108 protein-coding genes, 1 pseudogene and 1 riboswitch (1 of these 110 running past the window's edge) are annotated in these 112,730 nt (G+C 68.5%); of the genes and pseudogenes, 28 read left to right on the top strand and 81 right to left on the bottom strand.

Annotation, left to right across the window (positions count from 1 at the left end; translation table 11 throughout):
• A protein-coding gene (locus AB1K54_RS00545) for an ROK family protein (RefSeq protein ID WP_371200738.1) crosses the window boundary here: on the top strand, positions 1-779 show its 3' portion. 424 nt of this gene lie to the left of the window's left edge; the window shows 779 of its 1,203 coding nt (coding positions 425-1,203); its start codon lies off the left edge, out of view; its stop codon occupies positions 777-779.
• A gap of 9 nt (positions 780-788) precedes the next feature.
• Positions 789-1,136 (top strand): hypothetical protein, encoded by a 348-nt coding sequence (locus AB1K54_RS00540; RefSeq protein WP_371200737.1) that lies wholly within the window; start codon positions 789-791, stop codon positions 1,134-1,136.
• 30 nt (positions 1,137-1,166) lie between these two features.
• Here the strand turns inward: AB1K54_RS00540 and AB1K54_RS00535 are convergent, their stop codons facing one another.
• The 10 genes from AB1K54_RS00535 to AB1K54_RS00490 all read right to left on the bottom strand — a co-directional run bounded on the left by AB1K54_RS00535 (position 1,167) and on the right by AB1K54_RS00490 (position 11,588).
• Entirely contained in the window at positions 1,167-1,481 is a 315-nt protein-coding gene (locus AB1K54_RS00535) for an ATP-dependent DNA ligase (RefSeq protein ID WP_371200736.1), read from the bottom strand.
• A gap of 100 nt (positions 1,482-1,581) precedes the next feature.
• Positions 1,582-2,205, bottom strand: a complete 624-nt coding sequence (locus AB1K54_RS00530) for an alkylhydroperoxidase domain protein (RefSeq protein WP_371200735.1) — start codon at positions 2,203-2,205, stop codon at positions 1,582-1,584.
• Entirely contained in the window at positions 2,202-2,795 is a 594-nt protein-coding gene (locus AB1K54_RS00525) for a CMD domain protein (RefSeq protein ID WP_371200734.1), read from the bottom strand. The genes AB1K54_RS00530 and AB1K54_RS00525 overlap by 4 nt, the downstream gene beginning before the upstream one ends.
• Entirely contained in the window at positions 2,792-3,850 is a 1,059-nt protein-coding gene (locus AB1K54_RS00520) for a putative FMN-dependent luciferase-like monooxygenase (protein WP_371200733.1), read from the bottom strand. The genes AB1K54_RS00525 and AB1K54_RS00520 overlap by 4 nt, the downstream gene beginning before the upstream one ends.
• Positions 3,847-5,475: a dipeptide ABC transporter ATP-binding protein gene (locus AB1K54_RS00515; RefSeq protein WP_371200732.1), complete on the bottom strand. Its 1,629-nt coding sequence runs from the start codon at positions 5,473-5,475 to the stop codon at positions 3,847-3,849. Before AB1K54_RS00515 ends, AB1K54_RS00520 begins: the two co-directional genes overlap by 4 nt.
• Positions 5,472-6,458, bottom strand: coding sequence for an ABC transporter permease (locus tag AB1K54_RS00510; RefSeq protein ID WP_371200731.1), 987 nt, complete (start codon positions 6,456-6,458; stop codon positions 5,472-5,474). Before AB1K54_RS00510 ends, AB1K54_RS00515 begins: the two co-directional genes overlap by 4 nt.
• Positions 6,455-7,480, bottom strand: a complete 1,026-nt coding sequence (locus AB1K54_RS00505; RefSeq protein WP_371200730.1) for an ABC transporter permease — start codon at positions 7,478-7,480, stop codon at positions 6,455-6,457. Before AB1K54_RS00505 ends, AB1K54_RS00510 begins: the two co-directional genes overlap by 4 nt.
• Positions 7,481-7,500: 20 nt before the next feature.
• Complete coding sequence (locus AB1K54_RS00500) at positions 7,501-9,135, bottom strand: TIGR04028 family ABC transporter substrate-binding protein (RefSeq protein WP_371200729.1); 1,635 nt, start codon at positions 9,133-9,135, stop codon at positions 7,501-7,503.
• 186 nt (positions 9,136-9,321) lie between these two features.
• On the bottom strand, positions 9,322-10,734 hold the full coding sequence (locus AB1K54_RS00495; protein WP_371200728.1) for an NtaA/DmoA family FMN-dependent monooxygenase: 1,413 nt from the start codon (positions 10,732-10,734) through the stop codon (positions 9,322-9,324).
• Positions 10,731-11,588 carry a sulfurtransferase gene (locus AB1K54_RS00490; RefSeq protein WP_371200727.1) on the bottom strand — a complete coding sequence of 286 codons (858 nt, stop codon included), beginning with the start codon at positions 11,586-11,588 and terminating at the stop codon, positions 10,731-10,733. Before AB1K54_RS00490 ends, AB1K54_RS00495 begins: the two co-directional genes overlap by 4 nt.
• 123 nt (positions 11,589-11,711) lie before the next feature.
• Between AB1K54_RS00490 and AB1K54_RS00485 the strand changes: the two genes are divergently transcribed.
• Positions 11,712-12,407, top strand: coding sequence for an SDR family oxidoreductase (locus AB1K54_RS00485; RefSeq protein WP_371200726.1), 696 nt, complete (start codon positions 11,712-11,714; stop codon positions 12,405-12,407).
• A 23-nt stretch (positions 12,408-12,430) separates the two neighbouring features.
• On the opposite strand, the gene AB1K54_RS00480 is transcribed toward AB1K54_RS00485, so the two are convergent.
• From AB1K54_RS00480 to AB1K54_RS00435, 10 genes are all read right to left on the bottom strand, one after another.
• Positions 12,431-13,204, bottom strand: a complete 774-nt coding sequence (locus tag AB1K54_RS00480; RefSeq protein ID WP_371200725.1) for an IclR family transcriptional regulator — start codon at positions 13,202-13,204, stop codon at positions 12,431-12,433.
• Positions 13,201-15,171 (bottom strand): acetoacetate--CoA ligase, encoded by a 1,971-nt coding sequence (locus AB1K54_RS00475; protein WP_371200724.1) that lies wholly within the window; start codon positions 15,169-15,171, stop codon positions 13,201-13,203. Before AB1K54_RS00475 ends, AB1K54_RS00480 begins: the two co-directional genes overlap by 4 nt.
• On the bottom strand, positions 15,164-16,264 hold the full coding sequence (locus tag AB1K54_RS00470) for a PEP/pyruvate-binding domain-containing protein (protein ID WP_371200723.1): 1,101 nt from the start codon (positions 16,262-16,264) through the stop codon (positions 15,164-15,166). Before AB1K54_RS00470 ends, AB1K54_RS00475 begins: the two co-directional genes overlap by 8 nt.
• On the bottom strand, positions 16,261-18,090 hold the full coding sequence (locus tag AB1K54_RS00465; protein WP_371200721.1) for a PEP-utilizing enzyme: 1,830 nt from the start codon (positions 18,088-18,090) through the stop codon (positions 16,261-16,263). The genes AB1K54_RS00470 and AB1K54_RS00465 overlap by 4 nt, the downstream gene beginning before the upstream one ends.
• Positions 18,087-18,938, bottom strand: a complete 852-nt coding sequence (locus tag AB1K54_RS00460) for an HAD-IIA family hydrolase (RefSeq protein ID WP_371200720.1) — start codon at positions 18,936-18,938, stop codon at positions 18,087-18,089. Before AB1K54_RS00460 ends, AB1K54_RS00465 begins: the two co-directional genes overlap by 4 nt.
• A complete protein-coding gene (locus tag AB1K54_RS00455; RefSeq protein ID WP_371200719.1) occupies positions 18,935-20,401 on the bottom strand; it encodes a pyruvate/oxaloacetate carboxyltransferase in 1,467 nt (488 codons plus the stop codon). Before AB1K54_RS00455 ends, AB1K54_RS00460 begins: the two co-directional genes overlap by 4 nt.
• A complete protein-coding gene (locus tag AB1K54_RS00450; protein ID WP_371200718.1) occupies positions 20,398-21,750 on the bottom strand; it encodes an acetyl/propionyl/methylcrotonyl-CoA carboxylase subunit alpha in 1,353 nt (450 codons plus the stop codon). Before AB1K54_RS00450 ends, AB1K54_RS00455 begins: the two co-directional genes overlap by 4 nt.
• Positions 21,747-22,253: an acetyl-CoA carboxylase biotin carboxyl carrier protein gene (gene accB, locus AB1K54_RS00445; protein ID WP_371200717.1), complete on the bottom strand. Its 507-nt coding sequence runs from the start codon at positions 22,251-22,253 to the stop codon at positions 21,747-21,749. Before accB ends, AB1K54_RS00450 begins: the two co-directional genes overlap by 4 nt.
• A gap of 284 nt (positions 22,254-22,537) precedes the next feature.
• Complete coding sequence (locus AB1K54_RS00440; protein ID WP_371200716.1) at positions 22,538-22,714, bottom strand: hypothetical protein; 177 nt, start codon at positions 22,712-22,714, stop codon at positions 22,538-22,540.
• Between the two features lie 80 nt (positions 22,715-22,794).
• Positions 22,795-23,769: a LacI family DNA-binding transcriptional regulator gene (locus AB1K54_RS00435; RefSeq protein WP_371201149.1), complete on the bottom strand. Its 975-nt coding sequence runs from the start codon at positions 23,767-23,769 to the stop codon at positions 22,795-22,797.
• A 328-nt stretch (positions 23,770-24,097) separates the two neighbouring features.
• On the opposite strand from AB1K54_RS00435, the gene galT reads away from it, so the two are divergent.
• Both galT and galK read left to right on the top strand, forming a co-directional pair.
• A complete protein-coding gene (gene galT, locus AB1K54_RS00430; RefSeq protein ID WP_371201148.1) occupies positions 24,098-25,240 on the top strand; it encodes a galactose-1-phosphate uridylyltransferase in 1,143 nt (380 codons plus the stop codon).
• Positions 25,237-26,490: a galactokinase gene (gene galK / locus AB1K54_RS00425; RefSeq protein ID WP_371200715.1), complete on the top strand. Its 1,254-nt coding sequence runs from the start codon at positions 25,237-25,239 to the stop codon at positions 26,488-26,490. The genes galT and galK overlap by 4 nt, the downstream gene beginning before the upstream one ends.
• A gap of 108 nt (positions 26,491-26,598) precedes the next feature.
• Here the strand turns inward: galK and AB1K54_RS00420 are convergent, their stop codons facing one another.
• From AB1K54_RS00420 to AB1K54_RS00405, 4 genes are all read right to left on the bottom strand, one after another.
• Positions 26,599-26,889: a DUF4287 domain-containing protein gene (locus tag AB1K54_RS00420; protein ID WP_371200713.1), complete on the bottom strand. Its 291-nt coding sequence runs from the start codon at positions 26,887-26,889 to the stop codon at positions 26,599-26,601.
• A gap of 29 nt (positions 26,890-26,918) precedes the next feature.
• Complete coding sequence (locus tag AB1K54_RS00415; protein ID WP_371200712.1) at positions 26,919-29,048, bottom strand: bifunctional hydroxymethylpyrimidine kinase/phosphomethylpyrimidine kinase; 2,130 nt, start codon at positions 29,046-29,048, stop codon at positions 26,919-26,921.
• Positions 29,045-29,893, bottom strand: coding sequence for a hydroxyethylthiazole kinase (thiM, locus tag AB1K54_RS00410; protein ID WP_371200711.1), 849 nt, complete (start codon positions 29,891-29,893; stop codon positions 29,045-29,047). Before thiM ends, AB1K54_RS00415 begins: the two co-directional genes overlap by 4 nt.
• Positions 29,884-29,977, bottom strand: a riboswitch (TPP riboswitch). It overlaps the preceding gene by 10 nt.
• Before the next feature lie 18 nt (positions 29,978-29,995).
• Positions 29,996-31,162 (bottom strand): hypothetical protein, encoded by a 1,167-nt coding sequence (locus tag AB1K54_RS00405; protein WP_371200710.1) that lies wholly within the window; start codon positions 31,160-31,162, stop codon positions 29,996-29,998.
• Positions 31,163-31,242: 80 nt separating this feature from the next.
• On the opposite strand from AB1K54_RS00405, the gene AB1K54_RS00400 reads away from it, so the two are divergent.
• On the top strand, positions 31,243-31,836 hold the full coding sequence (locus AB1K54_RS00400; RefSeq protein ID WP_371200709.1) for a TetR/AcrR family transcriptional regulator: 594 nt from the start codon (positions 31,243-31,245) through the stop codon (positions 31,834-31,836).
• A gap of 24 nt (positions 31,837-31,860) precedes the next feature.
• Here AB1K54_RS00400 and ppk2 read toward each other — a convergent pair whose 3' ends face one another.
• Entirely contained in the window at positions 31,861-32,775 is a 915-nt protein-coding gene (gene ppk2, locus AB1K54_RS00395) for a polyphosphate kinase 2 (protein WP_371200708.1), read from the bottom strand.
• 107 nt (positions 32,776-32,882) lie between these two features.
• Here ppk2 and AB1K54_RS00390 point away from each other — a divergent pair, with 107 nt between their 5' ends.
• Positions 32,883-33,419, top strand: a complete 537-nt coding sequence (locus AB1K54_RS00390; RefSeq protein WP_371200707.1) for a MarR family winged helix-turn-helix transcriptional regulator — start codon at positions 32,883-32,885, stop codon at positions 33,417-33,419.
• A 13-nt stretch (positions 33,420-33,432) separates the two neighbouring features.
• Here the strand turns inward: AB1K54_RS00390 and mmsB are convergent, their stop codons facing one another.
• From mmsB to AB1K54_RS00330, 12 genes are all read right to left on the bottom strand, one after another.
• Positions 33,433-34,344 carry a 3-hydroxyisobutyrate dehydrogenase gene (gene mmsB, locus AB1K54_RS00385; protein WP_371200706.1) on the bottom strand — a complete coding sequence of 304 codons (912 nt, stop codon included), beginning with the start codon at positions 34,342-34,344 and terminating at the stop codon, positions 33,433-33,435.
• On the bottom strand, positions 34,341-35,501 hold the full coding sequence (locus AB1K54_RS00380) for an acyl-CoA dehydrogenase family protein (protein WP_371200705.1): 1,161 nt from the start codon (positions 35,499-35,501) through the stop codon (positions 34,341-34,343). Before AB1K54_RS00380 ends, mmsB begins: the two co-directional genes overlap by 4 nt.
• 108 nt (positions 35,502-35,609) lie before the next feature.
• A complete protein-coding gene (locus tag AB1K54_RS00375; RefSeq protein ID WP_371200704.1) occupies positions 35,610-36,764 on the bottom strand; it encodes a glycerate kinase in 1,155 nt (384 codons plus the stop codon).
• A gap of 40 nt (positions 36,765-36,804) precedes the next feature.
• A complete protein-coding gene (gene araA, locus AB1K54_RS00370; protein WP_371200703.1) occupies positions 36,805-38,316 on the bottom strand; it encodes an L-arabinose isomerase in 1,512 nt (503 codons plus the stop codon).
• 104 nt (positions 38,317-38,420) lie between these two features.
• A complete protein-coding gene (locus AB1K54_RS00365; protein ID WP_371200702.1) occupies positions 38,421-40,040 on the bottom strand; it encodes a xylulokinase in 1,620 nt (539 codons plus the stop codon).
• On the bottom strand, positions 40,037-40,756 hold the full coding sequence (locus AB1K54_RS00360; protein WP_371201147.1) for an L-ribulose-5-phosphate 4-epimerase: 720 nt from the start codon (positions 40,754-40,756) through the stop codon (positions 40,037-40,039). Before AB1K54_RS00360 ends, AB1K54_RS00365 begins: the two co-directional genes overlap by 4 nt.
• Positions 40,756-41,826, bottom strand: coding sequence for an ABC transporter permease (locus AB1K54_RS00355; RefSeq protein ID WP_371200701.1), 1,071 nt, complete (start codon positions 41,824-41,826; stop codon positions 40,756-40,758). Before AB1K54_RS00355 ends, AB1K54_RS00360 begins: the two co-directional genes overlap by 1 nt.
• Complete coding sequence (locus tag AB1K54_RS00350; protein ID WP_371200700.1) at positions 41,823-42,908, bottom strand: ABC transporter permease; 1,086 nt, start codon at positions 42,906-42,908, stop codon at positions 41,823-41,825. Before AB1K54_RS00350 ends, AB1K54_RS00355 begins: the two co-directional genes overlap by 4 nt.
• Positions 42,905-44,515 (bottom strand): sugar ABC transporter ATP-binding protein, encoded by a 1,611-nt coding sequence (locus tag AB1K54_RS00345; protein WP_371200699.1) that lies wholly within the window; start codon positions 44,513-44,515, stop codon positions 42,905-42,907. Before AB1K54_RS00345 ends, AB1K54_RS00350 begins: the two co-directional genes overlap by 4 nt.
• A 121-nt stretch (positions 44,516-44,636) precedes the next feature.
• Positions 44,637-45,638 (bottom strand): ABC transporter substrate-binding protein, encoded by a 1,002-nt coding sequence (locus tag AB1K54_RS00340; protein WP_371200698.1) that lies wholly within the window; start codon positions 45,636-45,638, stop codon positions 44,637-44,639.
• A 229-nt stretch (positions 45,639-45,867) separates the two neighbouring features.
• Positions 45,868-46,881 carry a LacI family DNA-binding transcriptional regulator gene (locus AB1K54_RS00335; protein ID WP_371200697.1) on the bottom strand — a complete coding sequence of 338 codons (1,014 nt, stop codon included), beginning with the start codon at positions 46,879-46,881 and terminating at the stop codon, positions 45,868-45,870.
• Between the two features lie 120 nt (positions 46,882-47,001).
• On the bottom strand, positions 47,002-47,217 hold the full coding sequence (locus tag AB1K54_RS00330; protein ID WP_371200696.1) for a hypothetical protein: 216 nt from the start codon (positions 47,215-47,217) through the stop codon (positions 47,002-47,004).
• A 131-nt stretch (positions 47,218-47,348) separates the two neighbouring features.
• On the opposite strand from AB1K54_RS00330, the gene AB1K54_RS00325 reads away from it, so the two are divergent.
• Complete coding sequence (locus AB1K54_RS00325) at positions 47,349-47,999, top strand: HAD-IA family hydrolase (protein ID WP_371200695.1); 651 nt, start codon at positions 47,349-47,351, stop codon at positions 47,997-47,999.
• Between the two features lie 21 nt (positions 48,000-48,020).
• On the opposite strand, the gene AB1K54_RS00320 is transcribed toward AB1K54_RS00325, so the two are convergent.
• Positions 48,021-48,317 (bottom strand): hypothetical protein, encoded by a 297-nt coding sequence (locus AB1K54_RS00320; protein WP_371200694.1) that lies wholly within the window; start codon positions 48,315-48,317, stop codon positions 48,021-48,023.
• Positions 48,318-48,669: 352 nt separating this feature from the next.
• Here AB1K54_RS00320 and AB1K54_RS00315 point away from each other — a divergent pair, with 352 nt between their 5' ends.
• Positions 48,670-48,852, top strand: coding sequence for a hypothetical protein (locus AB1K54_RS00315; RefSeq protein WP_371200693.1), 183 nt, complete (start codon positions 48,670-48,672; stop codon positions 48,850-48,852).
• A 59-nt stretch (positions 48,853-48,911) separates the two neighbouring features.
• Here the strand turns inward: AB1K54_RS00315 and chrA are convergent, their stop codons facing one another.
• Positions 48,912-50,135 carry a chromate efflux transporter gene (gene chrA, locus AB1K54_RS00310; RefSeq protein ID WP_371201146.1) on the bottom strand — a complete coding sequence of 408 codons (1,224 nt, stop codon included), beginning with the start codon at positions 50,133-50,135 and terminating at the stop codon, positions 48,912-48,914.
• Positions 50,136-50,508: 373 nt separating this feature from the next.
• A complete protein-coding gene (locus AB1K54_RS00305) occupies positions 50,509-51,180 on the bottom strand; it encodes a TetR/AcrR family transcriptional regulator (protein ID WP_371200692.1) in 672 nt (223 codons plus the stop codon).
• Between the two features lie 114 nt (positions 51,181-51,294).
• Between AB1K54_RS00305 and AB1K54_RS00300 the strand changes: the two genes are divergently transcribed.
• Both AB1K54_RS00300 and AB1K54_RS00295 read left to right on the top strand, forming a co-directional pair.
• Positions 51,295-52,251: an ATP-binding cassette domain-containing protein gene (locus AB1K54_RS00300; RefSeq protein ID WP_371200691.1), complete on the top strand. Its 957-nt coding sequence runs from the start codon at positions 51,295-51,297 to the stop codon at positions 52,249-52,251.
• Positions 52,248-53,051 carry an ABC transporter permease gene (locus AB1K54_RS00295; protein ID WP_371200690.1) on the top strand — a complete coding sequence of 268 codons (804 nt, stop codon included), beginning with the start codon at positions 52,248-52,250 and terminating at the stop codon, positions 53,049-53,051. The genes AB1K54_RS00300 and AB1K54_RS00295 overlap by 4 nt, the downstream gene beginning before the upstream one ends.
• Positions 53,052-53,108: 57 nt before the next feature.
• On the opposite strand, the gene AB1K54_RS00290 is transcribed toward AB1K54_RS00295, so the two are convergent.
• From AB1K54_RS00290 to AB1K54_RS00275, 4 genes are read right to left on the bottom strand one after another with little or no spacing between them, the layout of a single operon-like run.
• Positions 53,109-53,927 carry a 3-keto-5-aminohexanoate cleavage protein gene (locus AB1K54_RS00290; protein WP_371200689.1) on the bottom strand — a complete coding sequence of 273 codons (819 nt, stop codon included), beginning with the start codon at positions 53,925-53,927 and terminating at the stop codon, positions 53,109-53,111.
• Positions 53,924-54,337 (bottom strand): hotdog domain-containing protein, encoded by a 414-nt coding sequence (locus AB1K54_RS00285; RefSeq protein ID WP_371200688.1) that lies wholly within the window; start codon positions 54,335-54,337, stop codon positions 53,924-53,926. Before AB1K54_RS00285 ends, AB1K54_RS00290 begins: the two co-directional genes overlap by 4 nt.
• Positions 54,334-55,401 carry an L-erythro-3,5-diaminohexanoate dehydrogenase gene (locus AB1K54_RS00280; protein ID WP_371200687.1) on the bottom strand — a complete coding sequence of 356 codons (1,068 nt, stop codon included), beginning with the start codon at positions 55,399-55,401 and terminating at the stop codon, positions 54,334-54,336. The genes AB1K54_RS00285 and AB1K54_RS00280 overlap by 4 nt, the downstream gene beginning before the upstream one ends.
• A complete protein-coding gene (locus tag AB1K54_RS00275) occupies positions 55,398-56,006 on the bottom strand; it encodes a TetR/AcrR family transcriptional regulator (protein ID WP_371200686.1) in 609 nt (202 codons plus the stop codon). Before AB1K54_RS00275 ends, AB1K54_RS00280 begins: the two co-directional genes overlap by 4 nt.
• A gap of 258 nt (positions 56,007-56,264) precedes the next feature.
• Between AB1K54_RS00275 and AB1K54_RS00270 the strand changes: the two genes are divergently transcribed.
• Genes AB1K54_RS00270 through AB1K54_RS00255 form a run of 4 tightly spaced genes read left to right on the top strand, consistent with a single transcriptional unit; the run spans position 56,265 to position 59,709 of the window.
• Complete coding sequence (locus AB1K54_RS00270) at positions 56,265-57,146, top strand: ABC transporter substrate-binding protein (RefSeq protein ID WP_371200685.1); 882 nt, start codon at positions 56,265-56,267, stop codon at positions 57,144-57,146.
• Positions 57,147-57,206: 60 nt separating this feature from the next.
• Positions 57,207-58,019, top strand: a complete 813-nt coding sequence (locus AB1K54_RS00265) for an amino acid ABC transporter permease (RefSeq protein ID WP_371200684.1) — start codon at positions 57,207-57,209, stop codon at positions 58,017-58,019.
• 2 nt (positions 58,020-58,021) lie between these two features.
• Complete coding sequence (locus AB1K54_RS00260) at positions 58,022-58,792, top strand: amino acid ABC transporter ATP-binding protein (protein WP_371200683.1); 771 nt, start codon at positions 58,022-58,024, stop codon at positions 58,790-58,792.
• Positions 58,792-59,709, top strand: coding sequence for a phosphotriesterase (locus tag AB1K54_RS00255; protein WP_371200682.1), 918 nt, complete (start codon positions 58,792-58,794; stop codon positions 59,707-59,709). Before AB1K54_RS00260 ends, AB1K54_RS00255 begins: the two co-directional genes overlap by 1 nt.
• 410 nt (positions 59,710-60,119) lie before the next feature.
• On the opposite strand, the gene AB1K54_RS00250 is transcribed toward AB1K54_RS00255, so the two are convergent.
• The 3 genes from AB1K54_RS00250 to AB1K54_RS00240 all read right to left on the bottom strand — a co-directional run bounded on the left by AB1K54_RS00250 (position 60,120) and on the right by AB1K54_RS00240 (position 62,897).
• On the bottom strand, positions 60,120-60,695 hold the full coding sequence (locus AB1K54_RS00250) for a TetR/AcrR family transcriptional regulator (protein ID WP_371200681.1): 576 nt from the start codon (positions 60,693-60,695) through the stop codon (positions 60,120-60,122).
• A 354-nt stretch (positions 60,696-61,049) separates the two neighbouring features.
• Entirely contained in the window at positions 61,050-61,919 is an 870-nt protein-coding gene (locus tag AB1K54_RS00245) for an SDR family NAD(P)-dependent oxidoreductase (protein ID WP_371200680.1), read from the bottom strand.
• Between the two features lie 36 nt (positions 61,920-61,955).
• The gene (locus tag AB1K54_RS00240; RefSeq protein WP_371200679.1) at positions 61,956-62,897 is read right to left on the bottom strand and encodes an alpha/beta hydrolase fold domain-containing protein; all 942 of its coding nucleotides are present in this window, start codon (positions 62,895-62,897) and stop codon (positions 61,956-61,958) included.
• Between the two features lie 91 nt (positions 62,898-62,988).
• Here AB1K54_RS00240 and AB1K54_RS00235 point away from each other — a divergent pair, with 91 nt between their 5' ends.
• Entirely contained in the window at positions 62,989-64,542 is a 1,554-nt protein-coding gene (locus tag AB1K54_RS00235) for a class I adenylate-forming enzyme family protein (protein ID WP_371200678.1), read from the top strand.
• A 15-nt stretch (positions 64,543-64,557) separates the two neighbouring features.
• Entirely contained in the window at positions 64,558-65,676 is a 1,119-nt protein-coding gene (locus AB1K54_RS00230; RefSeq protein WP_371200677.1) for a zinc-binding dehydrogenase, read from the top strand.
• Between the two features lie 183 nt (positions 65,677-65,859).
• On the opposite strand, the gene AB1K54_RS00225 is transcribed toward AB1K54_RS00230, so the two are convergent.
• Genes AB1K54_RS00225 through AB1K54_RS00175 form a run of 11 tightly spaced genes read right to left on the bottom strand, consistent with a single transcriptional unit; the run spans position 65,860 to position 75,936 of the window.
• Entirely contained in the window at positions 65,860-66,690 is an 831-nt protein-coding gene (locus AB1K54_RS00225) for an SDR family NAD(P)-dependent oxidoreductase (RefSeq protein ID WP_371200676.1), read from the bottom strand.
• Positions 66,683-67,447 carry a 3-oxoacyl-ACP reductase FabG gene (fabG, locus tag AB1K54_RS00220; protein ID WP_371200675.1) on the bottom strand — a complete coding sequence of 255 codons (765 nt, stop codon included), beginning with the start codon at positions 67,445-67,447 and terminating at the stop codon, positions 66,683-66,685. The genes AB1K54_RS00225 and fabG overlap by 8 nt, the downstream gene beginning before the upstream one ends.
• 22 nt (positions 67,448-67,469) lie before the next feature.
• Entirely contained in the window at positions 67,470-68,681 is a 1,212-nt protein-coding gene (locus AB1K54_RS00215) for an acetyl-CoA C-acetyltransferase (RefSeq protein ID WP_371200674.1), read from the bottom strand.
• Positions 68,681-69,622: an SDR family NAD(P)-dependent oxidoreductase gene (locus AB1K54_RS00210; protein WP_371200673.1), complete on the bottom strand. Its 942-nt coding sequence runs from the start codon at positions 69,620-69,622 to the stop codon at positions 68,681-68,683. The genes AB1K54_RS00215 and AB1K54_RS00210 overlap by 1 nt, the downstream gene beginning before the upstream one ends.
• Positions 69,623-69,637: 15 nt before the next feature.
• The gene (locus AB1K54_RS00205; protein ID WP_371200672.1) at positions 69,638-70,417 is read right to left on the bottom strand and encodes an enoyl-CoA hydratase/isomerase family protein; all 780 of its coding nucleotides are present in this window, start codon (positions 70,415-70,417) and stop codon (positions 69,638-69,640) included.
• Positions 70,414-71,205: an enoyl-CoA hydratase/isomerase family protein gene (locus AB1K54_RS00200; RefSeq protein WP_371200671.1), complete on the bottom strand. Its 792-nt coding sequence runs from the start codon at positions 71,203-71,205 to the stop codon at positions 70,414-70,416. Before AB1K54_RS00200 ends, AB1K54_RS00205 begins: the two co-directional genes overlap by 4 nt.
• Positions 71,202-72,251 (bottom strand): branched-chain amino acid ABC transporter permease, encoded by a 1,050-nt coding sequence (locus tag AB1K54_RS00195; RefSeq protein WP_371200670.1) that lies wholly within the window; start codon positions 72,249-72,251, stop codon positions 71,202-71,204. Before AB1K54_RS00195 ends, AB1K54_RS00200 begins: the two co-directional genes overlap by 4 nt.
• Entirely contained in the window at positions 72,248-73,132 is an 885-nt protein-coding gene (locus AB1K54_RS00190; protein ID WP_371200669.1) for a branched-chain amino acid ABC transporter permease, read from the bottom strand. The genes AB1K54_RS00195 and AB1K54_RS00190 overlap by 4 nt, the downstream gene beginning before the upstream one ends.
• Before the next feature lie 5 nt (positions 73,133-73,137).
• Positions 73,138-73,794 (bottom strand): ABC transporter ATP-binding protein, encoded by a 657-nt coding sequence (locus AB1K54_RS00185; RefSeq protein WP_371200668.1) that lies wholly within the window; start codon positions 73,792-73,794, stop codon positions 73,138-73,140.
• A gap of 53 nt (positions 73,795-73,847) precedes the next feature.
• Complete coding sequence (locus tag AB1K54_RS00180; RefSeq protein WP_371200667.1) at positions 73,848-74,669, bottom strand: ABC transporter ATP-binding protein; 822 nt, start codon at positions 74,667-74,669, stop codon at positions 73,848-73,850.
• A gap of 13 nt (positions 74,670-74,682) precedes the next feature.
• A complete protein-coding gene (locus AB1K54_RS00175) occupies positions 74,683-75,936 on the bottom strand; it encodes an ABC transporter substrate-binding protein (protein WP_371200666.1) in 1,254 nt (417 codons plus the stop codon).
• A gap of 244 nt (positions 75,937-76,180) precedes the next feature.
• Here AB1K54_RS00175 and AB1K54_RS00170 point away from each other — a divergent pair, with 244 nt between their 5' ends.
• From AB1K54_RS00170 to AB1K54_RS00155, 4 genes are all read left to right on the top strand, one after another.
• Entirely contained in the window at positions 76,181-78,076 is a 1,896-nt protein-coding gene (locus AB1K54_RS00170) for a flavin-containing monooxygenase (RefSeq protein WP_371200665.1), read from the top strand.
• 31 nt (positions 78,077-78,107) lie between these two features.
• Entirely contained in the window at positions 78,108-78,587 is a 480-nt protein-coding gene (locus AB1K54_RS00165) for a VOC family protein (RefSeq protein WP_371200664.1), read from the top strand.
• A gap of 150 nt (positions 78,588-78,737) precedes the next feature.
• Complete coding sequence (locus tag AB1K54_RS00160; protein ID WP_371200663.1) at positions 78,738-79,238, top strand: MaoC family dehydratase N-terminal domain-containing protein; 501 nt, start codon at positions 78,738-78,740, stop codon at positions 79,236-79,238.
• Positions 79,239-79,250: 12 nt separating this feature from the next.
• Positions 79,251-79,718, top strand: coding sequence for a hypothetical protein (locus tag AB1K54_RS00155; protein ID WP_371200662.1), 468 nt, complete (start codon positions 79,251-79,253; stop codon positions 79,716-79,718).
• Between the two features lie 12 nt (positions 79,719-79,730).
• Here the strand turns inward: AB1K54_RS00155 and AB1K54_RS00150 are convergent, their stop codons facing one another.
• The 19 genes from AB1K54_RS00150 to AB1K54_RS00060 all read right to left on the bottom strand — a co-directional run bounded on the left by AB1K54_RS00150 (position 79,731) and on the right by AB1K54_RS00060 (position 101,127).
• Entirely contained in the window at positions 79,731-79,991 is a 261-nt protein-coding gene (locus tag AB1K54_RS00150) for a Txe/YoeB family addiction module toxin (protein WP_371200661.1), read from the bottom strand.
• Positions 79,988-80,239: a type II toxin-antitoxin system Phd/YefM family antitoxin gene (locus AB1K54_RS00145; protein ID WP_371200660.1), complete on the bottom strand. Its 252-nt coding sequence runs from the start codon at positions 80,237-80,239 to the stop codon at positions 79,988-79,990. The genes AB1K54_RS00150 and AB1K54_RS00145 overlap by 4 nt, the downstream gene beginning before the upstream one ends.
• Positions 80,240-80,323: 84 nt before the next feature.
• Positions 80,324-81,211 carry an HIRAN domain-containing protein gene (locus AB1K54_RS00140; protein ID WP_371200659.1) on the bottom strand — a complete coding sequence of 296 codons (888 nt, stop codon included), beginning with the start codon at positions 81,209-81,211 and terminating at the stop codon, positions 80,324-80,326.
• A gap of 449 nt (positions 81,212-81,660) precedes the next feature.
• Complete coding sequence (locus AB1K54_RS00135; RefSeq protein ID WP_371200658.1) at positions 81,661-82,821, bottom strand: MFS transporter; 1,161 nt, start codon at positions 82,819-82,821, stop codon at positions 81,661-81,663.
• A gap of 33 nt (positions 82,822-82,854) precedes the next feature.
• Positions 82,855-84,798 carry an ABC transporter permease gene (locus AB1K54_RS00130; protein WP_371200657.1) on the bottom strand — a complete coding sequence of 648 codons (1,944 nt, stop codon included), beginning with the start codon at positions 84,796-84,798 and terminating at the stop codon, positions 82,855-82,857.
• A 12-nt stretch (positions 84,799-84,810) separates the two neighbouring features.
• Positions 84,811-85,782 carry an ABC transporter substrate-binding protein gene (locus AB1K54_RS00125; RefSeq protein ID WP_371200656.1) on the bottom strand — a complete coding sequence of 324 codons (972 nt, stop codon included), beginning with the start codon at positions 85,780-85,782 and terminating at the stop codon, positions 84,811-84,813.
• A gap of 228 nt (positions 85,783-86,010) precedes the next feature.
• Positions 86,011-87,213: an ABC transporter ATP-binding protein gene (locus AB1K54_RS00120; RefSeq protein ID WP_371200655.1), complete on the bottom strand. Its 1,203-nt coding sequence runs from the start codon at positions 87,211-87,213 to the stop codon at positions 86,011-86,013.
• 111 nt (positions 87,214-87,324) lie between these two features.
• On the bottom strand, positions 87,325-88,317 hold the full coding sequence (locus AB1K54_RS00115; RefSeq protein WP_371201145.1) for an aldo/keto reductase: 993 nt from the start codon (positions 88,315-88,317) through the stop codon (positions 87,325-87,327).
• Positions 88,318-88,322: 5 nt separating this feature from the next.
• Positions 88,323-89,084: an alpha/beta fold hydrolase gene (locus tag AB1K54_RS00110; RefSeq protein ID WP_371200654.1), complete on the bottom strand. Its 762-nt coding sequence runs from the start codon at positions 89,082-89,084 to the stop codon at positions 88,323-88,325.
• 11 nt (positions 89,085-89,095) lie between these two features.
• On the bottom strand, positions 89,096-90,211 hold the full coding sequence (locus AB1K54_RS00105; RefSeq protein WP_371200653.1) for a zinc-binding dehydrogenase: 1,116 nt from the start codon (positions 90,209-90,211) through the stop codon (positions 89,096-89,098).
• A 25-nt stretch (positions 90,212-90,236) separates the two neighbouring features.
• Entirely contained in the window at positions 90,237-91,160 is a 924-nt protein-coding gene (locus AB1K54_RS00100) for a cyclase family protein (RefSeq protein WP_371200652.1), read from the bottom strand.
• Positions 91,160-91,942 (bottom strand): CoA-transferase subunit beta, encoded by a 783-nt coding sequence (locus tag AB1K54_RS00095; RefSeq protein WP_371200651.1) that lies wholly within the window; start codon positions 91,940-91,942, stop codon positions 91,160-91,162. Before AB1K54_RS00095 ends, AB1K54_RS00100 begins: the two co-directional genes overlap by 1 nt.
• Positions 91,930-92,835 carry a CoA transferase subunit A gene (locus AB1K54_RS00090; protein WP_371200650.1) on the bottom strand — a complete coding sequence of 302 codons (906 nt, stop codon included), beginning with the start codon at positions 92,833-92,835 and terminating at the stop codon, positions 91,930-91,932. Before AB1K54_RS00090 ends, AB1K54_RS00095 begins: the two co-directional genes overlap by 13 nt.
• Before the next feature lie 14 nt (positions 92,836-92,849).
• Entirely contained in the window at positions 92,850-93,623 is a 774-nt protein-coding gene (locus AB1K54_RS00085; protein ID WP_371200649.1) for a CoA-transferase, read from the bottom strand.
• A 23-nt stretch (positions 93,624-93,646) separates the two neighbouring features.
• Positions 93,647-94,540 (bottom strand): CoA transferase subunit A, encoded by an 894-nt coding sequence (locus AB1K54_RS00080; protein ID WP_371200648.1) that lies wholly within the window; start codon positions 94,538-94,540, stop codon positions 93,647-93,649.
• Positions 94,541-94,655: 115 nt separating this feature from the next.
• Positions 94,656-95,729, bottom strand: coding sequence for a zinc-binding dehydrogenase (locus tag AB1K54_RS00075; RefSeq protein ID WP_371200647.1), 1,074 nt, complete (start codon positions 95,727-95,729; stop codon positions 94,656-94,658).
• On the bottom strand, positions 95,726-96,727 hold the full coding sequence (locus AB1K54_RS00070) for a zinc-binding dehydrogenase (protein WP_371200646.1): 1,002 nt from the start codon (positions 96,725-96,727) through the stop codon (positions 95,726-95,728). Before AB1K54_RS00070 ends, AB1K54_RS00075 begins: the two co-directional genes overlap by 4 nt.
• 55 nt (positions 96,728-96,782) lie before the next feature.
• Positions 96,783-98,531, bottom strand: a complete 1,749-nt coding sequence (locus AB1K54_RS00065) for a thiamine pyrophosphate-binding protein (RefSeq protein WP_371200645.1) — start codon at positions 98,529-98,531, stop codon at positions 96,783-96,785.
• Positions 98,532-98,538: 7 nt separating this feature from the next.
• Positions 98,539-101,127 (bottom strand): CaiB/BaiF CoA transferase family protein, encoded by a 2,589-nt coding sequence (locus tag AB1K54_RS00060; protein ID WP_371200643.1) that lies wholly within the window; start codon positions 101,125-101,127, stop codon positions 98,539-98,541.
• Positions 101,128-101,264: 137 nt separating this feature from the next.
• Here AB1K54_RS00060 and AB1K54_RS00055 point away from each other — a divergent pair, with 137 nt between their 5' ends.
• Positions 101,265-102,461, top strand: coding sequence for a hypothetical protein (locus tag AB1K54_RS00055; RefSeq protein WP_371200642.1), 1,197 nt, complete (start codon positions 101,265-101,267; stop codon positions 102,459-102,461).
• 58 nt (positions 102,462-102,519) lie between these two features.
• Positions 102,520-102,963 carry a Zn-ribbon domain-containing OB-fold protein gene (locus AB1K54_RS00050; RefSeq protein WP_371200641.1) on the top strand — a complete coding sequence of 148 codons (444 nt, stop codon included), beginning with the start codon at positions 102,520-102,522 and terminating at the stop codon, positions 102,961-102,963.
• Here the strand turns inward: AB1K54_RS00050 and AB1K54_RS00045 are convergent.
• The 4 genes from AB1K54_RS00045 to AB1K54_RS00030 form a co-directional block, all read right to left on the bottom strand.
• Positions 102,953-103,684 (bottom strand): SDR family NAD(P)-dependent oxidoreductase, encoded by a 732-nt coding sequence (locus AB1K54_RS00045; protein ID WP_371200640.1) that lies wholly within the window; start codon positions 103,682-103,684, stop codon positions 102,953-102,955. The two genes, AB1K54_RS00050 and AB1K54_RS00045, sit on opposite strands and share 11 nt — an antisense overlap.
• A gap of 64 nt (positions 103,685-103,748) precedes the next feature.
• Complete coding sequence (locus tag AB1K54_RS00040) at positions 103,749-104,672, bottom strand: cyclase family protein (protein ID WP_371200638.1); 924 nt, start codon at positions 104,670-104,672, stop codon at positions 103,749-103,751.
• A gap of 12 nt (positions 104,673-104,684) precedes the next feature.
• Positions 104,685-106,991 carry a CaiB/BaiF CoA transferase family protein gene (locus tag AB1K54_RS00035; RefSeq protein ID WP_371200637.1) on the bottom strand — a complete coding sequence of 769 codons (2,307 nt, stop codon included), beginning with the start codon at positions 106,989-106,991 and terminating at the stop codon, positions 104,685-104,687.
• Positions 106,988-108,490 (bottom strand): FGGY-family carbohydrate kinase, encoded by a 1,503-nt coding sequence (locus AB1K54_RS00030; RefSeq protein WP_371200636.1) that lies wholly within the window; start codon positions 108,488-108,490, stop codon positions 106,988-106,990. Before AB1K54_RS00030 ends, AB1K54_RS00035 begins: the two co-directional genes overlap by 4 nt.
• A 17-nt stretch (positions 108,491-108,507) precedes the next feature.
• Between AB1K54_RS00030 and AB1K54_RS00025 the strand changes: the two genes are divergently transcribed.
• The 5 genes and pseudogenes from AB1K54_RS00025 to AB1K54_RS00005 all read left to right on the top strand — a co-directional run bounded on the left by AB1K54_RS00025 (position 108,508) and on the right by AB1K54_RS00005 (position 112,673).
• Positions 108,508-109,413 carry an enoyl-CoA hydratase/isomerase family protein gene (locus tag AB1K54_RS00025; RefSeq protein WP_371200635.1) on the top strand — a complete coding sequence of 302 codons (906 nt, stop codon included), beginning with the start codon at positions 108,508-108,510 and terminating at the stop codon, positions 109,411-109,413.
• Entirely contained in the window at positions 109,403-110,617 is a 1,215-nt protein-coding gene (locus AB1K54_RS00020; protein WP_371200634.1) for a CaiB/BaiF CoA transferase family protein, read from the top strand. The genes AB1K54_RS00025 and AB1K54_RS00020 overlap by 11 nt, the downstream gene beginning before the upstream one ends.
• A 284-nt stretch (positions 110,618-110,901) precedes the next feature.
• On the top strand, positions 110,902-111,615 hold the full coding sequence (locus AB1K54_RS00015; protein ID WP_371200633.1) for a GntR family transcriptional regulator: 714 nt from the start codon (positions 110,902-110,904) through the stop codon (positions 111,613-111,615).
• A gap of 167 nt (positions 111,616-111,782) precedes the next feature.
• A pseudogene (locus AB1K54_RS00010) lies at positions 111,783-112,136 on the top strand (YbhB/YbcL family Raf kinase inhibitor-like protein); the annotation flags it as partial.
• Between the two features lie 24 nt (positions 112,137-112,160).
• Positions 112,161-112,673: an MBL fold metallo-hydrolase gene (locus AB1K54_RS00005; RefSeq protein ID WP_371200632.1), complete on the top strand. Its 513-nt coding sequence runs from the start codon at positions 112,161-112,163 to the stop codon at positions 112,671-112,673.
• The last annotated feature ends 57 nt before the right edge of the window (positions 112,674-112,730 follow it).

Below are 112,730 nucleotides of genomic sequence, written 5' to 3'. Positions count from 1 at the left end.
GCATCGTCGCGGCCGGCGTCGCGGTGCCCGGGCTCGTGCGCGCACTGGACGGCCTGGTGCGGGTCGCGCCGCACCTCGAGTGGACGGATGCCCCGATCCGCACGCTCGTCGAGAGCGCGACGGGCCTTCCGACCGCTGTCGGCAACGACGCATCCCTCGGCGCGCTCGCCGAGCATCTGTTCGGGGCGGGCCAAGGGATCGACGACCTCGTCTACCTCAACGGCGGAGCCAGCGGCATCGGCGGCGGGCTCATCGTGCACGGCATACCCGTCGGCGGCATGTCGGGCTACGCGGGCGAGTTCGGTCAGAACCGCCCCGGCATCCTGTCCCCCGACGACCGCCGCGCGGCGGCGGGGGTGCTCGAGGACGAGGTGAGCCGCGCGCGCCTGCTGAGCGCGGTGGGCCTCGGCGCGGCTGACGAGCCCACACTCGCCGCGGCGATCGCCATGTCGGACTCGCCTACGGTCGCGCTCGAACTCGCGCGGCAGCGGCGCATCCTGTCCACGGCCCTCGCGAACGTCGTCAACGTGCTCAATCCCGCCGTGGTGGTGCTGGGCGGATTCCTCGCCACGATCGCCGACAGCGACCCGGACGCCTTGGACGCGTCAGTGCGCGTGCAGTGCATGCCCGCGGCCGCTGAGGACCTCGAGATCCGCACCGCGGTCCTCGCCGAGGACCGCCTGCTGGTGGGCGCGGCAGAGGCCGCGTTCGCGGGTCTGCTGCGCGACCCGCTCGGCAGCCTCGGAACGGATGCGACCACCGAGGCGACCACGGCTTAGTGTTGCCGCATGGGCACGATCTACTACGGAGGCGGCGCCACCGCGATCCACGTCGAAGACCGTGCCCTGGCGCACTTGAAGGTCGTCATCGCCACCAAGCTGCGCCGCAACGAGAGCTTCACCGTCTCGTGGCGCCACCCCGACGATCAGCCCCGTGGGCGCAGCACGATCTGGCTGCATCCGTCGATTCCGCTGCGGTTCGTCTTCGACGACCCCGAGCCCGCCGAACTCAGCCGCGAATGGATCGAGGAACTGGCCAACTCGGCCAACTCGTCCGGCGGCATCACGCTCATCGCGGAGCATTTCGACACGGCGCCCACACCCGTCATCCAGCCCGGCACGACGCCGGAGCCCTGACGCTGCGGGCGCCACGCCCCCGCGCGGGGATCACCCCTCTTCGACCGCCTCTTCGGGGGGCTCCGCAACGATGGTCAGCCCCGCGGGACCGCTCGCGGCCTGCATGAGCTCTTCGACCCACGCCCGGTTGATGCGCGGCTGCCGGCTGCCGAAGAAATGGAACTGCATCGGCACCGACGGATGCATCCAGAAGCTGCGGCGCCCGCTGCCGTCGCCCATGTCGACGTCGAACATGAACGCCTCGGACCGGCGCAGCTTGTTCATCACCACGATGCGCAGGTGCGCCAGCGTGCGGTCGTCGATCTCGACCGAATTGCCCGACGCGTCGTAGATGAACCTGCCCATGTGGGGGAGCCTAGTGCGCACTCAGCCGGCGCACGGACCCGTCCCGCCGCACAGGACTCGAGGCGGCGTGCGGCGGGACGGGTCGGCGGGCTCGGGCGGTTCAGGCCTGGTCGGGCGGGGCGACGGGGCGTCCGAGCGAGAGCATCAGTCGGTTCGCCCAGTTGAAGAACGCCGCGCCGTGGATGACGTCGGCGACCTCGAGGTCGTCGAGACCGGCGGCGCGCAGCCGCTCGACGTGCGCCGGGCCGAAGGCGAGGGGTGTCGCGGTGAGGGCGGCGGCGGCATCCGTGATCGCGTTCCAGCGCTCGCCGAGATCGGCAGCCACTCCTTCGCGCAGCAGCGTGTCGACCAGTTCGGGGTTCTTGGAGAAATGCGCGGCGAAGCGGGCGTGCACCGATGCGCAGAAGACACAGCCGTTGACCCGGGATGCCGCCGCCGCCGCGAGTTCGCGCTCTTCACGAGGCAGGCCCTCGGCGGTGTTGTAGAAGATGTCCTTGTCGACGAGCGTGCGCGAGCGCAGGATCTCGGGGTCGCGCACGAGCAGCCGGAAGTAGTCGCTCGACGCCCGGCCGCGGTCGACGAGGCCCTCGTAGTGCCGGTCGGTGAGGTCGTCCTGCGGGAACGGTTCCAGCCAAGGCAGCCAGCCCACCTCGCCGCGTGTGAACGCGTGCGGGTGCGGGGCGTCGTAGGTGTGGGCGCGGGTGTCGGACAGGGTCTCAGTCATGCGGATGCCTCCTCGAGAACGCGCAGGCCGGCCACGACCCGCTGCTGGAATGCCAGGAATGAGACCAGCTGCGACAGCGTGACGATGCCGTCGATGCTCCAGCCGGACTCGAGCAGGCGGTCGAGCGCGTCGCCGGCTGCCTCGCGCGGACGGTAGACCAGCAGGTGCGTGTGCTCGAGCGCGGCGGCCAGGCGCTCGCCGAGCGCGTCGCGGGCGGCGCTGTCGATCGCCAGACGCCGTCCTTCGGTGCTCTCTTCGACCAGGCCCTCCTCGCGATACGTGCCGAACGGCCCGGTCGTGGCGCTGCCGGCGCCGAGAGCAGCGACCACCGCCGCGCGCTGCGCATCGGCGCCCGCGGCCAGGTCGGCGTAGTGCGCCGCCGTCGCGTCGTCGGCGGTCAGCCGCGTCGCGAACGCCGCGACGAGCGCGCGCTCGGCGACCGGGAACTCGGCGTCATCGACCGGGGCGAACAGCGCGTCGTGGCTCGCCTGCAGCTGCGCCCGGGTGACGGGGCGCCGGGCGCGCACGGCGGCGACGAGGCCGTCCGGCGCGACCCGCGCGATCGTGTCGACGGTGTCTGGGGTTGTCATGCGTCGTCCTTTCGAAGGGAGGGATCGGATGCCGCTCCCGCGGCCGCGAGCGACCTGTCGCGCGTGGCCCAGCCGAGCGACGGCGCGACCTCGGTCGCGAACAGCTCGATCGAGCGCAGCACGAACTCGTGCGGGGCATCGACGGAGTGCACCTGGAAGGCGACCTCGTCGGCACGGGCGAGCGTCGCGTCGGCGGCGAGGGACTCGGCCACCTCCTCGGGCGTGCCGAGGTGCGTGTCGAGCGCGACGATGAGCTCGTCGATCGTGTCGCCGGGGATGGTCTGACCCCCGCGGCGGAACCCGTCAGCGGCCCGGCGCAGCCCGACCTCGGCAAAGCGCAGCGCGTCGGCACGGTCGTCGGCGACGAAGACGGTGCGCGATGCCGTCACCCGCGGCGGCGCGCCGGCGGGGAGTGCCTCGAGGTAGGCGTCGATGATCGGGTCTTGGATCGCGGCGAGCGACGCGTGCAGGTCGTCGGCGGGACGCGGCTGGGTGCGCGAGAGCAGCAGTCCGTGGCCGTGCACCCCGGCGCGGGTTCCACCCGAGGCCGAGAAGGTGGCCTGCCACACACGCTGGGCGAGGGTTCCGGCATCCGGGTACAGGGTGTTCCCCGCGCCGATCTCGCGACCCTCGAGGGCCGCCAGCAGCGTCTGCAGCTTCGCCTCGTACGCGACGGTCTTGTCTGCCACGGTGAGGCCGAAGGGCGGGAACGACGCCGGCGTGCCGCCGCTGCCGAGACCGAGGTCGAGGCGCCCGCCCGAGAGCAGGTCGGCGACCACCGCGTCTTCGGCCACGCGCACCGGGTCTTCGAGCGGGAGCGTCACGACGCCCGTGCCGAGGCGGATCTCGCTCGTCGCGGCCGCCGCGTGCGCGAGGAACACGAACGGCGACGGAAGCCCGCCCTCGGACGCGTGGAAGTGGTGCTGCGCCACCCATGCGCGCTCGATGCCGAAGCGCTCGGCGTGACGGATCTGATCCGTCGCCAGCCGGTAGCGCTGGGCCGGCGGCGCCTCGTCGAGAAGCCGGGTGAAGAAGGCGAGCGTGGGGGCGGTCATACGGCGACGTCCGTTCGTCCGGGCACGGCGGCGAGAAGCTCGCGCGTGTAGTGATGGGTGGGATCGGCGAAGAGCACCTCGGTCGGGCCGTCCTCGACGATGCGGCCGCGGCGCATGACCGACACGGTGTGGCTGATGCGTCGCACCACCGCGAGGTCGTGCGAGATGAACAGGTAGGTCAGGCCGAGCTCCTGCTGCAGCGACTCGAGCAGCTCGAGGATGCGCGCCTGCACGGTCACGTCGAGCGCCGAGACCGCCTCATCGAGCACGACGACGTCGGGCCGGATCGCGAGGGCGCGTGCGATGGCGACGCGCTGGCGCTGCCCGCCGGACAGCTCTCGCGGCGAGCGCTCCAGCACGTCCCGTGGCAGCGCGACGCGGTCGATCAGCTCGGCGGCGCGCTCGGCCCGGTCGGCACGGCGGCCCTCGCCGAAGTTGTGCAGCGGCTCGGCGACGATCGCGCTCACGGACTGCCGGGGGTCCAGCGACGAGAACGGGTTCTGGTACACGAGCTGGATGCGCCGCCGCAGCTGCCGCACCTCGTCGCGCTTGAGGCCCGCGACGTCGGTGCCGGCGAGGTCGATGGTGCCGGCATCCGGATGCAGGAATCTCGTGACCAGGCGCGCGGTCGTCGTCTTGCCCGAGCCGGACTCTCCCACGAGCGCGTGAGTGGTGCCCCGCCGAACGCGGAACGACACCTCGTCGACCGCGCGGAACGGTTCGCGCCCGCGCGCCGAGAACTCCTTGATCAGCCCCGTGGCCGTGATGGCGTAGGGGTTCTCGGCTGCGGCGGCCGAGGCATCCCGCAGGTAGAGCGGTGCGGGAGCCTGCCGGAAGCCGGTGGCGAGCGCCGGGGCGTCGGCGAGCAGCTGGCGCGTGTACTGGTCGCGGGGATCCGACAGGATGCCGTCGGCGGGCCCCTCTTCGACGACCCGGCCGTCCTTGAGCACGACGATCCGCTGCGCGCGATCGGCGGCGACCCCTAGGTCGTGCGTGACCAGCAGCACCGAGGTGCCGCCCTCGCGGCGCAGATCGTCGATCAGGTCGAGGATGCGCCGCTGCACCGTGGCATCGAGGGCGCTGGTCGGCTCGTCCGCGATGATCAGGCGCGGTCGCAGGGCGATCGCAGTGGCGATGAGCACGCGCTGGCGCATGCCGCCCGACAGCTCGTGCGGGTACTGGCGTGCGCGCAGGGCCGGGTCGTCGAGTCCGACGCGCTCGAGCAGCTCGAGCACGCGGGCCTTGATCACGCGCGAGTCGCGCTCGCCGTGCACTCGCAGGATCTCGCCGACCTGCACACCGATCGGGCGGACCGGGTCCAGCGACGAGGTCGGATCCTGCGGGACGAGACCGATCTGGGTGCCGCGCACCGCGCGCAGGCGCCGCGACGACCAGCCCGCGATGTCGGCGCCGCCCACGCGCACCGCGCCGGCGTCGAGCCGTCCGCCTTGCGGCAACAGGCCGATGAGGGCGTGCGCGGTCGTCGACTTGCCCGAGCCGGACTCGCCGACCAGCGCGACGACCTCGCCCTCGGCGACGTCGAACGAGACGCCGTGCACGACTTCGCGCCGCCCGGCGCGGCCGGCGTACGAGACCCGCAGGTCTTCGATCGACAGCACGGTCATCGGCTGCTCCTTCCGAGCGACTGGCTGATGCGGTTCGCGCTCAGCACCACGACCAGCACGACGAGGCCGGGCAGGGTCGTGAGCCACCACGCGGTGGCGACGTAGTTGCGACCCTCGGCGATGAGCAGGCCCCACTCCGGCGTGGGCGGCGGAGCGCCGTAGCCGAGGAAGCCCAGCGTCGAGATCGCGAGGATCGCCGTGCCGAACTGCAGCGCGGCCAGGCCCACCACCGCGGTGAGCGAATTGGGCAGCACGTGGCGCCACAGCACGGCGACGAAGGTGCCGCCGCTGCCGAACGCGGCCTCGACGTAGTCGCTGCGCCGCACGCGCACCACCTCGGAGCGCGACAGCCGCGCGAACGACGCGACGCTCACCACACCGACCGCGATCGCGGCGTTGACCGTGCCGAAGCCGAGCAGGATGATCACCGACAGCATCAGCAGCAGGCCGGGAATCGACAGCAGCACGTCGACCACGCGCATGAGGATGTCATCGACGATGCCGCCGCTCGACCCGGCGAGCACGCCGATGAGGGTGCCGACCGCGAGGCCGACCGTGACCGCGATGAGCGCGCCGGACAGGGAGTTCACGGCGCCGTGCACGACTCGCGCGAACAGGTCGCGGCCGAGCGCGTCGGTGCCGAACCAGTGCGCGAGGCTCGGAGCCTGCAGCTTCTCGGCCGGCACGCCCTGGATCGGGTCGTAGCCGGTGAACAGCCACGGCACGATCGCCCACAGCACCGCGATCACCACCACGATCACGGCGAGCACGAGTGTCCACGAGGGGCGGCGGCTGCGGGCGAGCAGGCTCGCGGCCTGCGAGCGACGCGACGGGCGACCCGGCTCTGCGCCGGCGTCGCGGGCGACCGGGTCGACGACGGTCCCGCTCGACTCGTCCAGCGCCGCGCCCTGGGCGACGGCCGCCTCTTCGGGCGTCACGATCGAGCGGGCGTCCAGACCCTGCGGATGGGCGGGAGCGGTCATGCGGATGCCTCCACTCGGTCGCGTCCGTGCACGTCCTGATCCGCGGATGCCTCGTCGCCGGAGCGCGGGGCGTCGGCGGCGAGCGCGGCCCGGCGCGAGCCGGAGCGCAGGCGCGGGTCGAGCACGGGGTACAGCAGGTCGACGATCAGGTTCACCACGATGAAGGTGAGGGCCGCGAGCACGACGATCCCCTGCAGCACCGGGATGTCCTGGTTGGCCACGGCCTGCTCTGTGAGCCGGCCGATGCCGGGGCGGCCGAAGACCGTCTCGGTGACGACCGCTCCGCCGATGAGCTCGCCGAACAGCACGCCGGCGATCGTCAGCGTCGGCAGGATCGCGTTGCGGGCGACCGAGGCCCACAGCACTCGCGCGTCCGACGCGCCCTTCGCCCGGATCACCGTCACGAACGGCTGCAGCTGCACCTCGTCGATCGAGCGCACCAGGATCTGCGCGAGCGGGGCCGAGATCGGCACCGCCAGCGTCAGCACCGGGAGGATGAGCCCCGCCACCGGGTCGGCGCCGACGATCGGCACCCAGCCCAGCCCGAACGAGAACACTTGGATCAGCAGAATGCCGAGCCAGAACACCGGCACCGACACGAACACGCCCGGCACCGCCTGCAGCACCGTGCGCAGCCAGGCGAAAGGTGACAGGGCCGAGAGGAACGCAATCCCCACCGCGAGCACGACCGCCACGACGAAGCCCACCGACGCGAGGGCGATCGTCGGCGGAAGCGCTTGGCCGATCAGCTCGAGCACGGGCGTGCCGTATTGCGTCGAGAACCCGAAGTCCCCGTGCAGATAGCCGCCGAGCGTCTCGAGGTACTGCTGCCACCACGGGGCATCCGCTCCGTAGTTGACGCGGATCTGCGCGATCTGGTCCGGCGTGAGCCCCAACTCGGGGTTGTCGTACCGGATCAGGATCGCATCGCCCGGCAGCAGCTGCAGCAGGATGAAGGTGGCCGTGAAGGCCGCGATCAGAACGATCGCGGCCTGCCCGGCGCGGCGGAGCGCGTAGCGCATGTCAGTCCTCGCCTACGTGCCTAGTGCTTGTCGAGCCACACGTCGTAGAACAGCGGGCGGCCGACCGATTCGAACTGGATGCCGTGGACGTACGGCGCGGCGCCGTACACTTGGGGCTCCTCGAACAGCGGGATCACGTACGCCTGCTCGGCCAGGTAGTCCTGCACGGCCTGCGTGGCGGCGACGCGCTTGTCGGAGTCGGGCTCGCTCGCCACCGCGGACAGCAGCTCGTCGAGCTTCGCGTCGTCCGAAAGCAGCACGTTGCGGTTCTTCGTGAAGAACTGGCTCTTGATCACGTCGAAGTCCGCGCGGCCGACCATCGAGTGGTAGAGCGGCGTCTTGAGCGGGTCCTTGATGTCTTCGGCGTAGGTGCCGGCATCGGCAGCCTTCACGTTCAGCTCGACACCGATCTTCTTCAGCTGCTGTGCGACCAGCTCGAGGGTCTGCTTCGACAGCGGCTGCGGCTGGGCCTCGTACACGGTGAGCGACAGGCGCTCGCCGTCCTTCTCGCGGATGCCGTCGGCGCCGGGCGTGAAGCCTGCCTCGTCGAGCAGCTTCGCGGCCTTCTTCGGGTCGTACGCGTAGTACTTGGACTCGTCCTTGTACCCGAGCGCGCTTGAGCTCAGGGCCGAGGTCGCCTTCGGGTAGTTCGTCGTGAAGATCGTGTCGACGACCTCCTGGGCGTCGACACCCGCCACGAGGGCCTGGCGCACGCGGATGTCGCTGAGGAGCGGGTTGGTGAACCGCAGGCTGAGCGAGTTGTTCACGCCGCGGGTCTGCGGTGCGTACAGGTCGAAGCCCGACGACTCCACACGGGCCTCGTCGAACGCCTGCACGTAGCGGATGTAGTCGGCCTGACCCGCCAGCAGCGAGCCGATGCGCACCGAGTCCTCGGGCGTGACGATGAGGTGGATCTCGTCGACGTACGCGCGGCCCTGGTGCTCGGAGTTCGCCGGCGCCCAGTCGTAGTCATCGCGCGCGGCGAACGTGAGCTCGGTGCCGAGCTTCTCGTCGGTGATGACGAACGGACCCGATCCGACGATGTCGGTCGCGTTTCCCGCGCCGAACTCCTCGAGCGACAGGTCGAGGGTGCCGGGCGACAACAGGCCGGAGTTGATCGTCGACGTCGCCTGCAGGAAGCCGGGCGCCGAGGCCGAGAAGTGGAACGTCACCGTGTCGGCGTCGACGACCTCGCTCGAAGCGTAGTTGTTGATCGCCTCAGACACCGTCAACCCGAGGTCGGGGTTGCCGAGACCGTACGTGTCGAAGTTCTTCGCGACGGCGGCCGCATCGATCGGCGTGCCGTCCGAGAAGGTCACGTCGTGGCGCAGTTCGAAGGTGTACTCGGTCGCGTCGTCGTTCACCGTCCACTCGGTCGCGATCCACGGCTCGATCTCGAGAGTCTCGGGGTTCTGCCAGGTCAGGCGCGCCGTGATGTTGTTCACGATGCCGCCGTTCGGGTAGAAGCCGGCCTGGGGCGGGTACAGGTTCGTGTAGGTCTGGTGCTCGAGGTAGGTGACGGCTCCGCCGGTGACCGGCTCGCCGGCCGGCTCGTCCGAGCTCGTCGGAGCGGCGCCGGACGCGCACGAGGCGAGCGTGCTCGCGAGGGCCACCGCGGCGAGCGCTGCAGCAGCGCGAAGTGCGGGACGGGACATGTGATCTCTCCTGATGGACGGCGATTCGGGTGGTGAAAAGCTCTGACCGCCACGCTAGAGAGACCGCGGCGTGCGCCGCTGAGCGTGACGACACTCCCCGTCACCCCTCGAAAGACGCGTTCACACTTGTTCACACGAGGTAACGCGGATGCCGCATCCCGGGCGCCGCGTGGCAGAGTTCGCGCCTCAGCCGGCGGTGGTGACGTCGGTGGCGGCCAGGGCGTGCAGCAGACGCGGGGCGCCCAGGCCCAGGCGCTCGCGGAGCGTCGCGCCGGTGCGGCCGAGCAGGCCGCGGCGGCGCAGCTCGGGAACGGCCAGGGTCGTGAACGCCTCGAATTGAGCGGGCTGGAAGGCCGAGAGCACGTTGAAGCCGTCTGCGGCGTGGTCGTCGCGCCAGCGCTCGAAATGATCCGCGACCGTCGCCGCGTCGCCCACGACGAACGCGGCGGGCACGGCATGCGCGGCGATCAGGTGCCGCCACGTCACCGGCGACCGACCACCGACGCGACGGCCGGTGCGCTGCTCCACGAGCGCGAGCACGCGCGCCCCGGCCTCGCCGAACGCCGCGGCGTCGGCGGGTGGCAGGGCAGCGTCGACCGACGCGCGCCGTGCGGCGGCATCCGTCGCGATGCCCGCGGCATCCAGGAACGCCCCCAGCGACCGGTTCGCCGGAAAGCCCGCACGTTCGGCATGCGAGGCCACCCCGTCGTCGATGGGCACCAGCAGCAGCAGGCGGTCCACGATCGCGCGGGCGGCGGCATCCGTCTCTGCCACCACCGGAAGGACCGGCGCGATCACCTTGACGTCGTCGGGATCGCGCCCGGCGTCGCGAGCCAGCGCACGCAGCAGGGCCCGCGTCTCACGCGCCGAGTGCAGATCGGGCGACGCGATGAGCGCAAGGTCGGCCTCGCCGGCCGCGAGTGCGCGCGAGCGGTCCGAGGTGCCCGCGTGCACGAGCGGCAGGTGTCCCTGCGGCGGCCGCGCGACGTTGAGCGGGCCGGCCACCCGCACGTGCTCGCCCCGCAGCGCGGCCGGGCGCAGTCCGCGCTGGTCGATCAGCCTGCCGGTGAGCCGATCGGCGATCCACGCGTCTTCGTCCCACGACTCCCACAGCAGGCGCAGCGCCCGCACGAACTCCTCGGCACGGTCGTACCGCGTCGTGTTGTCGGCGTGCGCGTCGCGTCCGTGGTTGGCGGCCGCGCGCGGCTCGGCGCCGGTGACGAGGTTGACTCCCGCACGCCCCCCGGTGAGGACGTCGAGGGATGCCGTGGCCCGAGCTGTCGCGTACGGATCGGCGTACGTCGTGTTCACGGTCGCGATGAGCCCGATGCGCTCGGTCACTCCGGCGAGGTACAGCACCGCGCTCAGCGGATCGATGCGCGCGAGCAGGTAGGGGTCGCGGAACTCAAGGTCGGGACCGGTCGCGAGCCAGTCTCCGAAGAAGAGGTAGTCGAGGCCGGCGTCCTCGCCGAGGCGTGCGATGCGACGCAGGGTCGCGGCATCCGTCTGGGGATCCGCGTGCGCACCCGGATGCCGCCACCCGGACGGATACGCGCCCAGGGTGCGCACCATCGCACCGACGATCAACGGCTCGGTCACGCGGTGACCACCTCGGCGGACGGGGTGCTGCCGACCGCGACCAGCCGGCCACGCGTGTTGGACCACTGGCTCCACGAGCCCGGGTACACGGCGACCTCGATGCCGGCGAGCGCGCCGGCGAGCGCGGTGTGCGTGGCGGCGATCCCCGAGCCGCAGTAGGCGGCGACCGATACCCCGTCCGCCGCGCCCGCCGACGCGAAGACGGCGCGCAGCTCGTCGGGCTCACGGAAGCGCCCGGCACGCACGTGCACGGTCGTGGGCAGGTTGCGCGCGCCGGGGATGTGCCCGGCGATCGGGTCGATCGGCTCGCTCTCGCCGCGGTAGCGCTCGGGTGCGCGCACGTCCAGCAGCACGCCCCGCCAGCCCCAGTCCTCGACATCGTCGATCCCGGCGACACCCCCGTCGATCTCATCGAGGGCGACGGTGCCGCGCCGCGGCTGCACATCGCCGGTCTCGAGCGCGTACCCTTCGGCCACCCACGCGCGCAGCCCGCCGTCGAGCACCCGCACGCGGGGCAGGCTCGAGCGGGTCAGCAGCCACCACGCGCGCGCGGCGGCGATCGACTGCAGGTCGTCATAGACGACGACCTGGTCGCCCGCGTTCACGCCCCACCGGCGCGCGGCGTCTTCGAGCTGCTCCCGCGTGGGCAGCGGATGTCTCCCCTCGCCCGGATCGCCGCGCCGGGCGAGCTCGTGCTCGAGGTCGACGTAGACGGCGTTCGGCACGTGCCCGTCGAGGTAGGCGGGCCGCCCTTCCGGCTCGTCGAGCCGCCAACGCACGTCGAGGACGCGCACATTCGGGTCGCGACGCAGCAGATCTGCCAGTTCCTGCGCGGAGATGAGGGGGGACGTCATATATCCATGCTCACCGCATCGCGCCGGCGATGGGCCGATGTGACACTCGCCACGGCGTCGACATGACACATGGCGCAACACACCGTCACACGACACCGGAGCGCCGGATGGAAAGATGGACGGATGCCTCACACCCACGTCCTCACCGGGGCCGGCTCCGGGATCGGCGAGGTCGTCGCCCGCCGCCTCGCAGACCGCGGCGACCGGCTGGTCCTCCTCGCGCGCGACGAGGCGCGGGCGGCGGAACTCGTCGAGCGCTTCGGCGCAGACGGTGCGATCGTCGCCGATCTGCGGCATCCGGAATCGCTCGCCGACGCCGTCGCCCGCGCGAGCCTTCCCGCCCGGATCGACTCGGTGATCCACGCCGCGGGCATCGTCGAGCTGGGAACGGTCGCCGAGCTCACGGTCGAGAAGTGGACGTCGCAGCTGCTGGTGAACCTCGTGTCGGCCGCCGAGCTCACGCGTCTCGTGCTGCCCGCGGTGCGCGCAGCGCGCGGACAGGTGCTGTTCGTGAACTCGGGCGCGGGCCTGACGGCCCACCCCGAGTGGTCGGCGTACGCGGCCTCGAAGCACGCTCTCAAGGCGCTCGCCGACGCGCTGCGCGGCGAAGAGGCTCCACACGGCGTGCGCGTGACGACCGTCTACCCCGGCCGCACCGCGACGCCCATGCAGCAGAAGGTGCACGAGCAGGAAGGCCGCGACTACGACGCGAGCGCGTTCATCGATCCGGAGTCGGTGGCGACCGCGATCCTGACCGCGCTCGACCTGCCCCGCGACGCCGTCATCAGCGACCTGACGGTGCGGCCCGGGCCGCGCTGAGCTTCGACGCGGGATCCCCGCGCTCAGTCCGTGGGTGGCCGCTGCATGCGCTCCTGAAGCTCGGCGACGGCCGCAGCGAGCGGCTCGCGGAGCGACGTCGCCGAGCGCGTCGCGAATCGCGCCGACGGCACGGCGACGGTGATCGCTGCGACGGGGCGCCGCAGGTCGTCGAGCACCGCCACGCCCAGACCGCTCACGCCCTGCTCAGTCTCTTCGTGATTGGCGCCGTGACCGGCCGCCCGCACCCGCGCGAGATGGCGCTTCAGCGAGGGCAGATCCGAGTACTTCGCGGTCGGCCACGGAGGCAGCCCCTGCTGGTAGAGCGCGTCGAGGTCGGCGCTCGAGAGCGCGGCGAGGAGAGCCTTGCCGCCGGCCGAGCAGTGGGCCGGCATCTCGTCCCCGACGCGCACGCCCACCCGCAACGGCAACTCGCACTCGATGCCGTCGATGAAGCGGATGTTGCGGCGATGGAGCACCATCAACTGCACGGTCTCGCCCGTCTGCTCGTGCAGCCGCTCGAGCACCGGATGCGCGTGCGCGCGCAGGGTGCTGAGCGTCAGCGGCTCGGCCGGGCGGGCTGCGAGCGCCGGTCCGAGGCGGTAGCGCCGATCCCGGTCCTGGACGGCAAACCCTCGGAAGACCAGCGACGCGAGCAACCGGTGAGCCGTGGACGGTGCCACGTCGAGCCGGGCCGCGGCATCGCTCACCCCGAGGATCTCGCCGTCGTGCAGCGCTTCGAGGAGGATCAAGGCGCGGTCGACCGACTCGACGGGCGCGACCCCCGCCACGTCGGTCATCGCGCGCCCGCCAGGTCGACGAACTGCAGAAGCGCCGGCAGGTCGTCGACGGCGTCCGGATCGACAGCTTCGACGAGCGGTCGCCCGAGCAGGATGCGCTTGACCGGGATCTCGAGCTTCTTGCCCGTCCGAGTGTGCGGGAGCGCCGGCACCGCGAGCACGGTGTCGGGCAGATGACGCGGCGACAGCTGCGAGCGGATCGCCTCCTTCACTCGGGCGACGAGATCGTCATCGATCACGGCATCCCCGTTCGGCACGACGAAGAGGATCAGCTCCCCCGGTCCGCCCTCGGCATCGTCGAGGTGCACGACGAGGCTGTCGGCGAGTTCGGCGAAGCTCTCGGTCACGCCGTAGAAGTCGGACGTCCCGAGGCGCACCCCGCCGCGATTGAGCGTGGCGTCGCTGCGACCCGTGATGACACAGCTTCCGGCCGAGGTGAAGCGGATCCAGTCGCCGTGCCGCCAGACTCCGGGATACGTCTCGAAGTACGCGGCGCGATAGCGAGACCCGTCCTCGTCGCCCCAGAAGCCGACCGGCATCGAGGGCATCGGCGCGCGGATCACCAGTTCGCCGAGCTGACCGATCACCTCCCGCCCGGACTCGTCGAAGGCGCACACGTCGACCCCGAGGCTCGGTCCGGACATCTCGCCCGACCAGACCGGCTCCCAGGGACCGCCCTGGACGATGCCCGTGCACACGTCGGTCCCGCCGCTGCCGACGTTCAACAGCACGCGATCGCCGAACCGTTCGTGCACCCAGCGGAACGCGCTCTCGGGCAGCGGGCTTCCGACGACGCCGAGCTGGCGGATGCTGCCAAGGTCGAACGCCTCGTCGGGGCGGGCGCCGCCGCGCATGCTCTGCAGCAGAAACCCGGCGCTGAGCCCCACCACGGTCGGACGATACCGCTCGATCAGCTTCCACTGCAGGTCGGGGTCGGGCCCTACGGGGTTCCCGTCGATCATCACGATGCCGGCGCGCAGCAGGAGTGCCGAGGCCAGCGCGTTCCACACCATCCACGCGGTAGTCGTGAACCACATGATGCGGTCACCGGGGCCGAGGTCCCAGTGCAGGGCGTGGTTCTTGAAGTGCTCGAGCAGGATGCCCCCGTGCCCGTGCACGATCGGCTTCGGGCGCCCTGTCGTGCCCGATGTGAACAGCACCGAAAGGGGGTGGTCGAACGGGACCGGATCGAACTCCAGCGGCTCGCCGCTGTCATCCCCGAGGGCGAGGAGCTCCTCCCATGTGAAGGCATCTGGCACGCCGTCGGCCAGATAGGGCACGCTCACGACGTGGCGCAGACTCGGCAGTCCGCGCCGGATGTCCGCGACATCCGTCCGTCTGTCGACGGCCTTGAGCCCGTAGCGATAGCCGTCGACCGCCAGGAGCACCGTCGGCTCGATCTGCGCGAGCCGGTCGAGCGCCCCCTTGCTGCCGAACTCGGGCGCGCACGCGGCCCACGTCGCCCCGAGGCTGGCCGCGGCGAGGTAGGCGACGAGCGTCTCGGGGATGTTCGGCAGGTATGCCGCCACGCGGTCGCCACGCGAGACGCCGAGGGCGCGCAGACCCGCCCGCGCCCTGCGGACCTCGTCTCGCAGCGCACCGAGCGTGAGGCGGACCTCCGCGCGCGTCTGCGAGTAGGCGAACACGACCTCCTCGTCGTCGTACCCGGTGTGGCGCAGGGCGTGCTCGGCGAGGTTCAGCGTCGCACCCTCGAACCAGCGCGCGCCCGGCATCACCCGTTCAACGAGCACTCGGTCGTAGGGCGTGTGCGACGAGACCCCGAAGAAGTCCCAGATGCTCTGCCAGAAGTCCTCCAGCTCGCTGACGGACCAGCTCCTGAGCTCCTCCCAGTCCCGAAAGACGAGTCCTCGCTCGGCCTCGAGCCACGCAAGGTACCGCGCGGTCTCGGATCCGGCCCGCGGATGCTCCGGCGCCGGCGTCAGCAGCTCGGGCAGGCCGTCACCCATGGCGGTGCCCTTCGGCCAGAGTGCGGGTGGGCACGGTGATGCTCGAGGTGATCCACGAGAGCACCTTCGCCTCGGGGTCGAAGGCGGGCGCTCGTTCGGCCGAGCTCCACACCGTCTCGGGCCGGCACTGGAGCAGCAGCACGGCCTGCCCCGGCGGCAGCTCCTCGTCCACGGCGAACTCGATGTCCTGGGGACAGCCCTGCCGCTTCTCGAGTCGCTTTCCGAGCTCGGCGAGCGCGAGCACCTCATCTTCGTCGAGACAGAGCAGCCCGATGCGCTCCTGCGGCACCTCCACGCTCCGATCGCCCCGCCGGTACTCGACCCGCTTGTCGCCGAGCACGCGTGAGCGGATCGTGAGCCCGACCTTGTTCACGGTGAAGCGGTCGGGCGTGACCTCGCCGCCCACGACCGACAGGCCCAGGCCCCAGCTGGCCTCGAGCGCGATCTTGGACCGGTCGCCGCTGATCGGGTCGAGCGTGAACATCACGCCGGCCGACCGCGCGCGCACCGTCTTCTGCACGACCACCGCCATCTCGACGCGCGAGAGGTCGATCCCGCGCCCAAGCGCGTAGTGCAGCACGCGGGCGGAGTGGACGCTCTCGTAGCAGCGGCGCACGTGCGCGAGGACGTCGTCGATGCCCCGGATGTCGAGCCAGGTCTCGAACTCGCCCGCGAAGCTGTCGGCGGCGGAGTCCTCAGCGGTCGCGCTCGAGCGGACCGCGACCGAGATGTCATCGACGCCCGTCCGCGCGCACAGCTCCTCATACGCCGCGCGGACGGACTCCTCGACCTCGCGCGGGAGGGCCGTCGCGGCCATGAGCACGGCGATCCTCTCCGCCGCGCCGTCGAGAGCCGCGAGGTCCTCGGCGTCGAGGCCTTCGAGCTCGATCGCGATGTCTCGCCGCAGCCGGTCCTGTTCCAGGAATCGCCGGTACGCGCGGGCGGTGACCACGAAACCGGGAGGGACGGGGAAGTCGGCCGCGGTCATCTCGCCGAGGCCCTTCCCCTTTCCGCCCACCATGCGCGCATCGAGGCAGGCTTCGTCCTCGAAGCCGACGGCCAGCGGCCGCTCCTCGTCATCCCACGTGCTCATGCGGCCTCCCCCAGAAGGGTGACGACGCCGGTGTTCCCGTCGACGCGCACGCGCTGACCCGTTTTGAGACGTGCCGTCGCGTAGCCCGTGCCGACGACAGCCGGAACGCCGTACTCGCGGCAAACGATGGACGCGTGGCTCATCATGCCGCCGATGTCGGTGATGACGGCGGCGGCGACCGAGAACGCGGCGGCCCACGACGGCGCGGTGATCGGCGCGACGAGGATCTCGCCCGGCTCGATCAGAGCGATGTCCTTCTCGTGGCGCAGCACCCGGACGGCACCCTCGTAAACGCCCGGAGCCCCGGGAATGCCGGTCAGCTCCTCTTCGGACGCGGATGCCGCACCCAGCCAGCTGCGCACGCGTTCGGTGGTGACACCGTAGTTCATGACGGCGAAGGGGTCGGTGACCTCGACCGGCGGAACGCCGTACGCGGGCGGGGCGCTCTCGGCCTGGAGCGCCGCGACGATGACCCGCCGCTCGTCGATCGTGCGGGCCCACCGCTCGCGCCCACGGGCCGGGACACCGATCGCCCACGACTGCACGACGTCAGCCAGAACCTCGTCGACCTCGAACCGGTTCAGGTAGAAGACGTCGTCGTCGGCGCGCGCGAAGCCGGACGCCACGAGGAAAGCGCCCAGCTCCTTCGCTTTCTGCCAGAACACCGCGTGGGCCCAGTGCTCCACGTAGATGTTGTGCTCCTCGATGAAGGGGAACACCATGCGCGACAGGCCGAGGAGCTCGTCGAACTGCGCGGCCTCCGCGTCGCTGAGGAGCCCGCGGTACTCCGTCACGATCTCGTCGCGCTCCGACCGCAGCTGATCCACCGGGCGGCGGAGGTCCTCACCGCTCGTGATGCGCGCGGCGTAGCGGGCGATGCCCTGCAGCGGGATCGACGGGTCGGACAGCCACGTCTCCTGGTCGTGCGTGAAGCCGTACTCAGCGAAGTAGGAGAACCACGGGTCCTTGGAGGCCTCGTACTCGGCCAGCCACTGCTGCCCTGCCTCGATCTGGGCGAGGGCGGCGAATCGGTCGGCCGCGGTGGCATCGCTCGAGACGATCGACACCACGTCGAGGTCGACCGAGAGCTGCGCAAGCCGGCGCAGCTCGTCGTCGGGGCGGAAGGCGAGCACGTCGACGCCCGCCACCATGCGGGCGATGTCCTGGTCGCTGATGTCGGGGAAGGCCTGCTTGCAGAACTGGAAGAAGACGATGTACCCGCCGTAGCCGAGGTTGAGGAACTCGAAGTGGTGCTGCCAGATGACGAAGAACTCGTCGATCAGGCGGTGGTAGTTCGCGATCACGTCCCACGACGTCGACACCCCGCGGGCTTCGGTGACGACCTCGATCGGGTCGTACTCGCCCAGTTCGGGGAAGGTGATCGTGCGCATCTTCTCCACGGCTGCGGTGAGCTTCGACTTCCACTTCGCGTACAGGTCGTCCCAGTTGGCGTAGTAGTGCCCGGCGCGCTCCTGGAACTGCGCGACCCTCGCCTCGATCTCGGCCGGGTCGGTCACCGCGGTCGGGCGGATGTAGACGTACCCGTTCTTGACGCGCACGTCGAGACCGAGCGCCGTCGGCAGCACGAAGATGCGCGTGCTGTTCTGCCCTGCCCCGAGGTAGACCGCCTCGGCGCCGATGCTGTCGAACGGGTGGACGCCGCGGGACCAGTGCATCGTGTCGGCGAACCAGAACCCGGAGTCCTCCTGCGCGCGGGTCTCGTCGCTCGGGACGAGGTAGTACGGGTACATAGACTCCCAGCCCTCGGCCCCCGCAGGCGCGGGGACCTCGTGGAAGAAGGGGAATCGGGGGGCGTTCTCGGTCATTGCGCTGCTCCTTGTGTTGTGAGGTGCGGTGCGAGGCGACGTTGCAGCACCGCGACGTCGTCGAGGACGACGTCTGGTCGGTCGAATTCTTCGAGTCGGTCCAGCTCGTCCCGGGCGGTCGCGCCGCTCAGGACGAGGATCGCGGTGGCGCCCATGCTCCGCGCGAGCCGGGTCTCGGCGGTCGCGTCGCCCACGACCGCCGTGACCTCGGGCGAGAGGCCCAGTCGTCTCAGCAGTCCCTCGGCAAGGACAGGCGAGGGCTTGCCGCCCGTCAGCGGGGTCCGGCCGGTCGCGAACGTGATGCTCGCCGCGACGGCGGCCGACACGGCGAGCGATCTTCCCTTTCCGCCCGAGAACCAGGGGGTGGCGACCGTCGTGTAGAAGGCGGCGCCCGCGTCGACGGCGAGGGCACCTGCGTTGAGGTCGTCCGCGGAGTACGAGGATGCCGCACCGACGACGACCGCGTCGATGCCGTGCGCGCCCGGCTCGACGACCTCGAGGCCGATGGCGCGCAGCGGCGTCGAGATGCCCTCGCCCCCGATGGCGAGCACGCGTGCGCCGGGATCGTGCGCGAAGACATGCTCGGCGACGGCACTCCCGGCGGTCACGAAGTCCTCGTCCCGCACCGGCAGCCCCATCCCCCGCAGGTGCGCGGCATAGGTCGCCGGCGCAAGCTCGGAGGCGTTCGTGCACACCACAATCCGGTGCCCGGCGTCAAGGAGCGATATCAGCAGCTCGCGTGCGCCGGGCATCGGCTCGCCGCCATGCCCGCCGGCGCGGTCGGTGCGGACGAGGCATCCGTCGACGTCGAAGACCCACCCTCGGATCTGGCCCAGCTCGCGCGTCATCGGGCAACCCCCTCGCGGCGTCGGATGTGAAAGTCGATGTCGCCGGCGCTCACCGAGATCGTCGTGGCGGAGCGACCTTCGGCCGCCCGCAGGAGCGCCTTCAGCGTGGAGGTCGGCGACTCGGTACGCGCCCGCACCATCGCGTCGACGTGCTCGGCGGGCATCACCGCGCGAAGCAGCAACTCCTCGTCGCTGAGGCTGCGTCCGAACCGCGCGCGCAAGTCATCGACGGTGTCGGTGCTCGATCCGTCCGAAGGGGGTAGCTTGCCGCGCGGGGTGCTGAGCGCACGATCGAGGAGGTTCGGGTCGACCTCACCCGGCAGCGGCCCGAAGTCGCCGCGCAGGAGGTCCACGACCTCATCACTGACCTGGCGGTACCGCTCGCCGCTGATCACGTTTAGCGTCGCCTGCGTGACGATGTACTGGGCGAACGGCGTCATTACGATCGGCCAGCCGAGGTCGCGGCGCACTGCGACGGACTCCTCGATGACCGCGTCGAAGAGCTCGGGCCGGCCGAGTTCCGTGAGCTGCCGGGCCAGCGTGGACTGGACCCCGCCCGGGATCGTGTGCCGGTAGTAGGCCTCGTCGTATTCTCTGGGAAAGCCGGCCGGGAGGCGCTTGATCTTCGCCTGACGAGTCAAGTACGCCGAAGCGCGGTCCATCGCGTCGACGTCGACGGAGACCTCGTGCCCGCGGGCACGGAGGTTGCGCACGAGGTGCTGGGCGGCGGGGTGCGACGTTCCGTTCGCGAGCGGCGGGAGCGCGCAATGCAGGTTGGTCATGCCGAGGTCGGCCGCCTCGAGCATCGTCAACGGCGACAGCCCTGTGGTCGCGTGGCTGTGCAGCTCGTCGAGACGCAGGTCGGTGAGCCGCGACTGCAGCGTCGGCAGCAGCGACCGCAGCCGCTCCGGGGTGAGCAGCCCCGCGGGATCCTTCAGGTAGACGCTGTCGATCGCGTCGCAGCCGTTGAGTTCGGCGATGCGCTCGGCGTAGTACGCATCAGTGTGCACGGGGCTGGTGGTGTAACAGACGCCCGCGACGACATCCGTGAAGCCGGCCCGCTTGGCCATCTCGGCCATGCGGCGGGCGCCCGCCATGTCGTGCATGGGGTCGATCACCCACAGCCGGCTGATGCCGTTGCGCACCAGCAGCCGGAAGGCGAGTTCGAACAGCACGTCCGGCGTGCGGTAGAACGTGATGAAGCGCTTGCCGGTCGTGAGGAAACCCAGCGGCGTGTGCGGCATGCGTGCCTTGGCGGCGCGGATCATCTCCCACGGGTCCTCGCGGTGGAAGCGCACGGCGCTGGCCAGGAGCGTGCTGCTGGCCAGCTCCACGGCCCGATAGCCGACCTGCTCGATATCGGGCGCGGCGCCTTCGATCATGCGGGTCGTCATGCCGACGGCACCCCACAGGCTCTGGTTTCCGTCGCGGATCGAGACGTCGACGAGGCTGACGGAGGTCATGCCGGCTCCTTCTCGAGAATCGCGTCGGCGAGCCAATGCGTGGTGACCGTGTTGGCGGTGAACGCGTCGTCGGCGATGATCCGCTGCAGGAGCGCGAGGGATGTCGTCACGCCGTCGATCCGGAATCCGTCAAGCGCCTGGGCCATGCGCTTGACGGCGGCCGGGCGGTCGGTGCCCCACGCGATGAGCTTGCCCATGAGCGCGTCGTAGAACGGCGGGAAGTCGTATCCCTCGTACACGTGGGAGTCCAGGCGGATGCCGCCACCCGCCGGCGGCCGCCAGCGCGTGACGTGCCCGGGGGTGGGTGCGAGGCCGCGTGCGGGGTCTTGCGCGGTGATCCGGCACTCGATCGCGTGACCGGTCATCGCGACGTCCTCCTGGCGGAGAGTCAACGGCTCGCCGAGGCACGCGAGGAGTTGCTCGCGGACGAGGTCGACACCGGTGACCTGTTCGGTGACCGGATGCTCCACCTGAAGTCGCGGGTTCACCTCGAGGAACCCGATCTCTGCGGTCCGCGAGTTCACGAGGAACTCCACCGTGCCCAGGCCCACGTAGTCGAGCTCGGCGGCGATGGCCAGGGCGCTGGAGGTGAGCACCGATCGCGTCCGCTCGTCGATCGAGGAAGACGGCGACTCCTCCACCACCTTCTGGTAGCGGTACTGCACGGAGCACTCCCGCTCGCCCAGGTGGATGCGGTTGCCATGACGGTCACCGAGGATCTGCACCTCGATGTGCTTCGCGTCGGTGACGTACCGCTCGAGGAACACAGTCCCGTCGCCGAAGGCGGCCTGCGCCTCGCTGGAGGCCACCGACCACGCGTCGGCGAGGGCCGCGGCATCCGTCACCAGCTTCATGCCCCGCCCGCCGCCGCCGAACGCGGCCTTGACCAGAATGGGGTACCCGATCCGCTCGGCGAGAGCGGCCACCTCTGCCCAATCCGAGGCGGTGCCGCCCGGCGAGACCGGCACACCGAGACGCTCGGCGAGCGCGCGAGCGCTGAGCTTGTCTCCCAGCGCGTCGAGGGCCTCGGGCGAGGGCCCAACGAAGACGATGCCGTTCTCGGCGCACGCCCGCGCGAGGTCCGAGCGCTCCGAGAGAAAGCCGTACCCGGGGTGCAGGGCCGTGCAGCCGGTCGCGACAGCCGCGTGCAGCACAGCGTCCACCGACAGGTAGCTCTGGCGCGACTGCGGGCCGCCGAGGACCACGGTGCGCGTGGCGCGCGACGCGGCGAGCGACCGCACGTCGGCGCTCGAGACGCCGAGCACGGTCGCGATGCCCAGCCGGTCGCACGCCTCGACGATGCGCACGGCGATCTCGCCGCGGTTGGCCACGAAGACGCGCTGCGTCATGCGCGCGGTCCGATCACGAACAGGGGCTGGTCGAACTCGACCAGGTCGCCGTCGGCGGCGAGGATGCGGCGCACGGCGCCGGCCTCACCGGCGACCACCGAGTTCATGAGCTTCATGACCTCGATGATGCACAGGACGGAGTCGGTCTCGATGGGAGTCCCCTCCGCGACGAACACCGGGTCGCCCGGCTTCGGCGAGCGATAGAACGTGCCGAGCATCGGCGAGCGCACGAGGGTCTCGTCCTCGGCGAGCGCGAGGGTCGCGGCCTCGGGCCGAGTCGGGGCGGAGGCCGGGGTCGAGGGCGCGGCGGGCGCGGCGGGACGAGACGCAGCCGCGGGGTCGATGGCTGTCGGACCCGCGGCTGCGCCCCGTTCGGACGGCTCGATCGCGTCGCCGCGGCTGACCTCGATGCGCAGCTCGCCCTTCTCGAACCGGAACTGCGTGAAGTCCGTCTTATCGAGCAGTTCGATGATCGCGGCAAGCTCTTCGAGATCGATGCTCACTCGGCAACTCCTCAGGTCGTGCGAGCGGACCACCGTGTCGACCGCTCTGTCGGAACACGAGAAAGCTACGAGGCAGTTCCGCTGGACGCAATAGCTTCGAATGAGATTCTGTATCACGGAAAGTTCTGCGCTCAACGCGGGGGGTCGCCGGGCATTGACGGCACCGCGATGACCTTCACTGCGACGGGATGCCGCATCCCGCCAGCACCGTCGCGGCGGGCGCACTCGCCACGGCCGAGACGGCGCGCCGCGGTCGCCAGCGGCGCGGCCTCCTCATCGCGGACCTACGAGCGCCCGTACCGGGACGCCCAGTCGCGACGGGCGGCCTCTTCGAACATGTCCGCCTCGTCGCGCAGATCGTCCTCCTCGGGGAGGTCGAGGTCCAACTCGTCCTTCACCGGGTCGGTGCGTGTCTGCGACGTCGACCGTTCTTCGTCGTGCGGCAACACGAGCCTGCTCACCGCAACCACCTCGCCTTCGCGTCCATGTTCCCGCACCGGCGGCCTCATACGCAGGGGGTTGACGATCGCCGGGTTCGAGACTAGCCGCGTCTTCGCGTGCTCGCCCGGATGACCAGCTCGGTCGGGATCGCCGGGAGTCCCCGCGGCCCGTCGGCCTCGATCCCGGCGACCAGGGCCGCGACGGCGGTCTCGCCGAGCCGGTCGAAGTCCTGGCGCACCGTCGTGAGCGGCGGCAGATAGTCGGCCGCGTCGACGACGTCGTCGAAGCCGACCACGCTGACCTCGTCGGGCACGTGGCACCCGGCCTCGGCGAGGGCGCGCACGAGACCGAGCGCCATCTGGTCGTTGGCCGTGAACACGGCCGACAGCGTGGGTGCTTCGGCGACGAGTCGCTTTGCGGCGGCGAATCCGGATGCCGCGGCCCAGTCGCCCCTCACGGCGGGCGGCTCCGGCACCCCCGCCGCCGCGAGCGCCTCTCGCCAGCCGCGCTCGCGCTCCGCCGCGGCGAACGACCCCTCGGGACCGCCGATGTGATGGACGACCTCGTGGCCGAGGCCGAGCAGGTGCTCGACGGCGCTGCGCGCCCCGCCGGCGTGGTCGGTCTGGACGATCGTGAAGCGCGCGTCGGGGGGCGAGTCGACGACGACGAGCTCGAGGTCCCGCGGGGTCGCGCTCCCCCGCGCGAGCTCGGTCGCCTCGTTGAGCACGATGGCACCGTCGACCCCCTGCTCGCGCAGCCGCTCGAACGCGCCGGCGATGTCGCGGCGATCGCCGAGCGTGGACACCACGAGCGAGTAGGAGCGGGATGCCGCAGCATCCGCCACCGCCTGCAGCATGCGGGCGTTGCCCACGCTCGCGAGCGTCGCGGCGACCAGGCCGATCGTCTGCGTGCGGCCGGTGCGCAGGGCGCGAGCGGCGCGGTGCGGACGGTAGCCGAGCCGCTCCATCGCGTCCTCGACGCGGCGACGGGTCTCGGGGTCCACGCGAGGACTCGCGTTCACGACCCGCGACACGGTCTGCCCCGACACCCGGGCGAGGGCGGCGACGTCGGCCATTGAGACGCGACGGGTCGGCCGCGCGGCGTCTGCGCGCGCGTCGGCGGCGCGGTCGCGGGGTGCTCCGGCCGCCTCGGCGGCGCGGTCCCGGGGTGCTCCCGCCACCGCGGCGCCGCCGCGCGTCCCGTCATGGGCGCGTTCGAGCCGCTCGAGGGCCTCGATGTCGGCGTCTCGCATAGACCACCCTCCGTGCATAACTCCTTCGAAGTGACGCATGTTGACGTTACCACGGCCTGCGGATTACCGTGTTGACGTGAACACTCCTGAGTTCGGCACGCCCGACTCCGCCACCCCGTGCCCCGACTCCGCCACCCCGTGCCCCGAGGCCGTGATCCTCGGCGCGGGGGTCGTCCGTAGGTCGACCCGGCTCGCCGACGGCCGCGACCTCGTCTACTACGACGACCCGGGCACGACCCTCGGCGCCGAGCGCGCCGTCGACGCGCGCGTGCTCGCCCCTCGCCCCGCGACCGCCAGCATGCGCCTCGACGTGCTCACGGGCGACTGGATCACGGTGGCCGCCGCGCGCCAGAACCGCGTGATGCTGCCGAGTGCCGACGCCGACCCGCTGGCACCGCAGTCGGCGACGAATCCGAGCGAGGTTCCCTCGCGCTACGACGTCGCCGTCTTCGAGAACCGCTCCCCGTCGTTCGGCCCCGCGCTGCGCGAAGCGCTCGGCACCGCGCCCGCCGCGGACGACCCGCCGACGGGCCTGGCCGACCTCGCCGAGCTGGGCCTCGGCCGCAGCCGCACGTCGGTCGGACGCTGCGAGGTGGTGTGCTTCAGCCCCGAGCACGAAGGCTCGTTCGGCACGCAGTCGGTGACCCGGGCGCGCACCGTCATCGAGGCGTGGGCCGACCGCACCGAGGCGCTGTCGTCACTGCCGGGCGTCGAGCAGGTGTTCCCGTTCGAGAACCGTGGCGAGGCGATCGGCGTGACCCTGCCCCACCCGCACGGCCAGATCTACGCCTACCCCTACGTCACCCCGCGCACGGCGCGCCTCCTCGAGCGCATCGGCGACGCCGGCGAAGGCTTCTTCGAGCGCTTCCTCGCTTTCGAGCAGGCATCCGACCGCGTCATCCTGCAGGGCGAGCACTGGACCGCCTACGTGCCGTTCGCCGCGCGCTGGCCCCTCGAGGTGCACCTCATGCCGCACCGGCACGCACCCGACTTCGCCGCACTGACCAGCGCCGAGCGCGACGAACTCGCCCCGCTCTACCTGCGGCTGCTGCGCGGCGTCGACGCGCTGTACGACACCCCGACGGCCTACATCGCCGCGTGGCACCAGGCGCCCGTGCACGTCGGCCGTGACGCGGTGCGCATGCGCCTCGAGCTCACGAGCCCGCGCCGCGCGGCCGACAAGCTGAAGTTCCTCGCCGGATCCGAGGCCGCCATGTGGGCCTGGACGGCCGAGATCCCGCCCGAGCAGTCCGCCGCGCGCCTGCGCGAAGCGGTCGAGAAGGTGACCCTGTGACCGGGGCGGCGACCGAGGCCCGCTCCCTCTTCGCCCGGCTCACCGGTGGATCGCCCGACGGCGTCTGGTCGGCGCCCGGGCGCGCCAACCTCATCGGCGAGCACACCGACTACAACGACGGCTTCGTGCTGCCGTTCGCGATCGATCGCCGCACGTATGCGGCTGCCGGCATACGAGCGGATGCCCGCATCCGCGTCGCCTCGACCTTCGACGATGCCGTGGTCGAGGTGGGCCTCGACGAGCTCGACGCGCTGTTCCCCGACGAACGCGGCGCTGTGCCGGAGTGGGCGCGGTACCCGCTCGGGGTCGCATGGGCGCTTCGCGGTGCGGCATCTCGAGCATGTCCCGGTTTCACGCTGAACGAAGCCCTCCAGGGCGACGAATCGGGACACGGAACCGACAAACCGGGACAGGGGTGGATGACGACCGGCGTCGACCTCGCCATCGCGTCGGACGTGCCGGTCGGCGCCGGGCTGTCGTCGTCTGCCGCGATCGAGGGCGCCGTCGCATCCGCGCTCGACGAACTGTGGGACCTCGGCCTCGACCGCGTCGCTCTCGCGCAGGCGGGCCGTCGCGCCGAGAACGAGGCCGTCGGCACCCCCACGGGAATCATGGACCAGCTGGCGGCGATGCTCGGCCGCGCCGACGCCGCGGTCTTCCTAGACTGCCGCTCGCTCGACGCCGAGCCGGTCGACCTCGGCTTCGCCGGCGCGCGGCTCGCGCTGCTGGTCATCGACACGCGGGTCGCCCACGCGCACTCCACGGGCGGCTATCGCGACCGCCGCGACGCGTGCGAGCGCGGTGCGCGGCTCCTAGGCGTCCCGGCGCTGCGCGACGTGTCGGTCGCCGACCTGCCGCGGGCCGCCGAGCTGATGGACGACGTGACCTTCCGCCGCGTCCGCCACGTCGTCACCGAGAACCAGCGCGTGCTCGACACGGTCGCCGCGCTCCACCGCGAGGGTCCGCGCGCGATCGGCGGGCTGATGCTGGCCAGCCACGCGTCGATGCGCGACGACTTCGAGATCTCGGTGCCCGAGCTCGACACCGCGGTCGAGGCATCCGTCGCCGCCGGCGCCCTCGGCGCCCGCATGACCGGCGGAGGCTTCGGCGGCGCCGCGATCGCGCTGGTCGATCACGACGAGGTCGAGAAGGTGACCGATGCCGTCACCGCCGCCTTCGCCGCGGCCCGCTTCGTCGCCCCGCACTGCTTCGTGGTCACCCCGTCCGAGGGCGCCCGCCGAGAGGCCTGACCGCCCGGGCCGGAGCCGACGCGACGCGCGCGGTCATGCGCCGCAGGCTCACGCGGTTCAGGAGGTCGGGCCGATCCTGGCGTCCGGATGCCGCGCGCTCGACCCGGATCAGCCGTTCGGGTTCGTCGCCGCCCCGTCGAGCCACAGCAGGTTCGACGGATCGGAGTGGGCCGTGCCGGTTCCGACGTGCTTGTCGCTGATCTGCGGGCCCTTGGTGATGACGTGGACCATCGCCATCGCGTGCCCGCGCCCCAGCCCGTAGTCGGCGGCGAGCCATTCGATGATCGGCGTCGCCTTCGTTCTCTCGTCGAAACCCTTCTCGTGGGCGATGTCGATGAGCTGGCGAGGGGTCAGCCCGGTCTTCTTCTCGACCGCGTCGAGATAGGCCTGAAACGTCATGTGTTCATGATGCACGAGATCGGCCCGGCTCAGCAGGCGGCGAAGAATGCCAGCTCGTGGGCGCTCGACGACTCGAACGCGCGGAGCATCCGCGACCTCATCGCCGGTTCGGCGATCGCGGCCGCCTCGGCGACGTGCGCGACCGCCTCGTCCGTGGCGCGCTCGAACGCCGGGTCCGCATAGGTCGCCAGCCACGACGCGTACGGGTGCGACGCATCGGTGGCGCAGTCTCCGAACTCTCCCGACCGAAGGCGCCGCCCGAGGTCGGCGTAGAGCCAGAAGCACGGCAGGATCGCGGCGATGAGCACTGCGTACTCGCCGGTGAAGGCGGCCGCCTTGAGGTGATCGAGATAGGCCGTGGTGGCCGCCGTCGGGTCGGCGGCGAAGGTCGCCGGACCGAGGCCGAGCTCGGGAGTGAGCCACGAGGCGTGCAGCTCGAGTTCGCCCGCGATGGCGCCGTGCGCCGAGTTCGCCCAGAACGCCTGTTCCGACGAGGTCGGCGCCAGCCGCGCCGCCTCGGCGAGCACGCGCGCGTATTCGCGCAGGTAGAGGGCGTCTTGGCTCAGGTAGAACAGGAAACGGTCGCGGTCGAGGGTGCCGTCGGCGAGCGCGGCGATGAACGGCAAGTCGTCGATGCCGGAACGGATGCCGCCGATCCGCGCCCACCAGTCGTCGGCGACCTGCGCCGCCGACGGCCGGGTCTCGAGTCCGCCGCGGGCCCAGAGCCCGGCGAAATGGCTGATCGGCCCGTGCCCGCGACCCACCCGCAGTTCGGCGCCGGCCCGCAGAGATTCGCGCAGCCACGACCGCACCTCGGCCACAGCGCGCGCGGGCTCGGCGCCGCGGGCGAGGACGGTCGCCAGTGCGGACGAGAGCGAGCAGCCGGTGCCGTGGGTGTTGCCCGTGACGATGCGGGTGCCGGCGAACTCGTCTCGCGTGCCCCGCGCCGCGTCTATGAGCGCGTCCGGCGCTTCTTCGCCGGCGAGGTGCCCGCCCTTGACGAGCACCGCCGCCCCCGTGGCCGAGGACAGTTCCTCCCCGGCGGCGAGCGCGTCGGCCCAGTCGGCGATCGGGCGCCCGGTCAGCATCGCGAGCTCCGCGAGGTTCGGGGTGACCACGTGCGCCCGGGCGAGCAGGTCTCGCAGCGCGCCTTCCGCGTCGGCGTCGAGCAGGCGGTCGCCGCTCGTGGAGACCATCACGGGGTCCACCACGACGACCCCCGGCCGCGTGGTGTCGAGCCAGTCGACCACCGTGCGGATGACGTCGGCGCTCGCGAGCATCCCGGTCTTCACGGCGTCGATCGTGATGTCGTCTGACACGGCGTCGAGCTGCTCGCGCAGAAACCCGACCGGCGGCACGTGCACCGCCCGCACGCCCTGCGTGTTCTGCGCGGTGAGCGCCGTGACGACCGCCATGCCGTAGCCGCCGTTGGCGGCGATCGACTTGAGGTCGGCCTGCACACCGGCACCACCGGAGGGGTCGCTTCCGGCGATGCTCAGCACGCGCGGTGCGACCCCCGCGCGCCAGCGGCGCGCGAACTCCGCGGCGGTCGCCCCCGGGTCGTCGGCGGCGCAGATCGCCGAGACGACCGCCACGCCCGCCGCTCCCGCGTCGCGGAGCCGCTCCACGTCGTCGATGCCGATGCCGCCGATCGCGACGCACGGAAGTGCCGTGGTCGCGACGAGGTCGCGGAATCCGTCCACGCCCAGCGCCGGCGGGTGATCGGGCTTGGTGCGCGTGGGGCGGATCACGCCGACGCCGAGATAGTCGACGGTTCCCGGCGCTAGGGCGCGCACCGCGTCGAGGTGCTCGGGGGTGTTCGCGGTGAGCCCGATGAGGGCGTCCGGGCCCAGCACGTCGCGGGCGTGCCGGGCCGATGCGTCGCCCTGGCCGAGATGCACGCCGTCCACGCGCGCACCGCGGGCCCGCGCCGCGACCGCGGCCTCCACGCGGTCGTCGACGACGAGCAGCGCGCGACCCTCGATCACCCGCGACAGCGCGATCAGCTGCTCGACGGTCGCGGCATCGGTCGCCTTCTTGTCGCGCAGCTGCACGACCCGCACACCGCCGTCGACGGCGCGACGGACCGTGTCGATGACACCGCGCGCGCCGCACAGCGCCGGGTCCGTCACGAGGTAGACCGACAGGTCGGCGATCACCGCGCGCCGCCTTCGACCTGCGCGGCGGCGGGAAGATCCCCCGGCGCGAGCGCGTCCAGCGCGTCCAGCAGCGCGACCGCGAACCCTCCTGGCCCGCTCGTGTGCGCCGCGGCGCGCTCGGCGGCGATCTCGTAGACCAGGCTGGCCGCCGCCACGGCCTCGAGCGCGCCGTCGCCCGTCGTGCGGGCAGTGCCGAGAAACGCCGCCATCACCGCGCCGAGCGCGCAGCCGCCGCCCGTGACGCGGGTCAGGAGCGGGGTTCCGTTGGCGATGCGATACGCGCGCTCGCCGTCGGTGACGAGGTCGACCGGCCCCGAGACGGCGACGACGCTGCCGTGGCGGCGCGCGATCAGCGCCGCGGCGTCGGCGGCGGCATCCGTGCTGTCGATGGCGTCGACCCCGCGCCCGCCGGAGCCGAGCCCCGCGAGGGCGAGGATCTCTGACGCGTTGCCGCGGACTGCGGTCGGGCGGCGCTGCACGAGCGCTCGGGCGAGCTCGGTGCGAACCGGCAGCGCGCCGATCGCGACCGGGTCCAGCACCCATGGTGTGCCCGCCTCGGCCGCCCCGGCGGCCGCCTCGAGGCTTGCTGCCCGCTGCTCGGGCGTGGGGGTGCCGAGGTTCACGAGCAGGCCGGATGCCACGCCGGCGAACTCCCTCGCCTCGCCGACGATGTCCACCATCGCCGGGGCCGCCCCGAGGGCGAGCAGCACGTTCGCGGTGAACCCGGTCACGACCGAGTTCGTGATGCAGTGCGTGAGCGGTGGCGCCGCACGCAGCGCGCCGAGCAGATCGGCCGCGGAGGCGGCGAGAGTGGAGTCGGAATCCGGGCGCAGACCATGGGCCATTGCGACATCCCTTCGCTAGTACGAACTAGATCAGGTTCGACGGGTGTGCTCTCAGGCGCTCGCGCGCCACCCCGTGTCACTGCCTCGCAGTCTATCGACCTGTCAGAGCGTGAGCGGATGCTCCGCCTCGGTCTGACCTGCAGCCAGTCGCCGCGCGGGGATGTCGACGAGCGTCAGCGCGAGACCGGCCGCCGCCCAGATGCCCAGCAGCGCCCACTGGAAGCTCGAGTCGGCGCCGGGGAAGTACGACAGGTTGCGCAGGAGCGTCGCGGCGGCCCCCGGCGGAAGCCACTGGCCGAAGGCGCCCCACGGCGCGGGGATGAACTCGACGGGCACGGCCGTCGCCGACAGGGGGTTCGCGACGAGCATCGTGAAGGCGGCGCCGACCCCGACGCCGGCGGGGCCGATGAGTCCCGCGAGCCCCGTGATGGTGCTCGAGATGGCGGCGATCGCGAGGGCGATCGCGGCGGCGTTGAGCCAGTAGCCGCCCTGGAGCGCGCCGTAGAGGCCCTGCAGGATGCCCGCGAGCACGACGCCGGCGACGGGCGCGTAGATGAGCACGCCGACCACACGGCGCAGGCCCCCGCCCTTGACGGTGAGGGTCAGGATGACGCCGCCCAGGATTCCGCCGAGGACCATCGGGAACATCGCCGCGGTGAGGCCGGTGCCGCGCGGGTCGCCGCCTGCGAGCGGCACGAGGTCGGTCACCTCGACGGTGACGGTCGGGATCGTGAGGGGGGCGGATGCCTCGGGCGCGGGCGCCTGCGGCGCCTGGCCGCTCAGCGCCGCCTGCACCGCGGCCTGGATCTTGTCGGCGACCGTCTGCTGCAGCTGCGCGAGGCTCTCTTCGATCGTCGCGTGGATCTGCGCGTCGATCTGCTGCTGGAGCCCGGTGGCTATGCCCTGGAGCATCTGTGCCACGGCGGGGCTCGCGGCCGACGCGGTCAGCACCTCGGGCGACTGCGTCTGCTCGGCGGGGAGCACGACGGCCCCGTACACCTCGCGGTGCTCGATGGCGGTGACCGCGGCATCCCGATCGTCGTACTCGGTGAGCGCGATCGCGCCTTCTGACTGCTCGTCGATCGCTTCGGAGACCTGCTCGATCTGCTCGGCGGAGCCGACGATGCCGATCGGCAGGTCGCGCGGGTCGGCGGTGACCGCCGGCCACGAGAAGGCCAGCAGCACGACGCCGACGATGAGCGAGACGCCGACCGCGATGATCGGAAGCCGCCACCACGGCGTGCGCTCGAGACTCTGGGAGGTTGCCATGGGATCGATCCTCTACCAAAAACGAATGTTCGTTCTGTATTCTGAACCTGCCCGTTAGGCTTGTCAAACAGGGGGACGTGATGCCGAAGATCAGCGAAGCGCGGCGCGTCGAGCGCCGCTCCGAGATCATGGACGCCGCGCTGCGGTGCTTTCTGCGCACGGGCTACAACGGCACCTCGATGGCCGACATCATCGCCGAATCGGGACTCTCGGCCGGCGCGATCTATTCGTACTTTCCGGGCAAGCAGCAGCTCGTGCGGGCCGTCGCCGAACGCATCCTCGACGCGCGACGCACCGAGCTCGAGGCCGCGAGCGCCCAGCGGGCCCTGTCGCCGGCGGGCGTCGTGCGCGTGCTCGCCCAGGGCGTGCGCGCCAACGCGCCGCTGCCGGTGCTGCTGCAGGTGTGGGGCGAGGCGACGGTCGACCCCGAGCTGCGCGCCGCGGTGCAGTCCGTCCTCCTGCACATGCGCGCGACCATCGCAGGGGTGCTCGGCCGGTGGGCCGAGGGTCATGCCGACGAGCTGCCGCTGCCTGCGGCCGAGTGGGCCGCCGTCGCCGCGCCCGTCGTCATGGGCATGATCCCGAGCTTCCTGCTGCAGAGCGTGCTCGTCGACGGATTCGACGACGAGGCGTTCCTGCGCGGCGTCGACCTCGTGCTGCCGTCGCACCCGTAGCCGGCGAACCCGGACCCGGACGGCCTATTCGTCCTCGTCCTCGGTCTCGGCCTTGCCGCGCAGCACGACGAGCGGGTCGGGCCTGCGCGCGACGGAGCGGTCCTTGTCGGGGTAGTCGAACCTGCTCAAGAAGTGGCGCATCGCGTTCAGGCGTGCGCGCTTCTTGTCGTTGGAGCGCACGACCGTCCAGGGCGCGTAGTTCTTGTCGGTGCGGCGGAACATCTCCTCCTTTGCCGCGGTGTACTCCTCCCACCGCCCGAGCGACTCGAGGTCCATCGGCGACAGCTTCCAGCGGCGCACCGGGTCGAGCTGGCGGATCGCGAAGCGCGTGCGCTGCTCTTTGCGGGTGACCGAGAACCAGAACTTGGTGAGCGAGATGCCCGACTCGACGAGCATCTTCTCGAAGACCGGAGCCTGGGCCATGAAGCTCTCGTACTCGGCATCCGTGCAGAAGCCCATCACGCGCTCGACGTTCGCGCGGTTGTACCACGACCGGTCGAACAGCACGATCTCACCCGCGGTCGGCAGGTGCTGCACGTACCGCTGGAAGTACCACTGCCCCTGCTCGCGATCACTCGGCTTCGCGAGGGCGACCACGCGCGAGGTGCGCGGGTTCATGTGCTGGGTGAAGCGCTTGATCGTGCCGCCTTTGCCCGCGGCGTCGCGCCCCTCAAACACGATCACGACCCGCTGCCCGGTGTCTTCGACCCAGTACTGCAGCTTCAGCAGCTCGACCTGCAGCCGGTACTTCTCGTACTCGTACTCCTCCCGCTCCATGCGGGTGTCGTACGGATACCCCTCGCGCCACGTGAAGACGGGGTTGCCCTGCGGGTCGATCAGATCGGGGTCGGCGGTGTGACCGTCGGCGACGCTGTACCCCTTCTGCCGCAGGTCCTCGATGAACTCCCGCAGCGACTGCGGGTCCGGTGCGGTTGCCACACCTGCAGGCTAGCGCGACCCGGCTCCGCGCGGAGGGCCGGTCATCCGTTGTTCACGAGCCTCGTATGCTGTCAATCACGAGTCGATGAGGCGAAGGAGCGCTCCGGATGGCATCCCGCAGTCCACTCCCGGTGGACCCGATCGCCGAGGCTCGCCGCCAGTGGATCGCGCACGGCTGGGCCGACGCCGCCGAGGGTGTCTCGGTGGTCACCTCGATCATGCGCGCGCACCAGCTCGTGCTCGCCGAGGTCGACGAGGCGCTGCGCCCCCACGGGCTCAGCTTCGCGCGCTACGAGATGCTGCGGCTGCTCGCCTTCACCCGCGAGGGACGGATGCCTATGGCCAGCGCCACCGCGAGGCTGCAGGTGCACGCGGCCAGCGTCACCAACGTGGTGCGGCGCCTCGAGGCCGACGGGCTGCTGCGGCGCGAGCCGCATCCGCACGACGGACGGGCTGCGATGCTGGAGCTCACCGACGCCGGACGCAGGCTCACCGAGGACGCGACCGCCACGCTCAACGAGACCGTGTTCTCGCGCGTCGACCTCGACGCGGACGAGCTCACGGCGCTGGTCGGGGCGATCGCCCGCATGCGCGAACGGGCGGGGGACTTCCGCCCCCCACGGCCCACGCCCGACCCCCTGTGATCCCTTAAGCGCGTCAGCCGGCGTCGGCGCTGCCGGCGCGGATCGTGTCGATGATGCCCGAGAAGTCGCGCCCGGCGCCGTCGCCGTCGGCGTAGTCGGCGTAGATCGTGCGGGCGTGCAGGCCCAGCTGCGCGTCGACCCCGGTGAGCGCGATCGCCTGGGCTGCGAGGCCGAGGTCTTTGGCCATGAGCGCGCCGGCGAACCCGGGCCGGTAGTCGTTGTTCGCGGGGCTCGTGGGCACCGGCCCCGGCACCGGACAGTTGGTGGTGAGCGCCCAGCACTGGCCTGAGGCGTTGGACGCCACGTCGAACAGCGCCTGGTGCGACAGACCGAGCCGTTCGCCGAGCACGAAGGCCTCGGCGACGGCGATCTGCGACACGGCGAGGATCATGTTGTTGCACACCTTCGCGGCCTGGCCCAGGCCCGCTCCGCCGCAGTGCACGATGCGCCGACCCATCGCCTCGAGGATGGGCCGCGCCGCCTCGAACGCGGCCTCGCCGCCGCCGACCATGAAGGCGAGGGTGGCGTTCTCGGCCCCGACGACACCACCCGACACCGGCGCGTCGAGCGCACGGTGTCCGGCCTCGGTCGCGAGGGCCCCCGCCGCGCGCGCGTCGTCGACGGCGATCGTCGACGAGTCGATGAAGAGCGTTCCGGGGCGGGCTGCGGCCAGAAGGCCCGGGTTGTCGCGGGCGCCGCGATAGGCCGCCAGCACGTGATGGCCGGCGGGGAGCATCGTGATGACGGCATCCGCCTCGGCGACCGCCGCAGCCGCGCTCTGGGCGATGTGGACGCCGGTCGCCGCCGCGGCCTCGCACAGTTCGGGAACGAGGTCGAAGCCCCGCACGTCGTGGCCGGCCTTCACGAGGTTGGCCGCCATCGGAGCGCCCATGTGCCCGAGTCCGATGAATGCGATCGTCGTCATGCGTTCCTCCCCGACGAGTGGGCCGCCAGCACGCCGCGGCCCACGATGAGCTTCATGATCTCGTTCGCGCCCTCGAGGATCTGGTGCACACGCAGGTCGCGCACCACGCGCTCGATGCCGGACTCGTGCAGGTACCCGTACCCGCCGTGCAGCTGCAGCGCCGTGTTGGCGACCTGGAACGAGGCATCCGTCGCAAACCTCTTCGCCATCGCGCAGGCGACCGCGGCATCGGGCGCCCGCTCATCGATCGCCTCGGCGGCGCGCTGGAGCAGCGCGCGGGCGGCCTGCAGTTCGGTCTCGGCGTCGGCGAGGGCGAACACGACGGACTGGTTCGCCGCGAGGGGCGCGCCGAACGCCTCGCGCTGCTGAACGTGGGCGGTCGCGCGGGCAAGCGCCCACTGGGCGCCGCCGACCGACACGGCGCCGATGTTCACGCGGCCTCCGTTGAGAGCCTTCATCGCGATGCCGAAGCCGTCGCCCTCGGCGCCGAGCCGGTTGCCCACCGGCACCCGCACGCCGTCGAGCACCACTTGACGTGTGGGCTGCGCGTTCCAGCCCATCTTGCGCTCGTTCGGGCCGAAGGACAGACCGGCAGTGCCCGCGGGAACGACGATCGCGCTGAGACCGGTCGGCCCCAGCTCGCCGGTGCGCGCCATCACGACGTACACGGCCGACGACCCCGCGCCCGAGATGAACTGCTTCACCCCGGTGATCACGTAGTCGTCGCCGTCGCGGCGCGCGCTCGTGGTGATCGCCGCGGCATCCGAGCCCGCTCCGGGCTCGGTCAGGCAGTAGCTGCCGAGGTCGGTCATCGCGCACAGCCCCGGCACCCACCGTGCGCGCTGGGCGTGGTCGCCGAAGGCGTCGATCATCCACACCACCATGTTGTGGATCGAGATATAGGCGGCGAGGGTCGTGTCGCCCTTCGCGAGCTCTTCGAAGATCGCCACGGCATCTCGCCGCGACAGCGCCGACCCGCCGTACTCCTCGGCCGCGTAGATGCCGCCGAGCCCGAGCTCGCCCGCCTGCCTGAGCGCGTCGATCGGGAACTGCTTGTCGGCGTCGCGCTGGTTCGCGAACGGCGCCAGCGCCGTCGCCGAGAAGTCACGGACCGCCTCGACCAGCGCGACCCGCTCGTCCAGTGTCGTGGTGTGCATGTCGGGACCGGCTTCCGCTCGTCGTCGAGGATTATTCTTGCTTCCAAGAAACTATTACCACATCAAACTAAATACTCAAGGGGCCGACGCTGCCCCTCCCCCGCCGCATCAGCCCCGGGGCAGCAGCCGCGCGAGACTCGCCCCGGCTTCGTGCAGCCACCGGGCGGGGTCTGCGAGAGAGGCCTCGGGCGAGCCGGCGAGGACGGTGAGCGACACGGATGCCGCGAACGCCGCGGTCGCGGCATCCGGCGCGATGCGCCCCGCCACCAGCGCAACCGCAACCCCGGCCTCGCGCGCCACCGCCGACACGAACGACGGCACCTTGCCGGCCGCCGACTGACCGTCGAACGACCCCTCGCCGGTGAGGACGACGTCGGCCGCTGCGACGGCGGCTTCGAGCGCGATGAGCTCCGCGACCTGGGGCGCGCCCGGCACGAGGCCCGCTCCCCACGCGTGCAGCGCGAACCCCGCACCGCCCGCGGCGCCGGACCCCGCCGTCGCAGGATCTGCCCCCACCAGCCGCGCGAACCGGGCGAGCGCGGCATCGGCCTCTTGCACCCCGTCGGCATCGAACCCCTTCTGCGGGCCGAACACGGCCGCGGCGCCCGCCGGGCCGACAAGCGGGTTCGTGACGTCGGTCAGCACGATGGCGCCGCCCGGCGGCACCGCGCGCAGCCCCGACAGGTCGACCCGCTCCAGATCGCGCAGCCCCCGCGCGCCCGGCGCGATCGGCGCCCCGTCGACGCCTGAGAACCCCGCCCCGAGAGCGCGGAGCAGCCCCGCGCCGCCGTCGGTCGACGCGCTCGACCCGATGCCGAGCACGAGCCGCGACACCCCGTGGTCGAGAGCGGCCACGATCGCCTGGCCGAAGCCGGTCGTGTCGGCATCCCACGGCAGGCGGCGCTCGCCGAGCAGCTCGATGCCCGACGTCGAGGCGAGCTCGACGACAGCGGTGCCGGCGGGCGCGTCGGCCGAGGCGGGCAGCAGCAGCCAGTCCGCCTCGACGGGAGCGGCGTCCGGGCCGGTGACGGTGACCGGCATGCGCCGGGAGCCGGGAACGGATGCCGCGAACGCCGCGACCGTGCCCTCGCCGCCGTCCGCCATCGGCCGCAGCACGACCACGGCATCCGGTTCGACCGAACGCCAGCCCGCCGCGAGCGCCTCCGCCGCAGCCGCGGCCCCGATCGACCCCTTGAAGCTGTCGGGGGCGATGACGACCCGCCGCGCTCCGATGCCGCCCCGCGTCCCGCGTGTCGTGTCCACCCTGGAGATCCTAGGGCGGCGGCCTTCGCCGGTCGCCGCCTCAGATGCCCTGCGCGAGGCGGTGGTACGCCTGATTCCATCGCAGCTCGCGCTGGAAGTCGCGCACGGTCGTCGCCTCGTCGATGACGACGAGCTCGGTCCTGGCGATCTCGGCGAAGTCGCGGAACACCTCGATGCCGACCGCGGTCGTCATGACGGTGTGGTGCGCGGCGCCGGCGGCCAGCCAGCACGCGGCGCTGGTCGCGAAATCGGGCGCCGGCTTCCAGATCGCGCGGCCCACCGGGAGGTTGGGCAGATCGGGCGCCTCGACGTTCTCGACGACGTTGGCCACGAGGCGGAACCGGTCGCGCATGTCGCTCATCGCGACCACGAGCGCGGGGCCGGGGTCGGCGGTGAAGACCAGGCGCACCGGGTCGTCCTTGCCGCCGATGCCGAGCGGGTGGATCTCGAGGCGCGGCCTGGCCGTCGTCAGGGACGGGGCGACCTCGAGCATGTGCGCGCCGAGGATCTTCTCGTCGCCTGCGACGAGGTCGTAGGTGTAGTCCTCCATGAGCGAGGCCCCGCCCGGCAGGCCCGCGCCCATGACGTTCGCGATGCGCACGAGGATCGCCGTCTTCCAGTCGCCCTCGGCGCCGAAGCCGTAGCCCTCGGCCATGAGGCGCTGCACCGCGAGGCCCGGCAGTTGCTTCAGCGTGCCGAGGTCCTCGAACGAGGTCGTGAAGGCGCCGAAGCCGCCCTCCTCGAGGAACGACCGGAGTCCGACCTCGATCGCCGCGCCGTCGCGCAGCGACTGGTGGCGCTCGGCGCCGGGAAGGAGTACGTCTGCCACCTCGTACGAGTCGAGATAGACCTGCACGAGAGCATCGATCTCGGCATCCGTCGCCTTCTCGACGGCCTCGACGAGCTCGTTCACGCCCCACGTGTTCACCTGCACGCCGAAGCGCAGCTCGGCCTCGGTCTTGTCGCCCTCGGTGACCGCGACGTAGCGCATGTTGTCGCCGAAGCGCGCGAGCTTGAGCGTGCGGGCCGCTGCCCACCCGGCCGCCGCGCGCTGCCAGTCCTCGACCTGCTGCCGCACCACGGGGTTGGACACGTGGCCGACCACGGTCTTGCGCGCGACGCCGAGGCGCGTCTGGATGTACCCGAACTCGCGGTCGCCGTGCGCGGCCTGGTTCAGGTTCATGAAGTCGAAGTCGATGTCGGCCCACGGCAGCTCGACGTTGGCCTGCGTGTGCAGGTGCAGCAGCGGCTTCTGCAGCGCGTCCAGGCCCGCGATCCACATCTTCGCCGGGCTGAAGGTGTGCATCCACGCGATCACGCCGATGACGTCGTCGCGCGCGTTGGCCTCGAGGGCGAGGCGGCGGATGCTGTCCGAGTCGGTCAGCACGGGCTTCCACACGACCTTCACCGGCAGCCCCGCAAGTCCCGCCGCGACGCCCTGCGACTGCTGGGCGACCTGACGCAGGGTCTCGTCGCCGTACAGCGACTGGCTGCCGGTGACGAACCAGACCTCGTATGCGTCGAGGGAGGTGGACAGTGCGGTGCGGGTCATTGCGGGTCCTTCGTCATTGAGGTTCACCGTGTCCCGATTTCGGCTGCTAGAGCGGCCTCTAGCGGCGAAAATCAGGGCACGAAGGCGAGAAAAGGGGACATGGGTCAGAGGGCGGCCACTGCGGCGGACTCTACGGCGAGGCCGGCGCGGTAGCGGTCGAGGTAGGCGGCGAAGCCCGCGACGTCGGCGGGGTCGGGGTCCTGGACATCGAACCCGGCACCGTCGAAGACGCGCTCGCGCAGGTACGTGTCAAGGTCGGGGGTGACGGATGCCGCACCCGCAGAGGCTTCGGCGGTGAACGCGGCGAGCACCGCGATCCCCCACGCGCCGCCTTCCGACGCGGTCGCCGCGACAGCGACGGGCGCTCCGAGGGCTCCGGCGAGGAAGCGCTGGGCGACCCCCGCCGTCCGGAAGATCCCCCCGTGCGCGAACATCCGGTCGAGGGCCACGCCTTCGGCGCCGAGCACGTCCATGCCGAGCGCGAGCGTCCCGAACACGCCGTACAGCTGCGCGCGCATGAAGTTCGCGAGCGTCAGGCGGCTGTCCGGCGTGCGGACGACGAGCGGGCGCCCCTCGGCGAGCCCGGCGATGGGTTCGCCGGCCAGGTGGTTGTAGGCCAGCAGCCCCGCGGCATCCGGCTCGCCCTCGAGCGCCTCACGGAAGAGCGCGCCGTACACGGCATCGGAGTCGAGGTCGGCGCCGGCGACGGCGACGAAGCGGCCGAACAGGCCCGCCCACGCGGCGAGCTCGCTCGCGCCGTTGTTGCAGTGCACCATCGCGACCGGGTCGCCCGCGGGCGTGGTCACGAGGTCGAGCTCTGCGTGGGTGGCCGTGAGCGCGCCCTCGAGCACGACCATCGCGAAGATGCTGGTGCCCGCGCTGACATTGCCGGTGCGCGGGGCGACCGAGCAGGTCGCGACCATGCCGGTGCCGGCATCGCCCTCGGGCGGGCAGAACCGGATGCCGGGGCGCAGCGCGCCGGTCGGGTCGAGCAGGGCCGCACCGGCGGTGGTGAGCACTCCGGCGTCGTCCCCCGCGACGAGGATCTCGGGCAGCAGCGCCTCGAGCGACAGACCCGGCGCCCGCTCGGCGACGAGCTCGTCGAACCGGGCGACCAGGCGGGCGTCGTAGCCGCGGGTGGCGGCGTCGATCGGGAACATTCCGGAGGCGTCGCCCACGCCGAGCACGCGGCGACCCGTGAGCCGCTCGTGCACGTGGCCGGCGAGGGTCGTGAAATGGCGGATGGCGGGCACGTGCGCCTCGCCGTCGAGGATCGCCTGGTACAGGTGCGCGATCGACCAGCGCAGCGGGATGTTCACGCCGAACAGCTCGCTGAGCTCGGCCGATGCCGCGCCCGTCGACGTGTTGCGCCACGTGCGGAACGGCACGAGCAGCTCGCCCGCCTCGTCGAACGCGAGGTAGCCGTGCATCATCGCCGAGACGCCGATCGCGCCGAACGTCGTGGGCGCTTCGCCGTGCCGGTCACGGGCGTCGGCGACGAGCGCCGCGTAGGCCGCTTGGACTCCGGACCACACCGCCTCCAGCGAGTAGGTCCACGTGCGGTCCGCGAACTCGTTCTCCCACTCGTGGCTTCCGACGGCGAGGACCGTCTGCGGGTCGTCGCGGTCGACGAGGCACGCCTTGATGCGGGTCGAGCCGAGCTCGATGCCCAGGGCCGTGCGCCCCTCGCGGATCGCGGATGCCGCGGCATCCGTCTGGCTCATCGCTCGTCCTCCTGGTCGCGACGGTCATCGGAGGACTGCCCGTACACGTTCTGGTACCGGTTGAAGAGGTGGTCGATGCGGTCCTGCGGGATCGGGATCAGCGGCCCCGCCTCGCGCGCGATGTGCACGGTGCGTGCGGCGTCCTCGCACATGACCGCCGCCTTCACCGCGTCCTTCGCCGACACCCCGATCGTGAACGGACCGTGGTTGCGCATGAGCACCGCGCGCGAGCGGTGCCCGCGCAGCGTCTCGACGATGCCGCGGCCGATCGAGTCGTCGCCGATCACCGCGAACGGGCCGATGGGGATCGGGCCGCCGAACTCGTCAGCCATGCCGGTGATCACGCACGGGATCTCTTCGCCCCGCGCCGCCCACGCCACCGCGTAGGTGGAATGGGTGTGCACGACGCCGCCCACCTCGGGCATGTTCCGGTACACGTACGCATGAGCGGCGGTGTCGCTCGACGGGCTGCGCTCGCTGCCGGGCGTGCCGGCGATCACCCGACCGTCGAGATCGCACAGGATCATGTTCTCGGGCGCGAGGTCGTCGTACGACACCCCGGACGGCTTGATGACGAACAGGTCGGCCCCCGGCACGCGTCCCGAGACATTCCCGCCCGTCCACACCACGAGCCCGTAGCGCACGAGCTCGCCGTGGAGGGCCGCGACGTCCGTGCGGACGGCGTCGATGGCCGCCTGCAGTTCGGCGCCGGCGATCACGTCCTGCTCCGTCGTGTCAGCACCCGCTGCAGCAGCACGAAGACCAGCAGCACGGCGCCGGTGATGATCGTGAGGTACTCGGGATTGATCGAGCCGTCCTTCGTGATGATGAGGCGCAGCGCCGCGATCACGAAGACGCCGACCACCGAGCCCAGCACGTAGCCCGAGCCGCCCGTGAGGAGCGTCCCGCCGATGACGACGGCCGCGATGGCGTCGAGCTCCCACCCGATGCCGGTCACGTTCTGCGCCTTGCCGCCGACCTCGGCCGTGTACACGACGGCCGCGAGGCCCGCGAGGGCACCCGAGATGACGTAGATCCACACGCGGGTCTTCGCCAGCGGCAGGCCCATGAGCTGCGTCGAGGACTCGTTGCCGCCGATCGCGTAGACCGTGCGGCCCATGCGGGTGCGGTGCATGAAGAAGACCGCCGCGATCACGACGAGCACGGCGATGATGAGCCCCGGAGTGATCGTGAAGTCGTTCACCTTGGGTCCGTCGATGATCTTCCAGTCGGTCGCCAGCAGCAGGATCGGGGAATCCTCGGGCGCCGTCACGGGAGTCGTCGACAGGATCGAGGCGAGACCGCGTGCGAGGAACATCATGGCGAGCGTCGCGATGAACGGCTGCACGTTGAAGTACTGGACCATGACACCCGACACGAGGCCGAAGATCGCGCCGAAGACGATCATGAGCACGATCGCGAGCCAGCCGTTCACACCGATGTTCATGAGCATGACGCCCGAGACGGAGCTGAACGCGACGACCGCGCCGACCGACAGGTCGATGCCCGCCGAGACGATGACGATCGTCATGCCGACGGCCAGGATGATCGTCGGCGCGAAGCTCACCAGCAGGCTCGACATCGTGCCGGCGTGGAACACCTTGCCGTACGCGATCTCTGCGTAGATCAGCATCCCGAACAGCAGCACGAGGGCCGCCAGCGTCGGCAGCAGCGACTGGTGGCGATCCCACAGTCGCATGAAGCGGCCGGCGCGCGACGCTTCGCGCGCCTGGGGAAGGTCGGCGACGGGTGGGATGCCGTCGGCGAGCGTGGATGGGCCGGTCATGCGACGACCTCCTTCGAAGCGGGGGTGCCCGTGCCTGCGGCGGGGGTCTCGGGACCGCGCGGGGTGCGCGGCAGTCGTGGACTGCGGAAGACGAGCGAGCGGATCCGCTCGGACTGCAGCAGCACGAGCGCGATGATGACGAGCGCCTTGAACGCCGGCGTGGCGGCGGCGGGGATGCCCAGGAACAGCACGGTCTTGTTGAGCGTCGCGATGAGCACGGCGCCGACGACCGAGCCCCAGATCGAGAACTTACCGCCCGCGAGCGAGGTGCCCCCGACCACGACGGCGAGGATCGCGTCGAGCTCCATGTTGTTGCCCGTCCCCGAGACGCTGACGGTCATGACCTCAGAGACGCTGAACAGACCGCCCACGGCCGCCAGGCCCGCCGACAGGACGTACACGGCGATGAGAATCGGACGGGGACGGATGCCGGCGAGCCGGCTGGCCCGCGGGTTCACGCCGATCGACTCGATCATGAGCCCCAGCGCCGTGCGCCGCATGACGAGCGCGATCAGCGCGACGACGACGATCGCCAGGACGAAGCTCGTCGGCAGCCCCAGGATCTGACCGTTCGCGAGCTGACGGAACGGCTCGTTGGTCGCGTTGGTGTTCTGGCCGCTCGTGATGACCCGGGCGATGCCGCGGGCGGCGAGCATCATGATCAGGGTGCTGATGAACGGCTGCAGACCCACGACCGCGACGAGGATGCCGTTGACGGCGCCGAGCACGACCGCGAGCAGCACTGCGAGCCCGATCGCCGCGAACATGGCGCCCACCGAGGTCGGGGCGTTCGTCCCGGCGAGGGTCTGCATCGCGACCGCGCCGCCGACGGCCATCATCGAGCCGACCGAGAGATCGATGCCTCCGGTGGCGATGACGAACGTCATGCCGAGCGCGATCATGATGATCGGCGCCGAGACGCGCAGGATGTCGAGCACATTGCCCGTCAGCAGCCCCGTCGTCGGGTTGACCCCGACCGCGAGGTACGCGGGATCCCTGAGGGTGTTGATGACCAGCAGCAGCGCGATGCCCACGATCCCCCAGAACCAGGGCGTGCGCAGGGCGGCTTTGACCCGGCTCATGTCGGGTTCCCTTCTTCGAGAGCGGATGCTTCGCCCGCATCGACCTCGTCGGCGAGCGCTTCCGCGCGCTCCTCCGCGTCCGCCTCGGACTCCGCCGCGATGATCGACACGATGCTCTCGGCCGACACCTCGGGACCGTTCCCGACCTCGCCGACCTTCTGGTGGTCCTTGAGGATCACGATGCGCTCGGACAGACGGACGACCTCTTCGAGCTCGGACGAGATGAACACGACGGCCATGCCGCCCTCGGCGAGTTCGGCCACCGTCTCTTGGATGTCGGCCTTCGCGCCGACGTCGATGCCGCGCGTGGGCTCGTCCAGCAGCAGCAGATCGGGGTTCGTCGCGAGCCAGCGGCCCAGGAGAACCTTCTGCTGGTTGCCGCCGGAGAGGAGGCGGATCGGGCGGTCGGGGTCGTTGGGGCGCACGCTGAAGCGCTCCATGTACGTCGTCACGAGTTTGTCGACCTCGCGCGCCGGCACGCGCCGCATCCAGCCGCGACGGGCCTGGACGGCGAGCATGATGTTCTCGCGCACGCTCAGGTCGCCGATGATGCCGTCTTCGCGACGGTTCTCGGTCGAGTACGCGATGCCGTGCGAGAGGCCTGCGACGGGAGAGCCGAGCGACACCTTCTTGCCGTGCACGCGCACGGTGCCGGCATCCGCTCTGTCGGCGCCGGCGATGAGGCGTGCGAGCTCGGTGCGCCCGGCGCCGAGGAGTCCGGCGAAGCCGACGACCTCACCCGCGTGGATGGTCACGTCGGTCGGCTCGATCGCACCCTTGCGACCGAGGCCCTCCGCCGCGAAGACCGGGGTGTCGGCGCTGCGGTCGCGCACCTCGGTCTGGCGGTTGGAGCCCAGCGCCCGCAGCGACTCGAAGTCCTTGCCGATCATCTTCGAGATGAGCTGCGCGCGATCGAGGTCTTCCGTGAGGTATTCGCCGACGAACCGGCCGTTGCGCAGCACCGTGATGCGGTCGCTGATCGCATAGATCTGGTCGAGGAAGTGCGAGACGAAGAGGATCGCGACGCCCTGGTCGCGCAGGCGCCGGATGACCCCGAAGAGCACCTCGACCTCGTTCGCGTCGAGGCTCGAGGTGGGCTCGTCGAGGATGAGCACCTTCGAGTCGGTGACCATCGCGCGGCTGATGGCGACGAGCTGCTGCATCGCGATCGAGATGGACGAGAGGGGGGCGCGCGGGTCGAGTTCGCCCAGGCCCATGCGAGCCAGCGCCTCACCCGCCTGCGCGTGGGTCTTGCGCCAGTTGATGCCCGCGATGCCCCGGACCTCGTGGCCGAGCATGACGTTCTCGCCGATCGTGAGGTTCGTGCACAGGTTGACCTCCTGGTACACGGTCGAGATGCCGGCCGCCTGCGCCGAGGCCGTTCCGGTCAGGTGGCGCGGCTGGCCGTCGACCACGATCTCGCCGGAGTCGATCTGATAGACGCCGGTGAGCGCCTTGATGAGAGTGGACTTGCCTGCGCCGTTCTCCCCCATGAGCGAGTGGACCTCGCCGGGAAGGAGCCGGAAGCTGACGTCGTCGAGCGCCTTGACTCCGGGGAAGGTGATGGAGGCGTTGCGGACCTCGACGATCGCGGTGGGTGCGGTCATGTCTGACGTGCTCCTTGCTGGTGTGCGCGGCCTGGGCACGCGCATCCCGGTAGCGGATGAGCGGGGGCTGCCGGGAAGGCAGCCCCCGCTCTCACAACCACTTACCGGACGAATCGACGGATCAGAAGCCCTTGCCTGCGTCGAGCGCGGCCTGGCCTGCCTCCGGCGAGTCGAAGGTCTCGCCCGGCACGATGATCGTCTTCTCGACGGTCTCACCGGCGAGCGCCTTCTTCACGGCGTCGACGGCCAGGTCGCCGAAGAACGGGTTGTACTGCGCCACGAAGCTCAGCTCGCCCGCGGCGAGCGCCTCGAGAGCGCCCTGTGTGCCGTCGATCGTCGCGATCTTGACGTCGGTGCCCGGCACGAGGCCGGCGTCCTTCACGGCCTGCGCCGCGCCGATGCCCATCTCGTCGTTCTGGGCGAAGATGAACTGGACGTCGTTGTTGTTCGCCTTGAGCACGGTCTCGGTGACCGACTTGCCCTCGTCTGCGCTCCAGTTGGCCGTCTGCGCGCCGATCTTGGTCCAGCCCGGCTGACCCTCGATGACCGAGTCGAAGCCCTCGTTGCGCTCGTTGACCACCGACAGGCCCGGAACGCCCTCGAGCACGTAGTAGTTGGCGCCGTCGGGGAGGGCCGTCAGTGCCCACTCGCCCACCGACTCGGCGACCTTGACATTGTCGGGCGCGATGCGGGTGACGTACAGGTCGTCGCTCGCGTCGACGCCGCGGTCGAGGAGGATCACGGGGATCTCGGCCTCCTGGGCGAGCTCGAGCGAGTCCTCCCACCCGGATGCCTCGGTCGCGGTCAGCAGGATCACGTCGACCTCGTCGTTGACGAAGGTCGCGAACGCGTCGAGCTGCGACTTCTGGTCGCTGGGGCTCGCCGCCGGCGCGTACTTGAGGTCGAACCCGGCCTCCTCGGTGAAAGCGTCCTTGATGGCCTGCTCGTTGGCGTCGCGCCATCCGCCCTCGGGGCCGACCGCGACGAAGCCCACCGTGATGAGGTCACCCTCCGAACCGGCGTCCGAACCCGAGTCCCCGCTCGAGCAGCCTGCGAGGCCGAGGGCAAGGACGCCCGCGCCCACGAAGCCCAGAAGCCCCAGCATCCGCTTCTTGTGTGCCATCTGTTTCTCCTCCTTGAGATCCCTCGGCCGCTCGTGGCCGAAGTTGAGTCCCTGTGCCTCGATCGGGCACTGTGCCCCGGTGGACACGCTTGGGTGCATCGCCATTGTGCGCGCTAACAATGCTTCGGCGCAACGGGATTCCGGAGTTTCGTTACGTTTCCGTTACCGCGAACATTCACGCACGGCCCACCCCCGTTGCGAGCCCGTCGGAACGGGGTCGCGACGAGGGTCAACGGCGCGGCGGCGCCGTCGACGAGCGCACGATGAGCGCGGGCTCGATCATGTCGTGCTGCACGATCGACTCGCCCTCGATCGCCGAGATGATGAGCTGCAGGGCGAGGGCGCCGAGGGCGGCGAAGTCCTGCCGCACCGTCGTCAGAGGGGGCAGGAAGTGGCGCGCGTCGGGCAGATCGTCGAAACCGACGATGCTGATGTCACCCGGCACGCTCACACCGCGGTCGGCGAGTCCGTGGACGAGTCCGAGGGCCATCTGGTCGTTGGCGGCGAAGACGGCCGTGGCCGATTCGACGTCGAGCGTCTGGCCGAACTCGTAGCCGTAGTCCGACGTCCAGTCGCCGACCACCGGGGTGGCGATGTCGAGCCCCGCGTCGGCCAGTGCGTCACGCCACCCTTCGGCACGCGCTCGCGCATCGAACCAGTCCAGCGGTCCCGCCAGGTGCAGGATGCGCCGGTGCCCGACCTCGATCAGATGCTGGACGGCGATCATGGCCCCGGCCCGCTGATCGACGGCCGCGGTGTGCATCTCGGCGTCCGGCTCGGACTTGATGAGCAGCGTCGGCAGCCCTGTGCTCTGCTTGCGCAGCAGGTCCAGCGACGATGCGCGCGGGGCGATGACGCACAGGGCATCCACGCCCTGGGTCACCAGCTCCACCACACCGTCGTCGATCTGCAGGTCGTCGTCGTCCGAGACCGACACTGCGGCGATCGCGTAGCCGGCGTCGCGCGCCGCGCTCTCGAGGGCGCGCACCGTGCTGTTCGGGCCGAACTGGATCGGGCTGTCTACGAGCACGCCGATGCGCATCGCCCGCTTCGTCGCGAGCGCCCGCGCGATGGAGCTGCGCGTGTAGTTCATCTCCTCGATCGCCTTGAGCACCCGCTCGCGGGTCGAATCGCGGATGTTGGGGTGGCCGTTGAGCACGCGCGAGACCGTCATGTGCGACACCTGCGCATGCTTCGCCACGTCGTAGATGCTGGGTCGCTGCCAGCCCTTCACCTCAGACACTGCCGATCACCTCGCTCGCTCGCACATGCCTCGCCCTGCACAGCGTAGGCCGCATATGCCGCGTGCGCGTCGACCGCCGTCGCGCGCGCAGCAGGCGGGGAACGGCGGGCTCATTTCATGTTATCGGTAACTATCCGGCGGCTGCAGCTCGGGCGCGAGCTCGCCCTCGGGAGCCGCCGGACGCGTGACCGCGGCAGCGTCGGGGCTCGGCGTCTGCGTCGGCTCGGGCGCCGCTCCCGCGGCGCACCCTCCGAGGACGGTCGCAGTGGAAATGGCGGCCGCCACGCCGACGGCGGCGCGTGCGCGCACGGAGGCTCGGATCGGCGTCGCGCTCATCAGGCGCCCTGCCTCTCTCGGCGCCTCCCCCGGCGCCGCACCGTTCAGCGTGGCATGCCGGCGGCCCGGTGTCGAGGCATCCGCCCCTCTGCGCGTCTGGGCGGCCCGCACCGCCCCCGTACGCTGGGGGCATGACGTCGCTGCGCGCCGCTGCCCTGCTGCTCGACATGGACGGGACCCTCGTCGACTCGCACGCCGTCGTCGAGCGCCTGTGGACCGAGTGGTCGCTGAGCCACGGGATCGACCCCGCGCGCACGCTCGCGATCATCCACGGCCGTCAGGGCCAGGAGAGCATGGCGATGCTGCTGCCCGACCGGCCGCACGAGGTCAATCTCGCCGAGAACCGTGCCCTGCTCGACGCCGAGACGGCACAGCTCGACGGCGTCGTCGCGATCGACGGCGCCGCGCAGCTGATGGACGACCTCGCCGGGCTGCCGCACGCGCTGGTCACCTCCGCCGACCTCGCGCTCGCGACTGCGCGCATGGGCGCGGCAGGACTCCGGATGCCGCCGCTCGCGATCACCGCCGAAGACGTGCACGCGAGCAAGCCCGACCCCGAGGGGTTCCTGCTCGCCGCCGCGCGGCTGGGCCTGGCCCCCGCCGACTGCATCGTCGTCGAGGACTCCCCGAACGGCATCGCCGCGGGCCGCGCGGCCGGCATGCGCGTGATCGGCGTCGGACCCTACGCCGCCGCGGCGGAGCCCACGTGGGCGGTCGCCTCGCCGGCGTCCTTCCGGGTGGCGGCCGACGGCGACGGGCTCGTCATCTCGTTCGCGGACTGAGCCGCCGTCGCGGTCCCGCCCTCAGCCATGCAACCGGAGCGGAGGCAGGTGCGGAACAGGCGCCGGCTTGGTCGTCGGCGAGCGGCTCGCGGACTCCGGTAGCTCCCGCGCGCAGCGCACGATGTCCTCGCGGGTGGCATGCTCGCTGGGCGGAGCGCCGAACTCCATCCAGATCGCCTCGTAGCCGCCGTGCGCCGTGCGCTCGACATAGGCGACGAGGCGGCGCGCGTCGTGCTCGTCGATTCCGGTGTCGCAGAGCCGCCACGCATCGGCTCCCAGCGGGTCGAAGACGAGACCATCCTTATGGACAGTGATCATGAGAACCTCCGCAGCACAGCATGCGTCACGCGCGCCCGCCGCCGCACCTCCTTGACATCGCGGGGTTCATTCCCCTCACGACGCGCCGCCGACGAGCACGCGCATCGTTCGGGCCTTGCGCACCGCGTTGCCTCCGCGGCCGTTACTGAAGCACGCCGACCACGCCGTAGCCGCTCCGCAGCCACTCTCCGGCCGCGGCCCCGACGTCAACCCCGTCCTCGCCGCGAGGGTAGCGCCCTAACGTCGTTCGATATCGTCGGTGAGATGCCACCCCCGACAGTGAGGACGAGAGTGACCCGCAGCCTCTCGCCCGCGCGGCGCGAGAGCAGCAAACGACAAGAAGGGAGCGGACATGTCGAACGTGAACTCCTTGCCGCCGGTCGGCGACGACGACCGCGACGCGGACGCGCTCGTCGTCGCGGACGTCACGACGGATGACGAGAACGCCCGCACCATCGACCCGGACATAAACCCCGACCTCATCGACAGGGCGGAGGCCGACCGGCTCGCCGCAGACGAGGATCGCGAAAGCTGAGCCCGGACGCCCCGTCACGTCGTCTCACGACGCGTGACGGGGCATCCCGCATGATCTCGCTACGCGACGGCGGCGATGAGGATGCCGCCTGCCGACCCGACCACGACGACCACCCAGGGAGGCGTCCGCCACGCGATCAGCAGGACGAAGCAAACGACGGCGAGTGCGAAGCTCGCGGGGCTGACGATCGCGGTGACGAAGACGGGGTCGTAGAGCGCGGCGGCGAGGATGCCGACGACCGCCGCGTTCGCGCCGCGCATGAGGGCCTGCGCGACGGTGCGCGTGCGGAACGCGTTCCAGAACGGCAGCACCCCGACGAGGATCAGCAGGCCGGGCAGGAAGACCGCGACCAGCGCGATGGCGGCGGTCGCAAGGCCCGCCGCCCCCGGCGCCGCGAGCGCCCCGAGGTACGCGGCGAAGGTGAACAGCGGACCGGGAACGGCCTGCGCGGCGCCGTAGCCGGCGAGGAACTGCCCGGCGGTGACCCAGCCGCCCGGGCCGACCACCTCGGCCTCCAGCAGGGGGAGCACCACCTGGCCGCCGCCGAAGACGAGGGCGCCGGCGCGGTAGAACGAGTCGGCGACCTGGACCCCGATCCCCGAGGTGAGCGCCGCGAGGATCGGCAGCCCGGCGAGCAGCGCCGCGAAGACGACGAGCGCGGTCACCCCGGCGCGGCGCGACACCCGCAGGTCGAGTCCTGCGGGGGCTTCGGCCGGTCCCCGACGACAGAGCCACAGACCGGTGAGCGCGCCGACGACGATCGCGGCGACCTGGCCGGCGGCGCTCGGCACGAGCAGCACGATCAGCAGTGCGACCACGGCGATGGTCGCGCGCCGGGCGTCCGGGGTGAGCGTGCGGGCCATCCCCCAGACCGCCTGCGCGACGATGGCCACCGCGACGATCTGAAGGCCCGAGAGGATGCCCGAACCCACGACACCGCCCAACAGCGGCGCGCTGTACGCGAAGGCGACCAGCAGCGCCGCCGACGGCAGCGTGAACGCCGTCCACGCCGCGAGCGCTCCCGCCGGTCCCGCACGAAGCAGGCCGAGCGCGAATCCGACCTGGCTCGAGGCAGGACCGGGGAGGAACTGACACAGCGCGACGAGGTCCGCGTACGCCCGGTCGTCCACCCAGCGGCGGCGCGTGACGAGCTCGTCGCGAAAGTAGCCCAGGTGGGCGATCGGGCCGCCGACGGACGTCAGCCCGAGCTTGAGGAAGGTCAGGAACACCTCACCGGCGCGGCCGGGCCGGGGCGAGGCATCCGCGGATGGTTCGGGGTGCATTCTGCTCACGGCCTCCACCGTGGTCTCTCGACGTGCGCCGGGTCCGTCAGCCCCGCGCCTGGTCTACCGCCGCAGCGGCGGCCGTGCGCCGCAGCCAGATCCCCGCGACGAGAAACCTCACCACGACAGGGCGACACCGACTGCGACCATCGTCCACGCCGCACCCGCCGGGAACGCGGCGATGACGGCATCCGTCACGGTCTTCCGGGTGTGTCTGTCGCGCGGGTGCTGTCGGCGGTGCTCATCGGCTCACTCCTGTCGCGGGTGCGTTCGTGTCGCTATGAACACTGCCATCGGCGGGTCGGCGCGTCGAGAGGCGGCCGGGTCGCCGGCCGTCGCAGGTTCGAGCGCCGCTCGGGCAGGTGCGGAGGTCTCAGCCCGCGATGCCGTGGATGAGGCGGTGAAGACCCCGCTCGAAGAGCTGGTCGGGGCTCGACGAGGAAGGATCGGCGCGCATCAGCGCGACGATCGCCTGAGCCAGCTGCGGCCGCGCCGGATCGGCTGCGATCGACGCGAAATGGCGCAGTCGGCCGGCGCCTGTGGCCGCGGGCTGCTGCACGAGCTGCGTGAACGTCGCGATCCATGCGCTCATCAGGCCGATGAACTCTATGCGCTCGACATGGCCGAGCCCCGTCGGCTCGAGCGCGGCGAGGAAGAACTCCATGTAGTCCTGGGTGTTGGGGCCCCACGAGGCGTGGGGAGCGAGCTCGGCCATCCACGGATGCCTGCGGTAGACGTCGCGGATGCGCCGGGCGACGAGGACGACATCGGCCTCCCACTCGCCGGAGGGGACGCTCGGCAGCTCGTACTCCGCGGCGACGGAGTCGACCATCAGGTCGTAGAGGTCGTCTTTGCGTGAGATGTACCGGTACAGGGATGCGGCGCCCGCGCCGAGCTGCGCCGCCACGGCGCGGATCGAGACGGCCTCGACGCCGTTCGCGTCGCCGACCGAGATCGCCGCTCGCGCGATGTCGTCGAGCGTGTGCGCCGGTCGCGGGCCCTTGCGAGCCTCGCGCACCCGGTCCCAGATGACCGTGTCCTGCACGACGCGCCTCCGATCGATCGGTGATGTGCGGCCCCGACTTTACCGCGAACGATGTTCTCAGTAAAGTGGAGCCGTACCGCGAACACTGATCGCTGAAGGAGAAGCATGAACGGGATGCCGCCACCCGCGGTCGTCGTCGAACAGGTGACGAAGTCGTACGGCCGCGGACCGGGCGCCGTCGCCGCCCTGGGCGGGATCGACCTCACGATCGAGCGGGGCAGGGTCTTCGGCCTCCTGGGCGCCAACGGTTCGGGAAAGTCCACGCTCGTGCGCATCCTGTCGACGCTTGCCACGCCGACCTCGGGACGCGCGTTCGTCGCCGGGGTGGATGTCGTCGCGCAGCCGGCGCGAGCGCGCGCCGCGCTCGGGGTGACGGCCCAGCAGACCACGCTCGACCAGCGCCTCAGCGGACGCGAGAACCTCGTCGTGTTCGGCAGGCTCTGCGGGCTGTCGCGGGCGCACGCCCGTCGCAGAGCAGGCGAACTCCTCGAGAGCTATGGCCTCGCAGACGCGGCCGAACGGCCGGTGAGCACCTACTCGGGCGGCATGAAGCGTCGCCTCGACATTCTGGCGAGCCTGATCCTGCGGCCGTCGGTGCTGTTCCTGGACGAGCCGACCACCGGGCTGGACCCGCACAGCCGCAACGACATCTGGCACACCGTGCGAGAGCTGACGGCGGAAGGCACCACCGTCTTCCTCACCACCCAGTACCTCGACGAGGCCGATCAGCTCGCCGATCGGGTGGTCGTGCTCGACGCCGGTCGCGTCATCGCCGACAGCACCCCGCGGTCGCTCAAGGAGCAGATCGGAGTGCGGCTGGCCATCGCGCTCGAGACGCCTGCAGATCTGGATGCCGCATCCGCACTCCTACGTGGAATGGGCGTGCATGACATCTCGGTGGACGACGCCCCCGACGCCGCAGCGCTCAGCGGGCTGACCTCGGCCGGGAGCCTGACCCTGCCGGCCGTTCTCCACTCCCTGTCCGGCGCCGGAATCGGCGTCGTCGACATCGGACTGCACGAGCCCACCCTCGACCAGGCATACCTCGCCCTCACCGGAGACCACAGATGACAACCGCCGACACCACGACCCGATGGCCGCTCGCCGCCGGGTCGACCATCGTCTACCGCAACCTGCTCGCACTCCGGCGAAACCCCGCGATCGTCGCCGCGAACCTCGTGGGCCCGATCAGCATGGTCCTGCTGTTCGGGTACGTCTTCGGCGGCGCGCTGGCCGCGGGAGGGGATGCCGCGGCGTACCGCGAGGCGCTCATCCCGGCCGCCTTCGTGCTCGCGGCCGGGACAGGGCTGATCATGGCCGCGGGTTCTGCCGCCCTGGACATTCAGAACGGCGTGACCGAGCGGTTCCGGTCGCTTCCCATGCAGCGCATCGCCGTGCCGTTCGGCCTGGCCGGAAGCCAGCTCGTCCTCGCGGTCATCTCGCTGGCGGTGATGGCGCTTCTCGGCTTCGCCGTCGGCTGGCGCATCCACTCCGACGTCGCCTCAGCCACCGCGGGGTTTGTGCTGCTGCTGCTGTTCGGGTATGCGCTGAGCTGGGTGGGGATCCACCTCGGACTCGTGATTCGCAACGTCGAGATCGTGCAGCAGCTGTCAGCTCCGATCTTCGGCCTCGTGATGCTGTCCAACGCGTTCGTCCCCACCGCGACCATGCCGCCCGTGGTCCGCGAGCTCGCCGAATGGAGCCCGTTCAGCGCAGCGATCACCGCCGTGCGCCACCTCTTCGGCAACGGCACGATCCCCGACGGGCCCCTGCCGCTCGCGCATCCCATACTCACGACGATCATCTGGTCGATCGCGCTGACCGCGGTCTTCGCCGTCCTGGCCGCACGGCGCTTCGCCCGCCGGGAGTGACCGCGCAGGCGCGGGGCGCTCTGGACGGCGTGGATCCGCTCGCAGGCGGCGCCCCGCTCAGCCCAGGCCGAGCCTGACGCGGACCTCGTCGGGGGTGAGGATGTCGGCCTGGGCGAGCGCTGCCAGCTGCGCGGCCCGCTCCACGAGCTGGGCGTTGTCGCGCACGAGCTCGGACGCCGAGAACCTCAGGACGTCCTCCATGCCGACCCGGAGGCTTCCTCCCATCGCGAGCGCCGCGAGCATGACCGGGACGTGGGCACGGCCGATGCCGGTCGCCGACCACGACGCTCCCGCCGGGAGCGCGCCGAGCGCCGCGATCATCGTGCGCGCGTCGCCGGCCATGCCGCCCGGCACCCCCATGACGAGGTTGCAGTGGACCACTCCGGTGGCCGGCGCGCCGTGCGTGTCGAGCAGCCGGTTGAGGGTCGTGACATGTCCCAGGTCGAAGCACTCGAACTCGGGCACGATCCCCCGCGCGATGGTCTCGAGGTACAGCTCCTCGATGAACGAGAGCGGATTGTGGAAGACCTCCGTGCCGAAGTTGACCGTGCCGCACGTCAGCGAGCAGGACTCCGGCTGCAGTTCGAGCACGCGTCGGCGCGCGTCGAAGCCGTCGCGCACGCTCCCGCCCGTCGACAGCTGGACGACCAGATCGGTCTGCTCCCTGACGCCGTCGACGATCTCTCTCAGCACGGCGAGGTCGAGCGTCGACTCGCCCGCCGGATCGCGTCCGTGGATGTGGATGAGACCCGCGCCGGCCGCCTCGCATGCGACTGCCTGGGCGACGATCTCGTCCGGCTGCAGCGGGATGCCGGGGTTGTGCGCCTTGGTGGACTCGGCGCCGGTCGGGGCGACGGTGATGAACAGGCCCGTCATGCGCCCGCATCCGTTCCGACCAGCTCTGCCGGGAGCGTGCCGCCGGTCTCGGGAACCACGAGCACGGCGATCGCGGAGGCCACGAGCAGGGGCTCGCCGAGCTGCCGCGCCGCGCTCGTCCCGTCGCCGGCCGATCGTGCCGTGACGCGAGCGCGCAGGGACAGCCGGCGGCTCCGGCGGCCGGCCGCAACGATATCGCCGTCGACCTCGATGATGTCGCCGGCGATGACCGGCGCGTGGAAGGTCACCGATTCGTACGCGGCGAGAAGGCCCTCGTCGCCTGCCGAGAGAATGCTGATCTCGGTCGCGAGCTCGCCGAACAGCCGCATCACGTAGCCTCCGTCGACGAGGCCGCCGGCGTAGTGGACCTCGCTGTACGGGACGTAGCGTCTCTGGACGACATGTGTCATTTCTGCTCCGTGTCAGTGGTGTGGTGTGGGCGGTGGGCCGCCTCGAAGAATCCGCGCGCGCGGGAATCGGTCCGAACGAGCTCGAGCGCCGTCTCGGCGTGACCCGGCACGTAGCCGGTCCCGAAGAAGAGGTCGAGATCGAGGCACAGCGCCTCGGCTCCGAGCGCGACCGCGGTGAAGCTCGTCGCCATGGAGAAGAAGACGACCGCGCCGCCCGGGCGCGTGCTGACGAGCGCCGCATGCTCACAGCCGGGCGCGTTCACGCACACCAGGGTGAGGTCCGCAAGAGGGCCGACCGCCGCGACCTCGCGGTGCACGGCGGCCGGGTCCGTGGCATCCGCCATCACGACCTCGTCGAACAGGCCCGCCGCGCGCAGCCGCGCCGCCTCGCTTTCGCCCGGCACCACGCACACTGTCGCGACACCGGCACGGCGAGCGGCCGCCGCGGCGAGCACGGCGCTCTTGCCGCCGCCGAGCAGCAGCATCCGCTCTACCCGGCCCGAGAGCAGGGGCCGGCGGATCAGGCGCTCCGCGTGCGCGGGCGCACCGCACACGTCCAGAACGCTCAGCGCGACCTCCGGCGAGATGTCGTCGGGCAGTCGGCACAGCGCGGCGGGCGACGGCAGCACCGCTCGCGCCGACACGGGCACGACCTCGGACGAGGCGTCCCACCGCTCCAGCGCGTCGAGGATCTCGAGCGGGGTCGCTGTGAGAGAGATGAGAGACGCGATGCGATCGCCGACGGCCAGACCGGATGCCTCATCGCCGAGCTCGATCACGCGGCCGACGAGCATGCCGCCCGACCCCGTGCGCGGGTTCGTCATCTTGCCGTGTCGCGCGACGATCGACAGCACCTCGCCCGTGATGGCCGCCGGATCGTGCCGGTTGTGCTCTGCGAGGTCACGGAAGCTCGCCGAGTCGAGGTTGAGGTACTCGACGGCGACAGCGACCTCCGCGCCGGTGGCGATGCCCTCGGGGCGAAGGCGGTCCGCCGCCTGGGGAAGCGCGCCCGCCGGCGCGACGACCCGCCCGGCACCGGAGCGGGTGAGCACGTCGGCGCTCATCCGCGGGCCTTTCGGCGCGGCCGGTGCGACTGCAGCGCGTTGAAGCACAGGGCCACGTACAGGTCGGTGAGGGCCTCGAGGTCCATGCGCCCGCCGGGGCGGTACCAGTGGACGACACCCGTGCACATGTCCAGCAGCGCCTTCGCCGCGATGTCGATGTCGCCGACCGAGAAGTCGCCGGACCGCTTTCCGGCGGCGATCGTCTTCTTCCACAGTCCCTCGTAGTCGTCGCGGTAGCGGACCACTGTCTCGCGGCCCTCACCGCTCAGCGAGCGCAGTTCGATGTCGCTGATGATGCACAGCATGCGATTCTCGATGTGTACGCGCAGGTGCACCTCGACGAGGGCACGCAGGCGCTCCACCGGACTCACCGTTGCCTGCACCGCCAGTTCGGCGTCGCGCAGCAGCGTGAGGATCGTCTCGGACATCATCTCGGCGAGGAGGGACTCCTTGCTGGACATGTAGTGGTACAGCGTCGCCAGCGAGACCCCGGCCTCTTCGGCGATCCGCCGGATGCCGGTGCCGTGGAAGCCCACGTCGCTGAACAGTTGCAACGCGGCATTGCGGATGTCCGCACGGACGGATTCGCTCGTCGTAGTGCTCACCTGCCGTTCCCTTCAGATCGATCGATCGGCTGGTTGGGACACTACTGCACCGCGACCTGAGTATGCAATGCCCGCGTTTCGGCCAGATTTCGCGGTGATTTCGTGCGGTCAATGAGATCCCGTGGGTTTCCGCTCTGCGCCGACTGGATGAGAATTCACCCGTTGACACCCGATCGATCGATCGATTATGTTCCAGGGAACCAGCAACCCCCGGCTGCCCCGAACGACTCGGCCGGCCCAGCACCTTGGAGATGAAACGTGAGAAGACGGACTGCGCTCAGCGGCCTCGGAATTGCCGCTGCAGCACTCATGGCGCTCACCGGATGCGCCACGACGACCGCCGGCGCGGCGCCCGAGCCCACCACCCCACCAGTGGCGAGCATCGACTCTGACCTGCTCGTGCGCGCGGGTCACCTGACGACCTGCATGGACATGCCCTACCAGCCGTTCCAGTACTTCGACAGCGCCGGCGACCCGACCGGCGTCGACATCGACCTCGTCACCGAGGTCGCCGCGCGGCTGGGCCTCGAGCCGAACATCCAGAACTCGGTGTTCGACACGATCATCGCCGCGGTCAAGGGCGGCAAGTGCGACCTGATCTGGGCCGACCAGTACGTCACCCCCGAGCGGGTCGAGCAGCTCGACATGGTCGCCTACTGGCGAGCGGACGAGGTCGTCGTCGTCAGCGAGGGCAACCCGAACGGCGTCGGCGGGCGTGACGAACTGTGCGGCGTGAAGGTCGCCGGCCAGAAGGGCGGTGCCGATGTCGAGACCCTCGAAGAGCTCAGCGCCGCGTGCGTCGCCGCAGGCGACGAGCCGATCAACATCCTCCAGTTCCCCCGCAGCCCCGACGCCTACCAGGCGCTCGCCTCCGGGCAGGTCGACGCGTGGATGACCGAGAAGGTCGCGGCCCTCCTGCTCCAGCAGGAGAAGAAGGCGAAGATCGAGTTCACCGACACCTTCACCCTCGGCGACGGAGACACCGCGGGGCTCACCGCGTTCTCGTTCCGCCCCGGCGACGCCGACGTCTACGACCCGGTGATGGAAGCCGTCCAGTCCATGATCGACGACGGCACATGGGCCGAGATCTGGAAGAAGTGGGGCCTGTCCGACATCGCGGTCGAACCCCACAAGATCTAGTCCCCCTCGCGGCGGGGCGGCGACGACGCCGTCCCGCCCTTCATGAAAGGCGGTGCAACCGTGCTCGTGCGAGCTGCCAGTTCCCACACCTACCCGTTCGACTGGGCGGCGTTCTGGGACTACCTCGTCCATCCCAGCCAGCTGATCCTCACGGGGCTGGTGCTGACGATCGTCATTGCGATCCTGTCGCAGATCTTCGGCGTCGCGATCGGCCTGATCGCCGACCTCGCGCGACGCAGCCGGTTCCGCCCGGTGCGGTGGCTCGCCTCGACGTACGTCTTCGTCTTCCGGGGCACCCCGTTCCTCGTGCAGGTGTCGATCATCTTCTTCGCCGGGTTCCCGTTCTTCGGCATGGCCATCTTCGGCGGCTACCGGTGGGACGACATCGAGATCTTCGGGATCGTCATCGCCGGCCGCATCCTGGCCGGCATCTTCGCGCTCTCACTCAACGAGGGCGCGTACATGGCCGAGATCATCCGCTCGAGCATCGACTCCGTCGACCGGGGGCAGATGGAGGCCGCGCAGGCGGTCGGCATGACCCGCTCGAAGGCGATGCGGCGCATCATCCTCCCCCAGGCCGTGCGCACGGTCATCCCGCCGCTCGGCAACCAGTTCAACCTCATGCTGAAGAACACGTCGCTGCTGTCGGTGATCAGCGTGACCGAGCTGTACACGGCCGCCGCGATCATCCAGGGGCAGACGTTCCAGCCCTTCGAGGTCTTCGGGGCCGTCGCGCTGTACTACCTCGCCCTCACCGCGGTGTGGAGCGGCATCCAGATGGTCATCGAGAAGCGTGTGGGCGCCGCCTGGGGCACCCCGCTGAGCAGCAGACGGCGGACCAGGACCGTCCTGGCACAGAACGAGATGGTGTGACGATGCAGACACAGACCCCCCTCATCGACGTGCGCGGCCTCAGCAAGTGGTTCGGCAGCCGCCAGATCCTGTTCGACGTCGACCTGCACGTCCAGAAGGGACAGGTCGTGACGCTCATCGGGCCCTCGGGGTCGGGCAAGACGACGCTCCTGCGCTGCCTGAACCACCTCGAAGACCCCGAGCGCGGCGAGATCCTGCTCGACGGAGAGCGCATCGGCGGCCGGGTCGTCGACGGCAAGGTCAAGCCGCTGTCGGACGCGAAGATCGCCCGCCAGCGCAGCGAGATCGGCATGGTCTTCCAGCGGTTCAACCTGTTCGCGCACAAGACGGCGCTCGCGAACATCACCGAGGGAATGGTGCACGTCGCCGGTCGCGACCGGACAGAGGCCGAGGAGGAGGCCCATGCGCTCCTCGCACGCGTCGGACTCGCCGACAAGGCCGCGTCCTTCCCCGGACAGCTCTCGGGCGGCCAGCAGCAGCGCGTCGCGATCGCGCGAGCCCTCGGCATGCACCCGAAGGCGATCCTCTTCGACGAGCCGACCAGCGCCCTCGACCCCGAGATGGTGGGCGAGGTCCTCGAAGTCATGCGCGGGCTCGCCGACAGCGGCATGACGATGGTGATGGCCACCCACGAGATGGGCTTCGCGCGGGATGTCGCCGACGAGGTCGTCATGATGGACCACGGCCGCGTCGTCGAACGCGGCCACCCGAAGGAGTTCTTCGGCAACCCCCGCTCCGACCGCACGCGGCAGTTTCTCGCGAAGGTAAGGTGATGCGCGCACCGGTCATGACCGTGTGCGGACCGGTCGAGGCGGACGATCTGGGCATCACGCTCGTCCACGAGCACCTGTTCGCCGACACCCTCCGCGAGTACCGGTCGGACGGACTGCTCAACGATCTCGACCTCGCCGTGCGCGAGCTGCTGCTGTTCCGCGAGGCGGGCGGGGGAACCGTCGTCGACGCGACTGCCCCGAACCTCGGCCGCGACCCGGCGCTGCTGCGGCGCGCTTCCGAACTGGCCGAGGTGCACGTCGTGATGGGCTGCGGCTCCTACCGCGACCCGTACACGGCCCAGACGGGCCTCGACCGGCTCACCGTGGCCCAGGCCGCAGCATCCATCGTTCTCGAAGTCACCGACGGGGTGACCGATGCCGGAATCCGACCCGGCATCATCGGCGAGGTGGGCGCCGACCAGGCGTGGGTCTCGGCCCTCGAGGAGCGGGCGCTGCGCGCGTGCGCGCTCGCCCAGTGCCGGACCGGGCTCACGATCACGCTCCACGCCGCCAGGTGGCCGGTCGGGCGCGCGATCGTCGACCTGCTCGAAGACGCCGGCGTGCCCGCGCACCGCATCATCGTCGGGCACCTCGACACCGTTCCCGACCCCGACTATCACCTCGAGCTGGCCCAGCGCGGATGCTGGGTCGAGTTCGACGGATTCGCCTCGCCCGCCGACTACGACACGGCGCGGCAGCTCGCGTGGATCCGCGCGCTCGCGGATGCCGGCTTCGCCGACCGGGTGCTGGTCTCGCACGACCTGTTCCGGCAGTCGCACTTCCGCGCATACGGCGGCGTGGGCCTCGCCCACCTTCTCACCGCTGGGCGGGAGGCGATGGCCGCCGCAGGATTCGCCCGCGGGCTGATCGAGCAGCTGCTGAGCGCGAACCCGCAGCGCGCGCTCAGCGGCGGGTGATCCGGAGGGGGCCCGCGCCCGTGATCGATGACGGATGCGCCGTCTCAGTGGCTGCGGGCGCTCCGGGCGCGGGGGACAACGGCCGGCGCAGAGAGGGAGAGGACTGCGGGCGCCGACGAAGAGCCAGGAGAGTCCGCCGGTGAGGTCCTCCACGGGGAAGGCGCCGTCCTCGAGGGATGCGTCCGCGCGGAGGGCGGTGAGCGTCGCGAGCACGGCGAGGCCGATCGCGCCGCCGACCTGCTGACCGGTGCTGACAAGCCCGCCAGCCAGGCCCGATTCGCCGCCATCAACGTTCGGTGCCCGCGGGCGCCAGCGAATGCGCGGCGATCCTCGCGACGGGCTCCTCTCCGCCTTCGCTCACCGCCGCGAAGAGGCTGCCGCGCCCGCGTCACGTCAACGGGCGCGATCTCTTACGCGTCGATGTCTTCTGTGACCGGACGCGCGGAGCCGAACGTGAGGTAGCGCCAGGTCTGATCGACGAACCGATCGAAATCTATCTCGTCGATCGACTCGCCGAAGAGCCACTGGTCGAACAGCACCGGTCCCATCAGCGCGACGGTCGTGATGGCGGTGACAATGGGGATGTCGAGCCCCTTGATGCCGTGACGTTCGGCGTCGCGGGATGTGACGTCTTCAAGTGCGGTGATGAGCGGCGTGATCGGTCGAGGCTGCCCGTCGGCGATCTGCTGCAGCTCCGCGTTGAACGTCGATGCGCTGAGCACGCAGAGCAGCGAGTCTCGGTGGATCTTCATGAACTCGGCCATTCTGAAGAAGAACTCCTTCGACGGCTGATTCTCATCGTACGAAGCTGCCAGGTCGGCGATCTCGGCCGAGAGCTGCTCTACGACGCTCGCCTGAAACAGGGCAGCCTTCGTGCCGAAGTGGCGGAAGATCAGCACTTCTGAGAAGTTGCCCGCGGCGGCTATCTCTCGGGTCGTGGAGTGCCGGTAGCCGTTTGCCTCGAAATGAGCGCGCGCAGTAGTCAAGATCAAAGACTTCAGCTGGGCCGAGCTACGACGCTGCCGCACCTTCTTCTTCGGTCGTCCAGGTGTCAATGGTGCTCCTAGGGTTCTCGATCCTATGCCGACGGCGACGCTGCGGTCGGCGTCAGTCTAAGCGCCGACGCAAACAGGTCACGCCGATAGATGGTGGCGTGGCGGCCATGCGGCGCGGTCACGAGGCCCGTCGACCCATGATTGCGTGAAGACCACACCGTCTGCACCCGTCGACGCTGCCCTCGCGCCATCAGCACGCATCACCGAAGCCTGCGCCCGATATCGCGAGGACAGCAGACTCCCGCGACGACCATGCCTATCGGCGCGACCTCCCACGCGTCGACATCACGGCGTCCGCCGACGCACCTGGCTCTTGACGCCGGTCGACCCTCGGTTGACACCCACCATGCCGAGGTGTCTTGCGTCGATTCCCATGGTCCGCGCGAATTCGGGGCCGGGGCCCGCAGCCATCAACCCGCCGTCGACGGTGAGCGTCTGCCCGGTCATGAAGGTCGAGTCCGGCCCGAGCAGGAAGGCGATCGCGGCGGCGATGTCTTCAGGCTTGCCCCAGCGCGGCCAGGGCTGACTCAGCGGCGGCGTCGTCCGGGCCTCTTCGGGGAGCCCCTTCTCCAACAAGGGCGTGTATATGACGCCGGGGCACACCGCGTTGACCCTGATGAGATCTCCGGCGAGTTCGATCGAGGACGCCTTGGTGAGGTTGACCACCGCCGCTTTCGCCGCGGAGTAGATCGCCGGGCCGCCGCCTCCGTTGAAGGCTGCCACAGAGCCCGTATTCACGATGCTCCCGCCCACCCCCTGCTCTCGCATCGCGCGCACCGCGTACTTGATTCCGAAGAAGACGCCCCGGGCCACCACGTCGAAGGTGTAGTCCCAGTCCTCGGCTTCGATCTCGGCGATGGAACCGAATGCGCCGCCGACACCGGCGTTGTTCGCGATGCCGGTGAGTCCGCCGAAGCGATCCACAGCCAGGGCGACAGCTGCGGAGACATCCTCTTCGACCGCGACATTCGCCACGATCGTCGCCAGCCGATCCGCCCCTCCACCCACTTCCTCGGCCAGCCGGGCCAATGAATCAGGGTTCATGTCGGCAGCGACGACGCTCCAGCCCTCGTCGAGCATTCGCAGTACGGTCGCACGCCCGATCCCGCTCGCCCCGCCGGTGACGACAACGGACGGTGTCGATTGCAAGGACATCCTCGTCCACCTTTCAAGTAAGCAAGCACCTGCTAGCTATGAGCATATCCGCGCTCTCAGCCATGTCAATCTCGCGACCGCCGCCGCCTGCGCCAAACGACTCCACGGAGCGAGGATGTCGAAACAATGGAATCCCCCGGGCCAGATGTGCAGCTCCGCCTCGCCGTCGGCATCCCATAGGCGCCCGGCGAACCTGACCACGTCGTCACGGAATATCTCCACGCTTCCCGCGTCAAGGTACGTCGGCGGCAATCCGCCGAGATCCCTTGCACGTGCGGCGACCGCTCGTCGGGCCGCGCGCCTGTCGCCCGCCGCCTCCCCCAGAAGCGCAGACCACGCCGCCGCATCAGAGACCGAATCCCAGGTCAGCCCCCCGGGCGCCCAACGGCGTGACGCTGTCGTGGGTCGGTCATCGAGCATGGGTTCGAACAGCATGAGGCCGAGGGGAGCCGTGCGCCCTTGGTCTCTGAGACGCAGGGCGAGGGTCGCCGCGAGCCCGCCACCGGCGCTGGCGCCGGCGATGATGCACCGGGCCGGATCGATCCCCAGCTCATCCGCGTGCTGCAGTGCCCAGCAGTACGCCTCCAGCACGTCGTCCAGCGCGGTCGGCAGCGGATGCTCTGGAGCCAGGCGATAGTCGACCGACACCACTGTGACACCGAGCGGCATCGCCAGGTCAGCCACGGCTCGGAGACCGGTCACGCTGCTCCCCGAGTAGCCGCCGCCGCCGTGGATGTAGAACAGCATCGGTGCCGGTGCCGCTCGTCCGGGAGAGGTCAGCACGAGCGCTGCGGCCTCCTCTCGTCGGGTGAGGCAGAGGTCGGGTCGGGCGACGAGCTTCTCCAGGTCGGAGGCGGCCCTTGCATCGGATGCTGCACGCGCGGCGGTGATGCCTTCGAACGGGATGGACTCGGTCAGCGCCGCCCCCCGCCCGGCGAGGTACGCCGCCAGCTCCGGGTCGAGTGATGGTCGGCCCAAACTGAGCCACCTCCTGCTAGTTAGCCGCTACTATCTAGATATCATTCTAGTGGTACTGCTAGGTCGGATCCGGATTGGAGTTCCACGCGCGATGGACATCGGATACATCCTCCGTTCGACACGCCACAAGATGGGGGTGATCTACCGCAACCGCCCTGCACTGTCTCTCGGCGAGACGACGCTGACGTATGCAGAACTCGATCGGCTCACCTGTCGATATGCACACGCGTTGGTCGCACTCGGCGTGAAGCACGGCGATCGAGTCGCGCTGATGATGTACAACGCCATCGACTACGCCGCCCTGTACTTCGCCATCACCTCGATCGGCGCCGTCTGCGTGCGTCTGAACTTCCGGCTCGGTCCCGATGAACTGCGATACATGCTCAACGACTCGGGGACCCGCGTCCTCATCGCGGACTCGGACCTCATCGGCGTGATCGACAACGCACGCGCGGGCACCTCGGTCGAACGCTTCGTGTTCCGATCCGATGATGCGCCTGAGTGGGCATCCGATCGCACCGCACTCTGGTCCGACCAGAACACGCCTCCCGATCTGCCGATTCCGGACCCGCAAGACCCTGCGATGCTCATGTACACCTCCGGGAGCACCGGCCCCGCGAAGGGCGTCGTCTGGACGCACTCGATGACGATGTGGTTCGCGGCGCTGCAAGCGCTGCGATTCCGGCTTACGGAGGACACCGTGATGATGGTGACGGGTCCCATGTATCACGTCGGCGGTCTGGAGAACTTCATTCTCGGCGCAATGTTCGTTCACGGTCACGGCGTCGTCAATCCGAGTCGCGGCTTCAAGGCGATCGAGGCGATGCGGTCGGCGGAACGCCACCGGGTGACTGACGTGTTCATGTTCTCGTTCACCCTGGTCGAGGTGCTGCAGGACCCCGACGTGCGAGACCTCACGCTGAAGAGCATTCGCACTCTGAGGACCGGGGGCACCGGCATCCCGACGACCGCCGCCGACGACGTGCAATCGTTGCTTCCGGGCGTGACACTCGACTTCGTCTACGGAATGACCGAGATGGGCAACACCACCACGACCAGAGACGACGTGACCCCCGAGACGACGCCGAACATGATCGGCACGATGTTCCAGGGCACGGAGACCAGGGTCCTGGGTCCGGACGGCACCGAACTCGACTACGAGCAGGAGGGGGAGATCACCGTTCGCAGCCCCGCAGGCGCCGCCGGCTACTGGAATCGCCCCGAGGACTCGGCCAGCGTGTTTCGCGATGGATGGATCGCCACCGGCGATCTCGGCATCGTCGACCGACAAGGCAGGCTGCGGCTGAGCGGGCGGGCGAAAGACATCGTTCGCACCGGCGGGGAGAACGTCCATCCCGGCGAGGTCGAGAGCGTGCTCATCGTCCACCCCGCGGTTGCCGACGTCGCGGTCATCGGCGTGCCAGATCCGCGGCTCCATGAGGCCATCTGCGCCCTGGTCGTGGTCGAGCCGGGAGCGGATGTCACCGCGGAGGAGCTGATCGAGTTCGTGCGCTCCAAGATCGCCAGCTACAAGAAGCCGCGGCACGTCGTCTTCGTCAGCTCGCTCCCCCGCAATGCGAGCGGGAAGCTGCTCAAACCCCAACTGCGCAACGAGTACGCACACATCGGAACTGCCGGCATCTGATCGAAAGGACTCCGGATGCCACAGGCTGCTACCGAAGAGAACGCAACGCGTGTCGGGCGGAGCATCGTGTTCCACGGGCCGGGAATCCCGCTGGAACTCCGGCAGTGGGACATCCCGAACCCAGGGTCCGGCGAGTACCTGCTCGAAGTCGTGCTCGCCGGTGTCTGCGGCACCGAGCCGCACCGACTGTCCGGCGAGGTTCCAGCGCCAGGCCGTCCAGTCTGCTTCGGCCACGAGACAGTTGGTCGCGTGGTCGCTCTCGGACACGGAGTGACCACCGACTACGGCGGCACCCCTCTTGCGGTCGGCGACCTCGCATACTTCCTGTCCGTTGTGCCGTGCGGGCAGTGTCCCGCCTGCCTGGCCGAGATTCCGCTGATCTGCGACCACTACGGCGAGACGTGGCCGATCCCGGCGCTGGGCCCGAATGCCGCAGGCTTCCAGGACTATGCAGTCGTTCCGGCCCTGGCTCCCCTGTACCGAATCCCTGAAAGCGTCGACCCAGAGGCGGTCATCGCCTTCGGCTGCGCGATGCCCACAGCGATCACCGGCTTCCGCCGACTCGGGCCCGTTCCAGACAGCGTCGTCGTCCTCGGCACCGGGCCGGTCGGGCTGGCGAGCACGCTGCTTGCGGCGCTCGGCGGCGCGACGCAGATCATCGCTGTCGGCGACCCGGCACCGCGGCTCGAGATCGCGAAGCGGCTCGGAGCAACGCACACCATCCCGCTGACGGGCACCACGGCATCCGAGCGCCGCGCGACGATCTTCGAGCTCACAGGCGGGCGGGGGGCTGCCGCCGTCATCGAGGCCGCCGGGCACAGATCGGCATTTCCCGAAGGCTTCGAGCTTCTCGGCAAGGGAGGTCGATTCCTCGTCATGGGCCTGTTCTCGGGTGAGGCCACGGCGCCGATCGATCCCATTCGGATCAACAATCTCAGCCTCCACATCCTCGGCACGCTCGGCAACGCGCCGGACAGCCTCAAGGAGACCATCGACATCGCGATCGCACACGGGGACCGACTCGGCTTCGCTGAGCTGGTGACAGACCGGTTCCCCCTCGAAGAGACCGAGGCCGCCATCGCGAACGTCGCGAGCGGTCACGGCATCAAGACGGTGGTGCTGCCGAGGCCCTGAGCTGAGCGCTGGCCTATGAGTCTCGCTCAGGTCGCGTGGCCTTGACGCTCGATCGTGGGCACGGCGCCGTTGCGGTGGCGCCGTTTCGGGAGGTGAGGGGCGCGGCGGCTTCGTGGGCGTTCGTGCAGCTGCTCCGGATCGCGACTGACGTCGGCGTTCGCCCACCGGACCTGCGAATCACGCTCAGGAATCGATGGACGCCCGCAGCACTGCTGCTCGATCCTCGATCGACGCCTTGGAGAATGCGAGGTCGGTGTGAATCAGCAGCTTCCCCGCCAGGACCCCTTCGAACGTGATCGCGGCCGCGGCATCCGGACTGATTCCGTCTGCGGCCAGGCGCAGAGCGAACGCTTCCCGGTACTGCTCCCCGAAGGAGCCTGCGGCCTGGGCGCGATCGAACACGTTGGTCGCCACCGGACCCGGAAGGAGGGCCGAAACGGCGAGCATCTCCGTTTCCGCGGCGAGCTCCTGTGCAAGGCTCTGGGTCAGCGCAACGATGGCATGTTTCGAAGCACCGTATGCCGCGGTGTAGGGACGGGTGAACAGGGCGGCGACCGAGCTGGTGTTCACGATGTGAGCCCGGCCGCCGCTCGCGAGCATCCGCGGGACGAACGCATGGATGCCATGGAACACCCCGAAGAGGTTCACCCGCATCAACCGCTCCCACTGGCCGACGTCGTACTCCCAGATCTTGCCGCTGAGTTCGATCCCCGCGTTGTTGCAGAGCAGCCGCACATCCCCGAAGCGCTCGTAGCTCGCTGCGGCCAGTGCCTCCACCGACACGGGGTCGCCGACATCGACCCGGACGGCGAAGGCCTCGGCCCCGCTGTTGCTCAACTGGGCTGCAGCCGCCTGCGCAGCGTGCAGGTCGATGTCTGCGACGACGACGTTCATGCCTTCGGCTGCAGCGCGGCGCGCGAGCGCGGCCCCGATCCCGGACGCGGCGCCGGTGATCACCGCGGTGCCACCGCGCAGCTCGAGCGGCGTCCTGGCCGTGCCGGGGGTGTCAGCCAATCGGCCCGCCCGCCACGTAGAGCACCTGTCCCGAAACGTATCCACTGCCCTCGCTCACCAGGAACGACACGACGTTGGCGATGTCGTCGGGCGTGCCGACCCGGCGTACAGGGGTCGCCTCTGCGCGCGATGCCTTGTACTCCTCGTAGGGGATGCCCATGCGCGCCGCGGCGGCGATCGTCATCTCGCTCTCGATGAACCCGGGCGCAACCGCGTTCACGGTCACGCCGAACCGACCGAGTTCGATCGCCAGTGTCTTGGTGAATCCCTGAATACCCGCCTTGGCCGCCGAGTAATTGGCCTGGCCCTTGTTGCCGATGGCCACCCGGCTGGAAAGGTTGACGATCCGGCCCCAGCCGGCCTTCACCTGGAACGCCTGGACGGCCCGGGACATGAGGAACGCGCCGCGCAGGTGCACGTTCATCACCGCGTCCCAGTCGTCGACGCTCATCTTGTGCAGCAGATTGTCGCGGGTGACTCCCGCATTGTTGACGAGAACGGTCGGCTCGCCGAGAGAGTCGACGATCTGCCTGAGGCCCGATTCGACCGACGCTTCGTCGGCCACGTCGACTCCCACCGCGAGTGCGCGGCCGCCGAGCCGGGTGATCTGTTCGACGACCGATTGGCCCCCCGCGGAGGTGAGGTCGAGCACGGCGACGGCGAATCCGTCGGCCGCGAGCCGTACGGCGATGGCCGCGCCGATCCCGCGGGCCGCCCCGGTGATGACTGCGACCCGCTTCGGTGTCGACTCGTTCATGTGACCCTTTCTGTCGTCGGCATCAGCTCAGTCGTTCGAGGACCATTGCCACGCCCTGGCCGCCGCCGACGCACATCGACTCGACGGCGAACTGCTTGTCGTGCCACTGCAGGGAGTTGAGGATGGTCGCGGCAATCCTGGCGCCGGTCATGCCGAACGGGTGGCCCAGCGCGATTGCGCCGCCGTTCACATTCAGCTTGTCGATCGGTATGCCCAGCGCCCGGGCGGAGCCAAGGCACTGCACCGCGAAGGCCTCGTTGATCTCGAAGAGGTCGATGTCGCCGATCGTGAGTCCAGCCCGCCGGAGTGCCGCCGGGATCGCCTCCACCGGTCCGAGGCCCATGATCTCCGGCGACAGGGCGGACACGGCCGTGGAGACGATGCGGGCCAACGGAACGAGGCCCAAGTCCTTCGCCTTCTGATCGCTCATGATGACCAGTGCAGCGGCGCCGTCGTTCAGGGGGCAGGAATTGCCGGCGGTGACAGTGCCATCGGGCACGAAGGCGGGCTTCAGCTCTGCGAGCGCCTCGAGCGAGGTGCCGCGACGCGGACCGTCGTCGGATGCGATCACCGCGCCGTCAGGCAATGAGACCGGCGTGATCTCCCGCGCCCAGAATCCCTCGTCCGCCCTCTGGACCGCGAGAGCGTGACTGCGAAGTGCGAACTCGTCCTGCTCTGCCCGACTCATTCCGATGCGGCGGGAGACGACCTCTGCGGTGACCCCCATCGGCATGAACAGGTCGGGGAGCTCGCCGCGCGTTCTCGGGTCGGCCCAGGGGTCGCGTCCGCCATCATCGACCCACGCGGTCGTCCGTGCCGACGCCTCGTCCAGGATCGGGTTGCGAACACCAGGGGGATCAGCCGGAAACCCGTGGCTCGACGACTCCACGCCGACGGAGACGAACACATCGCCTTCGCCCGCCTTGATGGCGTGCAAGGCCATCCGAGTGGTCTGCAGGCTGCTCGCGCAGAACCGGTTCACCGTGACACCCGGGACCTTGTCATGGCCGGCGAGCACAGCCACGGCGCGGCCGAGGTTCTTGCCGCCTTCTGCAGCCGGCTGCGCGGTCCCGAGCACGAGATCGTCGATGTCGGACACTTCCGGCACCTTGGCCAAGGCAGCCTGCACCATCAGAACGGCAAGATCGTCCGGACGCAACTCTCGCAGCGACCCTTTGGTCGCGCGGCCGATCGGCGAGCGCGCCGCAGAGACGATCACGGCCTCGGGTGCCATCACGACCCCAGCAGCGCGTCGGCCCGGAATCGGTCGAAGGCGAGGCGCATCTCGTCGCCGACGCTCAACGGGGTCACCCATTCGGACGTGTCCATGATCTGCGCAAGATTCGCCGCGAGGTCGTCTGCAGTCGTCTCGTCAGGGCGCTCCGACACCCATCCACGGCTTGTGCCGTAGACGACTCGCGCGAACAGGCCGCCGAGAGCAGAGATCGCCTCTCCGTTCACCGCGCATTCGTCGCTGAGCAGGTAGGCGGCCAGTGGCGCCACGGAGCGCGGCGTTCGTCGAGACTGCAGCAGGGCCATCAGCTCGCCGGTCTCCGTGGCGCTCACACCGGGCAGCGGATTCTCGATGCTCAGCATGGATTGAGCGTGTGGCAGCACGCAGTTGACACGACAGTTCCAGCCCGCCCCCTCGAGTGCCAAAGAGCGCGTCATCCCGATCATGGCCGCCTTCATGGCGCTGTACACGCTGTTTCCCTCATGCCCGAACGACGAACCAGACCCGGTGAGCACGATGCGCCCGAAGCCCTGCGCACGCATGTGCGGCCACGCCGCGCGGACCGTGCGGAAAGCGGCGTACAAGTGCACCGCGGTCAACTCCTGCATCTGGGGTTCCGAGATGTCGGCGACGAGCGCGGGCCGAAGGAACCCGGCGTTGTTCACGAGCCCGTCGATTCGGCCGAAAGCTGCCACGGTGCGATCGATCAGACCGACCGCGCCCTCCGGTGTCATGATGTCGTGACAGCTCAGCAGCGCCGTCCCTCCGCCCGCTTCGATCTCATCGACTACCTGCTGAGCACGTGGAACGCCGTCGCCGGCGACCGCGGCATCGTTGACGACGACCTTGGCGCCGAGCCGACCGGCTTCCAGCGCGTAGGCGCGTCCGAGCCCGCGGCCGGCACCGGTGATCGCGACGACCCGATCGACAAGCTGAATCACGTCTTGATCCCTTCGTCAGCGCCCGGTCCAGCGGGGCTCCCGGCCCTCGCGGTACGCGGCGATGCCCTCACTCCGGTCGGCCGATCGTTGGTACTGCTCGATGCGTTCGTTCCGCGTGGCGAGCGCCACCTCGAGCGGCCAGCCGGCACGCGACACCAGTGTGTCGCGGTAGGCCGCGATGGCCAGCGGCGACAGGCTCGCGATCGTCGCGGCGAGACGCCGGCTGAGGGGCAGCACTTCGTCGTCGCTCACGACGTGGTTGACGAAGCCCCAGTGTGCGGCTTCCTCTGCCGAGATCCTGCGGCCGACCAGCGCCATCTCGAGAGCGATGTGGAACGGCAGCTGGCGGACCGATCGGTGCCCGACAGGCGATTCGACGAGAAAGCCGAGCACGCCTTCCGGCATCGAGAACAGGCTGCCTGCAGACGCGACGATGATGTCGCAGGCGGCGGCCAGCTCGAACCCTCCGCCGATCACGTGGCCGCGTACGGCAGCAATGATCGGCTTGGACACGTGGCGCGCGGGGCCGCTCACTCCGGTGATGGCACCGAAGCTCACTCTCGGTCCGCTCTCATCGGGCTCCGCTTTCAGGTCCGCCCCGGCGCAGAAGGCCCGCCCGCCCGCCCCGGTCAGGACGATGACGCGGACCTCGTGGTCAGCCTCTGCGGCGGCGAACGCGGCATCCATCGCCCGGTGAGCCGCGTCGTCGAGCGAGTTCATCCGCTCCTGGCGGCTGATCGTGATGGTCGCGATGTGGTCGTCGACTTCGTAGTCGATTCCGTCGGTGCCGCTCATCTTCCCTCGTACTCCGGTGAGCGCTTCTCGAGGAAGGAGTCGACGGCCTCGCGATGATCCTGAGTGCGGAAAGTGACATGCTCCCACGCGGATGCGAGCTCGACCGCGTATGGCATGGAGGTGCGGTAGTACGCGTTGAGCGCCTGTTTGGTGTGCCGCACGGCAAGCGGCGGGAGCGCGGCGATCTCTTCGGCGATGCGGCGAGCGGCGGAAAGCAGGTCTTCCCGCGGCACGACGTCGATCGCAAGCCCGAGACGAAGCGCATCCTCGGCGTGGAGAGGCCGACACATCATGAGGTGCTTCTTCGCCTGCTGCATCGACATCGCGTAGGGGAATCCGATGGTTCCGCCGTCACCGGCGACGATGCCGGCACGGACGTGCGGATCGACGAGCACCGCTCCCTCGGCCATCACGATGAAGTCCGAGACCATCGCGAGGCTGCAGCCGAACCCTGCAGCGACCCCTCCGACCGCCGCGATCACCGGGACCGGGATGTCGACCAGCTGCGTGAGGATCTCGCGCCCATTGTGGTGGTGACGCATTGCCTGTGGCAGGTCTCGGTAGTCCGCGAAGAGCTTCTCCATGTGACCGCCGCCGCTGAACGCCTTGCCTCTCGCAGACATGATGATCGCGCGCGCGTCGAGGTCTTGGCGCAATTCGCGGAACGCCTCGAGGAGGTCGTGGTGCAGTTGCGGGGTCAGCAGGTTCAGCGGATCATCCGGAACATCGATGATGAGGTTGCGAATCGGGCTGTCATCGCGCTCGATCGTCAGAGTGGTGTACGTCATTCGATACCAGTTTCTGCAGTTATGTAGTGGCCGCTATATAATTCAGACCGCGCTCGCCGGAGCTTACGGCGCGACAGCAGGGCGTGCCCACCGCGGCGCAGCAGCCCGACGATGCCGGCCGGTGCGAGGAAGATGAAGGCGACCAGCGTGATGCCGTACGCGACGGATGCCCCGCCCGGGCCGATGCTCGACGTCCACACCGGCACCAACTGCACGAAGATCGCCCCGAACACCGCACCGGCGGTGGTCGACAGCCCGCCGACGACGATCATCGTGATGAACGCGATCGCCAGCCCCAACCCGAAGGACTCGGCCGAGACGAAGCGGACGACGAAGGCGTAGAGAACCCCGCCGATTCCGGCGAAGATCGCGGAGATCGCGAAGATCTGCGTCTTCACGATCGCCGTTCGCACACCGACCGACCTCGCGACGTTCTCGAAGTCGCGAACCGCTACGAGAGATCGACCGATGCGACCCCCTGCGAGCCGGGTGCTCACGTACATCGCGAGCACGGCGACGAGTAGGCAGATGTAGAACACCCACTGGTCGCGGGCGAGACCCGTCCATTCAGGGGCGAGGATATTGAGGCTGATGCCGTTGAAGCCGTTGGTGAGGAAGCTGAACCGCTTCAGGATCGCCGGCAGCGTCATGGCGAGCGCGAGCGTCACCAGCGCGAACTGCAGGTTTCCCATCCTGAGGGCAGGCAGGCCGATCACGAGCCCGACGACGTAGCAGAGCACGGCGGCGATGGGGAACGCCCAGAGCATGTCGATGCCGTTCATCGCGAGGATCGCCGCCGTGTAGCCGCCGAAGGCGACGAAGGCGTTGTGCCCGATGGAGATCTGGCCGGTATAGCCGGTGAGCAGGTTCAGGCCCATGCCGACGACCGCATACGTGAGGATCATGCTGACCGTGTTGTTGAGGAATGGCGAGGCGTACAGCGGCCAGATCGCCAGCGCCACCACGATGACCAGCATGCCGACAAGGCTCACCCGTCGCGGAATCGGAAGAGGGGGGTAGTACTCGAAGCCGATGAGTCGCCTCATACTCTCGTCAGTTCCTTCCGTCCGAAGAGGCCCTGCGGGCGCATTGCCAGCACGACGATGATGACGACCAGGGCCACGACCTGCTTGAAGTCATAGCCGATCCAGGGCAGATACGAGCCGGCGAGGTTCTCGATCACGCCGACGATGATGCCGCCCACGATCGCGCCGACAGGGCTGTCCATTCCGCCGAGGATCGCGGCGGCGAACGCGTAGAGCAGCACGGTGACCATGAGGTTCGGCTCAAGGGTGAGGATTGGCCCGACGAGAATGCCCGCGACGCCACCGATCACCGCGCCGAGGGCCCAACCTACCGACAGCATCGTGCCGACACGCACACCAGACAGACGCGCCGATTCGGGGTTCTCCGCCGTCGCACGTAGTCCGAGACCGAGGCGTGTGAACCTGAAGACCACCCCCAGCGTGAGGGCCATCAGTCCGATGGTGATGACAAGCCCAGCACCTTGGTACGAAATGCTGACCCCTCCGACGTCGAATGACCCCACGCCGAACATCCGGTTCAGAGGGCGGGCATCCCAGCCCCAGATCGCCCCGTTCACGCTTGTCATCACCGTCATGAGCCCCAAGGTGACGATGATGACGGGCAGGTGACTGCGCATGGCGCCGAGCGGACGGACCAGCAGCCGCTCGACGGTGACGCCCAGCAGAGCCGTGATCACGAGCGAGAGCAGAATACTGAGCCACACGGGCAACCCGAACACCTGGCCTTGGTACACCAGGAAGGCGGACAGCGTCGCCATCTCGCCCTGGGCGAAGTTCAGCAGCTTCGAGGCCCGGTAGACCATCACGATCGACAGCGCCATCGCACCGTAGATCGAGCCCGAGATGATTCCTTCGACGACGAGTTGCAGGAAGTGTTCCATCGCGATCAGACCCCCAGGTACGCACGTCGGACTTCGTCATTGGCGACGAGTTCATCGGGAGTGCCACGCGAGACGATCTCACCTGCGGACAGGACGACGCCGCTGGTCGCCACGGACAACGCGAGGCTTGCGTTCTGCTCGACGATCACGAGCGTCAGGCCGGACTCTTTGTTGATCTGCCCGAGCGATTCGAAGACTTCCTCGGTCGTGAGGGGGGCCAGTCCCAGAGAGGGCTCGTCCAGCAACAGGATCTTCGGATCCATCATCAACGCACGAGCGATGGCGAGCATCTGCTGCTCCCCGCCGCTCAGGCTCCCGGCACGTTGCGTCCGGCGTTCGGCCAGGCGGGGGAACATCGCGTAGCAGTACTCGAACCTCGGCCCGAGCAGCCGCGCAGGGCGCCCGAGCCCGCCGACTGCGAGGTTCTCCGCGACCGTCAGCGAGCTGAACGTTCCTCGGCCCTCCGGCACATGCGCCAGGCCTCTGCGAGCGATGCGATCCGAGTTGGTGCCACGGACCGGCTCTCCGAACAGCTTCACCTCGCCCTGCTTCGGGATCATGCCGGACAGAGCCCGCATCGTCGTCGTCTTGCCGGACCCGTTCGCACCGAGCACGACGAGCACATTGCCCTGTTCGACGACGAAGTCGAGGCCGTGCAGCACGTTGATCCCGGCATAGCCGGCAGAGAGATTCGAGACTTCGAGCGCAGGAGAACTCATCGCCTTGCCCCCGCCCCGAGATACGCCTCGATCACCGCGGGGTTGTTCTGCACTTCGTCAGGGGATCCCACGGCGATCACCTGACCATGGTCGAGCACGACGACGCTGGAGCAGGTTGACATGACCAGCCCCATGTGGTGCTCGACGAGCAGGACGGAAAGGTCTCGTTCGCGGACGATTCGCTGTATGAGTTCGCCGAAGGCCACGACCTCGCCATGGATGAGGCCGTTGGCGGGCTCATCGAGGAGGAGCACCCTGCCCTGTGCCATCAGTGCCTTTGCCAGTTCGATGCGCTTCATCGTCCCAAAGGGAAGGCCCTTGGCCAGTTGATCGGCGAACGGCTCCAACTCCAGCATGTGCAGGAGTTCACGCGCTTCGTCGTGCAAAGCGCGTTCCTCGCGCCGTGGCCGCGGAAGGCCGAGAATCGTCTCGACCACCCCACCGCGTCCGCGGTGATAGCCGCCGAGCAGCAGGTTCTCGAGGACCGAGAGCCCTTCGACCAACCCCAGATTCTGGAACGTTCGCGTGATCCCGAGGCTCGCGATCTCGTCCGGTCGGCGCTCCACGAGGGACGTACCGTCGAGTGAGATCTCGCCGGCACTCGGCTTGTAGAACCCGGTGACGCAGTTGAACAGGCTCGTCTTGCCGGCGCCATTCGGTCCGATGAGTCCTGTGATCGCTCCCTTCGGCAGGTCGAAGGACACGTCGGTGAGCGCCGAAATCCCGCCGAACCCGAGGGAAACGCCGCGGACGCTGAGGATGGGCGAACCGCTCGTCCTCACGCCCGTACTCCACCCAACCTCAGCCATGTCGCTCATTGCGCTCTCTGGCCTACTTGCCGATGACGGAGTACACGTCGATCGTGTCGCCGTAGGTCCAGCCGTCGCCGTTCCACTTCGTCTGCTTGACCTTCGTCCAGACGAATGGGAAGTCGTCCTCGACGGTGATCGGAGCCAGCTCCAGCCCTGTCGAGAAGTCCTCGATCGAGTTGTACGAGTCCATGAAGTCCTGCCGGGTGCAGCCCTTCATGCCTTTCAGCACCTGCTCGACCATCTTGGCGAAGAACAGCCCCTGCGCCTCGATCGAGTTCTCCGGGTCGTAGCCGTACTTGTCCGCGAAGTCGATCCACTCTTTGATGCCCGGGTCACTGGTGTCGGGTGTGGTGACATCCTTGTACCAGGAGTAGCTGTAGAGGTTGTCCGCCTCCGTCCAGCCGGTCGGCGTGATAAGCGACTTCGCCGTGCTGCCCGGCGTCAGAATCGTCAGCGGAGGCACCCAGTCGAGTTCCTTCGCCTTCGTCAGGATCTGCGTGGCCTGCGTACCGCTGGGCATTGTGAACCAGACATCCAAGTCCATCTTCGACATGTCGACCGTCTGGGACGTGAGATCTGCGCCCGTCTCATACGCGACATCGACGAGTTGAATGTCGGTGCCCTTGATCGCCTCCACGAATGCGGCGTGGACGTCCACGCCGAATCCGCTCGTCGGGTACAGGAATCCGACCTTCGCGGCCTTGAAGTGCGAGGCGATGTAATCCGCCCAGTACGCCCCCTCGAAGTTGTAGGCGGCCATGACGCCCTTGACCCACGGGTTGTACGGCTCGGACTCAAGCTCCGGGGTACCGGTACCGCCAAGGATGAGCGGTACGCCCTGCTCCCCGACGTAGTCCTTCACCGCGAGCACGTTGGCCGTGCCCAGCACCGGCGCGAGCGCGAACACTTCGTCCTGTTCGACCAGCTTCTGCACGTTGGTGACCGTGCGCGCCGGGTCGTAGCCGTCGTCGTAGGCGACCATCTCGACCGTTCGCGTCTTGCCGTCTCCCATTGGGAGCCCGCCTGCCGCGTTGATGTCGCTGAAGTAGTCCTGGATGCCCTTCGCCTGCGCCGCGTACACCGCGAGAACGCCGCTCTGCGCCAGGCTCGCGCCGAGCTTGATCGAGGTGTCGGTGATGCCGGGCGAGCAGACCTGCGAGGCGCCGGATGGCTGTGACTCCGCGCTGTGAGCAGTCCTCGCTCCGCATCCGGTGAGGGTGGTGGAAAGCAGCACGGCGCCGACGCCGAGAGCCACCAGAGGGTGCAACTTCATTGTCACTCCTTTGTTCTTGTTGTTGAGGACACCGTCTGCGGGGAGGCAACAAGATCGTCACCTCGCCGCATGGCCGGCCCGCTGCCTGGCCCGTCCGGTAGCTAGCGACCACTACACTAACGCCCACTCCGCACGCACGCAAGCAAGGTTTTCGGACTCTTCTTCCAGGTGCAGAAAGGGGTTGCAAACTAGATAGCGGTCACTATACTAACTCGCGATAGAGCTCGCGCTGAAAGGACGATTGATGTCGACACAGGTGGTAGATGCGGAGCTGAGTGAGTCCCTCGCGGTGGCGAATATTCCGACGCTGCTGATGGTGCTCGTTCAGCTCACCGGTGACCTCACATGGCTGGAAGACCCCTACACGCCAACGCGTGCTGCCGGGCTCGGCGACAACGACGATGCAGGGCTGAGCCCCGAGTTGCAGGCCGAGGTGCGCGATGCCAGCTACGCCGCGATCGCCAACTGGCGGGAAACCGGCGAGGTGGCTCTGCCGCGGCCCGACGATGAACTGCTCGTCCGCATGCTGGCGGTATCGATGGGAGAAGCAGTGCCGGCCGAGTACGGGGCGCTGATCGCGAGCGAGCTCGGCCTCGACAAGGCGGCCGAAGAGCCGGCTGTGACGAAGGCCGCCACCGGGATCACGGCACTGGTCGTCGGGGCCGGAGCGTCGGGCATCGCCGCAGGCATCCAGCTGTCCAAAGCAGGCATCGACTATCGAATCATCGAACGGAACCAGGGAGTCGGTGGAACCTGGCTCGACAACCGGTACCCCGGGGTCGGTGTCGACACGCCGAGCCATCTCTATTCGTTCTCGTTCGCGCCCCACGACTGGCCGCACTACTTCTCAAAGGGCCCGGACATCCGCCGGTATCTCGAGAAGGTGGCAGCCGACTACGGAGTGGTGCCCCATGTCACGTTCGGCGCCACCGTCGTCGAGGCCCGATTCGACGCCGAAGCAGGCCTCTGGCGGACCAAGGTACTGCTGGCCGACGGCCGCGAGGAAGAGATCGCGACGAACCTGCTGTTCAGCGGCGTCGGCGCCCTCAATGTGCCGAAGGTGCCGAATATCGAAGGGCTCGACACGTTCGCCGGGCCGAAGTTCCACACCGCCCGCTGGCCGGAGGACCTCGATCTCACTGGGAAGCGCGTGGGGATCATCGGCACCGGCGCCAGTGCAATGCAGATCGTGCCCGCAATCGCGTCGAAGGTCGCCGAACTCACAGTCTTCCAGCGGACCCCCCAGTGGGCCACGCCTTTCGACAAGCTCGACGTTCGCGTGCCCGAGGCGATGCAGCACCTGATGCGCGAGGTGCCGCTGTATCGGCTGTGGTACCGAGTCCGGCTCGGCTGGAACTTCAATGACCGCACGTACGAGTCGTTGCAGAAGGACCCCACGTGGCCGCACCCCGAGCGGTCGCTCAACCCCATCAACGATGGGCATCGGCGCTCCTTCACGAGATACATCGAGCGAGAGGTCGGTGACCGGCAGGACCTGCTTCCGGCGATGGTCCCGGCGTACCCGCCCTTCGGCAAGCGGATTCTGCTCGACCACGGCTGGTTTCGGACTTTCCGCAGGGAGAACACCCACCTCGTCACAGAGGGCGTGGCGCGGGTGACAGCGGGTGGGGTGGTCACCGCCGACGGCATCGAGCATCCGCTTGACGTCCTCGTGCTGTCCACTGGTTTCGACGTGGTGCGATTCGTCAGCTCGTTCTCCGTCATCGGCAAAGCCGGGCGCTCGCTCCGCGACGTCTGGGAGGATGACAACCCGCGAGCGTACCTCGGGACGGTGGTCCCCGGGTTCCCGAACTTCTTCACCCTCTATGGGCCGAATCTGCAGCTGGGGCACGGTGGCAGTCTCCTGTTCATGCTGGAATGCCAGCTGCACTACATCGGCTCGCTGCTCACCGAGACATTCGGACGCGGTGCCCGAGTCTTCGAGGTTCGCCAAGACGTACACGACTCATACAACGAGGTCGTCGATGCGGCGAACGAGCGAATGATCTGGACTCACCCCGGCGTCACCAACTACTACCGGAACAAGCGCGGACGGGTAGTGGTCAACATGGCACTCCGGCTCGTCGACTACTGGCATAGAGTCCGAAAGGCCAACCCTGCGGACTACGACTTCTCCTGACCAGAACACATTCGGAACGAGGCAGCTCATCGTGGCAATCAAGACCGAGAAAATCGAGATCATCGGCATCAACGTGAGCGATGTCGACAAGGCGGTCGCGCTGTTTCGCGAGATGTTCGGGATCGAGTTCATCTCGACCGTGCTCGGTCCCGACGACACGCCGATCGTCAACGTGGCACCCCGCACCGGCGAGGTCTTCACCGACTCGCAGACCGCGCAGGCGCGGCCGACGCGGATCGCGATTGACACGCGAGGCTATTTCGAGCTCATGGAGTCGCATCGGGATGCGGCCCAGGACGGGATGCGGAACATCCACTTCAAGGTCGACGACATCGACGCCGCCATCGCCGAGATGCAACGGCTCGGCGTCCGTCTTGTCGGCAACGTTCTCGTGGGGACGATGCGGGAAGCGATCTTCGACGCGGGTGACCTCTTCGGGTGCAGGATCTGCCTCGTGCAGTACCCCGGGCCGAGCCTCATGGAAGCACTCACGGACAAACCAGCGCGCTGACCGGGCGGTCTGACTCCCAAGCGATCGCCGGGCCTCGGACTCCAGCGAGCGTCCGCATCCTGGCGAGCCACATCGACTGTCGAACCAGCGAACCCGAAGGCGGGGAGCCGCTAAACAGCGTCGCCGCCTGTTTCACCCGAAGGAGCGCGAGTGAGCAACCTGATCACCGCAGCGATGGAAGCCGCCGGAGGCACCCTGCTGAGCACCCGCACCAGCTACCCCGTCGATGCGGGCGCGATTCGCCGCTGGGCGATCGCGGTCTACTGGCCGGAACCGCCCCCGGCGTGCTTCATCGACGGCGAGGGGCCGCTCATCGCTCCGGAGGAGTTCAACCCCTTCGCTTGGGTCCACGCCCGCGAAGAGACCACGATCGACCCCGCCCAACGGAGGCGAGCCGGTGCCGGCCGCCTCGAAAAGCAGCTCGGGCTTCCCGACCTCGGTTTCAAGGTCATTTTGAACGGCGGTGTCAGCGTGGAGTACTTCGGCCCCAAACGGGAAGGCGACACGATCACGAGCACGACGCGATTCGTCGGCTACAGCGCGCACGAGGGGAGCCGGGGCCCAATGCTCATGAGCACAACCGAGGACACCTGGACCAACCAGACGGGTGACCTGATCCAGAAGTCCTCCGTGACCGCGATCCGCTACTAGACGAGGGCAGACATGACCGACATTGACGTCTTCGCCGCCGCACCCCCCGCCATACCCGCTGCGGGAGAACGCCTCCCGGAGTTCAGCCGAGAGACCAGCTTCGACACCTGGAACCGCTACGCCGCGGTGAACGACGAATTCCTCGGCATCCATATGGACGACGAAGAGGGCAGGGCCGCCGGGATGTCCGGGGCATTCGGCATGGGGAACATGCAGATCGCCTACATGCACAACCTGCTGCGAGACTGGCTCGATGGCCACGGGCGGATCGTCAAGGTCTCGGCTCAGTTCCGGAGGCCGAACGTGAAAGGCCGGATCACCGTTGCCGCGACGGTCGTGGCCACTCGAGTCCAGGGGGACGAGACATTCATCGACCTCGACATCACTTCTCGTCACGAGAACGGAGACATCCTCACGCCGGCGACCGCGACCATCGCGATTGGGACTGTCAGAGAAACGGTGGATCTGGGACCGGGCTGAGCGTCTGTGGTTTCAGTAATGGTCTGGCGCTTGGAGGATCACGATGTGTTCGTCCGTTACGTAGTAGACGAGTCGGTTCTTCTCGTCGATGCGCCGCGACCAGGCGCCTGACAGGACGTGGCGGAGGGGCTCAGGTTTGCCGATGCCTGCGAACGGATCGCGAAGGACGTCCGCAATCAGCATGTTGATTCGCTTAAGGGTCTTGCGATCCTGCGTCTGCCAGTACACGTAGTCCTCCCACCCGTTCGGGTCGAAGGCGAGTTCGCGGGTCACGCGTCGAGGAGATCGTGCCGCTCGAACTCTCCCCGACGTGCGCGCTCGACGGATTCGCGCAACCGCTCCGCGTTCGCAGAGTTGCGCAGGAGATAGGCAGTCTCGGTCAGCGCATCAAAGTCATCCTTGGACATGATCACGGCATTGCCGCGCCGGGAGACGACCTCGACGGTCGTGTGGTCCTCGTTGACCTGCTGAATGAGCCCAAACAGACTCTTTCGGGCTTCGGTTGCGGTGATGGCGGACATGACGACACCTCGCGTTGATAGTACGCAAAACCGGTACCACCTCTCCGCCCGGTGAGGGACCGGCGCGCCGGACGCACGAGTGGGTTAGGAAGATCGGGATTTCACGAATGATCGCAACACGCTAGCCTTCGGAATGTCGACCCAGAGTTGGACACTCTCGTCTGAAGGCCCGGTCCCACCCACGACATAGCCAGCGGACCCGAGGCTGTCGAACAGCGGCGCGAGGACCTTCGCTCTCGCGGCAGAGACGTACCCGACTTTTCGCCCATTGCTCAGGACCAGCACCGCGCACGGATCGTGGGAGTTGTCAGGCTCGCGCACGAGAACGTACTCCGTGCCACCGACCGCGCGTCTCTCGCTCCAACCGACGTAGTTCCCGATGCCTTTGATCCGCATGCGCGTGGAGTCCAATGACCGTAGATCCGTCGCCTCTGAAACCGTGAGCGTCGTTGGCGGAATGATGCCGGGTTCATCCGGCATGTGCACGACGTAACGCTGCTCCTGTGCGAAGTCGCGATCAGGCTCCACCGCAGACGGGAACAGCGTGGCTCGCGCCCGCCAGGTACCGTCTTTGGGGTCCGCCCAGACCCGCACAGGCGCGACACCTTGGCCCCCGCCCAGGACCGTGGCCACTTCGGCACTGATCTCTTTCGGTACGTAGCCGATGTGCCACCGCCCGATGACTACCTTGACGGCGTTTCGGTCATATTGATTCGAGGGCTCAGGCAGGAGGTGTGCGGCCTGCTGGGTCACCCCACCCGCGGGCAGCCCGAGTTCATCGAACAGGCGACGCACGGCATCGCGACGGAAGCTCTCTCCCCGTACCTCGATCTCACCCCAGCGAGGGGGGAGCTCGAGTATTGGTGCAGGCGAAGACGCGGCCACTTCCTTGCTCTTGCCGAAAAGTGTCGACCAGAAGCCCATCAGTCCCCCAAACGTCGATGCTCGAAGCATAGGGGTGATGTGCGCCAACACCCTCCCCCTGACCCTGGCGCTCTCGCCGTGCTCGACCAGTGGGCCGCGCGCCGCGGCTCACACCCGGCACGAGCCGGATCCGAGGCAAAGCGAAACCCCCGCGATCCCAATGTTTCCAAGGGTTCTTCGGGGGTTTCAGGTGGCGGTGACGGTGGGATTTGAACCCTTGTTCAGTGGCATTTCGTTGATGTCCGGGATGCGGTTTGGGTTGAGTTTCCGCGGATCGCGACCTTTCGTCGCTGTCCCCGACGACACTCGTTTCGCGACGGTTTTACTCACGGCTTTCCCACGCGGCCGACTAGCGGCGCGCGACGGGTGCGGCGGTAAGCCACTGTCCGTCACCTAAAGATGTCTCGCCAGGAGCCCCACCCGACAGCAAGCCCTCTGCTCAACGGCCCGATCACGGCGCCGATCGGAAAGATGCTGGTAAACATGCCGAGCGCATGTCAATCCGGTGGATGCGGCCGAGCACGCCATTCCCACAGGCTGGATGAGCCGAGCCAGACCGCCTGAATGACGAAGATCGATCCGACTCCGAGCAATACGGCCAACGCCCCGGCGACGAGCGGGACCGTCGTCTGGGCAAGTTGGTTGCCGAACATCCGCACTCCGAGCCCGGCGGAACGCGAGCGGGGGGGCAGTGCCGCGGCTACGGCACTGACCGTCAACGGCTGCGCGATACCGAGGAATACACCGGAGAGCGCGAGAGTGATGAACAGCACTGATGGTTCTCTGGAGAATGCGACGAAGATGACGGTCGCCGCCGATCCTGCTGTGCTCACCATGAGCAGCGTCGACAGATTCCATCGTCGCGCCAATGGCCCGAGCAGCAGCCTCGACAGCATCGAGGTCATACCGCGAACACTCAGCATCGCGCCGATGACTGTCGGTGCGATGCCCGACTGCTCTCCGATCACCGGAAGATAGGCGGTGATCAGGTCGATCGAGGTCAACACCGACGTGCTCGCGAAGATGTAGCGCAGGATCCCCGGCGTTCGAGTGACACTCGATACTTCGTGGTCATCGCCTTCATACGCCCGGGTTGCTCGGGATGCGAGGACCGCTGCCGTGACGACGGCAAGCAGCGCGGCAGCGCCCAAGGCGAGACTGATCCGATCCTCGGACAGTACCCCGGGGCCGATGAGCAGGCCCGCGCACGCCGGCCCTATGCTCTGGCCGAGCGAAGCTCCCGCGGACTGCCACCCGAAATCGCGCGTGTAGTTGTCAGGCGCCGCGGTGCGTGTGATCCAGGCCTGCGTGCCGAGCGCGATGCCGACGCTCGCCGTGCCCATCAGCGCACTCGCCATGATGAGCACGATGGGCGACTCCCAGAGCATAGGAAGCACACACCCCGCGATCAAGATGACCGCTGACGCGAAGGGCACGATGCCGATATGCCGTAATCGTCCCGCTACGCGCCCGACGGGCACGGCCAGGGTCATCGGCAGGAGCCCGTACGCGGCGACGATCAGCCCGATCGTGAAGGAGTTCGCGTCCTGGGAGATGGCCGCGTAGGTCAAGGCAGGTCTCGCTATTCCCAGCGCTGCCTGGCTGACGAGCGTTCCGACCGTCGGTTGCCACAACCAACCCCCGCGCAGCCTATTCACAAGGGCACCGGCACGAAGCGTCGTCCGAGGCGCTCACTGAACGAGACTGGCGACCTGGGCGGGGTCCGCTTCTGGCAGGAGCTCCTCTCCTTGTGACGAACGGCTGACCGGGTCGGCGTCAGGTCGCGCACGTCTCCAGCGGTCCCAGAAATGGCGGTCCTTCAGTCGCGCCGGTCGCCCGAGGAGGCCGGTGACGATGGTGACGATCACGAGGCTGGTCAAGCAGACGATGACGCCCAGCGCGGCAAGGTCGGCGAAGACCCCCGACGTGTAGATCGCCTGGAACTCCGACCCCACCACTGGGTTGCCCGGGCCGGCGAGGATCACGGATGCCTCCAGGTCGCTCACCACCAGGACGAACATCATGCCCCAGGCGAACGCCACGCCCGGCCGCATCAGTGGCCAGACCACCGAGGTCGCTGTTCGCGCGGATGTCGCTCCGGCCATGCTGCTCGCCTCGATCAGGTCGTTGCCGACCTGCGTCCGCGCGACGGCGACGGCGATCGACCCCTGCGGAAGGAACATGATCACGTAGGCGAGCAGGAGGATCACGAGCGAGCCGGCGAGGCTGAACGGCGGACCGGCGAAGGTGACGAGCACGCCGACCGCGATCACCAGGGCGGAGACCACGGACGGGAGCCGGACGAGGCCGAGCACCGTCTTGCCCACGCGGCCGCCACGATCGTTCGCGAAGATGACAAGAACCAGGGCGATCAGGATGATGAGCGTCGCGCCTATCAGCCCCAGTCGGATGCTGTTCAGATAGCCGCTTCGCGCATGGCTCGTCGAATCGGTGAAGAATCCCGTGATGTTGTCGAGCGTGAGAACGCTGAAGTTGATCGTCGGCTGCCAGAAGGGTTGCATCGACACGATGAGGAGGGCGACGAACGGAAGCACGGCGACCAGGAGCAGATAGACGATGAGCGCAGCCCGCGCGACCCATTTCCAGCCACCGAGGCGGACGACCGATCGGGTCGTGCTCTTGCCCGAGATCGTCACCGGCCGCAGCCGACGCGCGATCCAGACGTAGAGAAGTCCGATGATCGCGATGAAGGCGACCAGGAGAACGGCGGCGGCGACCGCTTGACGGAGGCCCTCTGTACCGCTCGACGTGGTCTTGAAGACGATGTACACCGAGAGCGATTGAATTCGCGCTGCCGTGCCGATGACAGCGGGGATCGAGTACATCGAGGTGCAGACGATCACGAGCATGAAGGCAGCGGACAATAGCGCAGGGCCGATCGCAGGTCGCGAAATGCTCCACGCGGTTCGCAACGAGCCGGCGCCGCACATCTTCGATGCTTCCTCCATCGACGCATCGATGTTCCGGAAGGCGGGCGCGATGATGATGTACGCGAACGGCACCAAAGCGATCGTGTAGACGAAGATCAATCCGGGTAGCGTCTCCACGTCGAGCGGCCCCGACGTGAGATGGATTCCGAAGAGTCCGAGAAGCATCCGGAGGTAGCCGTTGAGCAGCCCCGCGATGTTCTGTGCAACGAAGGTCCAGCCGATGGCGAGCGCGATCGGCGGAATGAGCAACGGTATGAGCGGGGCCATTCGGGAGAGGAAACCGAGGCTTGCATCCGTCCGCTCGTTCATCCATGCCAATGCCGTAGCGATGACAAGCGCCATCGGCCCCGCGGTCACCAGAATCAGCAATGTGTTCCGCACCGCGGCCCAGAACCTGGGATCGGCGAAGAGGCTGCTGAACGGGCTGAAGTCGACCGCCCCATCAACGATGAAGGAGTCGCCGATCATGCGCCCCAGCGGGACGATGATGAGTGCCGCCAGCGCGATGGACAGGATCCATCCCACGACACTCAAGCCGGAGAACTTATGCTGACTCCACCGAACCACCCGGATCGGCACGGTCGCATCTTGATTCACGCCTGGCGCCACCACTTCGACTCCTCGTTCCGTCGCAAGAGAATTCGCGAGTGAGCCGTGGCGGCAGGCATCGCCGTCTGCCGCCACGGCCCGATGAAGCTATCCGATGCCGAGAAGTCCTAGGACTTCTGCCTTGAGTGCTTCGTCATCCAGTCCGGGATACTGCCCGGTTTCAGCATCGAGGGTGGGATACTCGAAGTCCTCCGGCACCTCGTAGCACCCCTCGGCGTCGACCGGCGAAACAACTGCCAGCCCCGCCTTGCACGGCGTGCTCTGGGACTCCTCCGACATCAAGTGGTTCAGAAGCACCGCAGCGGCGTTGGGGTTCGGGCCGTCCTTGAGGATTCCGACGCATACGTTGGAGCCGATGTCAGGACCACGCATGAGCTTGAACTTGAGGGGGGCGCCCTTGGCGATCAGACCCGCCGCCGAGTCGGCCTGCGACATGAACGAGATCAGCGCGGCGCCCGAGGCGACCTTCTCCGCGGCCGCGACCGAGCTGTTGTCCAGCGTCGGGTTCTGCGCGGCGATTGCCTCGAGGAAGTCGTCCCCGAACGCTTCCCGCATCATCAGCGCCCACTGCATGTAGTAGCCACCGGGTTGCGGATTGGAGAGGACGATCTTGTCCTTCCAGAACGGGTCGGTCAGATCCTCCCAGCTGTCCGGCACCATGTCCTCCGGGACGAGGTCCGTGTTGTAGGTGATTCCACTCACGCCCATCTTGCTGTTGACACAGAGGTTCTGCCACTTGGCCGATTCGGGGTAGCTATCCCAGTTCGGCAGATCGAGTGTCGACAGGTCGACGAACTGGTCGGCGTTCTTGGTGTAGAACCCGCGATCGGTGTCCTGCATGAGGTCGGTCTGGACATTGCCAGACTTGATCTCCGCGAGCACACGGGTCTCCAAGTCGGCGTTCGGACCGCTCGCGGCGATGTTCATCGTCAGCCCGGTGTTCTCCTTGAACATCGCGGTCTGGATCTCCTGCCATGCCGGCGTGTCGGTGACGAGCGCGTTGGCCTGGCCCTCTTCCTCGGCGGCCGCGACGATCGCATCCCATCCTCCCGTGGCCATCCCACCGGAGGATTCTCCGTCAGAGCCACTACTGCTGCAGGCGGCTACGAGGGTGACTACCGCGATACCGGTGACGACCGCACTGGCGCACCTAACCCAGCGACTCTGTTGAGTATTCACTCGCATTGGACCCTTCCCTTTCTCGATTTGGTTACTGCTGGAACAACGGACACGTCACTGCTGGTTACAAACGGACTCGAAGAACGTCAGACGATCTTGCGATTGCCGTCACGCATCGTCCGCGCGCACAACGCGCAGGCCCTCGGGTCGGGCGCTGATATACACCGCCGCGCCGCTCGTGAGCGGCTCACCATCGGAATCGATCGACGCTCCGCGAACGCGCACGAGGCTCTTGTTCACTTCGACGATGTAGTCGGACTGCGCGCCGCGGAACATCTCTGTGTGCAACGTTCCGCTCCAGACGTTCCCGTGAGTCACTTCGGGGGCCGTCCTGGAGAGCGCCAGGACCTCCGGGCGGGCGACGACGACGGCACGGCGATCGTCAGGCTTGATATCGATGTTCGCGTTGGCGACGGATATTTCACCCATCTCGCAGGTGACCGTCCGCGTCGCACCGGAGTCGGCCCCGGCCGCGATATCGCCTTCCCAGAGGTTCGCCATTCCGATGAAATTCGCCACGAACCTCGTTGCCGGATAGCGATAGATCTCACGCGGCGACGCGTGCTGAAGGACTCGCCCCTCGCTCATCACCATGATCGAGTCCGAGATCGCCATGGCCTCTTCCTGATCGTGCGTGACGTAAACGCCGGCGAAACCGATCCGACGCTGCATCTCGAGCAGTTCGACGCGGAGCTCCTCCCGCACCTTCGCGTCGACGTTGGACAAAGGCTCGTCGAACAGGATCAGTTTCGGGTCGCTGACCAGGCTCCTCGCGAGGGCGACGCGCTGTTGCTGTCCACCGCTCAAGCGGGCTGGGTACTCATCCGCGAGATGAGAGATCCCGACTGACTTGAGAACGCGGGCGACTTTCTCCTCCCGCTTGGCCCGCGACCACCGGCGGACGCGAAGCGGGTACGACACATTGCCGAACACGGACATGTGGGGCCACACCGCGTAGCTCTGGAACATCATTCCGAACTCACGGTGATTCGACGGCACCGCGACCCCGCCGTCGCCCGAGGAGAGCAGGCGATCGGAACTCCATATCTGCCCGCCGGTCGGAGACTCCAGACCCGCGATGCAGCGAAGGAGCGTTGTCTTGCCGCAGCCGCTCGGCCCGAGGATCGTCACCATCTTGCCTGGCTCGACATCAAGGGAGACCTGATCGATGGCGAGGACGCGAGCGCCCTGCTCTCGCTGGAAGTGCTTCTCCAGATTCACGACTCTCAGCACAAAGTCGGGGCTCGTGTTGCCGTAGCGCACAGGCTCCTCGCCTCGGGAGGCAGCCTGCGTGTGATTCGTGTTCTTCATTGAACTTTGCAAGGACCTTGACCATTCGTGGAAATTGCCTAGACAACTAGTTGGATAGTACCTACCGTGGCGAGATTTTTCAATGCCTCGAATGCGTCCGCATGGGACTCGCTATAGGTCGATTCGTGAGTAATCCGCCAGCCTGTCGCCCGCTGCGGCGCCGACGGGGAACACCTCATCGATCCGCGCAAGGTCCTCTTCCGACAGCACGACGGCGGCGGCCGCGACGTTCTCCTCGAGGTGGACGCGTCGATCGCTGCCCGGTATCGCCACGATGTCCTGGCCTTGAGCGAGGATCCACGCGAGCGCGAGCTGAGCCGGCGTGACTCCGTTGTCCCTCGCGATCCGCTCGATGCCGTGCAGACGATCGAGGTTCTGCTCCAGGTTTCCATCGCGGAACCTCGGGTTCGACCTTCGGAAGTCCTTCTCGACCAGGCCGTCCAGGGTCGTCACCGTGCCCGTGAAGAATCCCGCACCCAGCGGGCGGTAAGCGACCGTCCCGATCCCCAGCTCCCGCAGAACGGGGATGATCCCGGTCGAGGGCTCACGTGTCCACAGCGAGAACTCGAGCTGCACGGCCGTGATCGGGTGAACCGCGTGGGCGCGACGGATCGTCCGCTCGGACGCCTCCGACAGGCCGAGGTAGCGCACCTTGCCTTCGGCGACCAGCTCGGCCATCGCCGACACCGTCTCCTCGATCTCGACCGTCTTGTCGACGCGATGTTGGTAGTAGAGATCGATGTGGTCGACGCCGAGCCGCGTGAGCGATGCCTCGCACGCCTGCTTCACGTAGGCGGCGTCGCCTCGAACGCCACGAGTCCCCCCGGCATCGCGCGTGCTGCCGAACTTTGTCGCCAGGATCACTTCATCGCGCCGCCCGCGGATCGCACCGCCGACGAGACGTTCGTTCGTCTCGGGACCGTAGGCGTCGGAGGTGTCGAGGAAGGTGAACCCCAGGTCGAGCGAGCGCAGGATCGTCGCGACAGCCTCGTCCTGGTCCTTCGGACCGAAGTACTCCGACATCCCCATGCATCCGAGGCCGAGCGGAGGGACCCGGAGACCTTGACTGCCCAGGGCACGCCTGGGGACGGATTCCGCTTCCATGATCGTCACTGCTTTCCTTTCGTTCGCGGCGCGCGGTGCGCGGGCACGACTCGAACAGTCGGCCATGGCTCACGGGCGCCCTGGGCAAAACCGATCAGCCCCTCGGCGACGTCCGCCGGGTTCGTCAGGAACGGGAAGTGCCCGTCGGCGATCTCGAAGGGAGGGGTGCCGAACAGTCGCATCGCAGTCCGCCGCGCACGTCCACGTGAGATGCACAGGTCGTTGACGCCGTTCACAACCGTGACCGGGACGTCCGGCCATGCTTGCAACGGGGATGTCTCCCGGTGCGGGCGCTCCCCCTGGTCGCGCTGCCGTGCGAGCGCCCACTCCTGCACCTCGGGAGTGCAGTCAGGGAAGAAGACCTCGCGTGCGACGTCGGGTGCCGAGCGATGGGATCGTCCGTGTCCGTCGAGCAGGTTCGTCGACTTGCCCGTCGACGCCGTGTCCTCGGCGATGGTGTCGACGAGGCTCTCACCGGGGAACGGGAGGGCCGCACATACGAATGCCAGTCCCGCCACCGGACGCCGTTCCGCGATGAGCGGCAGGACGAGCCCGCCAAGGGAGTGGCCCATGACGATCACGGGTTCATCGACCGCCTCCAGCGAGGCCACGACGATCCGCGCGTAGTCGTCGAGACCGGCATCCGGATCCTCGCTGGGAAGGTCGACCGCGATCGCGGAGTACCCGCGACGGTCGAGCTCCGCGATGAGGGGGTCGAAGCACCACGCTCCTTGCTGGCCTCCGTGCACCAGAGAGAACAGGGTCATTCCGAGCCTTCCTATGGCTGCAGCACGGCGCGCGTCACCGTGGTCGAGCGGCCGGCCCATTCGGCCGCGTCCATTGCCGCGTTGACGTCCGCCAGGGCGAATCGGTGGGAGACGATCTCGTCGTACGGGACCACGTCCTGTGTGCGCAGCATGAGATCCATGAGCCCCGGCAGCAGTTGCGGGCGGTACCCGCTGGATCCGAGGATGCTCTTGTTGCGGATGATCGCGCGCGGATCGAGTGTGAACGCGCGCCCCGCCATCACGTGGCCGATCTCGACGAGCGTGCCACCCGGCGCGAGGTACCCCACGCCTTCGGTGATCAGCTCGGTGACGCCGACGAGCTCCATCACGATGTCGGCGCCGTTCTGACCGGTGTAGTCCCTGACGGCCGCGGTCCTGTCCTCGAGCGCGTCCACCCGGGACACATCGATGGTGTGCGTCGCGCCGAAGCGCCGCGCGAGCGCCAGTCGCTCCGGAACGCGGTCCAGCACCGTCACCGTCGCGGCGCCACGATAGATCGCGAGCGCCGTCGCGCACAGCCCCAGTCCGCCTGCCCCCTGGATCACCACATGATCCCCGACGCCGCAGCTGGCATTGTCGAGGCCCTCCGCGGAGGTGCCCATGGCACAGTTCACCCACGACAGCGATTCATCCTTGAGCCCGTCGGGGACGACGTAGAACGGACGGTCCGGGGTGATGTAGAAGTAGTCGGCGTAGGTTCCACCGAAGATCGGCCAGTCCCCGACGACCGCCGGGTAACGTCCCGGCGGGTTGGTGCACAGGTTCGGGCGGCCCTTGCCGCACTGGACGCACCGGAAGCAGGCGCGGCCCGAGAAGTGCACGACGCGATCGCCTTCGTGCACGGGCTTTCCGGCCCAGTCCGTCACCACCCCCTCGCCGAGGTCGATCACGATTCCGGTGCCCTCGTGCCCCATGACGCATCCCTCTTCGGGGATGGGCTGCAGCCGGCGATCGCGGTCACCACGCCACGAATGGAGATCCGAGCCGCAGATCCCGGCCTGTGTCACTGCGACGAGCACGGCACCGGGAACGAGAGCGGGAACGTCGTACTCCTCGATCTCGAACGGCGCCCCGTAGTCCTTGAGAACGACAACACGACCCTTCATCGGGCCTCCTCTCTTTCGGCGCGCGTCAGAAGACTGCGAGCGGGTTGACCGCGCTTCCCGTCCCCCCGGGAATGCGAAGCGGAGCGACACACAGCAGGAACTCGTGTCGATCCTGGGTGCGGCAGGCCTCCGAAAGGTGGCCGAGATCCGCGTTGTCGAGCAGCGCGAGGCCGAATGCCCAGACGGCGCCGTGAATGCTGAACGGGATGTCGACACCGGACGGGCGCATGTCCATCATGTCCCAGACGAGCATCCCGGCATCGACCTCGCGGAGGAACCGCAGGCACGACGCATGCAGGCCCGGGCGCACCGAGCGTGCGGCATCACGACTGCCCGTTCCCCACGCGGGATGCCGCGCATCCCAGCGGTCCCGACCCGAGTAGACGCAGATCGCGTCGCCGGGCTGCGGGTCGAGTCCCATCGAGTCGGCGATCTCGAACAGCTCCTCCCCCGTCACGGGGCGGTCCTGCGTCACGTGATCAGTGCCTCGATGGGCGGGCACGTCGAGGAGCAGACCGCGCGTGATTATGCCCGCGCTATACGCCTCTACACTTCCGAAAGTCACCCCGTCCCGCTGGATACTCGCCGCAGGGTCGCGGCCGTTCCATTGACCGTCGCGGTCCCAGATGTGGCACAGGGAGTCGATGTGCGTGTTGGCGGTGTCGTGACACGTGAGCGTCACATGGTCGATGACCGATCCGGCGTCATCGCGGGGGACGACCACGGTCTCGATCGTCGCAGGCGGAGCGTCTCCGCCGACTGACCGGACCGCGAGCGGCCGACTGAGCGAGATGCTCTGGCCTGTGTGCGCCAGGGCGAGCGCCGCAAGGCGCTTCTCGGCGGTCACGAGGTTCAGCGTGCCGAGCTCATCGTCCGCACCCCAACGACCCCAGTTCGACTGCTCACGCAAGTAGGCGGCGACCGCCTCCCCGGTGTCGAGGTCGATCATCAGTTGTCCTTCGGACGGGCATTCCGCAAGTAGACGCCGTCCGGGTCGAGCGACCGCAGCAGGGCGACGGTAGCCGCATCGGGCTCCGGCGTGCGCGGCGTCTTCTCGGTGATCTCGACATCGAACCCGCAAAGTTCGGCCGCTTCCGCGGGGTCGACGCCGGCATGAATCGAGCTCGCGTACGCACGCTTTGTCACGGGGTCGAACCGAAACACCGCCATGTCGGTGATGAGCATGACCGGACCGCCGCCGGTGAGTCCTGCTTTCTCGCGCTCGTCGCCGCCACCGAGAAAACCTGGCGACGTGATGTACTGGACCCGCTCTACGAGTCGCTCTGGCCGGTGCTGGCACATGATGACCGTCGCTTTGGCGAGCGATGCGATGTCATTGGCACCGCCGCTGCCGGGCAGTCGCTTCTTCGGGTGCCGGTAGTCACCGCCGACGAACGTCGAATTGATGTTTCCGTACGCGTCAGCCTCGGCCGCGCCGAGGAAGCCGACGTCGATGACGTTGCGTTGCAGGAGGGACAACACATAATGCAGTCCGCGGACGCCGCTGGCGTCGTTCAGCAGCCGGAAGTCACCGACACCGAGCGCGAGATGCGCCGCACGCGGGTCGATGATCCCCGACTCGAACAGCAGCGTCACATCGGGCGCGTGCGTTCCTTTCGCGAGGTAGGCAGCGAGCATCGGGAGCCCGGTGCCGACGAACACGTGCGCACCGTTGCGAATCTCACCGGCCGCCGTGTAAACCATGGTCTCTTCGAGAGTCACGCCGTCCACTGGTCACCTTTCCGGTCCAGGTGGTACCCGTATGCGGGATCGGGACGAAGCGTGAGCAATCGCTGTACGCCGAGGTTCCGCACGTACTCCGCCTGTCCGCGCTCTGTCACGCCTGCGAGGTAGTCCGAGAATTGCTCCGGATCTCGGCTCGCCGCCACGTACTCCCTGATGTGTTCGTAATCGGCGTCGTAAAGCCGGTACATGCCGGTCGGGTGCGCGCCATACGGTACGGCCGCGATCTTATGGACGAGCAGTCCGGGGACCACCATGTCGGCCGCGCGACGGGCGAGTTCCACCGGTTCGACGATCTCCTCGACCGTGGCGAGGACCTTCTTCCCGGCACGAACCTGCTCCTCGATCACGGCCGTCGCGCCGAGGATGTGCACGTTTCCGTTCGTATCGCCCACCTGGCCGTGGACGACGACGATGTCGGGCGCCGCCGGCGGGAAGAGGACGACGCACTCATCTCCGAACGGCGACGAGAAGACCTCATGCGTTACACGGCTCCCACCGGTCTCGTCCTCGAGCATGTCGGAGCCGAGAACAGAGCGGACGGCGGCGAAAGGGAGGCCAAGGCCCGCCGCGGACATTCGAGCCGCGAGGGCGAAGTGACTGTAATCCTCGATGGCGAAGGCCCCGGACTCGATGCCACGAGAGAAGTTGCGGCACAGACCGAACCCCTCGAACATGAAGTTCGAGAACACCATCCGCTCGATTAGGCCGGCACCCGCGAGCATGTCGGCAGCCCACGCCTCGGCGATGCCGATCAGGGTGAGCCGGCCGATGCGGCGCCGTACGATCTCACGCACGACCGCCATCGGCGTCAGCGAGTGAGCGAATCCACCGAATGAGATCGAAACACCCTCGCCGATCTCATCGACGAGTGCTTCCAACGTGCATTCCTTGCTCACCGGATACCACCGCTCAACAGCTTGCCGCCGACGTCGATGCGCTCGCGGATCATCAGGAGCTGGTCATCTGAAGGACCCGCAGTCGTGGGGACGTCATCCGGCACGATGAGCTCGAAACCGGTCGAGTCGACGACGTCGTCGATGGTGACCCCAGGATGGACAGTCTCGAGCCGCATTCGTTTGGTGTCGTCCTCGAAGCCCAGGACCGCCTTAGTGGTGATGACCTTGGCAGGGCCGCCACCGGGAAGGCCCTGCTTGCGGCGCCAGTCTGCGCCTTCCCCGTATCCGACCCCGGAGATGAAGTCGACACGGTCGACGAACACGCGTCGGTCGTGCGGCAGGACGATGAACGTCCGCTGCGCGTAGACCGAGTGGTCGGACTGTGCAATCGGACCGGTGAGGCGCACCGCGGGGGGCCGATCCCGACCGATTTGCACACTGTTGAGGTTTCCGAACTTGTCGACCTGTGCTCCCGAGATGAAACTGCAGGTCATCATCCCGCGACGGAAGACATCGAGGCACCTCTCGACCGAGAGCCGCGCCGCGCAGCTCCACTCGAGCAGGTCTGGGTCTCCGAGCGTGTCCGGCAGGCGGACGTCCGGATCGACCAGCGTGCCGTACTGCAACGAGAAGTCCGAGCCGTTGGCGACCGCCAGCTGTGCTGCGACCGTGGGGATGCCGACGGCCAGGATGAACGCCTGCTCTCCTGTTCCGAGACCGACGAACCCGTGCTCCTTCGGCCCGAATTGCTGCGCGAGAGCGAAGGCCATCGTCTCGTAAGTTGTCGCCGGTCTCACAGCACACCACCCCTCTTGGACACCGACAGCAATCGGTCGACGCCGAGTCGGTCGAGGAACGCTTGATGGTCCTCCACCCCCGTCACCCAGTCCTCGACGAACCGTGCGAACGCGGTCGGATCGGCGCTCGCCTCGTAATAGTCCTCGACCCACCCCAGGTCGTAGGTGTAGCGGCTATCGCATGCGCACGGGTACGCACCGTACGGAGCCTCGACGACACACGTCACAGCGTCTCTAGGCAGGATCGTCCGTTCGGGATTGCGGCGGATCTGTTCATCTGTGACCAGCTGTTCGACGGTCACGATCGTCGTGCGCCCCGCCCAGCCGATGAACTCGTCTGCGTCGTTGTCCGGCCAGTGCAGGGGGTCCAGTTGAACGTTGCCCCAGATGTCAGCCGTATGAGCGTGAATGATCGCGACATCCGGCTGCGCCGCCTGCACCGCTGTCAACTCCTGGCCCGTGAACGGGTCGACGACTGTCGAGAAGCGCGGGTTGGTCGCCGGCACGTCGGTTCCTCGCAGCACATGACTCGCGATGAACGGCACCCCCATCGATCCCGCCCGAAACATGTCGAGCGCGGAGATCTCCGAGTGCTCGCGAACCTCGATTTCGCCGCCCTGGACCGCACGGCGGAAGTTTCTCCCGAGACCGAAGCCCGAGATTCCCACGTACGACGTCTCAGCGATCGACACGCACCCGCCGGCGGTCAGGAGGTCGAAGTCGATGCCGCTGTTCCATCCGAGAAGGTGAAGATCGCGCCGCTTCTGTCGGATCAACTCGGCGACGGCCGCCATGGGATGCCGTCGAAGAGTGTGGCCACCGAGCGCGACGGTATCCCCGTCGTGCACGAGGCCGATCGCCTCCGCGAGTGAACAGACCTTGCTTTTCATATGGGACACCCTTGTCTTGTGTTGAAATGCGCTGCCTTGGTCGACCATGGCAGCAGACCTGACGTTTGTTGCTCTCGTCTCTCGCTTGACGAGGGAACAACCACGCCTCGCTCGATCAGCTCGTGCCGCCGCTCCACCTGATGACCGCGGAGACGACCTCTGCAGGGCCGGCGAGGAGCAGCCTCTCGACCGCCTCTGGCACCTCGGCGATCGGGATCTCCAGTCCGATGAGGGGAGACACGTCGACGGTCGAGAGCAACCGCACAACGGTTTCGTAGTCGAAGAGGTCCATCCCGCCCGGGCAGTGGATCGTGAGCCGCTTCATATGCGCTGCATGGAAGTCGAGCGTGAGCGGAACCGTATAGTAGCCCTGCAGGCAAAGCGTGCCTTCTCTTACGAGAAGCGGAACATAGGCTTCGAAGGCGTCAGGTCGCCCCGTCGCGTCGATGACGACGTCCACGACGCCGTGCGCGTCCGACCATCGCGTCTTCTCGTAGGAAGACGTCGGCCGGTCGTTGCGCCCCGGCCAGGGACGATAGCCCCATGCGGTCTGTTCGATCTGTTCGGCAAGAGGTTTCGTGACGTCGACGGGTGTCGCGCCGGAGAGTCTGCTCGCCAGGTTCAGACGTTCTGTGACGGGATCGGCTACCCAGACCTGGGCACCGGCAAGTGCGCTGAAGAGGGCGCTGAACTGTCCGATCGCACCGAGCCCGACAACCAGTACCCGACTTCCGGCGCGCACTTCCGAACGGGCGACGCCCTGGTACGCGATCGCGCCGAGCGCGCCGACTGCAGCACTCGCAGAGTCGATCGTTTCCGGGAGCTTCACCGCGTCGGATGCGTCGACGACTCCGACTGACGTATACCCACCGCCGGACGGACCGAACCCTCCGGAGGGATCGAGCTTGGTGCCTCCCATACCGACGAAGACCCGATCACCGACCGCGAGACCCGTGACGTCGCCGCCGACCGCGGTGACACGCCCGACGCGCGAGTATCCGTAGATGAGCGGATAGCGGTCTTCGATGCCGTTATAGGTGCCGAGCACCATTGCGCGATCGGTTCCCTGACTCACCGCCGTGAGCTCGGTCTCGACGGCAACGTCTGATGGTCCGGGCTCTGGCACCGTGATGTCCACCAGAGCGATCTCGCCCTTCTCAACAAACGCGATTGCACGCGCATCGATCATCGTCTGTCCCTCTCTGCCTGGAAATCGATAGCGACCTTTGCCGATGTCGGCTGATTCATCACGTCGAGGACGGTCGCCGCATCGCTGAACGCCACCACGTCGGTGAGGATGGACTTGAGGTCCACCGCCTGCGAAGACAACAGGGCGAGAGCTTCGTCGTGGATGCCAGCTTCGTCGGGCTCGGCGAATCGCAGCGTCCAGTCCCGTGGCGTCGAACGGTCCCAGCCCCATCGGAAGGTTGCGGACTGCCCGACGGACAGCCCGTAGACCGCCAGCGTCCCGCCATGCGCGAGCGCATCTGGGATCGCCTCCAATGTGGCCGTGGCTCCCGCGGCATCGATCACCAGATCGGCCCCCTCGCCGTCGGTGAGTTCACGGATCGTCGTAGGGGTGTCATCGGCTCCGACGATCGCCCCATCGGCGCCGAGCTCTTTCGCACGCTGCAGCCGCTCCTGTCGCCGACCGACAACGATCACCTGGCGAGCACCCAGGCTTCGCGCGATCTGGATGAACATCAGTGCCGCCCCACCGGTGCCGATCACGACAAGGCGTCGTCCGGCGACGTCGCCGACCGTGCGGAGCCAGCTCAATGTCTCCTTGAAGACAATGAAGGCGCCCGCGTCGAGCGGGTCAAAGTCGCCGGGGACCGTGCGCTGCATGCGATCGTACGGCCTGACGAGGTCGGCTCGGCCGTCCTCCGTCAGTGCTCGGACGTCTGTCGCGACCGCGAGTTCAGCGAATCCGCCAAGCATCGAGTGCCACTCGCCGAGCTGCTCCCCCGGACGTACCGCCGTCGTCCGCAGCACGAGACTTCCCGGCGTCAGATATCGCACGTCCTTGCCGGTCTGCACAACCCGGCCGAGTGTCTCGTGTCCTACGATCGCCGGATACGCGCTCCGATAGAACGTGCCCTCGACGATATGGCGATCCGTTCCGCACACGCCCGCGGCGAGTGTCTCGACGAGGACGTCATATGGCCCGATCTCCGGTTCCGGCACGTCCGCGATCTCGAGGCGACCTGGTTCGCGTACAACAGCAGCCCTCACGGTGCGATCACGCCTTGCCGGTGAGGAGCGGGTGTGTCCATACGCTGACATCCGGGTCGATCCGAGCGTCGATCAGCCCCGCCTTGCCCGAGGAGAGCACTGTGCGGACGGCGTCTCGGAGCTGCCGCGCCGAGTCGACGCGGAACGCAGCGATGCCGAAGCCGCGCGCGACGGCCGCATAGTCCGTCTCGACGAAATCCACTCCGTTGTACCGCTCGCCGTGGTAGTGGAGCTCTTCCTGGCGGATGTTGCCGTAGCCCTGATCGTTCATTACGACGATGCAGATGCTGAGTCCCTCGCGAACGACGGTCTCCAACTCGCCCATCGTCATGCCGAGTGATCCGTCACCTAGCCACGCGATCACCGGGCGAGTCGGCTCAATCGTCTTCGCCGCGATCGCTCCCGGCAAAGCGAAACCCATGTTGCCGAAGCCCACCGGCTTTATGTAGCGTCCCTGCTTCCTCGCCTCCCACATGTGGGACCAGACACCGGGGTTCCCCGCGTCCACGGCGATGATGGCGTCGTCCGGGGTCGCCGCGCGGAGCGCCGCCGTGAGTGCGATCGGCGACATCGGCGTGGCGGCGGTGTCTTCTTTCTCGACCGCCTCCCAGAAGGTGCGCTTGCTCTCCCGAAGCGAATCCATCCACTCCTTCCGCGAACGATGCGCGTCCGCGAGGCCGGAACGCGCTCCGAGCTCGCTTGTCAGCTGGAGGACGACAGATCTGGCGTCACCAGTGACGGCGGTCGTGATCTTCGGATAGTGGACACCAGTGTTCGCGGCATCGGTGTCGATCTGGATCACCTTCTGCAGCTTCAACTGCCAGCGGCTGGTCGAGACAGCGTTGAGCGAGTTGCCGATCGCGAGGACAAGGTCGGCGTCTTCGATCGCCTCGCGACTGATCGCCGTGCCCATTCGACTGAGCGGTCCGAACACATGCGGATGACCGGACTCGACGGCACCGATCGAGTTGAAGGTCGTGATCACCGGGGCGTTCAGCGCCTCGGCGAGCTCGAGCACGGCCGTCTCGGCGCCCGAGAGCTGCACTCCGTTTCCGATCCACAGCAGCGGACGTTTTGCCGCGAGCACCTCATCCGCGATCGACGCCACGATCGCGGGATCGGCGAGCGTCCGTGCCCCCGGCACCTGTCGCGTGATCGCCTTCCCGGTGAACGGGAAGTCGACGTCCCCCACCGGCACCTTGGATTCCAGCGCACTGCGTTCAAAATCGAGGAGCACCGGACCAGGCAGTCCCGATGTGGCACGGATCGCAGCCTCGTGGATCGCCCGGGGAATCGCACGGGTGTCCGCCACCTGCAGCACCCACTTGGTCAAAGGGCGGAAGAGGGCGAGATGATCGGCGGACTGCGCATCGTCACGTCCGAGGTCGGGAAGCCGGTTGTTGCATGTAATCACGATGACCGGGCTGGAGTCGCGCATCGCGCCCCCGACACCGGTGAGCAGGTTGGTCGCACCGGGACCAGTGGTCGCCAGGCAGACGCCTGGCTGTCCGCTGAGCCTCCCCACCGCATCGGCCATCACGGCCGCCGCACCTTCGTGGCGGGTCGTGATGAAGGAGATGTCGTCCCGGTCGTAGACCGCGTCGTTGATCGCCAGCGTCTGTCCACCGGGAACACCGAAGATCTGCCGTATCCCGAGGCTGCGCAACGCGTCGACCACCAGCTCACCGCCGGTGACCTCGGTCTTCGCGTCCACCGTCTGGATGCCAGCCGCTTCCTTCACGATTTCGCTTGTCATGTTCTCCTCAAATCACTTCGTCCGCGGCAAGCGCCGCGATCTCGTCGTCCGACATCCCGAGCAGTTCGGCATAGACGTACGCGTTGTCTTCGCCGTAGTTCGGCGCACCTCGGCCGATGCGCCCGGCGACCGTCGCGGTCGAACCCGACATTCGCACTGGCAGCTCGGGGATCGGCCAGGTGCCGATCTTCGTTCCAGTGACCTCGGTCATCCAGTTCAGATGGCGAAGCTGCGGATCGCGATCGATACGGTCCTCAGCTGTCTGGCACGCGCCCGCCGGGACGCCTGCTGTCTGCAACGTCTCCATCAGCGCACGCGCATCAGCGGTGGCAGACCAGCTCGTCACCACGCGATCGAGCTCGTCTTGATGGTCCAGACGCGCGGAGAGCGTGGCGAAGCGCGAATCGGATCGCCACTCCGGGTGGCCCGCGACCTCGCAGAGGCTTTCCCATTCAGCATCGGTGAAGCAGGCGATCGCGATCCAGGAGTCCTGCCCCGCGCAGCGGTAGGCACCGTGCGGCGCTGCCTGCTTGTATGGCGACCGGTTGCCGAATCGCTGCCAGGAACGGCCGTTCACCGACGCGTCGAGGTACGCCGTACCACCGAGGAAGAGCCCGGACTCGACCTGCGACGCGTCGATCCACTGGCCATCGCCGGTCTCATTGCGGTGGTAGATGGCTGCGGCGATCGAGAGCCCGAAGCTGTAGGCACCGATCCAGTCAAGATAGGAGTACCCCCACCCCGCCGGCATCGCTGGTGCGGGCAACCCCGACAGCTCCGAGATCCCCGAAAACGCCTGGGCGACCGGGCCAACGGTGCGCATGCGGCCGTATGTTCCGAATGCGCCCATGCCGGACTGCTTCGCGTAGATGATATCCGGCTTGAGTTCGCGCAAGACGTCGTAGCCGAGACCCCACCGCTCGAGAACGCCCGGCGAGAATCCTTCCGCGACGACGTCGCTCATCGAGATAAGGCGTCTGGCGATCTCAAGACCGCGCGGGTCGCGGACGTTGAGCGATATCCCGCGCTTGCCGGAGTTCTTGAGGTGGAACTGACCGCCCATGTTCTGGTAATCGTCACCGTAGTCGGTGGCGCTGATCCCCTCGAGCGGGCCCGTTGCCCGGTCGCGTGCCTCTCGACCGCCTACCGGGGCCATGGCTGTCACCGCCAGACGTGAGTCCGGGTTGCTCTTCCACTCGACCTTGATGCACTCGGCGCCGAGCGCGGTGAGGAAGCGCGTCCCCCCGGCGCTGGCGAGGAACCAGCTGAAGTCGAAGATGCGGATTCCCGCGAGAGGGAACGGATTCTCTTCGCCATCCCCTCCTGCGCTCCTCGGTCCTGAGGGGATCGAGGATCGCGATGCAGAGGGCTTCAGTGCCCCGGCCGCGGGGTGATGCTCATCCAAGCGCGGAGCCCGTGCACCGACGACCCATGCCGTCGTGTCGGACACCCACTTCCCGGTGATGTCGACGTATTTCACGTCGCGCTCGGGGTGCTCGATCTCTGAGAACACGGAACGGACCTTCCAATGCGGATCCGCGATGTTCTCCTCGGGCCGCCGAAGTGGCGCGGCGAGGATGCCTGCATCCTGCGCCTCCTGCCAGGGGACCTCGTCAAATGTGAACTTGGCGAAGAGCCGCTGCAGGGAGTCGTGGCACTTGATCGCGAGGTCCGTCGGAGCGGAGCTTCCCGGGATGTACCGGCCGGTGAGCGCGCCGCCGGTGGGCTCCGCAGCCGCCTCGAAGTCCGCGCGCAAGGGCTGATCGAGACCGTACTTCTCGAGCAGGACGAGGAGGTTGGGAATGCGCTCCTTCGCCACAGGTTGGATGAGCACCCAGCGTCCGTCCTTGGTGTATGCGATGGTCGGCGACTTCGAGACGGCCGCAGCCGCGTGCCGGCTTGTCTGGCGATAGAACGGAATCGCGCGCATGACCCAACTCGCGATGTCGAGTTCCGTGCACTTGGACACCGCGTCGTGGACGGCGCAGTCCAGATGCTGTCCGCGGCCAGTTCGCTGACGTTGAACGAGTGCTGCGACGATCGCGAGGGCGAGCTGCTCACCAGTGATGTGGTAGGCCTGCCACATCTGCGGAGCGATCGGCGGGAGGTCATAGCGCCCATCCGGCGCCGGGTCGTAACCCGAGTTCATCATGGGGCCGCCAAGGGCGAGATGAATGAGATCGGAGCCCTTCCAGTCGCTCCACGGGCCGTCGTCGCCGAAAGGAGTGACTCGTGCAGTGATGAGGCTCGGGGCCGCTGCGCGGAGGTTGTCGAGGCTGACTCCAAGACTGGAGAGATAGCCGCGCTTCGTGGAGTCGACAAGGACATCGCCGTTGGCGGCGAGTTCCCGCAACTGTGCGCGACCGGATGACGTGGTGAGGTCAAGCGCGACGGACTGCTTGGCGCGGTTGTAATGCCAGAAGTACAACGAGCCTTCGGGATCGCGCTCGTCACCGGCGAATGGGCCGATCGAGCGGGTCGAGTTGCCCTCGGGCGGCTCGATCTTGATGACCTCGGCGCCCAGGCCCGCCAGCAGCAGTCCCACATACTCGGCTTGTTCGTCGGCTATCTCGATCACACGGACGCCGGACAGCATCGTCGCAGTCGGCGTCCCTTCGGTAGGTTTTGGCACAGCGGCATAGTAGCATTATTCGTATAGACGTCTGGCTGTATTCGAGAAAATTCTTGTCAGACCATGAAGCAGACAGACATCGGGTCGACCAAGGAGCGCGTATGCCGGGAGTGAAGAGTGACGTTTGCATCGTCGGAGTCGGGACGAGCGATGAGTTCGGCTTCGACCTGGGAAAGTCGCCCCTGCGGCTACAATCGGAAGCCTTCTACGCGGCGCTCGGCGACGCCGGACTGAACGCCGCGGATGTCGATGGATTCATCACCGCCAAGGGTGCCCCGCGTGGTGTCGACTACGAAGAGTTCGCCATCACTCTCGGCCTCGATCTGCGATGGGTCTCCCAATTGTGGGCGCATGGACGCTGGGCCTCGACGACCGTTCTCGAGGCGGCGGGCGTGATCGCCGCCGGCCTGGCCGATGTCGTCGCCATCGCGAACACGTCCGTGTCTGCCCGAGGATACGGCAAGCACCTCGGCGCCCTTGGATCGGGGGCGATTCTCGAGGGACTGCGAGACGTCGGCGGCAGCCACGGGGAGAACGACATACACGGTCTCGACACTCCTGGCGCGGCGACTGCTCTCGTCGCGCGCCGGTACATGGACCGATACGGGGCGACGAGCGACGATCTGGCATCGATCGCGATTGCATTGCGCACGCATGCGTCACGCAATCCGATCGCCGTGATGCGGAACAAGCCGCTCAACAAAGAGGCGTATTACAACGAACCACTGATCGTCGATCCGTTCCGACGGGCCGACTACTGTCTCTCGAGTGAGGGCGCGACCTGCCTCATCCTGACGTCGGCCGAACGTGCGCGAGATCTGTCGGGATCCGCGGTGCGGCTGGCAAGTGGTTCTGGCGTGCGCGTCAGTCGTGACGATTACGTCCTCTTTTCACGTCCCGGACTCGGCGTAGGGATATCCAAGGAGGGCGCATTCCGCGACGATTCATGCCGTGAGGTATACGGGCGCGCGGGCATCGATGCCTCGGACGTCGACGCGTTGTACGTCTACGACTCGTTCACCAGCAACGTGTGGACCACCTTGGAGAGATTCGGATTCACCGATGAGGGCGAAGCGTGGACGTATCTCGCCGATTCGGGCATGGATCTGGGCTCGCCGCTGCCCATCAACACGAATGGCGGTCTGCACTCAGAGGCCCATCTCCTCGGCTACGGGCATCTCATCGAGATGGTCCGCCAGGTGCGGGGCACCGCCGACGAACGCCAGGTCCCAGACGCCGAGGTGGTTCAGTGGGCCACTCCTCGCGGCGATTCGATCATCCTCGCCGGTCGCCCCTGACCCCGCTGCAACAAAGCCTGGAACCCCGATTCACCCCACATCGAAGGACATCACCGTCATGACACTGGACCGCTTCCTCGACACAGATCCCCGCCCGGCGCCGCTCGTGCACCCCGACACGGCTCCGTTCTGGGAGGCGCTCGCCGCGGGGGAGCTCCTCCTCCAGCGATGCGCGTCGTGCGACACCGCCCGCTACCCGCACGCACCCGTCTGCTACGCGTGCGGATCGTTCGAACAGCGATGGGCTCCGGCCGCGGGACCCGCGGGCACGGTCGCCGTCGTCGCCCGCGTTCACCGCGCGACCGGCGAGCGCGTTTGGCAGGCGTACGCCCCTTACTACTCCGGTCTTGTCGACATCGAGGAGGACCTGCGGCTTCCCGCGCGCATCCTGTGCAAGTGCGATGCCATCACCACACCGGGTACTCCCGTGCGCGCGATAGCGCTCGAATCCGCAGATGGCGACGTCGTCCTCGGATTCGCGCACTCCTGCGTCACGCCATGAATTCGCCCGCGTTGATCCGGAGCGTCTGACCGGTGATCCCGGACGCGGCGTTGCTCAGCAGGAACGCCGTCGCCTCGGCCACCTCGGCCGGAGTTGCGAAGCGCCGAAGGGGGATCTGGTGACGGCGCGCTTGCCCCGCGGAGCTCTCGATCACAGCGCGACCCATCCGAGTGGCGACGGTGCCTGGGGAGACGACATTGACTCGCACTCCTGCCGGGCCGAACTCGGCGGCGAGGGAACGACTCAGCGTTACGACTCCCGCCTTTGCGGACGCGTAGACGGCTGCGTCGGCGGCTCCCGTATCGGCCAGTCGCGTGGACACGTTCACGATAGATCCGCGTCCGGCCTCCACCATTCCAGGCAGTACTGCACGGCACGCGGAGACTACGGAGAGGAGATCGACGGCGATCACCTCACGCCACGTGCTGTCCGGCGTCTCGAGAAAGCCGCCGTTCGCCATCACGGCAGCGCTGTTGACCAGACCGTCGACAGTGCCCAGATCGCGGCTCACCGCTTCGGTCAGGTCCGCAATCGCTGCCTCGTCCGTGATATCGACCGCGTACGCCCTCCCCACGCCACCCTGGGCCCCGATCGAGTTGACGATCGCCTCGCCGACCGGCCCGACGGACCGGCCGACGACGGCGACCGAGGCGCCACGGGCAGCACACATCGCCGCGACTTCTGAGCCGATGCCTCCGGTGCCTCCCAGGACGATGACCACACGACCTCGGAGTGACAGTTCACCCCAATCCGCCTGGACCCCTCGCATTGTCATCGCCCAGCCATCAGAAGATGCACAACGGATTCACCGGCGAGCCCGTGGCCTTGGGGATGCGCAGCGGCGCGACGACGAAGAAGAACTCCCAGCGCAATTCCTCAGCGCACGCGGCCGAGAGGTCTTCGACGGCGATGTTGTCGATGAGCACGAGACCCATACGCGCGAGGCCGACCGAATGCAACGGATGCGTGTACTTCTCGTCACCGGACGGGAGCCGTTCGAAGCAATCGCCGCCGAACGTCGCCGCACTGCGCTCATGCAGCCAGGCGATGCAATCGCGACCGAGGCCCGACCGCACGTCGTGGGGCATCGGTCCTGTCACTCGCTCCCGCGCCTCGAGCCCGGTGCGCACGATGACTGCATCACCAGCGTCGACACGGACTCCGGCCCATTCTTCTGCCCGCTCCAGGTCGGCGACGTTCACCTCTGCACCGCGTTCGAGAAAGTCGACCCCCCGACTCGCGGGGATGTCGAGAAGCACGCCGCGTGTGGCGATCCCCTCGGCGAGCGGGAGTACAGAGCCGAAGGCGAGTCCGTCTCGGGTGATCACCTGACTGAACGGCCGCTCGTTATAAACCGTTCCGTCCATCGAGACGTGACCGAGCGCGTCGATGTGGGTGATCTCCGAGCCGTGCGGCTCGATCATGATCGCGTCGCACGCACTGGTCCCGTTCTCACGGTAGAGCATGCGATGCCACCCTGGGCGCGGCTTGGCTGGCGTCGCTTCCATCACGAATGGATGGCTCGCCGCCACCGTACGGCCGGTCTTGACGAGTCGAGCGGCGCGCAGTGTGTGCTCCGCGGTGATGAAGTTGAGCGTCCCCTTCTCGTCATCCTCGCCCCATCGGCCCGTATTGGACAACGCCGCTCCAAGCTCCGGGACGGACCGCGCCTCAGCCGACACCGCTCCTGACGCTTTCGAATCACTCATCGTCGCGTCTCCTCACTCCTGCCATCCGGGAGGCGGCGTCCAATTCCCCGTCGTCGAGGCCGAGAACTGGACAGGGAAACCTGACACGTGCACTGTGCGTCCGTGTCCCGCCGGCAACGCGCGCAGCATGTGGTTCAGCGTCGCCTGCGGATGAACGAACGCCTCCTCCAGGGTGAGCACCGTGCTGCCGGGGAGCCCGCGCTCGAGGAAGATGTCGCTCCATTCCTGCGCAGTCTTCGACCGGAACAGAGCCTCAACCACGATCTCGAGCTCGTCCGCATTCCTCGTGCGGTCCGCATCCTCGGCGAATCGGGCGTCCGTGGCCAGCTCCGGTCGACCGGCACCTTCACAGAAGCCGACCCAGAACTGCTCGGTGATCCCCGCCGCGAACCATCGTCCGTCCGCCGTCGGATACACGCCGTACGGACGTGCGCCGCTGCCGCCGGCGCGCGGCGCGGGTCCGAACTCCATGCCGACGTCAAGCGTCTGCGGAATCCGGTACGTGTGCAGTGCCGCCTGGATGTCGAAGAGCGACAGGTCGATGTGTCGAGAAGTGCGACCTCGGCTGACGTCGCGTAGCGCCGCCAGCACTGCGATCGCGCCGTACAGCCCACCCGCAAGTCCCCCGACCGGGTGTCCCCATCGCACCGGTTCATCGTCAGCCCCCCCGTTCCCGGTGATACTCATCGACCCCGAGAGCGCCTGGAGCGTCACATCGTATGCCGCAGCCGCGGCCCAAGGCCCCGTTGAGCCGAACCCGGTCGCCGAACACGTGACGAGGTCGGGACGTCGAGCGATGAGGTCCTCTCTGTTGATCTTGAGACGGTCCTTGACCCCCGGACGAAAGTTGTCGTACAGGATGTCGACATCGGCGACCATGTCGAGAAAGCGTGCGCGGTCCTCATCGGACTTGAGATTGAGCGTGATCCCGCGCTTTCCTCGATGCATACCCCAGCGGAAGGCGTCGGTGAGGTCGAACTCGTCTGCCGGCGCCGCGTCGTCCCGTGTGCGAACGGGCTCCGGACGCTCGATCAGCAGGACATCGGCGCCGAGATCCGCGAGGATCTGCCCGGCGAGCGTCTTGCTCGGCTCGTTGCCGTCCATCTCGATGACCCTGGTCCCCTCGAGCGGCTTGTTGGTGGTCGCTCCTTGACCGAGGGAGCGGTGGGCCAGAGTCTCCCGATCGCCCCATCCGACGGAATCCAGGTCGCCGATCCGGATCGGCGGATGCAGGGACGACTGGAAGCCCATCGGATCCGCCGCGACATGACCGACGCGACCCGCGTCATCGACGATCTCCACGACCATTCCGCGCGCCACGAGTTGCGGGTGACGGAGAGTCTCACGGATCGTGTTCACCTTCCCGGCGGGAGCGCCGGCGGCGATGAACGCGGCTTCCCACTCGTCGCTTGTCCTCGTGGCGATGATCTCGGTCATCCGCACGTGGAGTGCATCGGCGTTCCTGTTGCGGGTGTGTTCCGTCTCGAAGCGAGGGTCCTCGAGGAGGTCCTGCGCACCCATGACATTGCAGGCCGCGATCCAGTGAGGCTTCGCGAAGCCAACGGCGATCCATCGTCCGTCCGAACAACGGTAGGGCCCATACGGGTTGGTCCCCGCACCGCCCATGTGCTGCAGCGAGCGGGACGACAGGCCCGCGTCCAAGGACTGCGGAAGACGGTAGGTGCTGATCGCAAGAAGACAGTCCAGCATGGACACGCTGACGCGCTGCCCCACGCCGTGGTCGTCGCGCACTCGCAGCGCGGCGAGGAGGCCGATCGTGGCGAAAAGGCCGGCGGCGAGGTCACCGAAAGGCACACCCCACCGCACCGGCGGCTTCGCGGGATCGTCATAAGGGCCGGTGATGTCGATCGAACCGCTTGCGGCTTGGGCGATGAGATCGAAGGATGCCGCCCTGGCATACGGCCCTGTGAGCCCCCAGCCCGTGATGTCGCACGCGATGATCCTCGGGTTCGCGGCGGTGAGCGCATCGTACCCGAGGCCGAGGCGCTCCATCGATCCGGGACGGAAGTTGTTGATGACGATGTCGGCGCGCGACACGAGATCGAGGACGGTCGCGACACCGGCCGGGTCGGATAGGTCGACTTCGAGTTCCCTCTTGCCGCGGTTCGTGGCCCAGTCGAAGGCTTCGGTGGCCGTGAGGGGGCCCGATCCGGAGGCGCCTTCGCCAGGCTTCACGATGCGGAGGACGTCCGCGCCTAGGTCGGCCAGCAGCGCCCCCGCGAACGGACCGGACAGGAAACGCGTGAGGTCGACAACGCGAATGTCGTCGAGCGGTCCCACCCCCGTGCCGGCGCTCACGCGGTCACCTCGGCGTTCAGCCGGCGACCGCGGCTCCACGTGCGATATGCGTTGTCGTACTTCAGAACCGCGGCCCCGTCCGGGATGACCGCCTCAGCCCGACCCACCATCGCCTGTGCCGCATCCTGCACTGAGGCGAACGTACCTCCGCACACGGCGGCAAGGATCGCAGACCCCGTGGTCGTCGCCTGCGTGGTCGCCAGCGGTATGACCTTGCGGTCCCATGCAGCGGCTCTCAATTGCATCGTCTGTCTCCTTCGACTTACTCCACCTGAAACGTGTACCGATGTCACAGGGAAGCCCAGGTCACCCAGGGCCTCCAGACCTTCGCGTAGCAAGAACGCACAGCCCTCTTCCGCGGCATGAAGCAGATGCGCCGGCCCATGGTGAGCGCGCAACCCCGCAATCATCGCATCAGCGTCTCCTCGCCAATGCGGGAATCGCTCCCCCGTGAGAGAGGGGTAGAAGCGCACGCCGTCCGACCCGGGCGCGAGCGTCGCCGCCTGGGAGCCCAATCGATCGAACGCCTCTTCCACCGCGGGGAATCCGAGGAGGCGGCAGAGCCAGGCAATGGCGCCGCCGGTCATCCCCGTGGGTCCGCCGATGGTCCACATGCCGGGGAGCAGATAAGCGTTGAGGAGGCTTCGGCCGGTCCGGTCGACGACGGGACGATCGACCGCGTGCAGAAGCACGTCCGTCGTTCCCGCGATGTCTACGGTCGTTCCTACTTCCACGAGCCCCGCGCCCAGAGCCCCGACAGAGCCGTCCGGGCCACCGACCGCGACCACGATGCCCTCTCGCAGGCCGGTCGCGACCGACGCGACCGCGGTGATCGCGCCTACAGATTCGGCGGCACCGAGCACAGGGGGAAGTCGGTGGATCGGAACGTGAGCCGCGTCCGAGAGAGCCTCCGACCACTTCCGAAGAACAACGTCAAAGAGGAGCGAGTACGAGGCGCTGGTCGCGTCCGTGACCACATTTCCGGTCAATCGCGCGTTGATGGCGTCCTTGACCGTGACGATCCACCGCGTACGGGACCAGCCGTCCTTGGTGGTATCGGAAAACCACAACGCGCAGGCCGCAGCGTGCTCCGGCGCGGGACGCCGACCGGCGACGGCGATCGCCTCGGCGCCGAGATCGACGGCGAGCGCTTCGGCGAAGGAAGCAGCACGACGGTCCTGCCAACTGAGGACGGGACCGACTGGCCTCAAGGCCTCATCGAGAAACACCGTACCGAGCTGTGCGGCGACGGCGACGGCATCCGGCTGACCCGCAATGGCGACGACATCGGCGATGGCGGTGGACAGTCGCGCCCAAAGTTGCTCCAGATCGAAGTCACCGTCTGGCGAGTCCTGCCCTCCGCCGGTGACGACGTGAGCGACAACCGACCCGTCGCGGGCGACCATGGAGACTCGCGCTGAGGATGTGCCCACATCGACGGCCAAGATCCTGCCCGAGGAGTCCGCGTTGACGAACGCGTCGGCCATGGTGCTGCTCACCGCTCTCCTCTGGGCTGATGGATACGCTGGGCGAGGATGACCCTGGCCAAGTTCGTATAGACATCTGTATGATAACGAGGACGCCCACACTTCACAAGAAGCGTAGAGACCGGCGACCAGATACGAAGGGAAGCGGCACAGTGACATCTTCACTCGTCACATACGAGCAACGTGACGGGATCGGCTACATCACCTTTAGACGACCCGAAGTACTCAACGCATTCAACGACGATGCACTCAAGCAGCTTCGCGAAGCACTCGAACAATTCGACCAGGACGACGACGCCCAGGTCGGCATCTTGAACGGGTCGGGCGACCACTTCTCGAGTGGGGCAGACATCAAGCAGCGCCAGTTGCGTCCGACCGGCGAAATGGCAAAGATGGCAAGCCCCCAGGCGCGAGGTGCGTACTGGGAGGACCTGCTGCAGCGATTCGCGTTCTGGAAGCCCATGATCGCGGCGGTGCACGGATATACGATCGGCGGCGCTTTCCACCTAGCGCTGATGTGCGAGATGATCGTCGCCGACGAGACGACAACGTTCCGCGTCCCCGAACTCCCTCGCGGACTGTGGGTCGCGAACTTCTTCAACCACCTCGCATTCCGTTCCGGCGCCGGCTGGGCAACTGACGTCTGCCTCACGGGTCGCTTCTTCACCGCAGAAGAGGCGTACGAGCGCGGTGTCGCCAACAGGCTCACTCCGAAGGGCGAGCACCTGGCCGTGGCCGAGGAGCTCGCGCGCCTCATGATGGAGAACCCACCGCTGGCCACCCGAGAGTTCGTGCAGATCCGACGACTCAAGATGGAAGAACTCGAGTACTGGTCGCGCCTCGCCCGACGTCGCGACTTGCATCTGACCGAGGACTTCCAGGAGAGCGCACGCGCGTTCGCTGAGAAGCGGAAGCCGAACTTCAATGCCCGCTGAGACCAACACCCCGCTACCACTTGTCGGAGTCCGCGTCCTCGACTTGTCGCGCTATCAGGCCGGACCGAAGGCGGCGATGATGCTCGCCGACCTCGGTGCCGAAGTTGTCCGTGTCGAGAGCCCGTCGGGCGAGCGCGACGGTGGTTTCGCCGGGCCCATGCAGGATGGGTTCAGCATCTACTACGCCGTGTACAACCGGAACAAGAAGAGCATCGGCCTAAACATGCGTGCACCGGAGGGGCAGCAGCTCCTCCGCGAACTCGTGGCACACTTCGACGTGATCATCGAGAACTTCCGACCCGGCCTGCTCGACAAACTCGGCTTCTCGTTCGAAGAGCTTCAGAAGCTCAACGAGAAGATCGTGCTGGTATCGATCTCCGGATACGGGGTCGATGGCCCGGACGCACACCGGACCGCGTTCTGCAACGTCGCGCTGGCAGGATCGGGATACCTAGCCGTGAGTGGCGAGCCGTTCAGCCAGGTGCACCACACCGGCGTGTCCATCGCCGACCGACTTGCCGGTGTCCACGCTGCCGTCGGCGCCGTCGCAGCAATCGCCGGACGAGCTATGACCGGGTGCGGCAGCCACGTCGACGTGTCCTTGCTCGATGCCGCGCTATCGATGATCGAGTTTCCGCTCGCGACGTTCCTCAGCACGGGGGCGCGTCCTCCTGTCAACGGGCCCACCAGACGAGCGGGTTCCTCTCCTAATCACATCTTCCACGCGAAAGACGGGCTCGTTCTCATCAACGCGCCCAAGCAGGACCAGTGGGAACGGCTGCTCGCCACGATGGACCGCGCGGACCTCGCCGATGACCCTCGCTTCTCGTCACCGCTGCAACGACAGACAGAAGAGGCCAGGGTCGGCATCGAGGGGCTTATCGACGAGTGGATCCGCGATCTCACGGTCGAGGAGGCCCAGGAGATCCTGATCGGTGCCGATGTGCCGGCCTCGGTCGTGAATGAGATCGATGCTGTCGCGTCGAACAAGCAGCTTCACCACCGGAACATGATCGTCGAGGTCGAGAATCCGGTCAGCGGAGCGCCACTCTATGTGACCGGAAACCCCGTCAAGATCATCGGCGCAGAGGACCAGATCGCGTCCCCCGCAGTGCTCGGTGCGCACAACGACGAGATCTACGGTGGGTTGCTCGGATACGACGAGGACAAGCTTGAGGATCTGCACGCGCGCGGGATCATCTGACCTCTACGCGCCTACACAGAGGTGATGACGTTGCGGTCGTTTCCGGAAGCGGAAGCGCGAGCCGCAGAGCGTCAAGAGTATGGCGTCAGCGTAGGTCGATAGCGTCGAAGACACCCGAATCGGATAGACTAGACGTCTATAAATCCATCAACGAGTGTAGGGCGGGGCGGTCGCCGGACCAGACGTGGGATGTCAGCCAGAGCCGGAATCGCGGCCTGATCGTGTGGCGGGTCACCACGCGAGGGTGTATGCAGTTTGATCAGTGCCGGCAGGAGGGATGCGCGATGGCGAAGAGTGCTCTTTACCATCGGATTCAAGGCGATATCTCGGCGTCGATCGCGTCCGGTGAATATGCTCCGGGGGAACGCATCCCGAGCGAGTCCGCACTGGCGGACCGGTACGGCGTCACTCGGATGACCGTCCGGCAGGCGATCAGCGGACTCATCACGAAGGGCCTGGTCACGCGAAAGCAGGGCTCGGGCACCTACGTGCTGCGCACCCGGCAGCCAGCGCGGGCGCTGAATCAGCTCACTGGATTCACTGAGGACATGACGGAGCAGGGCTATCGACCGACGTCACGTCAGCTCTCGAACACCGAGGAGGAAGCGCCCGAACACGTGCAGGAGTGGCTCGAGCTGAACAACGGTGCCCACGTGATCAGGCTCGAGCGTGTGCGGTTCCTCGACGAGACGCCGACAGCGCTCCACCTCGTATGGCTCCCTCTGTGGCTCGCTCCGGATCTCGTGCGGCGCTCGATGGACAACGTTTCGCTATACCAGACGCTCGAGGATGAGTTCGGCATCCGACTCAGTACGGCCAGCCAGCGCATCAGCGCCGTCCGCGCGTCCGCCCACGAGGCTGAGGTTCTGAAGGTCGAGGTGGGCTCCCCTCTGCTCTACACCGAGAAGATCACGCGGGACGAGAACAACCAGCCGGTGGAATTCGTTCAATCCTGGGCCACGCCGGAGTTGCCGATCTGGGTGGAACTGCAGCGCTGAGGACCGCTCATGAAAACCCTCACGGTGTCCAGCCCCGACATTCCTGACAACTCCGTCATCGGCATCCAGTTCTCCCCGGATGGCGACAATCGAGCGCCGCGCATTGAGTTCTCGGGCGTTCCGGATGCAGTCAAACTGGCCGTCATCTGCCATAACCCGACGCGCCGGGTCCTCAAGGCTTCACGCACTGGGTGGCGTACGGCATCCGATCCGCGACTCGGACCCTCGACACATCAGCACAAGGCGTGCGCCTCGGACCTAACGGGCTGCGGGCCGCGCGGTGGTTCGGCGAACAGCCTCCGAGGGGCGATGGACTTCACCACTACTACTTCTGGGTATACGCGCTGCGCCGACCCGCCGAGGGAACGCCCACTCGCGAGGAGTTCCTCAAGCGCTACTCGGACGCCATGCTCGCGAAGGCCAGTTTCGTTGCACCTACAGCCGGCGAGTCCGGCAGAGCCGTCGCAGACCGTGATGCCACCCGAAGCAAAGTCCAGGAGGAGCATGTCGACGGAATCTGATCCCCTCTCGATCCGAAGACGGCCGTGGAAGCCCTGAGCGCGGCACAGAAGTCCGCATATTACGCAGGAACAGTTCCACCCGCGGAGCAGATCCGTGATGGCATCTACGTGATTCCGCTCCCGATGACAGGGTCCTCCCTGCCCTTCTCGCTTTGCTATGCGATCGAGGACAGCCGCGGCGAGGTCCATCTCGTCGACTCAGGCGTCGACACAGACGCCGCCTGGCAGGCGTTCGAGTCCGGGCTGGCGGAATACGGACATCAGATCGATGACGTGGCCTCGCTGACGGCAACACACATGCACCACGACCACTTTGGCCTCGCATCCCGATTGCGCCGCTCGTCGGGAGCTCAGATCCGAATGCACCAGCGTGATGCTTATGTCCAAGCTTGGTTACGGGAGGAATTGGACGAGATGCTCGTCACGTGGGGTGTGCCGGCACCGGTGCGCACCCAACTGGCCCCAGCGTTAGCCTCGATCTTTCATCGGGCCGTTGATCGGGGGTGTTCGGCGTCGTTGCCGGGGGTGTGGTGCTGATTCTGCTGTGAGGGTACGACAATGGCCGCGTGGCGCTGCGGTGGCGGGTCTCCGGTC

The sequence above is a fragment of the Microbacterium sp. BWT-B31 genome (genome assembly GCF_041379855.1).
Classification (GTDB): domain Bacteria; phylum Actinomycetota; class Actinomycetes; order Actinomycetales; family Microbacteriaceae; genus Microbacterium.
The sequence above is the reverse complement of the archived record's forward strand: the minus strand, read 5'-3'. Positions and strand labels throughout refer to the sequence as shown.

Excerpts from the sequence above, each read along its gene's own strand:
- AB1K54_RS00285 (WP_371200688.1), bottom strand. The coding sequence starts at position 54,337 with ATGACACATGTCGTCCAGAGACGCTACGTCCCGTACAGCGAGGTCCAC.
- fabG (WP_371200675.1), bottom strand. The coding sequence starts at position 67,447 with ATGAACGAGTCGACACCGAAGCGGGTCGCAGTCATCACCGGGGCGGCC.
- AB1K54_RS00155 (WP_371200662.1), top strand. The coding sequence starts at position 79,251 with ATGACCGACATTGACGTCTTCGCCGCCGCACCCCCCGCCATACCCGCT.
- AB1K54_RS00480 (WP_371200725.1), bottom strand. The coding sequence starts at position 13,204 with ATGACCGACGTGGCGGGGGTCGCGCCCGTCGAGTCGGTCGACCGCGCC.
- AB1K54_RS00245 (WP_371200680.1), bottom strand. The coding sequence starts at position 61,919 with ATGTCCTTGCAATCGACACCGTCCGTTGTCGTCACCGGCGGGGCGAGC.
- AB1K54_RS00280 (WP_371200687.1), bottom strand. The coding sequence starts at position 55,401 with ATGAGCGCCGACGTGCTCACCCGCTCCGGTGCCGGGCGGGTCGTCGCG.
- AB1K54_RS00015 (WP_371200633.1), top strand. The coding sequence starts at position 110,902 with ATGGCGAAGAGTGCTCTTTACCATCGGATTCAAGGCGATATCTCGGCG.
- AB1K54_RS00105 (WP_371200653.1), bottom strand. The coding sequence starts at position 90,211 with ATGAAGGGTCGTGTTGTCGTTCTCAAGGACTACGGGGCGCCGTTCGAG.
- AB1K54_RS00260 (WP_371200683.1), top strand. The coding sequence starts at position 58,022 with ATGCAGACACAGACCCCCCTCATCGACGTGCGCGGCCTCAGCAAGTGG.
- AB1K54_RS00420 (WP_371200713.1), bottom strand. The coding sequence starts at position 26,889 with ATGACGTTTCAGGCCTATCTCGACGCGGTCGAGAAGAAGACCGGGCTG.
- AB1K54_RS00255 (WP_371200682.1), top strand. The coding sequence starts at position 58,792 with ATGCGCGCACCGGTCATGACCGTGTGCGGACCGGTCGAGGCGGACGAT.
- AB1K54_RS00490 (WP_371200727.1), bottom strand. The coding sequence starts at position 11,588 with ATGACGTCCCCCCTCATCTCCGCGCAGGAACTGGCAGATCTGCTGCGT.
- AB1K54_RS00055 (WP_371200642.1), top strand. The coding sequence starts at position 101,265 with ATGCCGGGAGTGAAGAGTGACGTTTGCATCGTCGGAGTCGGGACGAGC.
- AB1K54_RS00500 (WP_371200729.1), bottom strand. The coding sequence starts at position 9,135 with ATGTCCCGTCCCGCACTTCGCGCTGCTGCAGCGCTCGCCGCGGTGGCC.
- AB1K54_RS00025 (WP_371200635.1), top strand. The coding sequence starts at position 108,508 with ATGGATACGCTGGGCGAGGATGACCCTGGCCAAGTTCGTATAGACATC.
- AB1K54_RS00080 (WP_371200648.1), bottom strand. The coding sequence starts at position 94,540 with ATGAAAAGCAAGGTCTGTTCACTCGCGGAGGCGATCGGCCTCGTGCAC.
- AB1K54_RS00085 (WP_371200649.1), bottom strand. The coding sequence starts at position 93,623 with ATGGCCTTCGCTCTCGCGCAGCAATTCGGGCCGAAGGAGCACGGGTTC.
- AB1K54_RS00300 (WP_371200691.1), top strand. The coding sequence starts at position 51,295 with ATGCCGCCACCCGCGGTCGTCGTCGAACAGGTGACGAAGTCGTACGGC.
- AB1K54_RS00120 (WP_371200655.1), bottom strand. The coding sequence starts at position 87,213 with ATGAAGAACACGAATCACACGCAGGCTGCCTCCCGAGGCGAGGAGCCT.
- AB1K54_RS00235 (WP_371200678.1), top strand. The coding sequence starts at position 62,989 with ATGGACATCGGATACATCCTCCGTTCGACACGCCACAAGATGGGGGTG.
- AB1K54_RS00515 (WP_371200732.1), bottom strand. The coding sequence starts at position 5,475 with ATGACCGTGCTGTCGATCGAAGACCTGCGGGTCTCGTACGCCGGCCGC.
- AB1K54_RS00510 (WP_371200731.1), bottom strand. The coding sequence starts at position 6,458 with ATGACCGCTCCCGCCCATCCGCAGGGTCTGGACGCCCGCTCGATCGTG.
- AB1K54_RS00400 (WP_371200709.1), top strand. The coding sequence starts at position 31,243 with ATGCCGAAGATCAGCGAAGCGCGGCGCGTCGAGCGCCGCTCCGAGATC.
- AB1K54_RS00485 (WP_371200726.1), top strand. The coding sequence starts at position 11,712 with ATGCCTCACACCCACGTCCTCACCGGGGCCGGCTCCGGGATCGGCGAG.
- mmsB (WP_371200706.1), bottom strand. The coding sequence starts at position 34,344 with ATGACGACGATCGCATTCATCGGACTCGGGCACATGGGCGCTCCGATG.
- AB1K54_RS00460 (WP_371200720.1), bottom strand. The coding sequence starts at position 18,938 with ATGACGCGCGAGCTGGGCCAGATCCGAGGGTGGGTCTTCGACGTCGAC.
- AB1K54_RS00455 (WP_371200719.1), bottom strand. The coding sequence starts at position 20,401 with ATGACCTCCGTCAGCCTCGTCGACGTCTCGATCCGCGACGGAAACCAG.
- AB1K54_RS00345 (WP_371200699.1), bottom strand. The coding sequence starts at position 44,515 with ATGACCGCACCCACCGCGATCGTCGAGGTCCGCAACGCCTCCATCACC.
- araA (WP_371200703.1), bottom strand. The coding sequence starts at position 38,316 with ATGACCCGCACCGCACTGTCCACCTCCCTCGACGCATACGAGGTCTGG.
- AB1K54_RS00365 (WP_371200702.1), bottom strand. The coding sequence starts at position 40,040 with ATGAGCCAGACGGATGCCGCGGCATCCGCGATCCGCGAGGGGCGCACG.
- thiM (WP_371200711.1), bottom strand. The coding sequence starts at position 29,893 with ATGGCCCATGGTCTGCGCCCGGATTCCGACTCCACTCTCGCCGCCTCC.
- AB1K54_RS00325 (WP_371200695.1), top strand. The coding sequence starts at position 47,349 with ATGACGTCGCTGCGCGCCGCTGCCCTGCTGCTCGACATGGACGGGACC.
- AB1K54_RS00475 (WP_371200724.1), bottom strand. The coding sequence starts at position 15,171 with ATGGGTGACGGCCTGCCCGAGCTGCTGACGCCGGCGCCGGAGCATCCG.
- AB1K54_RS00180 (WP_371200667.1), bottom strand. The coding sequence starts at position 74,669 with ATGAGCGACATGGCTGAGGTTGGGTGGAGTACGGGCGTGAGGACGAGC.
- AB1K54_RS00530 (WP_371200735.1), bottom strand. The coding sequence starts at position 2,205 with ATGACTGAGACCCTGTCCGACACCCGCGCCCACACCTACGACGCCCCG.
- AB1K54_RS00315 (WP_371200693.1), top strand. The coding sequence starts at position 48,670 with ATGTCGAACGTGAACTCCTTGCCGCCGGTCGGCGACGACGACCGCGAC.
- AB1K54_RS00060 (WP_371200643.1), bottom strand. The coding sequence starts at position 101,127 with ATGCTGTCCGGCGTCCGTGTGATCGAGATAGCCGACGAACAAGCCGAG.
- AB1K54_RS00175 (WP_371200666.1), bottom strand. The coding sequence starts at position 75,936 with ATGAAGTTGCACCCTCTGGTGGCTCTCGGCGTCGGCGCCGTGCTGCTT.
- AB1K54_RS00355 (WP_371200701.1), bottom strand. The coding sequence starts at position 41,826 with ATGACCGGCCCATCCACGCTCGCCGACGGCATCCCACCCGTCGCCGAC.
- AB1K54_RS00450 (WP_371200718.1), bottom strand. The coding sequence starts at position 21,750 with ATGACGCAGCGCGTCTTCGTGGCCAACCGCGGCGAGATCGCCGTGCGC.
- AB1K54_RS00110 (WP_371200654.1), bottom strand. The coding sequence starts at position 89,084 with ATGACCCTGTTCTCTCTGGTGCACGGAGGCCAGCAAGGAGCGTGGTGC.
- AB1K54_RS00320 (WP_371200694.1), bottom strand. The coding sequence starts at position 48,317 with ATGATCACTGTCCATAAGGATGGTCTCGTCTTCGACCCGCTGGGAGCC.
- AB1K54_RS00100 (WP_371200652.1), bottom strand. The coding sequence starts at position 91,160 with ATGATCGACCTCGACACCGGGGAGGCGGTCGCCGCCTACTTGCGTGAG.
- AB1K54_RS00125 (WP_371200656.1), bottom strand. The coding sequence starts at position 85,782 with ATGGCCACGGGAGGATGGGATGCGATCGTCGCGGCCGCCGAGGAAGAG.
- AB1K54_RS00330 (WP_371200696.1), bottom strand. The coding sequence starts at position 47,217 with ATGAGCGCGACGCCGATCCGAGCCTCCGTGCGCGCACGCGCCGCCGTC.
- AB1K54_RS00465 (WP_371200721.1), bottom strand. The coding sequence starts at position 18,090 with ATGACCGAGAACGCCCCCCGATTCCCCTTCTTCCACGAGGTCCCCGCG.
- AB1K54_RS00020 (WP_371200634.1), top strand. The coding sequence starts at position 109,403 with ATGCCCGCTGAGACCAACACCCCGCTACCACTTGTCGGAGTCCGCGTC.
- AB1K54_RS00290 (WP_371200689.1), bottom strand. The coding sequence starts at position 53,927 with ATGACGGGCCTGTTCATCACCGTCGCCCCGACCGGCGCCGAGTCCACC.
- AB1K54_RS00170 (WP_371200665.1), top strand. The coding sequence starts at position 76,181 with ATGTCGACACAGGTGGTAGATGCGGAGCTGAGTGAGTCCCTCGCGGTG.
- AB1K54_RS00350 (WP_371200700.1), bottom strand. The coding sequence starts at position 42,908 with ATGAGCCGGGTCAAAGCCGCCCTGCGCACGCCCTGGTTCTGGGGGATC.
- AB1K54_RS00470 (WP_371200723.1), bottom strand. The coding sequence starts at position 16,264 with ATGAGCACGTGGGATGACGAGGAGCGGCCGCTGGCCGTCGGCTTCGAG.
- AB1K54_RS00505 (WP_371200730.1), bottom strand. The coding sequence starts at position 7,480 with ATGCGCTACGCGCTCCGCCGCGCCGGGCAGGCCGCGATCGTTCTGATC.
- AB1K54_RS00205 (WP_371200672.1), bottom strand. The coding sequence starts at position 70,417 with ATGAGCGGCACCGACGGAATCGACTACGAAGTCGACGACCACATCGCG.
- AB1K54_RS00200 (WP_371200671.1), bottom strand. The coding sequence starts at position 71,205 with ATGACGTACACCACTCTGACGATCGAGCGCGATGACAGCCCGATTCGC.
- AB1K54_RS00075 (WP_371200647.1), bottom strand. The coding sequence starts at position 95,729 with ATGATCGATGCGCGTGCAATCGCGTTTGTTGAGAAGGGCGAGATCGCT.
- AB1K54_RS00540 (WP_371200737.1), top strand. The coding sequence starts at position 789 with ATGGGCACGATCTACTACGGAGGCGGCGCCACCGCGATCCACGTCGAA.
- AB1K54_RS00230 (WP_371200677.1), top strand. The coding sequence starts at position 64,558 with ATGCCACAGGCTGCTACCGAAGAGAACGCAACGCGTGTCGGGCGGAGC.
- AB1K54_RS00215 (WP_371200674.1), bottom strand. The coding sequence starts at position 68,681 with ATGGCACCCGAGGCCGTGATCGTCTCTGCGGCGCGCTCGCCGATCGGC.
- AB1K54_RS00525 (WP_371200734.1), bottom strand. The coding sequence starts at position 2,795 with ATGACAACCCCAGACACCGTCGACACGATCGCGCGGGTCGCGCCGGAC.
- AB1K54_RS00040 (WP_371200638.1), bottom strand. The coding sequence starts at position 104,672 with ATGAGTGATTCGAAAGCGTCAGGAGCGGTGTCGGCTGAGGCGCGGTCC.
- chrA (WP_371201146.1), bottom strand. The coding sequence starts at position 50,135 with ATGCACCCCGAACCATCCGCGGATGCCTCGCCCCGGCCCGGCCGCGCC.
- AB1K54_RS00435 (WP_371201149.1), bottom strand. The coding sequence starts at position 23,769 with ATGGCCGACGTCGCCGCCCTCGCCCGGGTGTCGGGGCAGACCGTGTCG.
- AB1K54_RS00520 (WP_371200733.1), bottom strand. The coding sequence starts at position 3,850 with ATGACCGCCCCCACGCTCGCCTTCTTCACCCGGCTTCTCGACGAGGCG.
- AB1K54_RS00050 (WP_371200641.1), top strand. The coding sequence starts at position 102,520 with ATGACACTGGACCGCTTCCTCGACACAGATCCCCGCCCGGCGCCGCTC.
- AB1K54_RS00340 (WP_371200698.1), bottom strand. The coding sequence starts at position 45,638 with ATGGCACACAAGAAGCGGATGCTGGGGCTTCTGGGCTTCGTGGGCGCG.
- AB1K54_RS00405 (WP_371200710.1), bottom strand. The coding sequence starts at position 31,162 with ATGGCAACCTCCCAGAGTCTCGAGCGCACGCCGTGGTGGCGGCTTCCG.
- AB1K54_RS00115 (WP_371201145.1), bottom strand. The coding sequence starts at position 88,317 with ATGGAAGCGGAATCCGTCCCCAGGCGTGCCCTGGGCAGTCAAGGTCTC.
- AB1K54_RS00145 (WP_371200660.1), bottom strand. The coding sequence starts at position 80,239 with ATGTCCGCCATCACCGCAACCGAAGCCCGAAAGAGTCTGTTTGGGCTC.
- AB1K54_RS00195 (WP_371200670.1), bottom strand. The coding sequence starts at position 72,251 with ATGAGGCGACTCATCGGCTTCGAGTACTACCCCCCTCTTCCGATTCCG.
- AB1K54_RS00190 (WP_371200669.1), bottom strand. The coding sequence starts at position 73,132 with ATGGAACACTTCCTGCAACTCGTCGTCGAAGGAATCATCTCGGGCTCG.
- AB1K54_RS00295 (WP_371200690.1), top strand. The coding sequence starts at position 52,248 with ATGACAACCGCCGACACCACGACCCGATGGCCGCTCGCCGCCGGGTCG.
- AB1K54_RS00390 (WP_371200707.1), top strand. The coding sequence starts at position 32,883 with ATGGCATCCCGCAGTCCACTCCCGGTGGACCCGATCGCCGAGGCTCGC.
- AB1K54_RS00535 (WP_371200736.1), bottom strand. The coding sequence starts at position 1,481 with ATGGGCAGGTTCATCTACGACGCGTCGGGCAATTCGGTCGAGATCGAC.
- AB1K54_RS00380 (WP_371200705.1), bottom strand. The coding sequence starts at position 35,501 with ATGCACACCACGACACTGGACGAGCGGGTCGCGCTGGTCGAGGCGGTC.
- AB1K54_RS00065 (WP_371200645.1), bottom strand. The coding sequence starts at position 98,531 with ATGACAAGCGAAATCGTGAAGGAAGCGGCTGGCATCCAGACGGTGGAC.